General features: G+C 72.7%; 98 protein-coding genes, 1 tRNA gene, 5 pseudogenes and 1 riboswitch. Of the genes and pseudogenes, 60 read left to right on the top strand and 44 right to left on the bottom strand.

Annotated features, from left to right (window positions below; genetic code table 11):
* Positions 1-512 precede the first annotated feature (512 nt).
* Complete coding sequence (locus ABD347_RS19260) at positions 513-821, bottom strand: YciI family protein (RefSeq protein WP_344362906.1); 309 nt, start codon at positions 819-821, stop codon at positions 513-515.
* Between the two features lie 101 nt (positions 822-922).
* Between ABD347_RS19260 and ABD347_RS19255 the strand changes: the two genes are divergently transcribed.
* On the top strand, positions 923-1,615 hold the full coding sequence (locus ABD347_RS19255; protein ID WP_344362905.1) for an endonuclease V: 693 nt from the start codon (positions 923-925) through the stop codon (positions 1,613-1,615).
* The gene (locus tag ABD347_RS19250; RefSeq protein ID WP_344362903.1) at positions 1,612-1,989 is read left to right on the top strand and encodes a VOC family protein; all 378 of its coding nucleotides are present in this window, start codon (positions 1,612-1,614) and stop codon (positions 1,987-1,989) included. Before ABD347_RS19255 ends, ABD347_RS19250 begins: the two co-directional genes overlap by 4 nt.
* A gap of 10 nt (positions 1,990-1,999) precedes the next feature.
* On the opposite strand, the gene ABD347_RS19245 is transcribed toward ABD347_RS19250, so the two are convergent.
* Complete coding sequence (locus ABD347_RS19245; RefSeq protein WP_344362902.1) at positions 2,000-3,190, bottom strand: saccharopine dehydrogenase family protein; 1,191 nt, start codon at positions 3,188-3,190, stop codon at positions 2,000-2,002.
* A 173-nt stretch (positions 3,191-3,363) separates the two neighbouring features.
* On the opposite strand from ABD347_RS19245, the gene ABD347_RS19240 reads away from it, so the two are divergent.
* The 4 genes from ABD347_RS19240 to ABD347_RS19225 are packed head-to-tail and all read left to right on the top strand — an operon-like array spanning position 3,364 to position 9,174.
* Complete coding sequence (locus tag ABD347_RS19240; protein WP_344362901.1) at positions 3,364-4,581, top strand: CaiB/BaiF CoA transferase family protein; 1,218 nt, start codon at positions 3,364-3,366, stop codon at positions 4,579-4,581.
* Positions 4,578-5,720: an acyl-CoA dehydrogenase family protein gene (locus ABD347_RS19235; RefSeq protein ID WP_344362900.1), complete on the top strand. Its 1,143-nt coding sequence runs from the start codon at positions 4,578-4,580 to the stop codon at positions 5,718-5,720. Before ABD347_RS19240 ends, ABD347_RS19235 begins: the two co-directional genes overlap by 4 nt.
* Positions 5,721-5,743: 23 nt before the next feature.
* Positions 5,744-6,958, top strand: coding sequence for an acetyl-CoA C-acetyltransferase (locus ABD347_RS19230; RefSeq protein WP_344362898.1), 1,215 nt, complete (start codon positions 5,744-5,746; stop codon positions 6,956-6,958).
* 41 nt (positions 6,959-6,999) lie between these two features.
* On the top strand, positions 7,000-9,174 hold the full coding sequence (locus ABD347_RS19225) for a 3-hydroxyacyl-CoA dehydrogenase NAD-binding domain-containing protein (protein ID WP_344362896.1): 2,175 nt from the start codon (positions 7,000-7,002) through the stop codon (positions 9,172-9,174).
* On the opposite strand, the gene ABD347_RS19220 is transcribed toward ABD347_RS19225, so the two are convergent.
* Positions 9,164-9,808, bottom strand: a complete 645-nt coding sequence (locus ABD347_RS19220) for a gamma carbonic anhydrase family protein (protein WP_344362895.1) — start codon at positions 9,806-9,808, stop codon at positions 9,164-9,166. The two genes, ABD347_RS19225 and ABD347_RS19220, sit on opposite strands and share 11 nt — an antisense overlap.
* Positions 9,809-9,854: 46 nt before the next feature.
* Positions 9,855-10,616, bottom strand: a complete 762-nt coding sequence (locus tag ABD347_RS19215) for a MerR family transcriptional regulator (RefSeq protein WP_344362951.1) — start codon at positions 10,614-10,616, stop codon at positions 9,855-9,857.
* Between the two features lie 261 nt (positions 10,617-10,877).
* On the opposite strand from ABD347_RS19215, the gene ABD347_RS19210 reads away from it, so the two are divergent.
* Complete coding sequence (locus ABD347_RS19210; protein WP_344362894.1) at positions 10,878-11,666, top strand: GNAT family N-acetyltransferase; 789 nt, start codon at positions 10,878-10,880, stop codon at positions 11,664-11,666.
* Here the strand turns inward: ABD347_RS19210 and ABD347_RS19205 are convergent.
* From ABD347_RS19205 to sph, 7 genes and pseudogenes are all read right to left on the bottom strand, one after another.
* Positions 11,654-12,655: a cation diffusion facilitator family transporter gene (locus ABD347_RS19205; protein ID WP_344362892.1), complete on the bottom strand. Its 1,002-nt coding sequence runs from the start codon at positions 12,653-12,655 to the stop codon at positions 11,654-11,656. The genes ABD347_RS19210 and ABD347_RS19205 overlap by 13 nt on opposite strands.
* Positions 12,656-12,843: 188 nt before the next feature.
* A pseudogene (locus ABD347_RS19200) lies at positions 12,844-13,929 on the bottom strand (methyltransferase domain-containing protein).
* Between the two features lie 247 nt (positions 13,930-14,176).
* Positions 14,177-14,356: a hypothetical protein gene (locus ABD347_RS19195; RefSeq protein WP_344362890.1), complete on the bottom strand. Its 180-nt coding sequence runs from the start codon at positions 14,354-14,356 to the stop codon at positions 14,177-14,179.
* Complete coding sequence (locus tag ABD347_RS19190) at positions 14,353-14,703, bottom strand: hypothetical protein (RefSeq protein WP_344362888.1); 351 nt, start codon at positions 14,701-14,703, stop codon at positions 14,353-14,355. Before ABD347_RS19190 ends, ABD347_RS19195 begins: the two co-directional genes overlap by 4 nt.
* A 54-nt stretch (positions 14,704-14,757) precedes the next feature.
* Positions 14,758-15,939, bottom strand: coding sequence for a helix-turn-helix domain-containing protein (locus ABD347_RS19185; protein WP_344362886.1), 1,182 nt, complete (start codon positions 15,937-15,939; stop codon positions 14,758-14,760).
* Positions 15,936-16,583 (bottom strand): HAD family hydrolase, encoded by a 648-nt coding sequence (locus ABD347_RS19180; RefSeq protein WP_344362884.1) that lies wholly within the window; start codon positions 16,581-16,583, stop codon positions 15,936-15,938. The genes ABD347_RS19185 and ABD347_RS19180 overlap by 4 nt, the downstream gene beginning before the upstream one ends.
* 215 nt (positions 16,584-16,798) lie before the next feature.
* Positions 16,799-17,788: a sphingomyelin phosphodiesterase gene (gene sph, locus ABD347_RS19175; protein WP_344362949.1), complete on the bottom strand. Its 990-nt coding sequence runs from the start codon at positions 17,786-17,788 to the stop codon at positions 16,799-16,801.
* 267 nt (positions 17,789-18,055) lie between these two features.
* Here sph and ABD347_RS19170 point away from each other — a divergent pair, with 267 nt between their 5' ends.
* Positions 18,056-18,949: an oxygenase MpaB family protein gene (locus ABD347_RS19170; RefSeq protein ID WP_344362881.1), complete on the top strand. Its 894-nt coding sequence runs from the start codon at positions 18,056-18,058 to the stop codon at positions 18,947-18,949.
* Here the strand turns inward: ABD347_RS19170 and ABD347_RS19165 are convergent.
* The 4 genes from ABD347_RS19165 to ABD347_RS19150 all read right to left on the bottom strand — a co-directional run bounded on the left by ABD347_RS19165 (position 18,921) and on the right by ABD347_RS19150 (position 23,788).
* The gene (locus ABD347_RS19165; RefSeq protein ID WP_344362879.1) at positions 18,921-20,291 is read right to left on the bottom strand and encodes a GH1 family beta-glucosidase; all 1,371 of its coding nucleotides are present in this window, start codon (positions 20,289-20,291) and stop codon (positions 18,921-18,923) included. The genes ABD347_RS19170 and ABD347_RS19165 overlap by 29 nt on opposite strands.
* A gap of 239 nt (positions 20,292-20,530) precedes the next feature.
* Positions 20,531-21,370, bottom strand: a complete 840-nt coding sequence (locus ABD347_RS19160; RefSeq protein WP_344362877.1) for a carbohydrate ABC transporter permease — start codon at positions 21,368-21,370, stop codon at positions 20,531-20,533.
* On the bottom strand, positions 21,367-22,317 hold the full coding sequence (locus ABD347_RS19155) for a carbohydrate ABC transporter permease (protein ID WP_344362874.1): 951 nt from the start codon (positions 22,315-22,317) through the stop codon (positions 21,367-21,369). Before ABD347_RS19155 ends, ABD347_RS19160 begins: the two co-directional genes overlap by 4 nt.
* Before the next feature lie 139 nt (positions 22,318-22,456).
* Positions 22,457-23,788 (bottom strand): ABC transporter substrate-binding protein, encoded by a 1,332-nt coding sequence (locus ABD347_RS19150; RefSeq protein WP_344362871.1) that lies wholly within the window; start codon positions 23,786-23,788, stop codon positions 22,457-22,459.
* A 272-nt stretch (positions 23,789-24,060) separates the two neighbouring features.
* Between ABD347_RS19150 and ABD347_RS19145 the strand changes: the two genes are divergently transcribed.
* Positions 24,061-26,859: a glycosyl hydrolase gene (locus ABD347_RS19145; RefSeq protein ID WP_344362868.1), complete on the top strand. Its 2,799-nt coding sequence runs from the start codon at positions 24,061-24,063 to the stop codon at positions 26,857-26,859.
* A 9-nt stretch (positions 26,860-26,868) separates the two neighbouring features.
* On the opposite strand, the gene ABD347_RS19140 is transcribed toward ABD347_RS19145, so the two are convergent.
* Together ABD347_RS19140 and ABD347_RS19135 are read right to left on the bottom strand one after the other, a co-directional pair.
* Positions 26,869-27,918, bottom strand: a complete 1,050-nt coding sequence (locus tag ABD347_RS19140) for a LacI family DNA-binding transcriptional regulator (protein WP_344362946.1) — start codon at positions 27,916-27,918, stop codon at positions 26,869-26,871.
* 149 nt (positions 27,919-28,067) lie between these two features.
* Positions 28,068-29,681, bottom strand: a complete 1,614-nt coding sequence (locus tag ABD347_RS19135) for a M1 family metallopeptidase (protein ID WP_344362865.1) — start codon at positions 29,679-29,681, stop codon at positions 28,068-28,070.
* 232 nt (positions 29,682-29,913) lie between these two features.
* On the opposite strand from ABD347_RS19135, the gene ABD347_RS19130 reads away from it, so the two are divergent.
* The 5 genes from ABD347_RS19130 to ABD347_RS19110 all read left to right on the top strand — a co-directional run bounded on the left by ABD347_RS19130 (position 29,914) and on the right by ABD347_RS19110 (position 37,412).
* On the top strand, positions 29,914-31,893 hold the full coding sequence (locus ABD347_RS19130) for a Xaa-Pro dipeptidyl-peptidase (RefSeq protein WP_344362862.1): 1,980 nt from the start codon (positions 29,914-29,916) through the stop codon (positions 31,891-31,893).
* Positions 31,890-33,182, top strand: coding sequence for a M14 family metallopeptidase (locus ABD347_RS19125; protein WP_344362860.1), 1,293 nt, complete (start codon positions 31,890-31,892; stop codon positions 33,180-33,182). Before ABD347_RS19130 ends, ABD347_RS19125 begins: the two co-directional genes overlap by 4 nt.
* A gap of 110 nt (positions 33,183-33,292) precedes the next feature.
* Positions 33,293-35,053, top strand: a complete 1,761-nt coding sequence (locus ABD347_RS19120; protein WP_344362943.1) for a BCCT family transporter — start codon at positions 33,293-33,295, stop codon at positions 35,051-35,053.
* 130 nt (positions 35,054-35,183) lie between these two features.
* A complete protein-coding gene (locus tag ABD347_RS19115; RefSeq protein ID WP_344362857.1) occupies positions 35,184-35,717 on the top strand; it encodes a GNAT family N-acetyltransferase in 534 nt (177 codons plus the stop codon).
* A gap of 42 nt (positions 35,718-35,759) precedes the next feature.
* Positions 35,760-37,412, top strand: a complete 1,653-nt coding sequence (locus tag ABD347_RS19110) for an ABC-F family ATP-binding cassette domain-containing protein (RefSeq protein ID WP_344362855.1) — start codon at positions 35,760-35,762, stop codon at positions 37,410-37,412.
* Between the two features lie 78 nt (positions 37,413-37,490).
* On the opposite strand, the gene ABD347_RS19105 is transcribed toward ABD347_RS19110, so the two are convergent.
* The 4 genes from ABD347_RS19105 to ABD347_RS19090 form a co-directional block, all read right to left on the bottom strand.
* Entirely contained in the window at positions 37,491-38,324 is an 834-nt protein-coding gene (locus ABD347_RS19105) for a pectate lyase (RefSeq protein ID WP_344362852.1), read from the bottom strand.
* A 237-nt stretch (positions 38,325-38,561) separates the two neighbouring features.
* Complete coding sequence (locus ABD347_RS19100) at positions 38,562-40,991, bottom strand: Tex family protein (RefSeq protein WP_344362850.1); 2,430 nt, start codon at positions 40,989-40,991, stop codon at positions 38,562-38,564.
* 85 nt (positions 40,992-41,076) lie between these two features.
* Entirely contained in the window at positions 41,077-41,208 is a 132-nt protein-coding gene (locus ABD347_RS19095) for an LPFR motif small protein (protein ID WP_344362847.1), read from the bottom strand.
* A 122-nt stretch (positions 41,209-41,330) separates the two neighbouring features.
* On the bottom strand, positions 41,331-42,194 hold the full coding sequence (locus ABD347_RS19090; RefSeq protein WP_344362845.1) for an SCO6745 family protein: 864 nt from the start codon (positions 42,192-42,194) through the stop codon (positions 41,331-41,333).
* Between the two features lie 110 nt (positions 42,195-42,304).
* Between ABD347_RS19090 and ABD347_RS19085 the strand changes: the two genes are divergently transcribed.
* Entirely contained in the window at positions 42,305-43,276 is a 972-nt protein-coding gene (locus tag ABD347_RS19085) for a GlxA family transcriptional regulator (RefSeq protein WP_344362843.1), read from the top strand.
* Between the two features lie 16 nt (positions 43,277-43,292).
* A complete protein-coding gene (locus tag ABD347_RS19080; RefSeq protein WP_344362841.1) occupies positions 43,293-43,976 on the top strand; it encodes a DJ-1/PfpI family protein in 684 nt (227 codons plus the stop codon).
* Here ABD347_RS19080 and ABD347_RS19075 read toward each other — a convergent pair.
* Positions 43,960-44,706: an enoyl-CoA hydratase/isomerase family protein gene (locus ABD347_RS19075; RefSeq protein WP_344362839.1), complete on the bottom strand. Its 747-nt coding sequence runs from the start codon at positions 44,704-44,706 to the stop codon at positions 43,960-43,962. The genes ABD347_RS19080 and ABD347_RS19075 overlap by 17 nt on opposite strands.
* Positions 44,707-44,868: 162 nt before the next feature.
* Here ABD347_RS19075 and ABD347_RS19070 point away from each other — a divergent pair.
* Positions 44,869-45,354, top strand: a pseudogene (locus ABD347_RS19070) (ATP-binding protein); the annotation flags it as partial.
* 154 nt (positions 45,355-45,508) lie between these two features.
* Here ABD347_RS19070 and idi read toward each other — a convergent pair.
* Entirely contained in the window at positions 45,509-46,102 is a 594-nt protein-coding gene (idi, locus tag ABD347_RS19065) for an isopentenyl-diphosphate Delta-isomerase (protein ID WP_344362836.1), read from the bottom strand.
* Between the two features lie 259 nt (positions 46,103-46,361).
* Between idi and ABD347_RS19060 the strand changes: the two genes are divergently transcribed.
* Complete coding sequence (locus ABD347_RS19060) at positions 46,362-46,610, top strand: hypothetical protein (RefSeq protein ID WP_344362834.1); 249 nt, start codon at positions 46,362-46,364, stop codon at positions 46,608-46,610.
* On the opposite strand, the gene ABD347_RS19055 is transcribed toward ABD347_RS19060, so the two are convergent.
* On the bottom strand, positions 46,604-47,551 hold the full coding sequence (locus ABD347_RS19055; protein WP_344362831.1) for a cation diffusion facilitator family transporter: 948 nt from the start codon (positions 47,549-47,551) through the stop codon (positions 46,604-46,606). The genes ABD347_RS19060 and ABD347_RS19055 overlap by 7 nt on opposite strands.
* Positions 47,552-47,682: 131 nt before the next feature.
* Positions 47,683-48,672 (bottom strand): UDP-glucose 4-epimerase GalE, encoded by a 990-nt coding sequence (galE, locus tag ABD347_RS19050; RefSeq protein WP_344362828.1) that lies wholly within the window; start codon positions 48,670-48,672, stop codon positions 47,683-47,685.
* Between the two features lie 384 nt (positions 48,673-49,056).
* Between galE and ABD347_RS19045 the strand changes: the two genes are divergently transcribed.
* From ABD347_RS19045 to ABD347_RS18955, 19 genes are all read left to right on the top strand, one after another.
* Positions 49,057-50,892, top strand: coding sequence for a DUF5941 domain-containing protein (locus ABD347_RS19045; RefSeq protein WP_425575704.1), 1,836 nt, complete (start codon positions 49,057-49,059; stop codon positions 50,890-50,892).
* Positions 50,889-51,635 carry a phosphocholine cytidylyltransferase family protein gene (locus ABD347_RS19040; RefSeq protein WP_344362825.1) on the top strand — a complete coding sequence of 249 codons (747 nt, stop codon included), beginning with the start codon at positions 50,889-50,891 and terminating at the stop codon, positions 51,633-51,635. The genes ABD347_RS19045 and ABD347_RS19040 overlap by 4 nt, the downstream gene beginning before the upstream one ends.
* The gene (locus ABD347_RS19035; RefSeq protein WP_344362824.1) at positions 51,623-52,684 is read left to right on the top strand and encodes an iron-containing alcohol dehydrogenase family protein; all 1,062 of its coding nucleotides are present in this window, start codon (positions 51,623-51,625) and stop codon (positions 52,682-52,684) included. The genes ABD347_RS19040 and ABD347_RS19035 overlap by 13 nt, the downstream gene beginning before the upstream one ends.
* The gene (locus ABD347_RS19030) at positions 52,662-53,441 is read left to right on the top strand and encodes a CDP-alcohol phosphatidyltransferase family protein (protein WP_344362822.1); all 780 of its coding nucleotides are present in this window, start codon (positions 52,662-52,664) and stop codon (positions 53,439-53,441) included. Before ABD347_RS19035 ends, ABD347_RS19030 begins: the two co-directional genes overlap by 23 nt.
* A gap of 41 nt (positions 53,442-53,482) precedes the next feature.
* On the top strand, positions 53,483-54,355 hold the full coding sequence (locus ABD347_RS19025; protein ID WP_344362940.1) for a glycosyltransferase family 2 protein: 873 nt from the start codon (positions 53,483-53,485) through the stop codon (positions 54,353-54,355).
* A 115-nt stretch (positions 54,356-54,470) separates the two neighbouring features.
* On the top strand, positions 54,471-55,400 hold the full coding sequence (locus ABD347_RS19020) for an ABC transporter permease (protein ID WP_344362821.1): 930 nt from the start codon (positions 54,471-54,473) through the stop codon (positions 55,398-55,400).
* The gene (locus ABD347_RS19015) at positions 55,393-56,205 is read left to right on the top strand and encodes an ABC transporter ATP-binding protein (RefSeq protein WP_425575702.1); all 813 of its coding nucleotides are present in this window, start codon (positions 55,393-55,395) and stop codon (positions 56,203-56,205) included. Before ABD347_RS19020 ends, ABD347_RS19015 begins: the two co-directional genes overlap by 8 nt.
* 433 nt (positions 56,206-56,638) lie before the next feature.
* On the top strand, positions 56,639-57,544 hold the full coding sequence (hpnC, locus tag ABD347_RS19010; protein WP_344362818.1) for a squalene synthase HpnC: 906 nt from the start codon (positions 56,639-56,641) through the stop codon (positions 57,542-57,544).
* The gene (gene hpnD / locus ABD347_RS19005) at positions 57,541-58,491 is read left to right on the top strand and encodes a presqualene diphosphate synthase HpnD (RefSeq protein WP_344362816.1); all 951 of its coding nucleotides are present in this window, start codon (positions 57,541-57,543) and stop codon (positions 58,489-58,491) included. The genes hpnC and hpnD overlap by 4 nt, the downstream gene beginning before the upstream one ends.
* Before the next feature lie 104 nt (positions 58,492-58,595).
* The gene (gene hpnE / locus ABD347_RS19000) at positions 58,596-59,993 is read left to right on the top strand and encodes a hydroxysqualene dehydroxylase HpnE (protein WP_344362813.1); all 1,398 of its coding nucleotides are present in this window, start codon (positions 58,596-58,598) and stop codon (positions 59,991-59,993) included.
* Positions 59,990-61,090: a polyprenyl synthetase family protein gene (locus ABD347_RS18995; protein ID WP_344362811.1), complete on the top strand. Its 1,101-nt coding sequence runs from the start codon at positions 59,990-59,992 to the stop codon at positions 61,088-61,090. The genes hpnE and ABD347_RS18995 overlap by 4 nt, the downstream gene beginning before the upstream one ends.
* A 116-nt stretch (positions 61,091-61,206) precedes the next feature.
* Positions 61,207-63,219 carry a squalene--hopene cyclase gene (shc, locus tag ABD347_RS18990; protein WP_344362810.1) on the top strand — a complete coding sequence of 671 codons (2,013 nt, stop codon included), beginning with the start codon at positions 61,207-61,209 and terminating at the stop codon, positions 63,217-63,219.
* On the top strand, positions 63,219-63,914 hold the full coding sequence (locus ABD347_RS18985) for a phosphorylase family protein (protein WP_425575701.1): 696 nt from the start codon (positions 63,219-63,221) through the stop codon (positions 63,912-63,914). Before shc ends, ABD347_RS18985 begins: the two co-directional genes overlap by 1 nt.
* Positions 63,915-63,919: 5 nt before the next feature.
* Entirely contained in the window at positions 63,920-64,942 is a 1,023-nt protein-coding gene (gene hpnH / locus ABD347_RS18980) for an adenosyl-hopene transferase HpnH (protein WP_344362807.1), read from the top strand.
* Between the two features lie 4 nt (positions 64,943-64,946).
* A complete protein-coding gene (gene ispG / locus ABD347_RS18975) occupies positions 64,947-66,107 on the top strand; it encodes a flavodoxin-dependent (E)-4-hydroxy-3-methylbut-2-enyl-diphosphate synthase (RefSeq protein ID WP_344362806.1) in 1,161 nt (386 codons plus the stop codon).
* Between the two features lie 23 nt (positions 66,108-66,130).
* Positions 66,131-68,014, top strand: a complete 1,884-nt coding sequence (dxs, locus tag ABD347_RS18970) for a 1-deoxy-D-xylulose-5-phosphate synthase (RefSeq protein WP_344362804.1) — start codon at positions 66,131-66,133, stop codon at positions 68,012-68,014.
* Entirely contained in the window at positions 68,011-69,396 is a 1,386-nt protein-coding gene (locus tag ABD347_RS18965) for an aspartate aminotransferase family protein (RefSeq protein ID WP_344362801.1), read from the top strand. Before dxs ends, ABD347_RS18965 begins: the two co-directional genes overlap by 4 nt.
* Before the next feature lie 59 nt (positions 69,397-69,455).
* Entirely contained in the window at positions 69,456-70,130 is a 675-nt protein-coding gene (locus ABD347_RS18960; RefSeq protein WP_344362798.1) for an XRE family transcriptional regulator, read from the top strand.
* Positions 70,131-70,149: 19 nt separating this feature from the next.
* Positions 70,150-70,266: a DUF6126 family protein gene (locus tag ABD347_RS18955; RefSeq protein ID WP_344362796.1), complete on the top strand. Its 117-nt coding sequence runs from the start codon at positions 70,150-70,152 to the stop codon at positions 70,264-70,266.
* 3 nt (positions 70,267-70,269) lie between these two features.
* Here ABD347_RS18955 and ABD347_RS18950 read toward each other — a convergent pair whose 3' ends face one another.
* Positions 70,270-71,082, bottom strand: a complete 813-nt coding sequence (locus tag ABD347_RS18950; RefSeq protein ID WP_344362793.1) for a tyrosine-protein phosphatase — start codon at positions 71,080-71,082, stop codon at positions 70,270-70,272.
* 811 nt (positions 71,083-71,893) lie between these two features.
* Positions 71,894-72,054: riboswitch (cyclic di-AMP (ydaO/yuaA leader) on the top strand.
* 2 nt (positions 72,055-72,056) lie between these two features.
* On the opposite strand from ABD347_RS18950, the gene ABD347_RS18945 reads away from it, so the two are divergent.
* Positions 72,057-72,974, top strand: coding sequence for a M23 family metallopeptidase (locus ABD347_RS18945; RefSeq protein ID WP_344362790.1), 918 nt, complete (start codon positions 72,057-72,059; stop codon positions 72,972-72,974).
* Between the two features lie 168 nt (positions 72,975-73,142).
* Positions 73,143-73,937 carry an SGNH/GDSL hydrolase family protein gene (locus tag ABD347_RS18940; protein WP_344362787.1) on the top strand — a complete coding sequence of 265 codons (795 nt, stop codon included), beginning with the start codon at positions 73,143-73,145 and terminating at the stop codon, positions 73,935-73,937.
* Between the two features lie 18 nt (positions 73,938-73,955).
* On the opposite strand, the gene ABD347_RS18935 is transcribed toward ABD347_RS18940, so the two are convergent.
* Together ABD347_RS18935 and ABD347_RS18930 are read right to left on the bottom strand one after the other, a co-directional pair.
* Positions 73,956-74,666, bottom strand: a complete 711-nt coding sequence (locus tag ABD347_RS18935; RefSeq protein WP_344362785.1) for a TetR/AcrR family transcriptional regulator — start codon at positions 74,664-74,666, stop codon at positions 73,956-73,958.
* A 123-nt stretch (positions 74,667-74,789) separates the two neighbouring features.
* Positions 74,790-75,344, bottom strand: coding sequence for a carboxymuconolactone decarboxylase family protein (locus tag ABD347_RS18930; protein WP_344362783.1), 555 nt, complete (start codon positions 75,342-75,344; stop codon positions 74,790-74,792).
* Positions 75,345-75,490: 146 nt separating this feature from the next.
* Here ABD347_RS18930 and ABD347_RS18925 point away from each other — a divergent pair, with 146 nt between their 5' ends.
* The 6 genes from ABD347_RS18925 to ABD347_RS18900 all read left to right on the top strand — a co-directional run bounded on the left by ABD347_RS18925 (position 75,491) and on the right by ABD347_RS18900 (position 81,116).
* Positions 75,491-76,660: an MBL fold metallo-hydrolase gene (locus tag ABD347_RS18925; protein WP_344362780.1), complete on the top strand. Its 1,170-nt coding sequence runs from the start codon at positions 75,491-75,493 to the stop codon at positions 76,658-76,660.
* A 663-nt stretch (positions 76,661-77,323) separates the two neighbouring features.
* On the top strand, positions 77,324-79,126 hold the full coding sequence (locus ABD347_RS18920) for a sensor histidine kinase (RefSeq protein ID WP_344362779.1): 1,803 nt from the start codon (positions 77,324-77,326) through the stop codon (positions 79,124-79,126).
* A 7-nt stretch (positions 79,127-79,133) separates the two neighbouring features.
* Positions 79,134-79,568, top strand: coding sequence for a roadblock/LC7 domain-containing protein (locus ABD347_RS18915; RefSeq protein WP_344362777.1), 435 nt, complete (start codon positions 79,134-79,136; stop codon positions 79,566-79,568).
* A gap of 3 nt (positions 79,569-79,571) precedes the next feature.
* Positions 79,572-79,943, top strand: coding sequence for a DUF742 domain-containing protein (locus ABD347_RS18910; RefSeq protein ID WP_344362775.1), 372 nt, complete (start codon positions 79,572-79,574; stop codon positions 79,941-79,943).
* Entirely contained in the window at positions 79,921-80,547 is a 627-nt protein-coding gene (locus ABD347_RS18905; RefSeq protein ID WP_344362773.1) for a GTP-binding protein, read from the top strand. The genes ABD347_RS18910 and ABD347_RS18905 overlap by 23 nt, the downstream gene beginning before the upstream one ends.
* The gene (locus ABD347_RS18900; RefSeq protein WP_344362771.1) at positions 80,544-81,116 is read left to right on the top strand and encodes a GAF domain-containing protein; all 573 of its coding nucleotides are present in this window, start codon (positions 80,544-80,546) and stop codon (positions 81,114-81,116) included. The genes ABD347_RS18905 and ABD347_RS18900 overlap by 4 nt, the downstream gene beginning before the upstream one ends.
* Before the next feature lie 82 nt (positions 81,117-81,198).
* On the opposite strand, the gene ABD347_RS18895 is transcribed toward ABD347_RS18900, so the two are convergent.
* Both ABD347_RS18895 and ABD347_RS18890 read right to left on the bottom strand, forming a co-directional pair.
* Complete coding sequence (locus tag ABD347_RS18895) at positions 81,199-82,395, bottom strand: acyl-CoA dehydrogenase family protein (protein ID WP_344362769.1); 1,197 nt, start codon at positions 82,393-82,395, stop codon at positions 81,199-81,201.
* 683 nt (positions 82,396-83,078) lie between these two features.
* Positions 83,079-83,359 (bottom strand): annotated as a pseudogene (locus ABD347_RS18890) (transketolase); the annotation flags it as partial.
* Between the two features lie 166 nt (positions 83,360-83,525).
* Between ABD347_RS18890 and ABD347_RS18885 the strand changes: the two are divergent.
* The 8 genes and pseudogenes from ABD347_RS18885 to ABD347_RS18855 all read left to right on the top strand — a co-directional run bounded on the left by ABD347_RS18885 (position 83,526) and on the right by ABD347_RS18855 (position 88,244).
* Positions 83,526-83,599, top strand: a tRNA-Pro gene (locus ABD347_RS18885).
* 108 nt (positions 83,600-83,707) lie between these two features.
* Positions 83,708-83,842 (top strand): hypothetical protein, encoded by a 135-nt coding sequence (locus ABD347_RS18880; RefSeq protein ID WP_344362767.1) that lies wholly within the window; start codon positions 83,708-83,710, stop codon positions 83,840-83,842.
* A 120-nt stretch (positions 83,843-83,962) separates the two neighbouring features.
* A pseudogene (locus tag ABD347_RS30725) lies at positions 83,963-84,100 on the top strand (hypothetical protein); the annotation flags it as partial.
* A gap of 19 nt (positions 84,101-84,119) precedes the next feature.
* On the top strand, positions 84,120-84,608 hold the full coding sequence (locus tag ABD347_RS18875) for an MFS transporter (protein ID WP_344362764.1): 489 nt from the start codon (positions 84,120-84,122) through the stop codon (positions 84,606-84,608).
* 214 nt (positions 84,609-84,822) lie between these two features.
* Positions 84,823-85,746: an aminoglycoside phosphotransferase family protein gene (locus tag ABD347_RS18870; RefSeq protein ID WP_344362761.1), complete on the top strand. Its 924-nt coding sequence runs from the start codon at positions 84,823-84,825 to the stop codon at positions 85,744-85,746.
* Between the two features lie 438 nt (positions 85,747-86,184).
* Positions 86,185-87,453, top strand: a complete 1,269-nt coding sequence (locus ABD347_RS18865) for an aspartate aminotransferase type Ic (protein WP_344362758.1) — start codon at positions 86,185-86,187, stop codon at positions 87,451-87,453.
* A 52-nt stretch (positions 87,454-87,505) separates the two neighbouring features.
* Positions 87,506-87,640, top strand: a pseudogene (locus tag ABD347_RS18860) (ketopantoate reductase C-terminal domain-containing protein); the annotation flags it as partial.
* Between the two features lie 145 nt (positions 87,641-87,785).
* The gene (locus tag ABD347_RS18855) at positions 87,786-88,244 is read left to right on the top strand and encodes a nuclear transport factor 2 family protein (protein WP_344362756.1); all 459 of its coding nucleotides are present in this window, start codon (positions 87,786-87,788) and stop codon (positions 88,242-88,244) included.
* Positions 88,245-88,302: 58 nt separating this feature from the next.
* Here the strand turns inward: ABD347_RS18855 and ABD347_RS18850 are convergent, their stop codons facing one another.
* From ABD347_RS18850 to ABD347_RS18835, 4 genes are read right to left on the bottom strand one after another with little or no spacing between them, the layout of a single operon-like run.
* On the bottom strand, positions 88,303-88,443 hold the full coding sequence (locus tag ABD347_RS18850) for a surface protein (protein ID WP_344362754.1): 141 nt from the start codon (positions 88,441-88,443) through the stop codon (positions 88,303-88,305).
* Between the two features lie 21 nt (positions 88,444-88,464).
* A complete protein-coding gene (locus ABD347_RS18845; RefSeq protein WP_344362751.1) occupies positions 88,465-89,394 on the bottom strand; it encodes an MBL fold metallo-hydrolase in 930 nt (309 codons plus the stop codon).
* A complete protein-coding gene (locus ABD347_RS18840; RefSeq protein ID WP_344362749.1) occupies positions 89,391-89,924 on the bottom strand; it encodes a flavin reductase family protein in 534 nt (177 codons plus the stop codon). Before ABD347_RS18840 ends, ABD347_RS18845 begins: the two co-directional genes overlap by 4 nt.
* Before the next feature lie 51 nt (positions 89,925-89,975).
* Positions 89,976-90,761 carry an SDR family NAD(P)-dependent oxidoreductase gene (locus ABD347_RS18835; protein ID WP_344362746.1) on the bottom strand — a complete coding sequence of 262 codons (786 nt, stop codon included), beginning with the start codon at positions 90,759-90,761 and terminating at the stop codon, positions 89,976-89,978.
* A gap of 261 nt (positions 90,762-91,022) precedes the next feature.
* Between ABD347_RS18835 and ABD347_RS18830 the strand changes: the two genes are divergently transcribed.
* The 3 genes from ABD347_RS18830 (at position 91,023) to ABD347_RS18820 (ending at position 94,094) form a co-directional block, all read left to right on the top strand.
* Positions 91,023-91,514, top strand: a complete 492-nt coding sequence (locus tag ABD347_RS18830; RefSeq protein WP_344362744.1) for an SRPBCC family protein — start codon at positions 91,023-91,025, stop codon at positions 91,512-91,514.
* The gene (locus tag ABD347_RS18825) at positions 91,511-92,698 is read left to right on the top strand and encodes an acyl-CoA dehydrogenase family protein (RefSeq protein WP_344362741.1); all 1,188 of its coding nucleotides are present in this window, start codon (positions 91,511-91,513) and stop codon (positions 92,696-92,698) included. The genes ABD347_RS18830 and ABD347_RS18825 overlap by 4 nt, the downstream gene beginning before the upstream one ends.
* A 175-nt stretch (positions 92,699-92,873) precedes the next feature.
* Positions 92,874-94,094, top strand: coding sequence for a cytochrome P450 (locus ABD347_RS18820; protein ID WP_344362739.1), 1,221 nt, complete (start codon positions 92,874-92,876; stop codon positions 94,092-94,094).
* Positions 94,095-94,706: 612 nt separating this feature from the next.
* On the opposite strand, the gene ABD347_RS18815 is transcribed toward ABD347_RS18820, so the two are convergent.
* The 4 genes from ABD347_RS18815 to ABD347_RS18800 all read right to left on the bottom strand — a co-directional run bounded on the left by ABD347_RS18815 (position 94,707) and on the right by ABD347_RS18800 (position 97,746).
* On the bottom strand, positions 94,707-95,480 hold the full coding sequence (locus ABD347_RS18815) for a VOC family protein (RefSeq protein WP_344362736.1): 774 nt from the start codon (positions 95,478-95,480) through the stop codon (positions 94,707-94,709).
* A gap of 154 nt (positions 95,481-95,634) precedes the next feature.
* Positions 95,635-96,171, bottom strand: a complete 537-nt coding sequence (locus ABD347_RS18810) for a hypothetical protein (protein WP_344362734.1) — start codon at positions 96,169-96,171, stop codon at positions 95,635-95,637.
* Complete coding sequence (locus tag ABD347_RS18805) at positions 96,164-97,423, bottom strand: NAD(P)/FAD-dependent oxidoreductase (protein ID WP_344362732.1); 1,260 nt, start codon at positions 97,421-97,423, stop codon at positions 96,164-96,166. The genes ABD347_RS18810 and ABD347_RS18805 overlap by 8 nt, the downstream gene beginning before the upstream one ends.
* Complete coding sequence (locus ABD347_RS18800) at positions 97,423-97,746, bottom strand: 2Fe-2S iron-sulfur cluster-binding protein (protein WP_344362729.1); 324 nt, start codon at positions 97,744-97,746, stop codon at positions 97,423-97,425. Before ABD347_RS18800 ends, ABD347_RS18805 begins: the two co-directional genes overlap by 1 nt.
* A gap of 151 nt (positions 97,747-97,897) precedes the next feature.
* Between ABD347_RS18800 and ABD347_RS18795 the strand changes: the two genes are divergently transcribed.
* The gene (locus ABD347_RS18795) at positions 97,898-99,391 is read left to right on the top strand and encodes a DHA2 family efflux MFS transporter permease subunit (protein WP_344362726.1); all 1,494 of its coding nucleotides are present in this window, start codon (positions 97,898-97,900) and stop codon (positions 99,389-99,391) included.
* An 18-nt stretch (positions 99,392-99,409) separates the two neighbouring features.
* Positions 99,410-100,846 (top strand): alpha/beta fold hydrolase, encoded by a 1,437-nt coding sequence (locus tag ABD347_RS18790; protein WP_344362723.1) that lies wholly within the window; start codon positions 99,410-99,412, stop codon positions 100,844-100,846.
* 66 nt (positions 100,847-100,912) lie between these two features.
* Here ABD347_RS18790 and ABD347_RS18785 read toward each other — a convergent pair whose 3' ends face one another.
* The 6 genes from ABD347_RS18785 to ABD347_RS18760 all read right to left on the bottom strand — a co-directional run bounded on the left by ABD347_RS18785 (position 100,913) and on the right by ABD347_RS18760 (position 107,728).
* A complete protein-coding gene (locus tag ABD347_RS18785; RefSeq protein WP_344362720.1) occupies positions 100,913-102,142 on the bottom strand; it encodes a cytochrome P450 in 1,230 nt (409 codons plus the stop codon).
* A gap of 50 nt (positions 102,143-102,192) precedes the next feature.
* Positions 102,193-102,957, bottom strand: coding sequence for an SDR family NAD(P)-dependent oxidoreductase (locus tag ABD347_RS18780; RefSeq protein ID WP_344362718.1), 765 nt, complete (start codon positions 102,955-102,957; stop codon positions 102,193-102,195).
* A 113-nt stretch (positions 102,958-103,070) separates the two neighbouring features.
* Entirely contained in the window at positions 103,071-104,183 is a 1,113-nt protein-coding gene (locus tag ABD347_RS18775) for a winged helix DNA-binding domain-containing protein (RefSeq protein WP_344362716.1), read from the bottom strand.
* Between the two features lie 85 nt (positions 104,184-104,268).
* Entirely contained in the window at positions 104,269-105,291 is a 1,023-nt protein-coding gene (locus tag ABD347_RS18770) for a zinc-binding dehydrogenase (protein WP_344362714.1), read from the bottom strand.
* Entirely contained in the window at positions 105,288-106,580 is a 1,293-nt protein-coding gene (locus ABD347_RS18765; protein WP_344362711.1) for a cytochrome P450, read from the bottom strand. Before ABD347_RS18765 ends, ABD347_RS18770 begins: the two co-directional genes overlap by 4 nt.
* A gap of 2 nt (positions 106,581-106,582) precedes the next feature.
* A complete protein-coding gene (locus ABD347_RS18760) occupies positions 106,583-107,728 on the bottom strand; it encodes an epoxide hydrolase family protein (RefSeq protein WP_344362709.1) in 1,146 nt (381 codons plus the stop codon).
* 219 nt (positions 107,729-107,947) lie between these two features.
* On the opposite strand from ABD347_RS18760, the gene ABD347_RS18755 reads away from it, so the two are divergent.
* Both ABD347_RS18755 and ABD347_RS18750 read left to right on the top strand, forming a co-directional pair.
* A complete protein-coding gene (locus ABD347_RS18755) occupies positions 107,948-108,976 on the top strand; it encodes a CaiB/BaiF CoA transferase family protein (RefSeq protein WP_344362706.1) in 1,029 nt (342 codons plus the stop codon).
* Between the two features lie 97 nt (positions 108,977-109,073).
* On the top strand, positions 109,074-110,828 hold the full coding sequence (locus ABD347_RS18750) for an MFS transporter (RefSeq protein WP_344362704.1): 1,755 nt from the start codon (positions 109,074-109,076) through the stop codon (positions 110,826-110,828).
* The last annotated feature ends 37 nt before the right edge of the window (positions 110,829-110,865 follow it).

Below are 110,865 nucleotides of genomic sequence, written 5' to 3'. Positions count from 1 at the left end.
CGTCAGGAGACGCCGCGACGGGACCCTCCAGGGAGGCGCCCACTGGAGCCGTCCAGGGGGGTGCCCCGGTGGCCGCCACGCGGCCCGTCAGGGGGCGCCATCAGGGGGCCCGCCACGGGACCGTCCAGGGGGCGCCCCTGGAGCCGCCGCGGGCGCGGTCAGGGTGCGCCACCACGGACGCCGCCCAAGGGCGTCGTCAGGGGGCGTTGTCACGGGAGCCGTCACGGGGCGCCGTCATTGGAGCCGTCCAGGGGCGCCGCCCCTGGAGCCGTCAGGCGCGCCACCACGGGCACGGGTCAGGGTGCGCCGCCACGGGAACCGTCCAGGGGGCCGCCCCTGGAGCCGTCAGGGTGCGCCGCGGGGGCCGTCCGTGGAGCCGTCCAGGAGCCGCCCCTGGACCGCCCGCGGGCGCGGTCAGGGATGCGCCGCCACGGGCGCCGTCAGGGGCGCCGCCACGGGCGCCGGGGGCAGCGGCGGGCAGCCGCCGGCGGGCCCGGTGGACGGCGCCGGGGTCAGCGCCCCTGAACCGGCGGCTGCCGGCGGTACGCGGAGAGGTCCGGCGCCGTCCTCGTCGCGAGGAACTCGGTGACGCGGTACTCGCACAGCCCCTCGGTGACGAACGGATCGGTCGCCGTGATCGCCTCGATCCGCGAGCGGTCCTCCCCGACGGCCAGGATGATGCCGCCGTCACGCGGGTTCTTGCGGCCGGAGGCGATGAACGCCCCCGACGCGTAATGGGCGTCGAGCCAGGCGACATGGTCCGGGAGGAGCTCGTCCACCCGCTCGAGGGGCCCGGTGTAGGTCAATTCCAGTACGAACATGACCGCGAGGCTATCCGGCCCCAACGACAGCCGCGCCCGCCCGGGCGCCGGTGCCGGGGCACCCCTCGTACGGTCGCGGCCGACGTAGGGTGAGGGCCACTATGAGGATCATCGAGAAGCCCGCCGACTGGCCGTCCGACGAGGCGGCGGCCCTGGCCGTCCAGGACGAACTGCGCGGCCGCGTCGTTCTCGACGAGCCCGGCCCGCCGCCCGGCACCGGACTGGTCACCGGCGTCGACGTGGCCTACGACGACGAGCGCGACCTCGTCGCCGCGGCGGCGGTCGTCCTGGACGCCCGGACTCTCACCGTCGTCGAGGAGGCCACCGCCGTCGGCCGGGTGTCCTTCCCGTACGTGCCCGGCCTCCTCGCCTTCCGCGAGATACCGACCGTGCTGGCCGCGCTCGGCGCGCTCGGGAGCGACCCCGGAGTCGTGGTGTGCGACGGCTACGGCCAGGCGCACCCGCGCCGCTTCGGCCTCGCCAGCCACCTGGGCGTCCTCACCGGGCTGCCGGTGATCGGCGTCGCCAAGAACCCGTTCACCTTCTCCTACGAGCGGCCGGGTCCCGGACGCGGGGCGTCCACCCCCCTCGTGGCGGACGGCGAGCGGGTCGGCCGGGCGCTGCGGACCCAGGAGGGCGTCAAGCCGGTGTTCGTCTCGGCCGGCCACCGGGTCATCCTCGACAACGCCTGCGCCCACGCCCTGCACCTGACGCCCCGTTACCGGATCCCGGAGACCACCCGCCGTGCCGACTCGCTGTGCCGGCGCGCCCTGAAGGAGGCGACGACGGCATGATCGGCCGGCTTCAGTGCACCGTTCTGGACTGTCCCGACCCGCGGGCCCTGGCCCGCTTCTACGGAGGGCTGCTCGGCGGGGAGGTGAACCGCCCGGACCCCCGCTGGTCGCTCGACGCCGACTGGGCGACCCTGCACTTGGACGGCGGCCAGGTGCTGGCGTTCCAGCGGGCCGACCCCTACCACCCGCCCGCCTGGCCCGACCCCGCCCGCCCGCAGCAGTTCCACCTGGACGTCGGCGTGCCCGACCTCGCCCGGGCGCGGCGGCGGGTCCTCGACCTGGGCGCCGCCCCGCTCGACGACGGGGACCCCGCTCGCGGCTGGCACGTCTACGCCGACCCGGCGGGGCACCCGTTCTGCCTCGTACGCGAATGAGGGCGCCCGTTCAGCGCGAGTCGGCGACCCGGAAGCGGATCCCGGACCGGCTCAGTCGCTCCAGGAGCGCGTCGCCCATCGCGACCGCCGTGGTGACCTGCCCGGCCGTCTCCGGCAGCGGATCGAAGGCGAGACACAGGGCCGATTCGGCGAGCATCTTCGCCGTCTCGTCGTACCCGGGGTCGCCGCCCGACACCTCGGTGAAGACCCTCCGCCCTCCGCCCTCGCCGACGAACCGCACCGTGAACCAGCTGCGCGCCCGGCGCTCCTCGTCCGGCCCCTGCCCCGCCTCGTAACGGTCCATCAGCCACCGCCGGGCGGGTGGCACCTGCGCGAGGGCGAACAGCGCGCCCATGGCCGCCGTCCCGCCGACCGCCATGGGCAGGGCCCTCACGGCCGCGTAGTGGCGGTAGCGGAAGTCCGGCCCGTACCGGGGGAGGGCCGCCGCCGAACGCGCCACGACCCCCGCGTCCAGGGTCGGCAGAGGAAGCGCCCACGTCCCGGTCTCCCGGCTGAACCGCGGCGCCCCCAGCGGCGCGCGCGCCCGCCGCCCCACCAGGCGCGGCTCGTGCAGCCGACGCTCCCGGGCCGCCCGCAGCGTCTGCCGGCCCCGCCCCATGGCGGTCATCGCGGAGGCGAACGTACCGCCCGAGAAGAAGGCGTTGGACCGGACGAACCCGTCCACGGCGAGCGGTACGCCCTCCGGCAGCCGCGTGACGGTGAAGTAGACGCCCAGGTCGTGCGGGACCGAGTCGAAGCCGCAGGCGTGCACGATCCGGGCCCCCGTCTCCCGGGCCCGCGCGTCGTGGCGCACGTACATCAGGTCCACGAACTCCGGCTCACCGGTGAGGTCCACGTAGTCCGTGCCCGCCTCGGCGCAGGCGGCCACCAGCGGTTCGCCGTACCAGACATAGGGTCCGACGGTGCTCGCCACGACCCGGGACGACGCGGCGAGCTCACGCATCGACCCCGCGTCGGTGGCGTCGGCCGTCACCAGAGGCAGGTCCGCGCATCGCGGGTGCTCCGCGGCCAGCCGGTCGCGGAGCGCCTCGAGCCTCTCCCGGCTGCGCCCGGCGAGGGCCCACCGGCAGGTCGTGGGCGCGTGCGCGGCGAGGTAGCGGGCGGTCAGCTCCCCGACGAACCCCGTCGCCCCGAAGAGCACCACGTCATACGTCCGCCCCGTGCCGTCCCGTGTCTCCATCCAGCCCTCCGCCGTCCGCGCCGTTGTCGGAGGCAGAGGCTAGCGTGCGAGAGGAGAGGGGACCGCCCCGGTGCGCTTCTGAGCGCTCGCTCGCCCACAGGGCTTGTGCGGAGTGGAACACGTTCTTAGCATCATTGCTGTAACAGCAGTTGTGTCACAGTCCTGGGGGTCATATGGCAGCGACAGGCACCGGCCCGCTCACCGGGGTTCGCGTGGTCGAGCTGGCGGGCATCGGACCCGGCCCGTTCGCCGCCATGCTCCTGGGTGACCTGGGCGCCGACGTCGTCCGGGTGGACCGCCCCGGAGGGGCCGGACTCGCGATCGATCCCGCCCACGACCTCACCAACCGCAACAAACGCTCCGTGCTCATCGACCTCAAGGAGCACGGCGGCCCCCGGCGTGTCCTGGACCTCGTCGAGCGCGCGGACATCCTCATCGAGGGGTACCGCCCCGGAGTCGCCGAGCGGCTCGGTGTCGGGCCCGAGCCGTGCCTCGCCCGCAACCCGAAGCTGGTCTACGGGCGGATGACCGGCTGGGGACAGGACGGCCCCCTCGCCCGGCGCGCCGGGCACGACATCACGTACATCGCCGTCACCGGCACGCTCTCCATGATCGGCAAGCCCGACGAGCCGCCGACCGTGCCGGCGAACCTGGTCGGCGACTACGCGGGTGGCTCGCTCTACCTCGTCGTCGGCGTCCTCGCGGCGCTCCACCACGCGCGCGGCGAGGGGGGCAGCGGCCAGGTCGTCGACGCGGCGATCACCGACGGCGCCGCCCACCTCGCCACGATGATCCACGGGATGATGGCCGCCGGCGGCTGGCAGGACCGGCGGGGCGCCAACCTCCTGGACGGCGGCTGCCCCTTCTACGGCACCTACGAGACGGCCGACGGCCAGTACATGGCGGTCGGGGCGCTGGAACAGCGGTTCTACGACGAGTTCACCGCCCTGCTCGGCATCGAGGACACCGCCCCCGCCCGCGAGGACTTCGCCCGCTGGGGCGAGCTGCGTGCCGCCGTCGCCGCGCGTTTCAAGGAGAGGACCCGCGCCGAATGGACGGCCGTCTTCGAGGATTCCGACGCCTGTGTCGCCCCCGTTCTGTCCCTGCGTGAGGCGCCCGCCCACCCGCACCTCGCCGCCCGCTCCACCTTCACCGACCACGGCGGGATCATCCAGCCCGCCCCCGCGCCCCGCTTCTCCGCGACCCCCGGCTCCGTGAACCGCCCACCGGCCCGCCCGGGCGCCGGCACCGACGAGGTCGCCCACGACTGGGCCGTACCGAGCATCCGTACCGACGACGCCCGGACTTACGCCCCCCGTACCGACGACACCCGTACCGACGACACCCGTACTCACGACGCCCGTACCGACAACGACAGGGGGACCGGGTGAAGCGCCGGATCTTCGACGCGGAACACGACGCCTTCCGCGAGACCGTCCGCACCTTCCTCGCCAAGGAGGTCCTCCCGTACTACGAGCAGTGGGAGAAGGACGGCATCGTCTCGCGCGAGGCCTGGCTCGCGGCCGGCCGCCAGGGGCTGCTCGGAATCGCCGTCCCCGAGGAGTACGGAGGCGGTGGCAACACCGACTTCCGCTACAGCGCCGTCCTCGCGGAGGAGTTCGCCCGCGCCGGCGCGTCCGGACTCGCGGTCGGCCTCCACAACGACATCATCGGCCCCTACCTCACCTCGCTGGGCACCGACGAACAGAAGCGCCGCTGGCTCCCCGGCTTCTGCACCGGCGAGATCGTCACCGCCATCGCCATGACCGAGCCCGGCGCCGGCTCCGACCTCCAGGGCATCCGCACCAGCGCCGAGGACAAGGGCGACCACTGGCTGCTCAACGGCTCCAAGACCTTCATCTCCAACGGCATCCACGCCGACCTGGTGATCGTCGTCGCGAGGACGACCCCTGAGGGCGGAGCGCACGGCCTGTCCCTCCTGGTCGTCGAACGCGGCGCGGACGGATTCGAGCGGGGGCGCAACCTCGAGAAGATCGGCCAGAAGTCGCAGGACACCGCCGAGCTGTTCTTCCACGACGTACGCGTCCCCAAGGAGAACCTGCTCGGCGAGCTCAACGGCGCGTTCCTCCACCTGATGACCAACCTCGCCCAGGAACGGCTGAACATCGCCGTCGCCGGCATCGCCGCGGCCGAACACCTGCTGGAGATCACCACCGCGTACGTCAAGGAGCGCGAGGCGTTCGGCAGGCCGCTCGCCCGGCTCCAGCACATCCGCTTCGAGATCGCCGAGATGGCCACCGAATGCGCCGTCACACGCGAGTTCCTGGACCGCTGCATCGACGACCACTCCCGGGGGGAGCTGGACGCCGTGCACGCCTCCATGGCCAAGTGGTGGGCCACCGAACTGCAGAAACGGGTCGCCGACCGCTGCCTGCAGCTCCACGGGGGCTACGGCTACATGGCCGAATACCCGGTCGCCAAGGCGTTCACCGATGGCCGGATCCAGACTATTTACGGGGGTACGACCGAAATCATGAAGGAAATCATCGGCCGTTCCCTGCTCGGCTGACCCCTCCCCGAAAGGCTTGACCAGTGAGCACCGAAGCGTACGTGTACGACGCGATCCGCACCCCGAGGGGGCGCGGGAAGGCCAGTGGCGCCCTGCACGGCACCAAGCCGATCGACCTGGTCGTCGGCCTCATCCACGAACTGCGCGGCCGCTTCCCCGGCCTCGACCCCGCCGCCGTCGACGACATCGTCCTCGGTGTCGTCGGCCCCGTGGGGGACCAGGGCTCCGACATCGCGCGGATCGCCGCCATCGCCGCCGGACTGCCCGACACCGTCGCCGGTGTCCAGGAGAACCGCTTCTGTGCCTCGGGCCTCGAAGCCGTCAACATGGCGGCGATGAAGGTCCGCTCCGGCTGGGAGGACCTGGTCCTCGCGGGCGGCGTCGAGTCGATGTCCCGCGTGCCGATGGCCTCCGACGGAGGCGCCTGGTTCGCCGACCCGATGACCAACTGGGACACCAACTTCGTCCCGCAGGGCATCGGCGCCGACCTGATCGCCACCATCGAGGGCTACACCAGGCGCGACGTCGACGAGTACGCCGCGCTCTCCCAGGAGCGGGCCGTCACCGCCTGGAAGGACGGCCGCTTCGACCGCTCCGTCGTCCCCGTGAAGGACCGCGCCGGGCTCGTCGTCCTCGACCACGACGAGCACATGCGGCCCGGTACCACCGCCGACTCGCTCGCCTCCCTCAAGTCCTCGTTCGCGACCATCGGCGAGATGGGCGGCTTCGACGCCGTGGCGCTGCAGAAGTACCACTGGGTCGAGAGGATCGACCACGTCCACCACGCCGGCAACTCCTCCGGCATCGTCGACGGCGCCGCGCTCGTCGCGGTCGGCAACAAGGAGGTCGGCGAGCGGTACGGGCTGACGCCCCGCGCCCGGATCGTCTCGGTGGCCGTGTCCGGATCCGAGCCGACGATCATGCTCACCGGTCCCGCGCCCGCCTCCAAGAAGGCCCTCGCCAAGGCCGGGCTGACCATCGACGACATCGACCTGGTCGAGATCAACGAGGCGTTCGCGGCGGTCGTGCTGCGGTTCGTCAAGGACATGGGCCTGTCCCTGGACAAGGTCAACGTCAACGGCGGCGCCATCGCCATGGGGCACCCGCTCGGCGCCACCGGCGCGATGATCCTCGGCACCCTCGTCGACGAACTGGAGCGCCAGGACAAGCGCTACGGCCTCGCCACGCTCTGCGTCGGCGGGGGCATGGGCATCGCCACCGTCGTCGAGCGCGTCTGACCCCGTCCTTTCCCGTACGGCCTTACGGAGCAGCCAGAACCATGAGCCAGTCCACCACCATCCGCTGGGAACAGGACGAGACCGGCGTCGTCACCCTCGTCCTCGACGATCCTGACCAGTCCGCCAACACCATGAACCAGGCCTTCCGGACCTCGATCGCGGCCGTCGCCGACCGCGCCGAGGCCGAGAAGGACTCCATCCGCGGCTTCGTCTACACCTCCGCCAAGAAGACCTTCTTCGCGGGCGGCGACCTCAAGGACATGATGAAGGCCGGGCCCGCCGACGCCCGGCGGATCTTCGAGGCCGGCATGGAGATGAAGCGCGCCCTGCGCCGCATCGAGACCCTAGGCAAGCCGGTCGTCGCCGCCATCAACGGCGCGGCGCTGGGCGGCGGTTACGAGATCGCCCTCGCCTCCCACCACCGGATCGCCCTCGACGCGCCCGGCTCCAGAATCGGCCTGCCCGAAGTCACCCTCGGCCTCCTCCCCGGCGGCGGCGGTGTCGCCCGCACGGTACGCCTCATGGGCATCGCCGACGCCCTGCTCAAGGTGCTCCTCCAGGGCACGCAGTACTCGCCGCGGCGAGCCCTGGAGAACGGCCTGGTCCACGAAGTGGCCGCCACCAGGGAGGACATGATCGCCAAGGCGCGGGCGTTCATCGACGCCCACCCGGAGTCGCAGCAGCCCTGGGACGCCCCCGGCCACAAGATCCCCGGCGGCACCCCGGCGCACCCCAAGTTCGCCGCCAACCTGCCCGCCTTCCCGGCCAACCTGAAGAAGCAGATCAACGGCGCGCCCTATCCGGCGCCCCGCAACATCCTCGCGGCCGCCGTCGAGGGTTCCCAGGTCGACTTCGAGACCGCGCTCACCATCGAGTCGCGGTACTTCACCGAACTGGTCACCGGGCAGACCGCGAAGAACATGATCCAGGCGTTCTTCTTCGACCTCCAGGCGGTCAACTCCGGAGCCAGCCGCCCCAAGGGCGTGGCACCGCGAGAGGTCCGCAAGGTCGCGGTCCTCGGCGCCGGGATGATGGGCGCCGGCATCGCGTACTCGTGCGCCAGGGCGGGCCTCGACGTGGTCCTGAAGGACGTCTCGGCCGAGGCGGCGGAGAAGGGCAAGGCGTACTCCGTCAAGCTGCTCGACAAGGCGCTGTCCCGGGGCCGGACGACCGAGGCCCAGCGTGACGAACTGCTGGCCCGCATCGCCCCGACCGCCGACCCCGCCGACCTGGCCGGCTGCGACGCCGTCATCGAGGCGGTCTTCGAGGACACCGCGCTCAAGCACAAGGTGTTCCAGGAGATCCAGGAGGTCGTCGAGCCGGACGCGCTGCTGTGCTCCAACACCTCCACCCTGCCGATCACGCTCCTCGCGGAGGGCGTCGAGCGGCCCGCCGACTTCGTCGGCCTGCACTTCTTCTCCCCGGTCGACAAGATGCCGCTCGTCGAGATCATCAAGGGCGAGCGGACCGGTGACGAGGCCCTCGCACGCGCCTTCGACCTCGTACGGCGGATCAACAAGACGCCGATCGTCGTCAACGACTCACGGGGCTTCTTCACCTCGCGTGTCATCGGCCGGTTCATCAACGAGGGCGTGGCGATGGTGGGCGAGGGCGTGGAGCCCGTGTCCGTCGAGCAGGCCGCGGCGCAGGCCGGTTACCCGGCGAAGGTGCTGTCCCTGATGGACGAGCTGACCCTCACCCTCCCGCGCAAGATCCGCAACGAGACGCGGCGCGCCATCGAGGAGGCGGGCGGCAGCTGGCAGGAGCACCCGGCGGACGCGGTGATCGACCGGATGGTCGACGAGTTCGGCCGCACCGGCCGCAGCGGCGGCGCGGGCTTCTACGACTACGACGAGGAGGGCAGGCGGCAGGGCCTGTGGCCCGGGCTGCGCGAGCACTTCGGCTCCGCCGGCAGCGCCGCCGTCCCCTTCGACGACATGAAGGAGCGGATGCTCTTCTCGGAGGCGCTGGACACCGTCCGCTGCCTGGAGGAGGGCGTCCTGACGTCCGTCGCCGACGCCAACATCGGCTCCATCATGGGTATCGGCTTCCCGGCGTGGACCGGCGGTGTGCTCCAGTACATCAACGGCTACGAGGGCGGTCTGTCCGGATTCGTGGCACGCGCGCGTGAGCTCGCCGAGCGGTACGGGGAGCGGTTCCAGCCGCCGGCGCTGCTGCTGGAGAAGGCCGAGCGGGGTGAGACGTTCAGCGACTGACGTCCCCGCCGGGACGGCCGTCCGGGTCCACCGGACGGTCGTCCCGATGCCGCCCCAGCGCCCGGCCGTAGCGGCGGGAGACCTCCGGCATCAGGGAGGAGCCCTCCGCCGGTCGGTCGAGGCCGAACACGTACCCCGGGAAGTCGAGTTCGCGCTGCACCGCCCATATCTCGCCATGGTCGTCCGGCGGGAACAGCTGTCCCGGGTCCCCCACGGCGACCCAGCCGATCGGCACGGTCGTGTCCTCGGCCAGCACCGTCCTCACATGGACGACCCCGTTGACGCGGACCTCGCCGCGGGCCCCGATACGCGCGCCGTTGAACACCCGTGTGCCGGTGGCGAGGAAGACGTCGTCAGCGGCCTCGCAGCCGACGAGGTACGCGCCCGGGCCCACGAGGACGTGCCTGCCCAGCCGCAGCGGGTCCTGGCGCGTGCCGCGCAGCACCGCGTTCTCCATGACGATGCAGCCCTCGCCCAGTTCGACGGGCCCGCCCTCGGCGGTCAGGACGGCGCCGAACAGGACCCGGCAACCGGGCCCGACCCGTACGTCGCCGCAGAGCGTGACGTTGGGCGCGACATGGGCGGTGGGGTCGACGGTGGGCGTACGCCCCTGGTGCTCGAACAGCATGGCCATGGCCCGCATCGTGCCACCGACGGGCGCCCCGCGCGCGGAAGGCGGCTCACTCCGCGCGGAACGCGGCGCGCAGTTCCTCCCTCAGCGACCGCTGGAACGCCGTGACCAGCGCCTGGATGACGAGCGGCTGCATATGGGCGGACAGCGACTTCATCGCCGCCACGTGCTCGGGGTCCGACTCGCGCTCCCGGTACGGCCCCCACACCTCGTCCCGGAACAGCCGTGTGAGCTCCTGGGCGGCCGACCGGGTGTGCTCCACCAGGACCGTGCGGGACGCCAGGATGGTCTCGTGGGCGATGGGCACGTCCAGCAGCCGCACCCCCAGCCGCAGCAGGCCCGGGTCCACCCGGAAGGTGCCCTCCGCGTCCGTGCGGGCCAGCACGTCCATCGCGGCGAGCCGGTCGAGGTCCTCGTCGCCGAGCGGGCGGCCGGCCCGCCGCTCCAGCTCCGCTCGCGGCATCTCCTCCGGCGCGTCCGGCGCCCAGGTCGCCACCAGCGCCCGGTGGATGGCCAGATCCTGAGCGTTCACATCGGGCGGGAGCTGCTCCAGGTACCGTTCGATCGCGGCGAGCGTCATGCCCTGGTGCTGGAGTTCCTCGATGAGGGCGAGCCGGGCGAGGTGCTCGGGCCCGTAGTGCCCCACCCGGCGCGGGCCGATCACCGGCGGCGGCAGCAGGCCGCGGGTGCCGTAGAACCGGATGGTACGCACGGTGACCCCCGCCCGGGCGGCCAGCTCGTCGACGGTCAACGTCGGCTCCGGCTCCCCGGCCTCGGTCACCGCGGTCCCGGTCACGGTGGTCCCGCTCATCTCGGCCGCCTCGGTCGCCTCGGTGGCCTCGGTTGTTCCGGTCGCCTCGGTCGCCATGCGGGGCCTCACTTCCGACGGGTGCGCTGTTTCCGTACAACAGTATTGCTGTCTCACCATTGCTGTGAAAGCCGTGGGCGTACCCGCCGCCGACCGGAGTCGGCGACCCCCGGGGACACCGGAGACCGTGCACGGCCACGGTGCGTTACGGCGAGGCCGGGAAAACCGGTTGCCGCACCGGGGCCGTAGTGCTGGGCTGCCCGGATGGACAACCAACGGGTGCGGGCGCTGTTCGACCGGCAGACGCGGCGGGACGCACTGCCCGACGGGCCGGGCTGCACGGTGGAGCGAGTGGGGGACGTGGTGCGGCAGACCGGCCCGGCCCACGGGTGGAACGGGGTGCTGTGGTCGGCCCTCGACGAGGCGCGGGCCGAGGAGGCGATCGCGGGGCAGGTGCGCCACTTCACCTCGCTCGGCCGGTCCTTCGAGTGGAAGCTGTACGCGCACGACGGCCCGGCCGACCTCGGCGAGCGGCTGCGCGGTGCCGGGTTCGTGCCCGAGCCGGAGGAGGCGCTGATGGTCGCCGAGGCCGCCGAGGTCGCCGGTCTCCATGGCGTCCGCGCGGAGGCGCCCGAGGGCATCGAGATCCGGCCCGTCACGGACGAGGCCGGCGTCGCGCTGGTGACGTCCGTTCATGAACGGGCCTTCGGCACGGACGGCGCACACCTGCGGCGCCGGCTGCTCGACCAGCTGGCCACGCGGCCGGACACCGTGGTCGCCGTCCTCGCCATGGCCGGCGACCGGCCGGTGAGCTCGGCGCGCCTGGAGCTGCCACCCGGAACGGCGTTCGCCGGGCTGTGGGGCGGCGGCACCGTACCGGAGTGGCGGGGCCGGGGCGTCTACCGCGCCCTGGTCGCCCACCGCGCCCGGGTCGCGGCCGGGCGCGGTTACCGGTACCTCCAGGTCGACGCCTCGGACCGGAGCCGGCCCATCCTCGGACGCCTGGGTTTCACGCGGTTGTCCACGACGACCCCGTACGTCTACGAGCCCTGAGCGGCCGCCGGGAAGTGGTGGGCCAGCGCCGCGTGCGGGTCCCCGCCCTCGGCGTGCGCGTGGTCGACGTGCACGGTGACCCCCGCCAGCCGGGGCACCTCGTGCAGCAGCGCGTGCTCCGCGGCGACCGCCACCGCGTGCGCCTGGACGACCGTCAGCGAGGGGTCCACCACGACGGACGTCTCGGCGCGCAGCGCGTGGCCCAGCCACCGCATCCGCACGGCGCCCACCGCGCGTACGCCCTCGACGTGCGCGAGGACGTGCTCCGCCCGGTCCACCAGCTCGGGGTCGACCGCGTCCATCAGCCGGTGCCACACCTCCCGCGCGGCGCCCCGCAGCACCAGCAGGATGGCGCCCGTGATGACCAGACCGACCAGCGGGTCCGCCCACCGCCACCCCAGCGCCGCGCCACCCGCGCCCAGGAGCACGGCCAGCGAGGTGAACCCGTCCGTGCGCGCGTGCAGCCCGTCGGCGACCAGCGCCGCGGAGCCGATCGCCCGCCCCGTGCGGATACGTGCCCTGGCCACCCACTCGTTGCCGGCGAAGCCCACCAGACCCGCCGCCGCGACGGCCGGCAGGTGGCTCACCTCCTGAGGGTCCAGCAGCCGCCGCACCGCCTCGTACCCGGCGAAGGCGGCCGACGCGGCGATCACCAGGACCACGAACACCCCCGCCAGGTCCTCGGCCCGGCCGAAGCCGTAGGTGTAACGCCTCGTCGCCGCCCGTCGGCCCAGCACGAACGCGAGCGCGAGAGGGAGCGCCGTCAGGGCGTCGGTGGCGTTGTGCACCGTGTCGCCGAGCAGGGCGACCGAGCCCGACAGCGCCGCGATGACCGCCTGGACACCCGTGGTGACGGCGAGCACCGCGAACGAGAACCACAGCGTCCGCAGCCCCGCCGCCGACCCTTCCAGCGCGGTGTCGATCCGCTCACCGTGATGGTGGTGATGGCGGTGGGGCACGTGGCGGTGGTGGTGTCCATGACCCGTCATGGACACCACCATGGCAGCCCGACGTCGTTGCGGCCACTGTCGAAAAGCCGCCTCTGACCAGCTGCGAAGCTGTTGCGACTACGGGCCTTCGACCACTGACCGGACGCGGCGACCGCGATCCTGTTCCGACCGTGACCGCGACCGCGACCGCGACCGCGACCGGGGGCGAACGACCGGCCGGGGGCGTCTCACACGGCGGACTCGCGCACCGGCGCCGCCTCGATGATCCGTTCCGGGTGGTGCAGCCACACCTGCTGTCCACGGGCGGTCACCGTCAGCCCGAAGTCGCGGGCATCGGGCGAGCCGAGGGCGACGTACTCCTCATGCACCCGCTCCACCTCCTGCCACAGGTTCCGCACGCCGTACTCGTGCGCGGCCTCGCCGGTGGCGGCCGACGCCGCGCACCCGTCCGGGTCCCGCAGCCACACCTCGGCGCCCCCGCCGCCCCGAGTGGCGTGCCACATCCTCACGTTCGGCAGGCGGGTCCCGGCGTACAGCGCGAACCCCGTCGTGAGCAGGTCGCGTGGGTCGACGCGAGCGCCGGTCACCCGGTGGGACGCCTGGTCCACCGGCAGCGGCTCGGCCGCCCTGTGCGAGCGCATGGGCATGTACGACGCGCCGCCCTGGAACCGGCCCGCGGCCCGGCCGGTGCCGTCGGCGGTGAGCCGGACGACGGCACCGCTCCAGAAGTCGCGGGCCATGGGCGCCACCAGGACGCCGTCCGGGCGCAGTTGCCGCAGCAGGGCCCGCGGGATGGTCCGCAGCGCGCATGTGGCGAGAATCCGGTCGAACGGTGCGTGGGCCGGCCAGCCTCATTCGCCGTCCGTGCGCGACAGGTTCGGTTCGTAGCCGGCGGCGCGAAGTGCGGCGGCCGCGTGGTGGGCGAGACCGGGGTCGATCTCGACGCTGTACACGTTCCGGGCGCCGAGGCGGCGGGAGAGGAGCGCGGCGACGTACCCGGACGCGGTGCCGATCTCCAGCACGCGGTGCCCGCCGTCGATCTGAAGTAGCCGCAGCATGCGGGCGACCATCGAGGGCTGTGAGTTGCTTGAGGTGGCGATGCCGGGGCCGTCGGGTTCGCCGTCGTCGAGCTGGATGACGACCGGCTCGTCGGAGTGGATGAGGGCGAGCCGCTCGGCCTCGGTGGTGAGAGGTGCGCACGCGGCCGGGTCCTGGCGCCATGCCCGGCGCGGGATGAATGGCTCGCGGGGAACGGCGTGCCAGACGGCGCGCCACGGCTCGTCGAGCAGACCGCGCTCGTAGAGGCTCTCCACGAGCACGGCGTGCCCCGCCAGTTGGGTGGTCACATCAGCTCCCGGTGGTGTCGGTGGCCTTGGGCCCGGAGCCGTCGGGGTGGGGTCGGGCGCCCAGGGTCTGTCGGACGGGGCGCCCCCGTGCCTGCCGCCGTCGGCCATGGTGTCGCTCATCTGTACCTCCTGTGCGGTGGTGCCGGATGGGTGGCGGGGTGCTGGCGCCCGCCCTCTGCCGTCCCCGCCGTTGACCGTGGGCAGCGGGCGGGGTTCAACGGGGGGCGGAGTGACGGCGCTTGCTCTGGTAGTACGCCAGGGCGGCGAGTTCGTCATCAAAGGGGGCGGCGAGTTTCCGGGCGTGCGCGCGGCATGCCCAGACGTCCTCGCCGTCCCGGACGGCGACGATGCGCAACTGCTCCCCTGAGCCGCAGTGGGCACACTGGGCGGTCACTGCACGGGCCCCGAGGCCGGCAGGACCTCGTACAGCGGCTGCACCCCCCGCGCGGTGGCGCATGCCCGATGCGCGTACAGGGGAAGTCCGGGCCCGCTCGTCTTCTCCAGCACCTGCACGCAGACGTCGGCGCCCGGCTTGTGGCAGTACACGCATTCCTTCGCGGCGGTGGCCGGCCGGTGGGCGCTGCACACCATGACGGGCCAGATGCGCTCCCCGTCGGTGATGCGGAGGTACCCGGCCGCGTACAAGGTGGTGGGGCTGACTCCGCACTCGGCGCACGCCTCGCTGTGCAGGCGCTTGATGCTGACGGGTCCGTTGACGACGACCACTCGGCTATCGCTCATGCACTGATGTTGTCCCGGTCACAGGGGGGCAAGTACCCCACCGAGGGGTACCTCTCAGATCGCGTGGCACCACTCGGCGAACGCCGAGAGCGCCGGGGCCGCGCTGCGTCTCAGTCTGCGCAGAGTGGCGACGTCGTGACGCACCCATGGGTGCTCGCGAGTATGCAGCGGCGCGATACGCCGTGCGGCCGTCAGGGACTCGAACGCGTCACCGGGTCGCCCGGCCCAGAGCTGCGCACGGGCCAGCTCGATGTAGAACCCCGACCGGCGCTCGGCAGGCATGTCGGCAGGCGGTTTCCACGCGCGTGCCATGGCCAGTGCCTCGCCCACATGGTCGCCGCCGAGGCTCACCGCGACGGCGACCTGATGGACACGCACCGAGTCCGGGCCGAACGCCGTCCCACCGTAGAGCCCCTCCGGGGCCTGCCCGGCGAGCCGCTCCGCCTCGCCGAGGTGCGTGCGGGCCGCTGTGGCGTCGCCGGCGCGCGCCGCGATGACGGCCGCCCGCATGTGCAGCGCGCCGCGAGCCGCGGCCGTCGGCGGGGTGGCCGGCGCGGGGGAGCGGTCGATGGCGGTTTCGAGCGCTGCCAGGCCCGCCCGGTGCGCGCGAGCGGCGAAGAAGATCTCGGTGCGCACGTAGGCGACGGCGGCCGCGATGAGCGGGTCACCGCACCGTGCGGCAGCCCACCTCATCAGCTCGACGAGCCGTGCCGAGAGGTCCTGGGCGCTGTACTTGTACGCGGCGGCGCCGGCGCTGCGGTACGCGGAAACCAGCAGGGCCGCCACCCGCTCGGCGTCTGCGTCGTCGGCCTGGTGCAACGCGCGGGAGAGTTCCGGCAGCAGGTCCGGTGCGGTGTGCGCGATGCGCTTGTACTGGGCGGCGAGGCGCGCCGCGGTGCACTGCTGCACGTCGCTCGTCAGCCGGGACAGGGGGCGCACGGGGCCGTCGGTGGGGATGTCGTAGACCGCGATGGCGTCGGAGATCGCCGGTAGGGCGTCGCGCACGGCGCACGAGGCGGTGGCGTCGCCGAGGAGCCGCGGCACGTCGATGCCGAGGGCGTCGGCCAGGGTCTCCAGCATGCGCCCGCTCGCGGCCCGCTCGCCCCGCTCGATCTTCCGGACGGTGCCCAGTGCGACGCCCGCACGGTCGGCGAGTTGCTGCTGCGTCATCCTGGGCCGGGAGACACCGCGGAAATACGCGACGCGGCGGCCGAGTTCGGCGCGGTCGGCGGTCATGCCGAGTTTCGGACGATCGGTAGCAGGTCGTGCAGCGAGTCGATGCTGTGATCGGCCGCCGCCCGCACGGCGGGGTCGTCCGCCCACAGGTGTCCCCACGGGCCGCGGCGCAGGTGAGCCGTGAGCAGACCGGCGTCGCGGGCGGGGTGCACGTCGTTCACGGGGTGGTCGCCGACGTACAGCGTTTCCCACGGCAGGGCCTTGCAGGCGGCGATGACACGGGCGAAGAACTCGCGGTCGGGCTTGGCGCAGCCCCACTCGTCGGAGGTGGCGATCAGGTCGACCGGCAGGCCGAGGCCGTGCAGCAGCTCGCCGGCGCGACGCGTCTGGTTGCCCGCGATGACGACGCGTACGCCCACCTCGCGGAGTGCGGCGAGGGCGGGGCGGACGTCGTCGTACAGGTCGGTGTCGTCGAGGTGCTCGCCACGGCCGGCTGCATCGCGGGCGCGGTACTCGGCGGCGAGGTCGACACCGGGGCGCACCAGGCGGATCGCGTCGGCGTTGTCTCGGCCCTGCGCTACCACGGCGCCGACGAGGGCGGCGAGGGTGTGACGGGGGACGTCGAGCCAGTCGGCCCACGAGGCCCAGTACCGGTCGTCGCGTACGAGGGTTTCGCCGATGTCCAGGGCTACCGCGCGAATCATGGGACCAGCGTAGGGGCGGCCGGGCCCGGGCATGACGAAGGCGCCCCCTCCCGGCCCGAAGGCCGAGAGGGGACATCAGCGTCAGCGGCAAGCGCACCGCCCTGGCGAAGATCGTTCGGTGGGCTGAGCCACACTCCGGCCAAGTGGTGCGCGCGGCGCCGGTGCGGGCGCCGGTCGGCGTAGCCGGGTAGCCGACCGGGGCCTCCCGCGCTGTCTCACGGGGCCGCGTACCCGGTCACAGGGTAGTGGTCGGACAGGTTCGTGTAGGTGTACTGCCTGCCCCAGCTCGACACCGTCCAGGGCGCGCTCCGTTCCTTGATCACCTCGTTGGTCCAGCCGGCCGGCTTCGCGTGCCCGGCGCGGTGGAGGACGTGATCGAGGTCCTCGCGCGGGTCGTCGGGGTAGCGCTCGGCGGCGATCGAGTTGTCCTCGGTGTCGAAGGAGTACGGGTGGCCGGTGCGCGCGGCCGCGCCCGTCAGCCCCGCGTCGGCCAGCATCGTGGCGTACTCACCGCTGTGCGAGTCCACGTTGAAGTCGCCCGCCACCAGCACCTGCTCGGACGCCGGGATGTTCTTGGCGTCGAGGAACGCGTCCATCGCCTTGAACTGGCGGCTGCGCGTCTGCGCCGCCTCACCACTGCCGCAGCCGGGGTCGGTCGACTGGGCGTGTGTGCCCACCACGTGGACGCGGGCGCCGTCCACGTTCAGCACGGCGTAGACGAAGCCCTTGTTGGAGTGCCAGTCGGCCCCGCAGGCGTCCTTGTAGACGTACTGCTCCTTGCGGATGATGGGCCACTTGCTGAGCACCGTGACACCGCCGTCCTCCGGTGTGGTCGCCGAGTAGGCGCCGCTGGTGGCGTCCCACCCGGTTCTGCCACGGCCCATGACCGGGGTCTGGTACGGGTACTGCGTGGCGGCGTTGCGCATGAGCGCGTCGGAGGCCCCGTTGTCGAACGCCTCCTGGAGCACCACCACGTCGTGGCCGCGGAAGAAGGACGCCGCGGGTATCTCCTTCGCCCGGTGGTCCTGCCCCCAGTTCGGGTAGAGGGTCTTGCTGAAGATGAACGCGTTGTACGAGAGCACCTTCAGCGCCGGCGTCCCGGCCTCGGCGGAGGGAGTCACCGAGGCGCTCGCCGCCGTGGTCGCCGCCGCGGGGGCGGCCGAGGCGGACGGGGCCGTCGTGGCCACGGCACAGACGGCGAGCACGGTGGACACGGCGGCGGCGGCGGAAGTGGCGGTGAGAGCGCCGGGGCGGGCGGCGGAACGAGCGGTGGACAAGCCGGCGGAAAGAGGGCCGGAAGGGGTGGCGTTCTGCACGGATCGCGGCACGGGAACTCCAGACGGCGGTGGGGGGTTCGGCCTTGGCGCGGCACATCAAACCAGCCCCGGTTACTTTCGGGTAGCCATCGCGTGCAGGGAACCTTGCGGAGGCCCGGCCACCATCCGAACTCATCCGCGGCGGATACTGGGAGCATGAGCACCTCCGCCGCGCACGACCCCGCACCGCCCCCGCCCGGTGGGGTGCTGTGGAGCCTCGCGGGCGACATCCGCGGCCTGCTCATGCTCCCCGCCGCCCTCACCCTCCAGGTCGCCCACCCCGCCGTCGGCGCCGGCGTCGACGAGCACTCCGTCTTCCGCACCGACCCGTGGGGCCGCGGCGAACGGTCACTGCGCTCCCTCCAGCTCTGGGTGTACGGAGGCGAGGCCGCCGCCGAGGAAGGGCGCCGGCTCCGCCGGCTCCACGCGACCATCCGGGGCACCGACGCCCGGGGCCGCCGCTACCACGCCCTCGCCCCCGCGAACTACGCCTGGGTCCACGCCACCGGCTTCCCCGTCTTCCACCACGCCTACCGCTACCTGGTCCGGCCCATGACCGAAGCCCAGGAGCGTGCCCTGTACGCGGAGTGGCTCCGGGTCGGCCGGGTCCTCGGTATCCACGACCGCGACATGCCGCAGACGATCGAGGAGTTCTGGCCCTACTACCGCAAGACGCTCGCCGACGAGATCGAGGCCACCGCCGTCGTACGCGAACTCGTGGCCACCGACAGCCCGGTGCTCCCGCCCGACCGCGGGCCACTGCCGCTGCGGCTCGTCCTGCGGGTCCTGTGGCCGGTGCTGCTCCCGCCGCTCGCCCGGTTCCGCCGCTTCCTCACCATCGGCCTGCTGCCCCCGGACGCGCGGGAGGCGATCGGCCTGGAGTGGACCGACGAGCAGGAGCGGAAGCTGCGCCGCTTCGGCAGCGTCGTCCGGGCCGTCGTACCCGCACTGCCCGAGCGGCTGCGCTACCTCCCGCTCGCGCGGGAGGCCCGCCGGGAACACCGGGCGCAGGAGCGGCGGCTCAGCCGCGCAACCCGCCCCGGGCGATGACGTCCGCGTACCAGCGTGCGCTGTCCTTGGGCGTACGGCGCTGCGACGCGAAGTCCACGTGCACGATGCCGAACCGTTTGCCGTAGCCGTACGCCCACTCGAAGTTGTCCAGCAGCGACCACAGGAAGTAGCCCCGCACGTCCACCCCGTCCGCGAGCGCCCGGTGCACCGCCGCGAGGTGACCCCTCAGGTAGGCGACCCGCTCCGGGTCGTGCACCTCGCCCGAGGGGTCGGCGTAGTCGTCGTACGCCGCGCCGTTCTCCGTCACCATCAGCGGGACCCCGGGCAGCTCGTCCCGCAGCCGGGTCAGCAGCTCGTACAGGCCCTCCGCGTCCACCGGCCAGTCCATCGCGGTGCGGGGACCCGGCGCCGGTACGAAGCGGACGTGCGGCTCGGTGCCCGGCCAGGGGGACGGTGCCTCGGTCGTGCCCGCCGCGACGACCGTGGGGGAGTAGTAGTTGATCCCCAGCGAGTCGACCGGGGCGCCGATCACCTCCAGGTCCCCGTCGCGCACGAACGACCAGTCCGTCAAGGCGGCCGTGTCCCGCACCAGGTCCGCCGGGAGGCGCCCGTGGAAGACCGGGTCCAGGAAGATCCGGTTGCCCAGCGCGTCGACGCGCCGCGCCGCGTCGCGGTCGGCCTCGCCGTCCGACAGGGGCCGCACCGCGTGCAGGTTCAGCGTGAGCGAGACCTCCGCCGACGACGGGAGGGCGCCGCGCAGCACCTGGACGGCGCGCCCGTGCGCCAGGTTCAGGTGGTGCGCGGCGCGCAGGGACGCGGCGGCGTCGGTACGTCCCGGGGCGTGCACCCCGGAGGCGTACCCCAGGAAGGCCGCGCACCACGGTTCGTTCAGCGTCGTCCAGGTCGCCACCCGGTCGCCCAGGGCGTCCGCCACGAGCCCGGCGTACTCGGCGAACCGCTCGGCCGTCTCCCGGTGCGGCCAGCCGCCCGCGTCCTCCAGCTCCTGCGGCAGGTCCCAGTGGTAGAGGGTGACGACCGGCCGGACGTCCGCGCTCAGCAGCTCGTCCGTGAGCCGCCGGTAGAAGTCCAGCCCCTTCTGCACGGCGGGCCCCCGCCCGGTCGGCTGCACGCGCGGCCACGCGACCGAGAACCGGTAGTCGGTCACGCCCAGGTCCTTCATCAGGGCGACGTCCTCGGACATCCGGTGGTAATGGTCGGCGGCTATGTCACCGGTGTCGCCGTTGCGGACCTTGCCCGGCGTACGGCTGAAGGTGTCCCAGATGGACGGCGTACGGCCGTCCTCGTCGGCGGCGCCCTCGATCTGGTAGGCGGCCGTGGCCGTACCCCAGCGGAAGCCGGCCGGGAAGGTGAGCTCGGTCATGAGCGGGAGACTCCCAACGCGAAGTGGACGAGACACGGAACGGAGAGGGGGAACGAAGCGAGCGGGGCAAGGGGCCAGAGGTGGCGCCTGGCGGCCGGGTGGCACGGAGGCGAACGAAACGCGGGGCGAACGGCAAGCGCGGAGAGAGCGGGGAACGGGGGCGTACGGGAAACGCGGGGCGAACGGGAAGCAGGGGGCGGGGCGCCACGAGCCGTGGGAACGCGGCGGACGGACCGTCGTCAGCCCTTCACCGCCCCCTGCATGATGCCGCCGACGATCTGCCGGCCCAGCAGGCCGAAGACCAGCAGGACGGGGAGCGTGCCCAGGAGCGTACCGGCCATGATCACGGACTGGTCGTTGACGTAACCGCCGCCCAGCTGGCGGAGCGCGACCTGCACGGTCGGGTTCTGTGACGACAGCGCGATGATCGGCCAGAAGAAGTCGTTCCAGGCGGCCATGAACGTCAGCAGACCCAGCACGGCCATACCCGGCCGGGCGATCGGCACCACGATCGACCAGAAGATCCGCGCGGAGGAGGCGCCGTCCACCCGCGCCGCCTCGATCAGTTCGTCCGGCAGCGCCTGCACCAGGAACTGGCGCATGAAGAACACGCCGAAGGCCGAGACCAGACCGGGCAGGATCACCGACTGGAGCTGGTTCACCCACTCCAGCTCGGCGATGAGCATGAACAGCGGGATCACGCCCAACTGCGGCGGGATCATCATCGTGCCCACGGTGACCGCGAGCAACGCGCCCCGGCCACGGAAGCGGAGCTTGGCGAAGGCGAACCCCGCGAGGGTGCAGCACAGCACCGTGCCGACGGTGATGGAGCCCGAGACGATCAGGGAGTTGAGGAGGGCCTTGCCGATGTCCGCCTCCTCCACCACGGCCTCGAAGTTCCGCATCAGGTTGGGGCCGGGGAGGAGGGACGGCGGGACCTTCGCCAGGTCCGCGTTGGAGCGGCTGGCGGCGACGACGGTCCAGTAGAACGGGAAGGCGGACACCAGGACGGCGACGACGAGGATGGCGTACGCGACCCTGCCGCCGTGCAGGGTGCGTCCGGCGCGGCGCGCGGTCATCGGCCGGCCTCCTTGCGGGAACGGTGGCGCAGGATCAGGGCGTTGAGCCCGACCAGCACCAGGATCAGCAGGAACATCACCCAGGCGATGGCGGCGGCGCGGCCGAGGTGGAAGAAGCCCCAGCCCTGCTCGTACATGTACAGCCCGAGCGTCTGGTACTGGTGCGAGATGCCACCGGAGACCGACCCCTCGAAGAGCAGCGGCTCACCGAAGAGCTGGGTGGCGCCGATCGTCGACACGACGGCGGTGAAGACGATCGTCGGACGCAGCCCCGGCAGGGTGACGTGGAAGAACTGCCGCCAGCGTGACGCCCCGTCCATCTCCGCCGCCTCGTACAGCTCGCTCGGGATGGACTGCATGCCCGCCAGGTAGATCAGCGCGTTGTAGCCGGTCCAGCGCCAGATGACGATCGTCGAGACGGCGATCTGGGAGGCGACCGTGTTCGTCTGCCAGTCGACCGGGTCGATGCCGACGAGCCCCAGCGCGTAGTTGACGAGCCCGAAGTCACGGCCGAAGAGCTGTGCGAAGACCAGCGTCGCGGCGGCGACGGACGTGGCGTACGGGAGCAGCATCGCCGTGCGGAAGAACGTCCGTCCGCGCAGCTTGTAGTTGAGCAGGTGGGCCAGGCCCAGGGCCATCACCAGCTGCGGGACCGTGGAGATCACCCCGATGGTGAAGGTGTTGCGCAGCGAGATCCAGAAGAACTCGTCGGTGAAGAGGGCCGCGTAGTTGCCGAAGCCGCGCCACTCCATGTCACCGGGGGTCTGGAGCTCGACCCGGTAGAGCGAGACGAACGCGGTGTAGAGCAGGGGGAAGAGGCCGAAGGCGGCGAAGAGCGTGAAGAACGGGGCGAGGTACGCGTACGGCGAGACGGTCCGCCATGCGCGGCGCGCCGCGGACGGCTGCCGCCGGGCGGCCGCCTTCGCTGCCGGTGCGGTGAGGGTCACGGTGCGGCCCTTCGTGGTTGTGCGGGACGGGCGTGGACGGGGCGGGCGGATTCGGGACGGGGCGTGGAGGGGCGTGAACGGGCGGACGAGGGTGAACGGGCCTGTCGGCGCGGGGCGTTCGGGACGGGGGGCGAGCCGGTCAGCCCGTGATGTTGTCGACGCCCTTCTTCGCGTTCGACCACGCCTTCTCCGGTGACGTCCCCTTGCGCTCGACCTCGCTCAGCGCGTTCGTGATCTGGTCGGCGACGTTCTTGTCGTGGACGCCGAGTACCTGGACCGGGGCGGCCTTGGCGGCGTCGCCGAAGATCCTGCCGATCGGGGCGCCGGAGAAGTAGGGGTCCGTGGCGTCGGCGACCTTGGCGATGGCACCCGTGGAGGAGGGGAAGTTGCCCTGCTTCTCGAAGAGCCTGGCCTGCTGCTCAGGCGCCGTGAGCCACTGGATCAGCTCGTACGCCTCCTTCTTGTGCTTGGCGGCCCGGGGGATGCTCAGGTACGAGCCGCCCCAGTTGCCGGCGCCGCCGGGCAGCTTGGCGATGTCCCACTTGCCCTTGCCGGTCTCACCGGCCTGGCCCTTGATGTAGCCGAGCATCCAGGCGGGGCACGGGATGGTGGCGAACGAACCGGCGGCGAAGGCCTGGTTCCACTGCGGTGACCACTGGTCCAGCTTGGCGCTCAGCCCCGCGGCGGCGGCCTCGGTGGCGGTGTTCCAGGCGGTCCTGACGGCCGGGTTCGAATCGTAGATCAGCTTGCCGGAGGCGTCGTAGTACCGCTCCTCCTCCTGCCCGATCATGATCGTGTACAGGCTGCCCACGCTGTCCAGCCAGGCGCTCTTGGCCGGTGCCTTGGCCTTGTACTGCTTGCCGAGCTCCAGGTAGCCGTCCCAGGTGGCCCACTTCCGCGCCAGCACGGCGCGGTCGGTGGGCAGGCCGGCCTTCTCGAAGAGGTCCGTCCGGTAGCACATCGCCTCCGGCCCGACGTCCGTGCCGAGACCCAGTACCCGGCCGTCCCGCGTCGTCGCCGCCGACCACTTGGCCTCGGCGAACTCCCCCTTCAGTTTGTCCGCGCCGTACTTCGTGAGGTCCTCGAACCTGTCCGCCTGCGCTTGCGTCACCGAGGCGATACGGCCCACCTCGATCGCCTGGACGTCGGCGAGCCCGCCACCGCCTGCGAGCCGGGTCTGGAGTGACTTCCAGTAGTCCTGCTCGTCCTCCGTGTCCGTCTGCTTGATCTTGACGCCGGGGTGCAGCTTCTCGTACTCGGCGTAGAGCCCGGCCTCCTTGTAGCCGAAGGAGCCGAAGAGGTCCACGGTGAGCGTGACCGTGCCGTCGGACGCCTCGTCCGAGGCGCCGGATCCGCAGGCGGCGAGGAGCGCGCCGGTGAGCGCGACCGCGCCGAGCCGGACAGCGGCCTTCCTGACCGTGGCCCTTCTGCCCGTGGTTCTGTGGACGGTGGCTGCTCGGGCGATGGTCATGGGAAGCCTCCCTTGGCTTCGGCGGGGTGCGGGAGCGAGGTGCTGAGGAACCGGTGGCGAGAGCAGGCTGCTGAGAGCGCTCTCAGGAAGTTGCACTGGAGCGTGCCCCGGCCGCCCCGTCCACGTCAAGACTCGAACGCATAACGGCCTTGGCCGCCGCCAACTTCGGTAGACGTCACCTGTATTGACAGCACTGTTTCAGGAGTTTTACGTTCCAGGGCACCTGAGAGCGCTCTCGGAATGCTCTCCCGCCATCAACTCAAGGTGCCGACATGCCATCCCCACGCACCCGACCATCCCCCCGCACCCGACCGGCCGTCCTGCTCCTCGCCACGACCATGGCCGCCCTCGGGCTCACCGCGACCACCGCCGGCCCCGCGGCTGCCGCCCCCGTCCCCGTAGGAGCCGGCAGCTACTCCGACACCCGCCCGCCCGGCACGTCCGGCCCCACCACCAACACCGGCGCCCCCGTCACCCCCAAGGTCACCCCGGCCGCACAGGGCAAGCCGGTGCCCACCAACGACTGGTGGTCCTCGCTCGCCTTCCAGCGCTACGGCGACAACCCCTGGTCCACCCCCATGTACGGCCACCCGCTCACCTACCAGGCGACCGCCGCCGGACTCGACATCGGCTACCCGACCACCCCGGCCGTCGTCGGCGACGGCAGGCAGTACGAGTACGCCCACAAGCGCGACCTCACGCTCGGGCTCACCGGTCTGAACTCGCCCGACACCAAGGCCGACGCCTGGTCCGACTGGACCGTCACCCCCTACTGGTCGGACGGGGCCCGCACGCTGCGCACGACCATCGGCCACGGCTCGCCGTTCGTGTACGCCAAGGGCACCGGCGGCGACGCGCGGGTCACCACCGCCACCGCCCCGACCGTCTTCGCCGACCAGGGCAACGTCCTCGGCATCACGGTCACCGGCCACCACTACGCGCTGTTCGCCCCCACCGGCACCGACTGGACGGTCTCCGGTTCCACCCTGACGGCCGGACTCGGCGGCAAGGACTACTTCTCGGTGGCCGTCCTGCCGTCACCGGACGCGCTGGCCACCTACCGCACGTACGCCTACAGCTTCGTCACCGGCTCCAAGGTCGACTGGAGCTACACCGGCGGCACGGTGAAAGCCACCTACACCCTCACCACCCAGCCCCAGGAGGGCACCCAGACCGGTACCCTCCAGGCCCTGTACCGGCACCAGTGGCTCAACACCACCGACGCGCTGACCCCGTACACGTATGTCTCACCGCGCGGCACCATGAAGGTCCGCGCCTCCACGACCTTCACCACGAGCCAGAAGGCCGCCGCGGTGCTGCCGGGGCTGCCGAAGTCACCGGGCGTGGATCCCGCCCGCCTGCGCGGCTACCTCAACGAGGTGGTCAACGCCGCCGACCCGTTCGCCGGCGCCACGGACACCTACTGGACCGGCAAGGCGCTCGGCCGCCTCGCCCAGCTCGTCCCCGTGGCCGAGCAGATCGGCGAGACCGCGACCCGCGACCGGCTGATCGGCCTGCTCAAGGGACGGCTCCAGGACTGGTTCACGGCCGGGGGCGCGAACGAGTTCTCCTACGACCGGAGCTGGAAGACGCTCACCGGCTACCCGGCCTCGTACGGCAGCGACACCGAGCTCAACGACCACCACTTCCACTACTCGTACTACGTCTACGCGGCGGCGATCGTCGCCCAGTACGACCCCGCCTGGGCCGCCGACTCGGCGTGGGGCGGCATGGTCAGGACCCTCGTCCGCGACGCCGCCAACCCCAGCCGCACCGACACGTCCTTCCCCTTCCTGCGCGGTTTCGACGTGTACGCCGGTCACAGCTGGGCCTCCGGCCACCAGGGCTTCGCCGCCGGCAACAACCAGGAGTCGTCGTCCGAGTCCACCAACCTGAGCGCCGGTCTGGTCCTGTGGGGCTCGGCCACCGGTGACACCGCCCTGCGCGACCTCGGGGTGTACCTGCTGACCACCGAGGCCGAGGCCATCGCCCAGTACTGGTTCGACGCGGACCAGCAGGTCTTCCCGTCCTCCTTCGGCCACGACACCGCCGGCATGGTCTGGGGGAGCGGGGCCGCGTACTCGACCTGGTGGACCGCCAACCCCGAGGAGATCCACGGCATCAACGTCCTGCCGGTCACCGGCGGGTCGCTGCACCTGGGCGGCGAGAAGGCGGCCGTCCGCCGCAACATCGCCGAGATGGAGCGCGAGAACGGCGGCCCGGCCGTCGAGTGGCGCGACATCCTCTGGGAGTTCGAGTCCCTGGCCGACCCCGGCGCCGCCAAGGCCAAGTGGGACGCGGGCCACGCCTCGTACACCCCGGAGGCGGGGGAGTCCAAGGCGCACACCTACCACTGGATCGGCACCCTGGACGCGCTCGGCGCCCCCGACGCCACCGTCACCGGTGACCTGCCCACCTCGGCCGTCTTCACCAAGGGGACGGTACGGACGTACGCGGCGCACAACCACGGCTCCACCGCCCGCACCGTGACGTTCTCCGACGGCGCGAAGCTCACCGTCCCGGCGCGCTCGACGGCCACCGGGACGGGTACGGGCGGCGATCCGGGCAACCCGGGCGACCCGGGCCCCTCCACCGGCGACACGTTCCAGCTGCGCACCGGCGGGACGCTCACGACGGCGACCGGCGCGGCGGCGGGTAGCGACACCATCGCGTCGGCGGGCGGGGCGAACCACGACGGGACCCCGCACCAGCCGCTGGTGTACGTCGCGAAGGGCGTCAACGGCACCCTGAAGCCGGGCGCCGCCACCGCCTTCCGGCTCCAGGTCGACGCGGGCACCACGGTCGGCCTCGGCCAGCAGGCCCGGGTCAGCTACGACCTGACCGGCGACGGCACCTTCGAGCGGACGGAGACCTACCACTACTTCGCCACCGACCCGGTGGCCGGCTGGGAGGAGTACGGCCAGGCGCGCGGGCTGAAGTCGGCGACCGGCGCGCTGGGCGACCTCAAGGGCGGCACGGTACGCCTGGAGGTGTGGCACGCCATCGGTAACGGCACGGCCCGGCTCCAGACCGGCACCGACCGGTCCGTCCTGGTCATCCCGTACGGCTGAGCCCCTGGGCTAGGCCGACGCCCGCCGCACCAGTTCCGTAGGAGTGATCACCGAGCCCGGGGCGCTGCCCGCTCCGGGCTCGGCCTCCTGCGCGTTCAGGACGCGTGTCAGCAGCCGTACCATCAGCCGGCCCATGCCCTCGATGTCCTGACGGACGGTGGTCAGCGGCGGGTCGGTGGCCTCCGCGATGGACGTCATGTCGTCGAAACCGACCAGTGCCACGTCCTCGGGCACCCGCAGCCCCCGCTCGCGCAGCACCCGCAGCGCGCCGGACGCCATCAGGTCGTTGGCGGCGAACACCGCGTCCAGGTCCGGCCGCCGCTCCAGCAGCTCCGCCATCGCGCGGGCCCCGCTCTCCTCGGTGAAGTCGCCCTGCGCGATCAGCCCCGGACCGGCGTCCAGCAGGACGTCCCGGTATCCGTCGATCCGGTCCATGGCCGAGGTCTGGTCGTGCGGGCCGGCGATGTGCGCGACGCGCTCGCGTCCCAGGGACAGCAGGTGCCGCACGGCCTCGCGGGCGCCGCCCCGGTTGTCGCAGTCGACGTACGGCACGGCGAGACCGGCCGTCGCGCCCGGCCAGCCGGGTCGCCCGCCGAACACCGCCGGAACCTGCGCCCGCCGGATGATGGAGGGCAGCTCGTCGTCGTTGTGCACCGAGAAGGCGAGCGCGCCGTCGACATGGCCCCCGCCCAGGTACCGGCCGATCCGGTCGTAGTCGCCCGGCCCCTCCACCCAGAGCAGCACCAGCTGCGAGTCGTGCGCCGTCAGCTCGCGGCTGATGCCCCGTACCTGCTGCTCGAAGAAGGGGTCGGAGAACACCCGGAACTCCGGCTCGGCGATGATCACCGCCACCGCGCCGTTGCGCCGGGTCACCAGGGTGCGGGCCGCGTGGTTCGGGACGTAGCCGAGCTCCTCGACCGCGCGCCGTACCTTGTCCACCAGAGCCTGCCGGACGCCCGCGCCACCGTTCACGACACGGGAGACCGTCGCCCGTGAGACCCCGGCACGTGCCGCGACGGCTTCCAGGGTGGGGCGGGAGCCGGGGGCCGGTTCGGGCATGGTGGACAAGGAGGCTCCTCGGCGGCGCGGCGAATGCTGTGTACAGCAGCAGGGTAGCCGGTCGGCCGGTCGCCTGAGAGCGCTCTCTGCCCGTCGGTGGTGGTGCCGCCGCCCCGAGCCCGCGGGACGACGGCACCCGCGCGCGCCCCTCAGCGACCGTGACGGTGACCGGCGGGGCCGTTGTGGTCGCTGTCGCTGTCGCTGTCGCTGTCGCTGTCGCTGTCGCTGTCGTGGTCGTGGTCGTGGTCGCGGTCGTGGTCGCGGTCGCTGTGGTCGTGGATCGTGTTGGTCGCGGCGATCTTCTGCCACGACTCCGGCCGGACCGGCTCCGCCGCGGTCGCCGGGCGCGCGATCCGCGACTCGGCCGCGGCGGGTGCCGCCGGCCTGGACGGCTGGTACAGCCAGGTGTCGAACAGCCCGGTGAGCGGCTTGCCCGAGACGCGCTCCGCGTACTTGACGAAGTCGGCCACCCTGGCGTTGCCGTACGCGTGCTCGGTCGGCCAGCCCTTGAGGACGGCGAAGAAGTCCTCGTCACCGATCTCGTTCCGCAGCGCCTGCAGGGCCAGCGCGCCCCGGTCGTACACGGCGAGGTGGAACTGGTTCTCCGGGCCGGGGTCGCCCGGCCTGACCGTCCAGAACGGGTCGTCGGCCGGGTGCTGCGCGTACACGTAGTCCGCCAGTTCCTGCGCCGTGCCCTCGCCCTCCTTCTCCGACCACAGCCACTGGCTGTAGCGGGCGAAGCCCTCGTTGACCCAGATGTCCTTCCACCCGTCGACGGACACGCTGTCGCCGTACCACTGGTGCGCCAGCTCGTGCACGACCACCGACACGTTCGCCCCGTTCGCGAACTGGCGGGGGCTGTAGAACGGCCGCGTCTGCGTCTCCAGCGCGTAACCGCTGGTCACGTTCGGCACGTAACCGCCGAGGGCGTCGAAGGGGTACGGTCCGAAGACCTCCTCCAGCCACTCGGCGACCTCCGCCGTGCGCTCGACGCTGGCCCGTGCCGCGCCCGCGTTGTCGCCGAGGTCCTCGCTGTACGCGTTGAGGACGGGCAGGCCCTTGTCGGTCTTGTCCGTGATGATGTCGAACCTGCCCACCGCCAGCGTGGCGAGGTAGGTCGCCTGCGGTTTGGCGGAGCGCCAGTTGAACCGGGTCCAGCCGAGCCGCGACGACCGCGACCGCAGGACGCCGTTGCTGATGGCCTGTGTCCCGTCCGGCACGGAGACCGAGACGTCGTACGTCGCCTTGTCCAGCGGGTGGTCGTTCGACGGGAACCACCAGACGGCCGAGTCCGGTTCCTGCGCCGCCACTCCGCCGTCGGGCGTGCGGTGCCACGCGGTCCAGCCGCCGATCCTCAGCTCGGACGGCTTGCCCGCGTACCGTACGACGACCGAGACCGGCCGGTTCTTCTCCAGCGGCGTGGCCGGGGTGATCTCCAGCTCGTGGTCGCCGGTGGCGGCGAACCGCGCCTTCCTGCCGTTGACCCGCACCTCGCTCGTCTCCAGGCCGAGGTCGAGGTTGAACCGGGACAGGTTCTGCGTGGTGGTGGCGATGATCGTCGCCGTCCCCTCCAGCAGGTCGGTCTCCGGCTGGTACTTCAGGCGCAGGTCGTAGTGCGACACGTCGTACCCGCCGTTGCCGCTGGCCGGGTAGTAGGGGTCGCCGACACCCGGGGCGCCCGGGGCGTAGTCGGCCGCCGATGCCGGGATCGCCAGCAGCAGCGAGGCCGTGAGTGCGCTCGGGACGATCAGTCTGCGGTGCACGCCAAGCTCTCCAAGTCGTGTGGACGGAAGATCTCTCGGAGGCCATTCAGCCCCTCACGGCTCGGTCATGTCCATGGCACCAGCGGTCGCGCCGTCGCCGGATGGCCGACATGGACATCCGTCCACCCCGGGATCCTGGTCGAGCGCGGCGGCGACATCACCGCCCCCCGGGTCACCTGTGGACCCGTAGTGCCCTCTGTCGTACGGCAGTTGGCCCGTGTACCTTCCGCCCATGCCGATACGTGCGCGGAGAACCCCCATGTCGAGCAGAGCCCTGGCGATGGCCGCCACAGCCGCCCTGATGGCCGCCGTGGTACCACCCGCGAGCGCGCAGGCCGCACCGTCGGGGGAATCGAGACCCGTCTACTCCTACGACAACGCGGTCCGGGAGTCCGTCTGGGTCGACACCGGCCTCGACGGCGACCGGGACGGCAGGACCGACCGGGTCGCCGCCGACATCGTCCGGCCGCGCGAGGCGGCCCAGCGGGGCCGGAAGGTCCCGGTCATCATGGACGCCAGCCCCTACTACTCCTGCTGCGGGCGTGGCAACGAGAGCCAGAAGAAGACGTACGACGCGAACGGCGACCCCGTCCGGTTCCCGCTGTACTACGACAACTACTTCGTGCCGCGCGGCTACGCCTTCGTCGCCGTGGATCTGGCCGGAACCAGCCGCTCGGACGGCTGCGACGACGTCGGCGGCCGCTCCGACATCCAGTCCGCCAAGGCCGTCGTCGACTGGCTGAACGGCCGGGGCCGGGCCTACACCACCCGTACCGGCACCGAACGCGCCCGTGCGACCGGCTGGTCCACCGGCGACACCGGGATGATCGGCAAGAGCTGGGACGGCACCGTCGCCAACGGCGTCGCCGCGACCGGCGTCGAGGGCCTCAGGACCATCGTCCCGATCGGCGCCATCTCCTCCTGGTACGACTACTACTTCGCCCAGGGCGCCCCCCTCTACGACTCCGGCCCCGACCGGCTCTCCCACTACGTCAACACCCCCGAGGCCCGCACCCGCTGCGCGCATGTCCAGCAGCGCCTTCTCGACGGCGCGCCGCGCACCGGCGACCGGACTCCCCTCTGGGACGCCAGGGACTACGTCAAGGACGCGCACAAGGTGAGAGCCAGCGTCTTCGTCGTCCACGGACAGCAGGACCTCAACGTCCGCGCCAAGCACTTCGGCCAGTGGTGGGACGCGCTCGCCGAACACGGTGTCGAGCGGAAGATCTGGCTCTCGCAGACCGGGCACGTCGACCCGTTCGACTTCCGCCGGGCCGACTGGGTACGGACCCTCCACCGCTGGTTCGACCACTACCTGCTCGGCTACGACAACGGCGTCGACCGCGAGCCGATGGCCGACATCGAGCGCGCCCCCGACCAGTGGTCCACCGACCGCGTCTGGCCGCCGCGCGCCACCGCCGCCACCACGCTGCGCCCCGGCACGGGCGCGGCGCCGGGCGTGGGGACCCTCGGCGTCACCCCGGCCCGGCCCGGCGCGACGGAGACGTTCACCGACGACCCGACGCTCGGCGAACTCGACTGGGCGGCGCACATCGACGCCCCCACCCCCGCCAAGGCGGGCTTCGTCTCCCGCCCGCTCACCCGCGACCTGCGGCTCTCCGGCTCCTCCACCGTCACCGTCACCGCCACCCCGAACACCACCAGCGCCCACCTCTCCGCCGTGCTGGTCGACCTCGGGCCCGCCACCATCCGCGACTACGGATCGGCCGGCGAAGGCATCACCACCCTCACCGGGCGCACCTGCTGGGGCGCGAGCACGAGCGGGGACAGCGCCTGCTTCAAGGAGACGGAGGCGAAGACCACCGACGTCGGTTTCACCGTCCTCAGCCGGGGCTGGGCCGACCTCGGCAACTGGGCCGACGAGAACCGGGGCCGCCCCCTCACCCCCGGCAAGGCCCACACGCTCACCCTCGACCTCGCCGCCGCCGACCACGTCGTCCCGGCCGGCCACCGCCTCGCCCTCGTCGTCGGCGGCACCGACCGGGACCTGATCGGCCCTCCGTCGACGAAACCCACCCTCACCCTCGACCTGACCCGCACCTCGGCCCGGCTGGCTCTCGTCGGCGGCGTCCGCGCCTTCCTCCGCGCCACCTCCGGCACCGCGCACCCGGCTGCCCCGCGCACCGCCCCGCCGGCCGGAGTCACCACGCCACGCCCGGTCCCGCCGATCCCCGGAGGCAGCACCCGATGACCCCACGCGCCCGACATGTCCGCGCCCTCGGCGTCACCGTCACCGCCGCCGCGCTCGCCCTCCCGCTGGTCACCGCCCCCGCCCAGGCGTCCCCCGCGCCCCCGCCCCGCACGGGCTTCGAGACCAGCGACGGGGCCCGCTGGACCGGCCAGGCCGAGGAGGAACGATTCCTCACCGCCGTCGACCGGGCGAGCGACCGCGTGTCGACGACCCGCACGGGCACCACCCGCCAGGGCCGCCCCCTCCAGCTCGTACGGATCTCCACCGTGCCCAGCACCAACACCGTGCTCCTCGTCTGCGGCCAGCACGGCGACGAGCCCGCCGGCCGGGAGGCGTGCCTGTCCACCGTCCGTGACCTCGCGTACGCCGAGGACCGCGCGACCCTCCGCTTCCTGGCCCGGACGACCGTCCTCGTCGTGCCGACCGCCAATCCCGACGGCCGCGCCGCCGGCACCCGGGGCAACGCCGACGGCGTCGACATCAACCGCGACCACCTCGCCCTCGCGACCGCCGAGGCGCGCTCCCTGGCCGCCGTGATCCGCGACCACCGACCCGACGTCGTGTACGACCTGCACGAGTACGGCGCCACCCCGCCCCATTACGACAAGGACCTGCTCGCGCTCTGGCCCCGCAACCCCAACACCGACGCGCGCGTCCACGGCGAGGCGCACATCCTGTCCGAGTCGTACGTGCGCCCCACGGCCGAGCGGGCGGGCTTCTCCAGCGGCGTCTACGGCATCTGGACCGACCCCGTCACCGGAGAGCCCGTCAAACAGGTGGCCGGGGACGGCCAGGAACGCATCCTGCGCAACACGGCGGGCGTCAAGCACTCCGTCGGCCTGCTCGTCGAAACCCGCGTCGACCCCCTCACCGAGGAGGAGAGGAAGGACCCGGCCCTCAACAACCGGCGCCGTGTGGAGGCCCAGCTCGCCGCACTGGAGGGCCTGTCCGGGTACGTCGGCGACCGCCGTGGCGCCATCGAGAGGGCCACCACCACGGCCCGGCTCGCCGGCCTGCGCGACCGGGGCCCGGTGTACCTGGGCGGTGCCGACAACGATCCGCCCGAACCCGCAGAGACGCTCCAGGACCCGCCCTGCGGCTACCGCCTCGACCCGGCCCAGTACGCGGACCTCAAGGACGAGCTGGCGCTGCACGGGGTGACCGTCCGGACGGACGGCGACGGAGCCTTCGTACCGCTGCGCCAGTCCCGGCGGGCCCTCGTCCCTCTCCTCCTCGACACCCGCGCGGCCTATCACCTCGCAGAAGGGAGGCCGGTCGAGGCCTGTTGATCCCGGGACAGGCATACGCGACATGGTAGGGGGGTAGCAGCAGCTAAATCCGGCCATGATCGCGAAAGGTGCCGCCTGTGTCTCAGGAGCAACGTAAACCGGGGCAACGGATGCGCCTGCCGGTGAAGGCGGCCCTCCCGGGCCGCCACCCCCACGAGGACCAACCACCCGTCACCGACCGGGTGGTGTTCGGTGTGACGGCCGTGCTCACCTTGGCCTTCGTGGTCTGGGGCGCCTCCGCCACGAAGTCGCTGGAGAACATCTCCGACTCCATGCTCAACGGTCTGATGCACCACGGCGGCTGGGCGTTCGTCCTGGCCGCCTCGGGGTTCGTCGTCTTCGCGCTCTGGCTCGCCGTCAGCCGGTACGGCCGGATCGAGCTGGGTCAGGAGCACGAGAAGCCCGAGTTCAGCACCGTCTCCTGGGTCGCCATGATGTTCAGCGCCGGAATGGGCATCGGCCTGATGTTCTACGGCGTCAGCGAACCCCTCGCCCACTACACCACCCCGCCGCCGGGCACCGACCCCGCCGACTCGGCGGACGCCATGCAGACGGCGCTCGCCACCACCCTCTTCCACTGGACCCTGCACCCCTGGGCCATCTACGCGGTGGTCGGCCTGGCCATCGCGTACAGCACCTTCCGGCGCCGCCGGCGGCAGACGATCAGCGCCGTCTTCGTCCCGCTCATCGGCAGGAAGCGGGCGGACGGCGTCCCCGGCCGGGTGATCGACATCCTGGCGATCTTCGCCACGCTCTTCGGCTCCGCGACCTCCCTCGGGCTCGGCGCGCTCCAGATCGGCAGCGGGATGAACGAGGTGGGATGGCTGGAGAGGGCCGGGACCGGGCTGCTGGTCGCCATCATCGGCGTGCTGACGGTCTGCTTCGTCTTCTCCGCCGTGTCCGGTGTCGAGCGGGGCATCCAGTGGCTCTCCAACACCAACATGGTCCTGGCCATCATCCTCGCGCTCTTCGTCTTCGTCGCCGGACCCACCATCCTCGTCCTCGACCTGATCCCCACCTCGCTCGCGTCGTACTTCGACGAACTGCCCCAGTTGATCGGCCGCACCGAGGCGGCCACCGGCGGCGGTGACGTCGCCGACTGGCTCAGCAGCTGGACCGTCTTCTACTGGGCCTGGTGGATCTCGTGGACGCCGTTCGTCGGTATGTTCATCGCCCGCATCAGCCGGGGCCGGACGATCCGGCAGTTCGTCGGCGGCGTCATCCTGGTCCCCAGCACCGTGAGCCTCGTCTGGTTCGCCGTCTTCGGCGGTACGGCCATGCACCTCCAGGAGCGCGGGGAGCTCGGGAACGCGACCACGCCCGAGGCCCAGCTCTTCGGCGTGCTCCAGGAGTTCCCGGTCGCCGGGGTGATGAGCCTCCTGGTGATGATCCTGGTCGGCATCTTCTTCGTCTCCGGTGCCGACGCCGCGTCGATCGTGATGGGCACCCTCTCCCAGAAGGGCACCTTCGAACCCGCCCGGTTCATCGTCATCTTCTGGGGCGTGGTGACCGGTGGCGTGGCGGCCGTGATGCTGCTCGTCGGGGAGGGCAAGGGTGACGCGCTCGCGGGCCTGCAGCACCTGACGATCCTCGTCGCCGCTCCGTTCGTCCTGGTCATGATCGGCATGTGCTGGTCCCTCATGCGGGACCTGCGCAGGGACCCGCTGATCGTGCGCGGTGAACTCGCCGAGGAGGCCGTGGAGGAGGCAGTGATCGCGGGCCACGAGAAGTACGCGGGCGACTTCGAGATCCGTATCGGCCCGATCCGCGACGAGGCCCCCGGACGGGGATCCGGCGCCGAGCCGCCCCCCGCCCGGGACCCGGAAACGGAGCCCGGATCCGGCCCGGGGGCGGACGGGACGCCGCGCTGACCGGTCCGTCCGCCGGACGGCGATGGCCCCGGCCCCGGACAAGGTGGAGGCCACCGGACCAGGGGGCGGCCACCGGGCCGGGGCCGTGGCCGATTCACGTCGCGAACCCTTCATCGGCGAGGATGGCGCCATGACCGAGATCCTCACCCCCCGCCTCCTCCTGCGCCGCTGGCGCGACGACGACCTCCTCCCCATGGCCGAGATCGACGCGGACCCCGAGGTGATGCGCTGGATCGGCGACGGCTCCGTCCGCGACCTGGAGGAGACGGCCGAGGACATCGAACGGTGGGAGGAGGAGTGGGACGAGGAGGGCTTCGGGCTCTTCGCCGTCGAACTCCTCGCCTCGGGCGAGCTGATCGGCTTCGCGGGTCTGTCCGTGCCCGAGTACCTGCCCGAGGTACTGCCGGCCGTCGAGATCGTCTGGCGCCTGGGCCGTCCGTTCTGGGGCCAGGGGTACGCCTCCGAGGCCGCCCACGCCGTGCTGGAGTTCGCGCTTCAGGACCGTGGTCTCGACCGGGTGGTGAGCATCGCCCGGCTGGGCAACGACGCCGCCGAGAACGTCATGCGCAAGCTCGGCATGGCGCCCGAACGCGAGACGACCCACCCGGTGCACGGCGTTCCGCTGCACGTCCACGCCATCGACCTCACCGAGTACCAGGGCTGAGCCGGTCCGCCGGACCCCCTCTGGCCTAGGATCGACCCCCTGATGACTGCCACCCTCGTCGCCAAGGACCTCGCCGCCGGCCACGGCGAACGCTCCCTCTTCTCCGGCCTCGACCTCGTCGTCGCGCCCGGTGACGTGATCGGCCTCGTCGGCGTGAACGGTGCCGGCAAGTCGACGCTGCTGCGGCTGCTCGCCGGGCTCGACACCCCCGAGCACGGCGGGCTGCGCCTGTCGCCCCCCACCGCCACCGTCGGCCACCTCCCGCAGGAGCCGGAGCGCCGCGAAGGGGAGACCGTACGCGGCTTCCTCGCCCGCCGCACCGGCGTCGCCGCCGCCCAGGCCGCCATGGACGCCGCCACCCAGGGCCTGGTCGACGGCACGCCCGGCGCCGACGACGCGTACGCCACCACCCTGGAACGCTGGCTGGACCTCGGCGGCGCCGACCTCGACGAGCGCGCCGAGGAGGTCACCGACTCCCTCGGCCTGACCGTCGGGCTCGACCGGCCGATGACGTCCCTCTCCGGCGGTCAGGCCGCCCGCGCCGGCCTCGCCTCGCTGCTCCTCTCCCGCTACGACGTGTTCCTGCTCGACGAGCCGACCAACGACCTCGACCTGGACGGCCTGGAGCGCCTGGAGCGCTTCGTGCAGGGGCTGCGCGCCGGGACGGTCGTCATCAGCCACGACCGCGAGTTCCTCGCCCGTACCGTCACCAAGGTCCTCGAACTGGACCTGGCGCAGCAGCGGACCCGGCTGTACGGGGGCGGCTACGAGGCCTACCTCGAGGAGCGGGAGACCGCCCGCAGGCACGCCCGCGAGGAGTTCGAGGAGTACGCGGACAAGAAGGCCGCCCTCGAAGGCCGCGCCCAGACGCAGCGCTCGTGGATGGACAAGGGCGTCAAGAACGCCCGCCGCAAGGCCGGCAACGACAACGACAAGATCGGCCGCAAGTTCCGCAGCGAGGCGAGCGAGAAGCAGGCGGCCAAGGCCCGGCAGACGCAACGCATGATCGAGCGGCTCGACGTGGTCGACGAGCCCCGCAAGGAGTGGGAGCTGCGGATGGAGATCGCCGCCGCGCCCCGGTCCGGCGCGGTCGTGGCGACCCTGCGCGACGCCCAGGCCGTCCGCGGCGACTTCCGCTTCGGCCCCGCCTCGCTCCAGATCGACTGGGCCGACCGGGTCGCCATCACCGGCGCCAACGGCGCGGGCAAGTCCACCCTGCTCGCCGCCCTCCTGGGCCGTCTCCCGCTGGACGCGGGCCACGCCTCCCTCGGCTCGGGCGTCGTCGTCGGGGAGGTGGACCAGGCCCGCAAGCTGTTCCACGGCGAGGAGTCCCTGATGGACGCGTTCTGCGCCGCGGTCCCCGACACCGAGCCGGCCGACGTACGCACCCTGCTGGCCAAGTTCGGCCTCAAGGCCCACCACGTGACGCGCTCGGCGACCTCCCTCTCGCCGGGCGAACGCACCCGTGCCGCTCTCGCCCTGCTCCAGGGCCGGGGCGTGAACCTGCTGGTCCTCGACGAGCCGACCAACCACCTGGACCTGCCGGCCATCGAGCAGCTCGAGTCGGCCCTCGACGCGTACACCGGCACCCTGCTCCTGGTCACCCACGACCGGCGCATGCTCGACGCGGTCCGCACCACCCGCCGCGTCGAGGTGGCCGACGGCAAGGTCACCGAGACGGTGGCGGGTCCATAGGGCACGGACCATGGGTGGGCCCCGCGAGACGTTCCTCGCGGGGCCCACGGCACGGTCAGCGAGACGCCGGGGGCGCCGTCACTTGTAGGTGATGTCGGACGCCTTGTAGAGGCAGTGCTTGCCGTCGGGCCCGCTGCCGAGCTCCTTGGGCTCCTTACCGGTGTTGTTGCCCTGGAACCGGGTGCACACCTTCATCTTCTTCTTGCTGTCGCCGGTGACGCGCACCTTGCTCAGGGTCGCGGTGTCGCCGTAGTTGGCGTTGATGCCGACGATGGACTTGCCGGGCGCGGTGATGTCCACGTCGCTGATGACGACGGTGCGCTTGTACTGCTTGCCGCAGTTGCCGCAGGTGCGCACCAGCTTGCCGAAGTCCGACACCTGGAAGCCGGTGACGGTCAGCTTGCCGGCGCCGTTGAACTGCAGCACCTTGTCGGATGCCTTCCGCGCGCCACCGCCCTTGACCGTGTACGTGGCCGACGGGGACGTGCCCTTGAAGGTCGCGGCGTCCTCGCCGACGTCCTCCCACCACACGTTCTCCAGGGTGCAGGTGCCCGCGCAGTGCACTCCGTCGGCGGCCGGTGAGCCGAGGACGACGTTCTTCAGGACCGCCCCGTCCTTCAGCTTGAACAGCGGGTCCTGGTCCTCGTCCTGGCCGCCGCCGCCCAGCTTGCCGCTGCCGACGTAGCGCTGCATCTTTCCGTCGTGGACGCCCGAGACCTGGATGGTCTCGGGCACCGGGACCGGCTTGCCCTGGGCGGAGGGCCAGGGGGTGGCGGCGCCGGCCGGGGCGAGCAGGCCGGTGCCGAGGAGGGCGCCGCCGGTCAGGGCCAGAGCGGTGGCCGAGCCGATGAGGGCCCGCTTCTTGGTGACCTCGCGGCGGTGCCGCGCCGGCCGTTGTGTGGGGGTACTCACGTGAGGTGTTCCTTCTCGGGGGGATGTCTTGCCCCCTCAGGTCGCCGCCCACCCGGGGAAGGTTGCCGCCCGCGCCGATTTTTTCCCGCGCTTCCCGCACGCTCGCCCACCGAGCCCACCGAGCCCACCGAGCCCACCGAGCCCAACGCGGCCCGCCGCCCGGCGTCCGCGCGCCCGCTCGCCGGACCGGCCCCCGGGAACCCCCGGGGGCCGGTCCGGCGAGCGGGTCACCGCACCTCAGCGGCCGCGGCCGGACTTCCCCTCGCCGCCGCCCAGCAGGCCCGCCTTGCGCAGGGCGTCCGCCATGGCACTGTTGGCGGGCGCGGGGGCCGGGGACGGGCGCCCGCCGCCCCTCGCGCCGCCGGAGCCCGCGCCGCGCCGCTCGTCCCGGCCGCCGGCACCACCTCCGCCGGTGCCCCCGCCGCCCTGCCGCTGCTGGGGCGGCCGCCCGCCCCGCTCGCGCCTGGGCGCGCCGGAGCCGGAGCCGGTGCCGGACTCGGCGGTGTCGTCCAGCCGCAGCGTCAAGGAGATCCGCTTGCGCGGGATGTCCACGTCCAGCACCTTGACCTTCACCACGTCGCCCGGCTTCACCACCTCGCGCGGGTCCTTGACGAAGTTCCGGGACATCGCCGACACATGGATGAGCCCGTCCTGGTGCACACCGACGTCGACGAAGGCACCGAAGGCGGCGACATTGGTCACCACGCCCTCCAGCACCATGCCGGCCTCCAGGTCGCCGATCTTCTCGACGCCCTCCTTGAACGTGGCGGTCCTGAACGCGGGCCGCGGGTCGCGCCCCGGCTTCTCCAGCTCGCGCAGGATGTCGGTGACCGTCGGCAGGCCGAACGTCTCGTCCACGAAATCGTCCGCCCGCAGCGACCGCAGCACCGACGTGTTGCCGATCAGCGAAGCGACCTCGCCGCCGGTCGTCTTCACCATCCGCCGCACCACCGGGTACGCCTCCGGGTGGACGCTGGACGCGTCCAGCGGGTCGTCGCTGCCCCGGATCCGCAGGAAGCCCGCGCACTGCTCGTACGCCTTCGGGCCCAGCCTCGCCACGTCCTTGAGCGCCTTGCGCGACCGGAACGGGCCGTTGGCGTCCCGGTGCGCCACGATGTTCTCGGCGAGGCCCGCCCCGATCCCCGACACCCGTGAAAGCAGCGGCGCCGAGGCGGTGTTGACGTCGACACCGACACCGTTCACACAGTCCTCGACCACCGCGTCCAGGGACCGGGACAGCTTCAGTTCGGACAGGTCGTGCTGGTACTGGCCGACACCGATCGACTTCGGGTCGATCTTGACCAGCTCCGCGAGCGGGTCCTGGAGCCGACGCGCGATCGAGACGGCGCCGCGCAGCGACACGTCGAGTTCCGGCAGCTCCTGCGAGGCGAACGCCGACGCCGAGTACACCGACGCGCCCGCCTCCGACACCATCACCTTGGTGAGCTTCAGCTCCGGGTGCTTCGCGATGAGCTCGGCCGCCAGCTTGTCGGTCTCGCGCGACGCCGTGCCGTTGCCGATGGCGACCAGCTCGACCGCGTGCTCCTCGGCGAGCCGCGCCAGAGTGGCCAGCGCCTGGTCCCACTTGTTGGCGGGCACGTGCGGGTAGATCGTGTCGGTCGCGACGACCTTGCCGGTCGCGTCCACGACGGCCACCTTCACGCCCGTACGGAAGCCGGGGTCGAGCCCGAGCGTCGCCCGCGTCCCGGCGGGCGCGGCGAGCAGCAGGTCCCGCAGGTTCGCCGCGAAGACCCGTACCGCCTCGTCCTCCGCCGCCGTCCGCAGCCGCAGCCGCAGGTCGATGCCGAGATGGACGAGGATCCGGGTGCGCCACGCCCACCGGACCGTCTCGCCGAGCCACTTGTCGCCGGGCCGGCCCTGCTGGGAGATCCCGAACCGGGAGGCGATGATCGCCTCGTACGACGAGGGGCCCTCGACCGGCTCCTCGGGTTCGAGGACCAGGTCGAGCACCTCCTCCTTCTCGCCGCGCAGCATCGCCAGCACCCGGTGCGAGGGCAGCTCGGTGAAAGGCTCGGCGAAGTCGAAGTAGTCGGCGAACTTCGCGCCCGCCTCCTCCTTGCCCTCGCGCACCCTGGCGGCCAGCCGCCCGCGCGTCCACATCCGCTCGCGCACCTCGCCGATCAGGTCGGCGTCCTCCGAGAACCGTTCGGTGAGGATGGCGCGGGCGCCGTCCAGCGCGGCGGCCGGGTCCGCGACACCCTTGCCGGCGTCGACGAACGCGGCGGCCGCGGCGAGCGGTTCCACCGACGGGTCGGCGAGCAGCCCGTCGGCCAGCGGCTCCAGCCCGGCCTCCCGGGCGATCTGCGCCTTGGTGCGCCGCTTGGGCTTGAACGGCAGGTAGATGTCCTCCAGCCGCGCCTTGGTGTCGGCGGCGAGGAGGCGGGCCTCCAGCTCCTCGGTGAGCTTGCCCTGTTCGCGTACGGAGTCGAGGATGGCGGACCGCCGGTCCTCCAGCTCCCGCAGGTAGCGCAGCCGCTCCTCGAGCGTGCGCAGCTGCGCGTCGTCGAGCATCTCGGTCGCTTCCTTGCGGTAGCGCGCGATGAACGGGACGGTCGACCCGCCGTCGAGCAGCTCGACGGCCGCCTTCACCTGCCGCTCACGTACGCCGAGCTCCTCGGCGATCCTGCCTTCGATGGACGTCGTCACGGTGTCCCGACTCGCCTTCTCGTGCCTGCCAGCTTGAGGTTGCATTCTGCCGGGTCACCGTGCGACGTGTCCGTCTGCCCCGTCATCAGGCGCGGCGTGCCCGCCCCCCGCCGTGCGAGGCCCCGCCGAAGAGCCGTGCCAGCAGCCGGAACGGCAGGGTGACGACGGTGGCGACGGCCGAGCCGATCATGCGGAAGAAGTCTGCGATCGTACGCAAGGGGCACCTCCATGTGCTGTCGGTTGCCCTGTGCGGATTGCCGCCGCCCCCGCGCCGAAACGTCACCGCTGCACCGGAGCCTTCCACCGGAGCCCGCCGCGGGGGTCCTGCGGCCGCCGGCTTCAGCCCTTGCCCGCCAGGTCCTGCGGGAACGCGCCCGCCGCCACGGCCGCGCCGAGGAAGCCCCGCCCCAGCTCGGTGAGCCGCTCCACGTCCGCCGCGCCGAGGTGCTCGTACGGAGCGGCGTCCAGGCGGTCCGTGTGGTCCTCGAGCTCGGCGCGCAGGGCGGAACCCGCGCTCGTCAGCTCGCCCCGCTCGTCCAGCAGGCCCCGGCCGCGCAGCCGCTCCGCCGCCGCGTCCCAGTCGGCGCGCCGCCAGCCTCGGGTGGCGAGGATCCAGCGGGGTGCCATGCCCTTGCCGGTGGCGGTGTGGCTGACGAGGGCCTCCAGCGGGTCGAGCCCGGCGGACAGCAGCGCGACCAGGTGGGCGTCGCCGCGGTGCTCGCGCAGCAGCGTCGCCGCGTGCCAGTACGCCAGGTGCGGTTCCTCGGGCACCGGGAGGTCGGCGTGCGCGGCGTACAGCGGCCGGGCGTGGCGGGTGCACCCCTCGGCGGCCCGCAGGGCGAGCCGGGCGGCCTCCGCCATCTCGTCCGAGGTGACCGCCGCGTCGCCGAGCAGCCGCCGCAGGGTGGTGTCGGCCGCTCGCAGCCGGGCGGCGAGCACGGCCTCGGGGGAGGCGGTGTCCCAGACGGCCGGCAGATGGCGGGCGACGAGTTCGTGGCTGAAGTTGTAGAAGGACGCCGTCACGACCCCGGGGCCGACCGCGCCCATGGCGGCGGCGCGGCCGGCGAAGTACGCGGCGCCGGAGTCCGTCACCCCGAGTGCCGCCAGCTCCTTGGCGAAGTCCGGCGAGAAGTAGACGGTCGAGTGGAGCGGGTTCAGGGCGTTGTGGCAGCGGCGTCCGGCGCGCGGCGGCAGAGTCGTCATACCAGCAGGTTACCGACTGGTTGGTACGTCGGTAAGGGGTGGGGGCGATGGCAGGAAAGGAGGGCTCCTCGTCATTGCGGCCGTCCGCCGAGCCTTCGAGGATGAAGGGCATGACGCAGCGACCGGTACTCGTCGTCCTCTTCGACGGCGTGCAGAGCCTGGACGTCACCGGACCGGTGGAGGTGTTCGCCGGGGCCCACCAGGACGGTGCCGCCCCCGCTCCGTACCCGATCCGCACCGCCTCGCTCGACGGAGCGCCCGTCCGCACGCGCAGCGGCCTGCGGCTGGCCGCCGACGGCGCGCTGGCCGACGCGGCCAGGCCGCACACCCTGCTGGTCCCCGGGGGCGACGGCACCCGTGAGCCGGATCCCCGCCTGATCGACTGGCTGCGCGTCCACGCCCCGCGCGCCGAGCGCCTGGTCTCGGTGTGCACCGGCGCCGTCCTGCTCGCCCGGGCCGGGCTGCTGGACGGGCATCGCGTCACCACGCACTGGGCGTTCTGCGACCACCTCGCCCGTCACCACCCGGAGGTGGACGTCGACCCGCACCCCATCTTCGTGCGGGACGGGAGACTCGCCACCTCCGCCGGGGTCACCGCGGGCATCGACCTCGCCCTCGCCCTGGTCGAGGACGACCTCGGCCGGGACGTGGCGCTCACCATCGCCCGCCACCTCGTCGTCTTCCTCCGCCGCCCCGGCGGCCAGGCACAGTTCAGCGCCCAGCTCGCCGCCCAGACCGCCCGCCGCGAACCGCTGCGCGAGGTGCAGCAGTTCATCACCGAGCACCCCTCCGCCGACCTGTCCGTCGACGCCCTGGCCGCCCGCGCCCGCCTCTCACCGCGTCACTTCGCCCGCGCGTTCCGGGCGGAGACCGGCACCACACCCGGCCGGTACGTCGACCGCGTACGCCTCGAACACGCCCGCCGGCTCCTGGAGGACACCGGCGGCGGCGTCCACGAGGTCGCCCGCGCAGCCGGCTACGGCACGCCCGAGGCGATGCGCCGTGCCTTCGTCAAGGCGCTCGGCACCCCGCCCGCCGAGTACCGGCGCCGTTTCCACGCCCCACCCGTGCCCGCCCACTGAAAGGACACCGGTCCCCATGCAGATCGCCATCCTCCTCTACCCCGGGTTCACCACCCTCGACGCTGTCGGGCCCTTCGAGATCATCAGCCGCCTGCCCGGCGCCGAGACCGTCTTCGCCGCCAAGGAGACCGGCCCCGTCCGCAACGACCAGGGCAACCTGGCCCTCGTCGCCGACCGCACCCTCGCCGAGGTCCCCGGCCCCGACATCGTCCTCGTCCCGGGAACGGACGACTGGGCGCCGGTCATACGCGACGAGGAGACCCTCGACTGGCTCCGCACGGCCGACGCCACCAGCACCTGGACCACGTCCGTGTGCACCGGCTCACTGATCCTGGCCGCCGCCGGCCTCCTCGACGGCCGCCGCGCCACCAGTCACTGGCTCGCGCTGGACGAGCTGAAGAAGTACGGAGCCGACCCGACGGGGGAGCGGGTCGTCTTCGACGGCAAGTACGTCACGGCCGCCGGCGTCTCGTCCGGCATCGACATGGGTCTGCACCTGGTCGGCCGGATCGCGGGGGACCGGCACGCCCAGAGCCTCCAGCTCCTCACCGAGTACGACCCGCAGCCCCCGTACGACGCGGGCTCCCCGGAGAAGGCCCCGGCCGAGGTGGTCGCGTTCTGGCGCGCCGGGGCGGGCCGGGTGCCGGACGCCGGTCAGGGGGCCCGGGACGTGCGGGGGAACGTCACACCCCGTAGGTGAAGCGCGGCGGCCGCCGCTCCAGGAAGGCGGCGATGCCCTCGGCGGTGTCGCCGCTGCCGCGCGCCTGCTCCGTCCAGTACGCGTCCCGGTCGGCGCGGCCCGCCGCGAACTCCTTCGCGGCCGCCTGGGTCAGCTGCGAGCGGGAGACGAGCACGCGGGTGAACTCCGCGACCCGCTTGTCCAGCCCTCCCGGCGGCAGCACCTCGTCCACCAGCCCGGTGCGCAGGGCGCGGTCCGTATCGATGAGCTCGCCCGAGAACAGCAGGTACTTGGCGGCGGACGGCCCCACCAGCGATACCAGCCGGCGGGTGGAGGAGGACGGGTAGACAATGCCGAGCTTCGCCGGGGTGACGCCGAAGAGCGCGCCCTCCTCGACGAATCGAAGGTCGCAGGCGGCGGCCAGCTGGCTGCCGCCGCCGACGCAGTAGCCGCGCACGGCGGCGAGCGTCGGCTTGGGGAAGGCGGCCAGCGCCTCCTCGGCGCGTACGGCGAGGGCCTGCTGCTCGTCACCCGGTTCGCGCAGCGACGAGATGTCGGCCCCGGCGCAGAAGGTGCTCCCCGCACCGGTCAGCACCAGCGCCCGCACGCCCGGGTCGGCGGCCAGCGCAGCGAGCAGTCCGGGCAGCGCGCGCCACATCCCAGCCGTCATGGCGTTGCGCTTGGCGGGGTTGCTGATGACGACGGTGGCGACACCGTCCGCGACGGACTGCTCCAGCTGCGGCTGCTCCATGCGCCGGATGCTATCCGGCCCGTCCCGGCACTCTGTCAAGAAGGGGCAGGAGCGGTCGAACCCGTGATGTCGTTGTACGTGCACGGTCATGACCCGCCGAATAGCTGCTGACTTTTGGTCAGTGGTGCTGACCGGTCGCGTGGGGTACCAACACTCGACGACGTGGCGAGAATCGAGCACGAGGGTGGAAACCGGACGACGGAGAGCCGGGGGAGCGTCCCGGCCGGGCCTCTCCCGCACGAAGGGGTCTGGCGGTTCACCGCTCCCGCCGTCGACGTCTCCGTACCGCAGGCCAGACGTGCCGTACGGGATCTGCTGAAACGTCAAGGCACACCCGTGGACGACGATGTCGTCCACGCCCTGCTGCTGATCGTGTCGGAACTGGTGACCAACGCCGTACGGCACGCGGCCCTGCTGTCACCGGAGCTCGCGGTCGAAGTCGCGATCGGGGCGGAGTGGATCCGGGTGTCGGTCGAGGACGACCATCCGTACCGGCCCAAGGCGCTGGAGACGGATTACGGCCGGACGGGTGGGCGCGGCCTGCTGCTGGTGCGGGAGGTGACGCGGGAGACGGGAGGGGAGTGCGACGTCGAGCACACCGCGAGCGGGGGCAAGGTCATCTGGGCCGCGCTGCCACTGAGACCCGCGGTCCCTCCCGGACCGCCCGCACCACTCCCGCCCGCCGCGCCTGCCGGACCGCCCGCACCGCCCCCGTCCGCCGCGCCGCTCCCACCCGTCGTGCGGTCCGGGCCACCGGTGCCGGCCGCGCCCCCGGGCGCCGAGGGACCGGCCGGACCGGCCGTCACCAGCCCCCGGTCTCCCCTGTCAGCTCCTTGATCGCCGGACGCGCGGCGCCCAGCACCGTCATGAACCAGGCGGAGAACGGCGCGGCCTCGTGCCGCTCGGCCAGCTCACGCGCCGTCACGAACGCCGTCTCCTCCACCTCCGACGGGTCCGGCCGCAGCGGGGCCTGCACCATCCCCACGAAGAGGTGGTTGTACTCCTGCTCGACCAGCCCCGACTCGGGGTCCGGGTGGTTGTAGCGGACCGTGCCCGCCTCGGCGAGCAGCGACGGCGAGACCCCGAGTTCCTCGTGGACGCGCCGGGCGGCCGCCGCGAACGGCGCCTCGCCCGGATAGGGGTGCCCGCAGCAGGTGTTCGACCAGACACCGGGGGAGTGGTACTTCCCCAGCGCCCGCCGCTGCAGCAGCAGCCGCCCCTCCTCGTCGAAGAGGAACACCGAGAACGCCCGGTGCAGTTGCCCGGGCGCCTGGTGGGCGGCCAGCTTCTCCGCGGTGCCGATGGTGGTGCCGTCCTCGTCGACCAGTTCGAGCATGATCGACGGCACGGTTCCGTTCGACGAGCTGTTCGCCGCGGTGGCTGGTGTGGTCGGCATAACCATCCTTCGCTTCGGTTCTCGGCCCTGTGGGCACGGCTCAGTCTGCCGTACAAAAGCCGCTTGTCGGCACACGACGACTCGGGCCCGTTATGCCGGATCAGACACCGAACGCACGCGGACGGCCAATCGTGCCCGACGGCACCTTCCCGGAACCGTCCAGGTCGAGAGCCCTCACGGCCCCGTCCGGGACGTCGAAGGACGGCCTGGTCCCGCACCGCGCGGCCGGTGTGAAACCGAACCTCGGGCAGTACTCCGGATGACCGAGCACCACCACCGGCCGCTCGCCGCTCGGCCGGGCCGCGTCCAGCACCGCGCGCACCACCGCTGGTGCGCGGGCGCCACCGCGACCGGCGCCTGGGCGGCGGCCGGCAGGTCCCCCGCCCGGCAGCGGGAGATCAGCGCGCACCCAGCGGCCGTGCCGGCCGAGGCCCCCCACGCCGCGGGCACGGGCGCACGACGTACGTCGGGATCGCCTTCGCCGATCGACCCCGGCAATGGTCAGTGACAGAGCCTGGCCTCGTGTGCGGCATGACCGCTCGGCTCGAGCTGGAACGTGCAGTGCTCGACGTCGAAGTGGTCGCCCAGGCAACCCTGGAGCTCGTGCAGCAGCTTCTCGTGTCCCACCGAATCGAGTGCCTCCTGGTGCACCACCACATGCGCCGACAGCACCGGCATCCCCGACGTGATGGTCCACGCGTGCAGGTCGTGGACGTCCTGCACACCCGGCAGCGCGAGCATGTGGGCCCGTACCTCGGCCATGTCCACACCCTTGGGAGCCGCCTCCAGCAGCACGTCGAGCGTCTCCCGCAGCAGCTTCAGCGTGCGCGGAACGATCATCAGGCCGATCACCAGGGACGCGATCGGGTCGGCCGCCTGCCAGCCGGTGGCCAGGATGACCCCGGCCGAGATCAGCACCGTCACCGAGCCGAGAGCGTCCGCGAGCACCTCCAGATACGCGCCCCGGACGTTGAGACTCTCCCGCTGCCCGCGCACCAGGAGGGAGAGCGAGACCATGTTGGCGACCAGGCCGAACAGGGCGAACGCGATCGCCACCCCGCCCTTGGTCTCCACCGGGGTGATGAACCGCTGCACCGCCTCGAACAGCAGGTAGCCGCCCACCCCGAGCAGCAGCAGGCAGTTGGCGAGCGCCGCCAGGATCTCGGCCCGCGCGAACCCGTACGTACGCCGCTGGTCGGCGGGACGGCCCGCGAAGTGGATGGCCAGCAGCGCCATGGCGAGACCGACCGCATCGGTCGCCATGTGGGCGGCGTCGGCGATCAGCGCGAGCGAGTCCGCGAGGACGCCGCCGACGATCTCGGCGACCATGACCGCGAGGGTGATCGAGAGCGCGATCCGCAGCCGTCCCTTGTACGCGGCCGCCGCGGTCCCCGTCGGCGGCGGACCGCCGTGCCCGTGACCGTGCCCGTGATCGTGCCCTGCCCCCATCGGACGCCTCCCGCTGATCGACAACACCGGCCAGTGAACTACGGGTGGGGGGTATCCGCAAGCCGGTACTGAACACCGTTGTCATCTGCCCTGACCTGCGGTTACGTCCGCTGGTCAGGGCAGCGGAGGAGCTAGCTCGCGGCGGCCCGTGCGCGTGCCTCCGGGTGGCGCAGGCACCAGCCCTCCCAGGCCGACTCCACCATGTCGCGCACCCCGAGGGAGGCGCGCCAGCCCAGCTCCTCGGTGATCCGCCCGACCGACGCGACCGCCTTCGCCGCGTCACCCGGCCGTCGTGCCTCGACCACCGGCTCGTGGCCGCTGCCCGTGACGTCCGCCACGAGGCCGGCCAGCTGCCGCACGGTCACGCCCTCACCGCGGCCGATGTTCAGGGTCAGCTCGCCCCGCTGCCCGGAGAGCCGCCGCGCGACGGCGAGGTGGGCGTCGGCCACATCCGCGACATGGATGTAGTCGCGGACGCAGGTGCCGTCCGGTGTCCCGTAGTCGTCCCCGAAGATCCGGGGAGCCTCACCGCGCGTGATCCGGTCGAAGAACATCGGGATGATGTTGAACACGCCCGTGTCCGCCAGCTCCGGCCGTACGGCTCCGGCCACGTTGAAGTAGCGGAGGCAGGCCGTCGCCATGCCGTGCGCCCGGCCGGCCGCCCGCACCAGCCACTCACCGGCGAGCTTGGTCTCCCCGTACGGGTTGATCGGCGCCGCCGGGGTGTCCTCGTCGATCAGGTCCACCTCCGGTACGCCGTACACGGCGGCCGAGGAGGAGAAGAGGAACCGTTCGACGCCGGCCGCCACCACGGCCTCCAGCAGCACGGTCAGCCCGTGCACGTTCTCCCGGTAGTAGCGCAGCGGCTGCTCGACCGACTCCCCGACCTGCTTCTTCGCCGCGAGATGCACCACACCGGTCACACCGTGCCCGGACAGTGTCCGGTCCACCAGCTCCCGGTCGCCCAGCGATCCGCGGACCAGGGGGACGCCGGCCGGCAGCCGCTCCGGGACACCCGACGAGACGTCGTCGAGGACGACGACCCGCTCGCCCGCCTCGGCCATCGCCCGGGCCACATGGGCACCGATGTATCCCGCACCACCTGTGATCAACCACGTCATGCCGGCCAGCCTAAGCGGTCCGCCCCCCCCGCGGTTTGTGGGGTGAGGGGCCCATCGACGATGATGATCGCGTCCTGGTGGACGGCCGTCGGACGCCGGGAAACCTCGATGAACTTCCGCCTCCGTCCATCCGATAGCCTCTGCCGACGTGCCGCCGCCCGCGACGGGCCGAGCCGCCGTGCACCAGCCCTGATCAGCTCCAAGGAGTGAGTTCGTCTGTCGACCGCCATCCTCACCGGTCCTCCGGTACCCGGATCGCCGCTCGAGGGTGATCTGCGGTCGCTGGGCTTCGACGTCCGGACCGCCGCCGACGAGCGGGAGACCGCCGCGTTGCTCGCCGCCGTCCCGGCCTCGGAGCGCGTGGCGGTCGTCGACCCGCGTTTCATGGGCCACGTCCACGCGCTGCGCCTCGCCCTGACGGACCCCCGCTTCCCGGCCGCCGCGGCCCCCGGCGCCCTCACGGCCCAGCCGGAAGCGCGCCCCGCCCTGACCCGCGCGCTGACGCGCTCGACGGCCCGCCCGGCCACCGCCGCCGCGCCAGCCGCCTCCACGGGGACGCCGCCGAGCGGGGGCGGCACCCCGCCGGGCACCGGCCCAGCGACCGGGGCAGCCTCTCCGGACGCCGCCGAGGGCACCACCGCCCCCGCGACCGGCGCCGCAGCCCCGGAGGCCGCCCCGGCGGCGGGCGCCGGGGCGGCCGGCACCGTGACGGCGTCCGCCCGACCGGGCGCCGACGGGCCGCGTACCCTGCCCGACCGTCTCGCCGACGCGCTCGCCGAGGCGGGCGTGGCCGTGCACCGGCCCGAGCTCGGATCGCTGGTCGCCGCCGTGCCCGCCGGCCCGCAGAGCCGCAAGGAGACCCGCGACGCCATCGAGGCCGTCGACGACGAGGCCGTACGCCTCCGCTCCGCCGTGAAGGCGCGTGACGGCTTCTTCACCACCTTCTTCATCAGCCCGTACTCGCGCTACATCGCCCGCTGGTGCGCCCGCCGGGGCCTCACCCCCAACCAGGTCACCACCGCCTCCCTCGTCACCGCGCTCGTCGCCGCCGGATGCGCGGCGACCGGAACGCGCGGCGGGTACGTCGCCGCCGGGCTGCTGCTCCTCCTCTCCTTCGTCCTGGACTGCGCCGACGGGCAGCTCGCCCGCTACTCGCTGCAGTACTCGACGATGGGCGCCTGGCTGGACGCCACCTTCGACCGGGCCAAGGAGTACGCCTACTACGCGGGTCTCGCGCTCGGCGCCGCCCGCGGCGGCGACGACGTCTGGGCGCTGGCCCTGGGCGCGATGGTCCTGCAGACCTGCCGCCACGTCGTGGACTTCTCCTTCAACGAGGCCAACCACGACGCCACGGCCAACACCAGCCCCACGGCCGCGCTCTCCGACAAGCTGGACGCCAAGGGCTGGACGGTCTGGCTGCGCCGGATGATAGTCCTGCCCATCGGCGAACGCTGGGCCATGATCGCCGTCCTGACGGCCGTCACCACCCCCCGCGTCGTCTTCTGGGCCCTGCTCGTCGGCTGCGCCTTCGCCGCCTGCTACACCACCGCCGGCCGCCTCCTGCGGTCCCTCACCCGCAAGGCCCGCCGTACCGACCGCGCCTCCCGGGCCCTGGCCGACCTCGCCGACTCCGGTCCGCTCGCCGAGCTGGTCGCCATGGCCGTGCGGCGGCGGGCCTTCCCCCCGGCCCGCGCCAAGGTCGTCATCGCCTTCGCCGGAGCGGCCTGGCTCCTCCTCGGCGTGTGCCTCGCCCCCGTGGGCAGTGCCGTCGTCATGGGGGCCGTCCTGTACGTGCTCACCTCCGGCACCGCCGTCGCCCACTCCCTCAAGGGCCCCCTCGACTGGCTGGTCCCGCCCCTCTTCCGGGCCGCGGAGTACATCACCGTCCTGGCCCTGGCCGCCCGCTCCGACGCCCCGGGGGCGCTCCCCGCGGCATTCGGCCTGGTGGCGGCCGTCGCCTACCATCACTACGACACGGTCTACCGCATCCGCGGCGGCACCGGCGCGCCGCCCGCCTGGCTGGTGCGGACGGCCGGCGGCCACGAGGGCCGCACGCTGGCGGTGGCGGTCCTCGCCGCGGTCCCGGCGACGGCGAGCCACTTCGCCCTCGCGCTCACCGCCCTCGCGGTGGCCGTCGCACTGGTCGTGCTCGTGGAGTCCATCCGCTTCTGGGTGTCCTCCGGAGCACCCGCAGTACACGACGAAGGAGAACCCGCATGATCGGCCTCGTACTGGCAGCCGGTGCCGGAAGGCGTCTGCGCCCCTACACCGACACGCTCCCGAAGGCCCTCGTGCCGGTGGACCCCGCGGGAACCGGTGAGAAGACGGTCCTGGACCTCACCCTCGCCAACTTCGCCGCCGTCGGCCTCACCGAGGCCGCCATCGTCGTGGGCTACCGCAAGGAGGCGGTCTACGCGCGCAAGGCGGAGCTGGAGGCCACGTACGGCCTGAAGCTCACCCTGATCGACAACGACAAGGCCGAGGAGTGGAACAACGCCTACTCCCTGTGGTGCGCCCGTGAGGTCCTGAAGCAGGGCGTCATCCTCGCCAACGGCGACACCGTGCACCCGGTCTCCGTCGAGCGGAACCTCCTCGCCGCACGGGGCGACGGCCGGAGGATCATCCTCGCCCTCGACACGGTGAAGAACCTCGCCGACGAGGAGATGAAGGTCATCGTCGACGGCGAGGGCGTGCGCCGCATCACCAAGCTGATGGACCCCGCCACCGCCACCGGCGAGTACATCGGTGTCACCCTCATCGAGCCCGAGGCCGCCGAGCCCCTCGCGGACGCGCTGAAGGCCACCTTCGAGCGCGACCCGGACCTCTACTACGAGGACGGCTACCAGGAGCTCGTGAACCGCGGCTTCCAGATCGACGTGGAGTCCATCGGCGACGTCCGATGGGTCGAGATCGACAACCACGACGACCTCGCGAAGGGCCGTGAGATCGCGTGCCTGTACTGACCCGGCTCATCCCCTCGCCGGTCGTCGTCGACATCAGCTGCGGGGCGATGGACGACCTGGCCGGCCTCCTGGTCGACCAGCGGATCTCCGCCTCCGGCAAGCTGGCCATGGCGATCAGCAACGGCTCCGGCCAGGCGCTGCGCGAGAAGCTCGCGCCGCTGCTGCCGGACGCCGACTGGTACCCGGTCGCCGACGGCAGCATCGACTCCGCCGTACGCCTCGCCGACGCCATAAAGGGCAAGCGTTACGACGCCGTGGTCGGCCTCGGCGGCGGCAAGATCATCGATGTGGCGAAGTACGCCGCCGCGCGGGTCGGCGTGCCCATGGTGTCGGTCGCGACGAACCTCTCGCACGACGGCATCTGCTCGCCGGTCTCCACCCTCGACAACGACAACGGCCGCGGTTCCTACGGCGTCCCCTCGCCGATCGCCATGGTCATCGACCTCGACATCATCCGCGAGGCGCCGGCGCGGTTCGTCCGCTCCGGCATCGGAGACGCGATCTCGAACATCTCGGCCATCGCCGACTGGGAACTCTCCCACCGGCACACGGGGGAACAGGTCGACGGGCTGGCCGCCGCCATGGCCCGTACGGCGGGCGAATCGGTGCTGCGCCACCCGGGAACCGTCGCCGACGACGAGTTCCTCATCGTGCTCGCCGAGGCACTCGTCCTGACCGGCATCGCCATGTCGATCAGCGGCGACACCCGGCCCGCGTCGGGTGCCTGTCACGAGATCTCCCACGCGTTCGACCTGCTGCACCCGGCGCGCGCCGCGCTCCACGGTGAGCAGGTCGGACTCGGCGCCGCCTTCGCGATGCACCTGCGAGGCGCCCACGAGCAGTCGGGGCTCTTCGCCGAGGTCCTGCGCCGGCACGGAATGCCGGTGCTGCCCGAGGAGATCGGGTTCTCCGCGGACGAGTTCGTGGCGGCCGTGGAGTACGCGCCGCAGACCCGCCCCGGGCGCTTCACCATCCTCGAGCACCTCGACCTGTCCACCGACCAGATCAGGGACGCGTACGCCGACTATGCCAAGACCATCCGTAGCTGAACTCCGCCCGGTCGTCCATCCGGCGGGAGTGAAGGACCGTCGAAGCGGTGAGCACTGGGGCGGCCGCCTGTACATGCGCGAGATCTCCCTGCGCGTCACCCGCCTGCTGGTCACCACCAAGGTCACCCCGAACCAGCTGACCTACGTGATGACCCTCGCGGGCGTCCTCGCCGCCCCGGCGCTGTTGATCCCGGGCATCCCCGGGGCGCTGCTCGGCGCGCTCATGGTCCAGCTCTACCTGCTGCTCGACTGCGTCGACGGCGAGGTCGCGCGCTGGAAGAAGCAGTTCTCGCTCGGCGGGGTGTACCTGGACCGCGTGGGTGCCTACCTGTGCGACGCGGCGGTGCTGGTCGGTTTCGGCCTGCGCGCCGCCGACCTGTGGGGCAGCGGGCGGATCGACTGGCTGTGGGCCTTCCTCGGCACCCTCGCCGCCCTCGGCGCCATCCTGATCAAGGCCGAGACCGACCTGGTCGGCGTCGCCCGTCACCAGGGCGGGCTGCCGCCGGTCAAGGAGTCGGCCGCCGAGCCCCGCTCGTCGGGGATGGCGCTGGCCCGCAAGGCCGCCGCGGCGCTGAGGTTCCACCGGCTCGTCCTCGGTATCGAGGCGTCCTTGCTCATCGTGGTCCTGGCGGTCCTGGACACGGCCCGCGGCGACCTGTACTTCTCCCGCCTCGGCGTCGCGGTCCTGGCCGGCATCGCGCTGCTCCAGACCGTGCTGCACCTCGTCTCCATCCTCGCGTCGAGCAGGCTCAAGTGACTGTGTCTTCCCGGGGGACGGCCCCCGGACCCCCGAAGCCGATGAAACTGGGCGCCGTCATCATCACCATGGGCAACCGCCCCGACGACCTCCGCGCGCTCATCGAGTCCGTCCGCAAGCAGGACGGCGAGCCGATCGAGGTCGTCGTCGTCGGCAACGGCGCCCCCGTCACCGGCGTCCCCGACGGCGTACGCACCATCGACCTCCCGGAGAACCTGGGCATCCCCGGTGGCCGCAACGTCGGCATCGAGGCGTTCGGCCCCGGCGGCACCGACGTGGACGCCCTGCTCTTCCTGGACGACGACGGCCTGCTGCCGCACACCGACACCGCCGAGCTGATCCGCCGGGCGTTCACGGCCGACCCGAAGCTGGGAATCATCAGCTTCCGGATCGCCGACCCGGACACCGGCGTCACCCAGCGCCGGCACGTGCCGCGGCTGCGTGCCTCCGACCCGATGCGGTCCTCGCGGGTGACGACCTTCCTCGGCGGTGCCAACGCCGTCCGGACGCGGGTGCTCGCCGAGGTCGGCGGGCTGCCGGACGAGTTCTTCTACGCGCACGAGGAGACCGACCTCGCCTGGCGGGCGCTCGACGCCGGCTGGATGATCGACTACCGCGCGGACATGGTGCTCTTCCATCCGACGACCGCGCCCTCCCGGCACGCCGTCTACCACCGCATGATCGCCCGCAACCGCGTCTGGCTGGCCCGCCGGAACCTGCCCGCGCCCCTGGTGCCGCTGTATCTCGGTGTCTGGCTGCTGCTCACGCTGGCCCGGCGCCCGTCGGTGCCGGCGCTCAAGGCCTGGTTCGGCGGGTTCAGGGAGGGCTGGACGTCCCCGTGCGGTCCGCGCCGGCCCATGAAGTGGCGTACGGTGTGGCGCCTGACGCGACTGGGCCGCCCACCCGTCATCTGACAAGCTCGGAATCTGACAAGCTCGTCACCGACAAGCACGGGGCGATGGGGCCCGGCCGCCACCTGACCCGCCCGCCCCTTTCTGCCGCGCATCTTGGACACGAAAGTTTCAACCTGTGAGTGAGACAACCCATGACGGAGCGATCACCGTGACCGCCCCGCCATCTGAGGACGCGGGCCTGTCCGCGGCGGAACTCGCCGCCAAGTACGGCCTGTCGGTCAGCGGTGCCCGGCCCGGTCTGGCCGAGTACGTCCGGCAGCTGTGGGGGCGCCGTCACTTCATCCTGGCCTTCTCCCAGGCGAAGCTCACGGCCCAGTACAGCCAGGCCAAGCTCGGCCAGCTGTGGCAGGTGGCGACACCGCTGCTGAACGCGGCGGTCTACTTCCTCATCTTCGGCCTGATCCTGAACGCCGGCCGTGGCATGGAGAAGGAGGTCTACATCCCGTTCCTGGTGACCGGTGTCTTCGTGTTCATGTTCACGCAGACGTCCGTCATGTCCGGCGTACGGGCGATCTCGGGGAACCTGGGACTGGTGCGGGCGCTGCACTTCCCGCGGGCCTCGCTGCCCATCTCCTTCGCGTTGCAGCAGCTCCAGCAGCTCATGTTCTCGATGGTCGTGCTGTTCGTGATCGCGGCGGCGTTCGGCAGCTACCCCTCGCCGAGCTGGCTGCTGATCCTCCCGGCGCTGGCGCTGCAGTTCCTGTTCAACGTCGGACTGTCGCTGATCATGGCCCGGCTCGGCAGCAAGACCCCCGACCTCGCGCAGCTGATGCCCTTCGTCATGCGCACCTGGATGTACGGCTCGGGCGTCATGTTCTCGATCCCGATCATGCTCAAGGACAAGCCGGCCTGGATCGCCGACGTACTGATGTACAACCCGGCGGCCATCTACATGGACCTCATCCGGTTCGCGCTGATCGACGGGTACGGCCGGGAGAACCTCCCCTCCCACGTGTGGCTCGCGGGCCTGCTGTGGGCGGTCCTCGTCGGGGTCGCCGGATTCGTGTACTTCTGGAAGGCAGAGGAGCGGTACGGCCGTGGCTGAGCAGATCGACGACGCGACCGCGACCGCCGTGGCCGACGGCGCGCGGATCCCCACCGTCATCGCCGACGACGTGCACATCGTGTACCGGGTCAACGGCGGCGGGGGCGGCAAGGGGAGCGCCACCGCCGCGCTCAGCCGGATACTCCGCCGCGACAAGCCCGAGTCGCGGGGCGTACGCAAGGTGCACGCCGTGCGCGGGGTGTCCTTCACCGCGTACCGGGGCGAGGCGATCGGCCTGATCGGCACCAACGGCTCCGGCAAGTCGACCCTGCTGCGTGCCATCGCGGGCCTGCTGCCCCCGGAGAAGGGCAAGGTCTACACCGACGGCCAGCCCTCGCTGCTGGGCGTCAACGCGGCCCTGATGGGCGACCTGACCGGTGAGCGCAACGTGATCCTGGGCGGGCTGGCCATGGGCATGTCGCGCGAAGAGATCCGGGAGCGCTACCAGGACATCGTCGACTTCTCCGGCATCAACGAGAAGGGCGACTTCATCACGCTGCCCATGCGGACGTACTCCTCCGGCATGGGGGCCCGTCTCCGGTTCGCCATCGCCGCCGCCAAGAACCACGACGTCCTGATGATCGACGAGGCGCTGGCCACCGGTGACCGCAGGTTCCAGATCCGCTCGGAGCAGCGCATCCGGGAGCTGCGCAAGGAGGCCGGTACGGTCTTCCTGGTCAGCCACAGCAACAAGTCGATCAGGGACACCTGCGACCGCGTCCTGTGGCTGGAGAAGGGCGAGCTGCTGATGGACGGCCCCACGAACGAGGTCCTGAGGGCGTACGAGAAGGAGACCGGCAGGTAGTCCGGTCGTACGCGGTGGCCGAGGCCCCTGCCGAGGAACGCGGCAGGGGCCCTTCCGGTGACGCGGTCCTGCGGGCGGGCACGCGCGGGTGGCGCCCCGCCCCCGGGACGCCGTCTTCCGGTCAAGTCCCTCGGCGGGCGGGGTGGTTGGGGCTGTGCGCGTGACCGTTCCCGTGTGTGGGACACCCCGGCACGGTTCCGGACGTTGTACAACGTAAGCTGTACCGGTGCTGATTCGCGGCAAGTGGGGCGATACTCCCCGTCCGGCCCCGCCCGGGCCGGGGTGGTGCCTCGCCGACGGGACCGGCGGCGTGTCCGAAATGGGATGTATCGGGTCAGCAGTGTAGAACGGGAGACGTGACGGCAATGACGGTGATGAATCCCCAGTCCCGCCTCCGCAAGGGCCCCGCCGTCCCCGCGCCGGGCAGTCCGCAGTGACAGGTACCCGGCAGGTGCGCCCCGACGACTCCTCGCGCGCCACACTCGGCAAGGCCGCCCACGAGAACTTCCCGGTGGCCCCCTTCTTCCTGCCCCGGGCCTGGCGCGACGACCTGATGGCCGTCTACGGCTACGCCCGGCTCGTCGACGACATCGGCGACGGCGACCTCGCCCCGGGCGGAGCCGACGCCCGCCACCTCGGCGCCGAGGGCGAGACGGACCGGCTCGCCCTCCTCGACGCCTTCGAGGCGGACCTGCGGCGCGTCTTCGACGGCGTCCCGTCCCACCCGCTGCTGCGCGCCCTGCGGCCCACCGTGCGGCGCCACGCGCTCACCCCCGAGCCGTTCCTCGCCCTGATCGAGGCGAACCGCCAGGACCAGCTGGTACGCCGCTACGAGACGTACGACGGCCTCGCCGCCTACTGCGAGCTCTCCGCCAACCCCGTCGGCCGCCTCGTCCTGGGCATCACCGGCACCACCACCCCCGAGCGCGTCCGCCGCTCCGACGCCGTCTGCACCGCCCTCCAGATCGTCGAGCACCTCCAGGACGTCGCCGAGGACCTCGCCCATGACCGGATCTACCTCCCGGCCGAGGACATGGAACGGTTCCGCGTGACCGAGGCCGACCTGGCCCGGTCCACCGCAGGCGCGTCGGTGCGCGCCCTCATCGCGTACGAGGCCGAACGCGCCCGCCGGCTCCTCGACGACGGGACCCCCCTCGTCGGCAGCGTCCGCGGCCGGCTCCGGCTCCTCCTCGCCGGATTCGTCGGCGGCGGGCACGCCGCCCTCGACGCGATCACGGCCGTCGGACACGACGTACTCCCCGGACCGCCCAGGGCCACCAGACCGAACCTGACGCGCGCGGTGGGAGCCGTGCTGCGCAGAGCACGTGGAGAGGGGTGAGCGGGACCGTGGAAGGACAGACCGGGACGTCCGCGCCGGTGGCGGCCGCCTACGGCTACTGCGAAGCCGTCACCGGACAGCAGGCCCGCAACTTCGCCTACGGCATCCGGCTGCTGCCGACCGAGAAGCGGCAGGCCATGTCGGCCCTTTACGCCTTCTCCCGGCGGGTCGACGACATCGGCGACGGAACCCTCACACCCGAGGCCAAGGCGGACCGGCTGGAGGCCACCCGCGAGGTGCTGGAGCGGATCCGCAAGGGCGCGGTCGACGAGGACGACACCGACCCGGTGGCCGTCGCCCTCGCCGACGCCGCGCGCCGCTTCCCACTGCCTCTCGGCGGCCTCGACGAACTCATCGACGGCGTCCTGATGGACGTGCGCGGCGAGACGTACGAGACCTGGGACGACCTCAAGGTGTACTGCCGGTGCGTCGCCGGGGCCATCGGCCGGCTCTCCCTCTCCATCTTCGGCACCGCATCCGGTGCGCACGGTGCGGAACGCGCCCCCGAGTACGCCGACACGCTCGGCCTCGCCCTCCAACTCACCAACATCCTCCGCGACGTCCGCGAGGACGCCGCGACCGGGCGCACCTACCTGCCCGCCGACGACCTCGCCAAGTTCGGCTGCTCCGACGGGTTCCGCGCCGCCGCGCCGGTCCCCGGCGCCGACTTCGCCGGACTCGTCCACTACGAAGTCCGGCGCGCCCGCGCCCTGTTCACCGAGGGATACCGGCTGCTGCCCATGCTCGACCGGCGCAGCGGCGCCTGCGTCGCCGCCATGGCGGGCATCTACCGCCGCCTCCTCGACCGCATCGAGCGTGACCCCGAGGCCGTCCTGCGCGGCCGCGTCTCCCTCCCCGGCCGCGAGAAGGCGTACGTCGCCGTGCGCGGCCTCTCCGGCCTCGACACCCGCACCGTCTCCCGGCAGCGGGCCCGGAGGCGCGCCTAGATGACCACCATGCCCGCGACCAGGCCGGTGAACCGGCACAATCGGCGCGCAACCCTTCTCCACCACCCCGCGTCCCCGACCGGGACGACCCGACAGGAGAGCGCATGAGCGACGAGCCGACACCGGGCGGCACCGCGCCGGGCCACGCCGTGGTCGTCGGCGGCGGCCTCGCCGGTACCACCGCCGCCCTGCGCCTGGCCGACTCCGGGGTGCGCGTCACGCTCCTCGAGGGCCGGCCCCGTCTCGGCGGCCTCGCCTTCTCCTTCAAGCGCGGCGACCTCACCGTCGACAACGGCCAGCACGTCTACCTCCGCTGCTGCACCGCCTACCGATGGTTCCTCGACCGCGTCGGCGGCACCCTCCTCGCCCCCCTCCAGCGCCGCCTCGACGTACCGGTCCTCGACGTCGCCCACCCGCGCGGCCCCCGCCTCGGCCGGCTGCGCCGCACCGCGCTGCCCGTGCCGCTCCACCTCGCCGCGAGCCTCGCCGGCTACCCGCACCTCTCGCTCGCCGAGCGCGCGGGCGTCGGCCGTGCCGCCCTCGCCCTGGCGAAGCTCGACCCGGCCGACCCCGCCCTCGACGGCATCGACTTCGCCACCTGGCTCGCCCGCCAGGGCCAGTCGCCACGCGCCGTCGAAGCGCTGTGGGACCTGATCGGCGTCGCCACCCTCAACGCCACCGCCCCGCACTCCTCCATGGGCCTGGCCGCCATGGTCTTCAAGACCGCCCTCCTGACCGACCCCGGCGCCGCCGACATCGGCTGGGCGCACGTCCCGCTCGGCGAGCTGCACGACACCCTCGCCCGCAAGGCGCTGGACGCCGCCGGCGTACGCACCGAACTGCGGACCAAGGTCACGGCCGTACTGCCCGGCGCGCACGGCCGCTGGACCGTGGACGTCCCGGGCGAGCGACTGGAGGCCGACACCGTCGTCCTCGCCGTACCGCAGCGCGAGGCGCACGACCTGCTGCCGCACGGCGCGCTGGACGACCCCGGCAAGCTGCTCGACATCGGCACCGCCCCCATCCTCAACGTCCACGTCCTGTACGACCGCAAGGTGCTGCGCCGCCCGTTCTTCGCCGCGCTCGGCTCCCCGGTCCAGTGGGTCTTCGACCGCACCGACGCCTCCGGCTACACCGACGGCCAGTACCTGGCGCTGTCCCAGTCGGCCGCCGGGGACGAGATCGACGAGCCCGTCCCCGTCCTCCGCGAGCGCTACCTTCCCGAGCTGGAGCGGCTGCTGCCCGCGGCACGCGGCGCGAAGGTACGGGACTTCTTCGTCACCCGGGAGCGGACGGCGACGTTCGCCCCCACCCCCGGCGTCGGACGGCTGCGGCCCGGCGCCCGCACCCACGCGCCGGGCCTGCACCTGGCCGGCGCGTGGACCGCCACCGGCTGGCCCGCGACCATGGAGGGCGCGGTCCGCAGCGGCTTCACCGCCGCGGGCCAGGCCCTCTCGGCCCTCGGCCGCCCCCATGTACATCCGCTCGAGGAGGCGGCATGAGCCCGAGTACTGGAACCAGAGGAGAGACCGTGCCGACTGTGCCCCCGGTGAACCCGGCCGTCGACACCGCGGACGTCACCGCACTGCTGGAGCGTGGCCGGACGATGTCCACCCCGGTCCTGCGCACGGCCGTGAAGCGGCTCGCGCCGCCCATGGACACCGTCGCCGCCTACCACTTCGGCTGGATCGACGCCCACGGCCGGCCCGCCGACGGCGACAGCGGCAAGGCCGTACGCCCCGCCCTGGCCCTGCTGTCCGCGGAGGCGGCGGGGGCGGCACCCGAGGTCGGCATCCCCGGCGCGGTCGCGGTGGAGCTCGTGCACAACTTCTCCCTGCTGCACGACGACCTGATGGACGGCGACGAGCAGCGCCGCCACCGCGACACCGTCTGGAAGGTCCACGGCCCCGCCCAGGCCATCCTCGTCGGCGACGCGCTGTTCGCCCTCGCCAACGAACTGCTGCTGGAGCTCGGCACCGTGGACGCCGGCCGTGCCACCCGCCGGCTGACCACCGCCAGCCGCAAGCTCATCGACGGCCAGGCCCAGGACATCTCCTACGAGCACCGCGAGCGGGTCACCGTGGAGGAGTGCCTGGTGATGGAGGGCAACAAGACCGGTGCCCTGCTCGCCTGCGCCTGCTCCATCGGAGCCGTCCTCGGCGGCGCCGACGACCGCGTCGCCGACACCCTGGAGGCGTACGGCCACCACCTCGGCCTCGCCTTCCAGGCCGTCGACGACCTGCTCGGCATCTGGGGCGACCCGGAGGCCACGGGCAAGCAGACCTGGAGCGACCTGCGCCAGCGCAAGAAGTCCCTGCCGGTCGTCGCCGCGCTCGCCGCCGGCGGACCCGCCTCCGAGCGGCTCGGGGAACTGCTCACCGCCGACGCCAAGAACCCCGACCTCGACAGCTTCTCCGAGGAGGAGTTCGCCATGCGCGCCGCCCTCATCGAGGAGGCGGGCGGCCGCGAGTGGACCTCCGAGGAGGCCCGCCGGCAGCACGCCGTCGCGATCGAGGCGCTGCACCGTGTCGACATGCCGGAACGCGTTCGCGACCAGCTCACCGCGCTCGCGGACTTCGTCGTCGTACGAAAGCGATGACCGCCATCGGGACCATCATCCGCACCATATGAATCGCTAGTCGCCGGCCGGTGCCCCGCGCACCGGCCGACGGCCCACCCGCAGCCGCAGAACACCAACTGCACGAAGGGGAAGCCATGACAGCGACGACCGACGGAAGCGCCGGGGCCCTCGGGCCCCACGCGCCCTCGGCCACCGGGATCACCACCGGAACGACCACCACCACTCCGCCCCCCGCCACGAGCGGCGTGGCGGACGCCGCCGCGCGGGCCGCCCAGCGCTCCATCGACCACCTCCTCGCCCGGCAGGACGACGAGGGCTGGTGGAAGGGCGACCTCGAGACCAACGTCACCATGGACGCCGAGGACCTCCTGCTGCGGCAGTTCCTCGACGTACGGGACGAGGAGACCACCCGCGCCGCCGCCCTGTACATCCGTGGCGAGCAGCGCGACGACGGCACCTGGGCCACCTTCTACGGCGGGCCCGGCGACCTGTCCGCCACCATCGAGGCGTACGTCGCGCTCCGCCTGGCCGGTGACCGGCCCGACGAGCCGCACATGGCCCGCGCCGCCGCCTGGATCAGGGAACGGGGCGGCATCGCCGCCGCCCGGGTCTTCACCCGCATCTGGCTGGCCCTGTTCGGCTGGTGGAAGTGGGACGACCTGCCCGAGCTGCCGCCCGAGCTGATCCTCCTGCCCAAGTGGTTCCCCCTCAACATCTACGACTTCGGCTGCTGGGCCCGCCAGACGATCGTCCCCCTCACCGTCGTCTCCGCCAAGCGGCCCGTCCGCCCCGCGCCGTTCGCACTGGACGAACTGCACACCGACCCCCGGGTCCCCAACCCGCCCACGCCGCTCGCTCCGGCGCACACCTGGGAGGGCGCCTTCCAGCGGCTCGACAGAGCGCTGCACGCGTACCACAGGGTCGCCCCGCGCCGGCTGCGCAAGGCCGCGATGAACACCGCCGCCCGCTGGATCATCGAGCGGCAGGAGAACGACGGCTGCTGGGGAGGCATCCAGCCGCCCGCCGTGTACTCCCTCATCGCGCTCCACCTGCTGGGCTACGACCTGGAACACCCCGTGATGCGCGCGGGCCTGGAGTCGCTCGACCGGTTCGCCGTACGGCGCGAGGACGGGGCCCGCATGGTGGAGGCCTGCCAGTCGCCCGTCTGGGACACCTGCCTGGCCGTCATCGCGCTGGCCGACGCCGGGGTGCGCCCGGACCACCCGGCGCTCGTCAGGGCCGCCGACTGGATGCTGGGCGAGGAGGTCGTCCGCCCCGGCGACTGGGCCGTCCGCCGGCCCGGACTCACCCCCGGCGGCTGGGCGTTCGAGTTCCACAACGACAACTACCCGGACACCGACGACACCGCCGAGGTCATCCTGGCCCTGCGCCGGGTGCGGCACCCGCATCCGGAGCAGGTCGAGGCGGCCGTCCGGCGTGGCGCCAACTGGACCGCCGGAATGCAGTCGCGCGACGGTGCCTGGGGGGCCTTCGACGCCGACAACACCAGCCCCTTCCCCAACCGGCTGCCGTTCTGCGACTTCGGCGAGGTCATCGATCCGCCGTCCGCCGACGTCACCGCCCACGTGGTGGAGATGCTGGCCCACGAGGGCAAGGCCCGTCACCCCCGCACCCGCCGGGGGATCGCCTGGCTGCTGGCCGAACAGGAGGCGTGCGGCGCCTGGTTCGGACGCTGGGGTGTCAACTACGTCTACGGCACCGGTTCCGTGGTGCCCGCCCTCACCGCGGCCGGACTGCCCACCTCCCACCCCGCCATCCGGCGCGCCGTCGCCTGGCTGGAGTCCGTCCAGAACGCCGACGGCGGTTGGGGCGAGGACCTGCGCTCCTACCGGGAGGAGGAGTGGATCGGCCACGGCGCCTCCACCGCCTCGCAGACGGCGTGGGCGCTCCTGGCCCTCCTGGCGGGCGGCGAGCGGGAGTCCACGGCGGTGGAGCGGGGCGTCAGGTGGCTCGCCGAGACCCAGCGGGAGGACGGCTCCTGGGACGAGCCGTTCTTCACCGGCACCGGCTTCCCCTGGGACTTCTCCATCAACTACCACCTGTACCGGCAGGTCTTCCCGCTCACCGCGCTCGGCCGGTACCTCAACGGCGAACCGGTGGTCGGCCGTCTCGGCAAGGGGGCCTGATGGCGGCGGCCGGACCGGAGCGATCCGGTTCCGCTTCCTCCTCCTCGCCGCCGGTGGCCGCGCCGATGCTGATCGCCTGCGCCCTCGGTATCGAGCAGCTCGCGCTACGCAGCGGCCGTCGCCGCCACGGCGGCGCGTCGCCGGGCCCGGTGACGGTGCTCCGTACGGGCATGGGCCCGGTGAACGCCCGGCGGGCGGTGGCCCGGGCCCTGGAGGGCGGGGAACTGCGCGGCGCCGCGGTCGTCGCGTCCGGGTTCTGCGCCGGACTGGAGCCGGGCATGCACCCGGGCGACCTGGTCGTCGCCGACGAGACCCGGGGCACCGGCGGCTCCACCCTCTGCACGGGTACCGAACTCCTGGTCGAGGCGCTGGAGCGGGCCCTTCCCGGGCGTACCGTCCACACCGGTCCACTGAGCGGCTCCGACCACGTCGTCCGGGGGCAGGAGCGGGCGCAGCTGCGCGGTACGGGGGCGATCGCGGTCGACATGGAGTCCGCCGCCACCCTCCGCAGCGCGCTGAGCACAGGGGTGCGGTCCCGCCCCGTTGCGGCCGTACGGGTGGTCGTGGACGCCCCGGAGCACGAGCTCGTCCGTATCGGCACGGTGCGCGGGGGAATATCGGCCTTCCGCGTTCTCCGTTCGGTAATGCCTGCTTTCTTTGAATGGCACCGTTCTTTGCTGCTCCCCAGGAGGTGAGCCAGATGGCCATGCCGCTCCGCCAGACCATCCGGGTAGGGACCTATCTCGTCGAACAGAAGCTGCGCAAGCGGAAGAAGTTCCCGCTCATCGTCGAACTGGAGCCGCTCTACGCCTGCAACCTCGCCTGCGAGGGCTGCGGCAAGATCCAGCACCCGGCGGGGGTGCTCAAGCAGCGCATGCCGGTCGCCCAGGCGGTCGGGGCGGTACTGGAATCCGGTGCGCCGATGGTGTCCATCGCGGGTGGTGAACCGCTGATGCACCCGCAGATCGACGAGATCGTCCGCCAGCTGGTGGCCAGGCGGAAGTACGTCTTCCTGTGCACCAACGCCCTGCTGATGCGCAAGAAGATGGAGAAGTTCACGCCGTCGCCGTACTTCGCCTTCGCCGTGCACATCGACGGCCTGCGCGAACGGCACGACAAGTCGGTCGCCAAGGAAGGCGTGTTCGACGAGGCGGTGGCGGCGATCAAGGAGGCCAAGCGGCGCGGTTTCCGGGTCACCACCAACTCCACCTTCTTCAACACCGACACCCCGCAGACCGTCATCGAGGTGCTCAACTTCCTCAACGACGACCTGAAGGTCGACGAAATGATGATCTCGCCCGCGTACGCCTACGAGAAGGCGCCCGACCAGGAGCACTTCCTGGGTGTCGAGCAGACCCGCGAGTTGTTCCGGAAGGCCTTCGCCGGCGGCAACCGGCGGCGCTGGCGGCTGAACCACTCCCCGCTCTTCCTGGACTTCCTGGAAGGCAGGGCCGACTTCCCCTGCACCGCGTGGGCGATCCCCAACTACTCGCTCTTCGGCTGGCAGCGCCCCTGCTACCTGATGGCCGACGGCTACGTCCCGACGTACCGGCAGCTCATCGAGGAGACCGACTGGGACGCGTACGGCCGGGGCAAGGACCCGCGCTGCGCCAACTGCATGGCCCATTGCGGTTACGAACCGACCGCCGTGCTCGCCACCATGGGCTCCCTCAAGGAGTCCCTGCGCGCCGCCCGCGAGACGGTCTCCGGAAGCGGCGGGTGAGGTGATGCCGGAACCCGTGGGCCTCGGGCCGCCCGCGCTGCCGCCCCGGCCGGTCGCCGTGCGCCGTGTCTCCCGGCGTATCCGGGTCGGGTCGGTTGCCGTGGGCGGGGACGCGCCCGTGTCGGTGCAGTCGATGACGACGACGCGGACTTCCGACATCGGTGCCACGCTCCAGCAGATCGCGGAGCTGACGGCGTCGGGGTGTCAGATCGTGCGGGTGGCCTGTCCCACGCAGGACGACGCGGACGCGTTGGCGACGATCGCGCGGAAGTCGCAGATCCCGGTGATCGCGGACATTCACTTCCAGCCGAAGTACGTGTTCGCCGCGATTGACGCGGGGTGTGCGGCGGTGCGGGTCAATCCGGGCAACATCAAGCAGTTCGACGACAAGGTCAGGGAGATCGCCAAGGCGGCGGGGGAGGCGGGTACGCCGATCCGGATCGGGGTGAACGCGGGTTCTCTGGACCGTCGGCTGCTGGAGAAGTACGGCAAGGCCACGCCGGAGGCGCTGGTGGAGTCGGCGTTGTGGGAGGCCTCGCTCTTCGAGGAGCACGGTTTCCGGGACATCAAGATCTCGGTGAAGCACAACGATCCGGTGGTGATGGTCAACGCCTACCGGCAGCTGGCCGCCCGGTGCGACTATCCGCTGCACCTGGGTGTCACGGAGGCGGGTCCCGCCTTCCAGGGCACCATCAAGTCGGCCGTCGCCTTCGGGGCGCTGCTCTCCGAGGGCATCGGCGACACCATCCGCGTCTCCCTCTCCGCCCCGCCGGCCGAGGAGGTCAAGGTCGGTATCCAGATCCTGGAGTCCCTCAACCTGCGCCAGCGTCGTCTGGAGATCGTTTCGTGTCCGTCGTGCGGCCGGGCGCAGGTCGATGTGTACAAGTTGGCCGACCAGGTCAGTGCGGGTCTTGAGGGTATGGAGGTTCCGCTGCGTGTCGCGGTCATGGGCTGTGTGGTCAACGGTCCGGGTGAGGCGCGTGAGGCGGATCTGGGTGTGGCGTCCGGCAATGGCAAGGGGCAGATCTTCGTGAAGGGCGAGGTCATCAAGACGGTGCCGGAGTCAAAGATCGTCGAGACGCTGATCGAGGAGGCGATGAAGATCGCCGAGCAGATGGAGAAGGACGGCGTCGCGTCGGGAGAACCCGCCGTCACCATCAGCTGACCGCAGCAGAGAGGGGCCCGAGCGTGACGATTCTCGAGACCATCCGGGGGCCGCGCGACCTCAAGGCGCTTGACACCGCACAGCTCGACGAACTGGCCGGCGAGATCCGGCAGTTCCTGGTCCAGGCCGTCGCCCGGACCGGAGGCCACCTCGGCCCCAACCTGGGTGTCGTGGAGCTCACCATCGCCCTGCACCGGGTCTTCGACTCACCCGCCGACCGCCTCCTGTGGGACACCGGCCACCAGAGTTACGTGCACAAACTGCTCACTGGCCGGCAGGACTTCTCCAAGCTCCGCGGCAAGGGCGGCCTGTCCGGCTATCCCTCGCGCGAGGAGTCCGAGCACGACGTCATCGAGAACTCCCACGCCTCCACCGCGCTGGGCTGGGCCGACGGCCTGGCCAAGGCCCGCGACCTGCGCGGCGGGAACGAACACGTCGTCGCCGTCACCGGCGACGGCGCGCTCACCGGCGGCATGGCGTGGGAGGCCCTGAACAACATCGCCGCCGCGAAGGACCGTCCCCTGATCGTCGTCGTCAACGACAACGAGCGCTCCTACGCGCCGACGATCGGCGGCCTCGCCGGTCACCTCTCCATCCTCCGTACCACCGACGGCTACGAGCGGTTCCTCGCCCGGGGCAAGGAAGTCCTCCTGAACACCCCCGTCGTCGGACAGCCGCTGTACGGATCGCTCCACGGCGCCAAGAAGGGCTTCAAGGACTTTATCGCCCCCCAGGGCATGTTCGAGGACCTCGGCCTGAAGTACGTCGGCCCCGTCGACGGACACGACATCGCGGCCGTCGAGGCGGCGCTGCGCCGCGCGAAACGTTTCCACGGTCCCGTCCTCGTCCACTGCCTGACCCAGAAGGGCCACGGCTACGGGCCGGCCCTGGAGGACGAGGCCGACCGGTTCCACGCGGTCGGCGCCATGGACCCGCTGACCTGCGCGCCGATCGCGCCCGTCACCGGCCCGTCCTGGACGTCGGTGTTCGGTGAAGCGATCGCCGAGATCGGTGCCGAACGCCCGGACGTCGTCGCCCTCACCGCCGCGATGCTGCACCCGGTGGGGCTGACGAAGTTCGCCGAGCGGTTCCCCGACCGCGTGTGGGACGTGGGTATCGCCGAGCAGCACGCCGCGGTCTGCGCGGCCGGGCTCGCGACCGGCGGCCTCCACCCGGTCGTCGCCGTCTACGCCACGTTCCTCAACCGCGCCTTCGACCAGGTGCTGATGGACGTCGCCCTGCACCGGTGCGGCGTCACCTTCGTCCTGGACCGGGCGGGCGTGACCGGAGTGGACGGTGCCTCGCACAACGGCGTGTGGGACCTGTCCGTGCTCCAGGCCGTCCCCGGACTGCGGATCGCCGCTCCACGCGACGCCGGCCAGCTGCGCGCCCAGCTGCGCGAGGCGGTGGACGTGCGGGACGCGCCGACCGTGCTGCGCTTCCCCAAGGAGCCGGTGGGGCCCTCCGTACCGGCCGTGGGGCGGGTCGGGGGCATGGACGTCCTGTACCGGGCGGACGGCGCGCCCGAGGTGCTGCTGGTGGCCGTCGGTGTCATGGCGCCCGTCTGCCTCGGGGCGGCCGAGCTGCTCGCGGGGCGCGGCATCGGCTGCACGGTCGTCGACCCGCGCTGGGTCAAGCCCGTCGACGAGCGGCTCGCCCCGCTGGCCGGCACCCACCGGCTCGTCGCCGTCGTCGAGGACAACAGCCGCAGCGGCGGGGTCGGCTGGGCGGTCGGGCAGGCGCTGCGGGACGCCGGGGTCGACGTCCCGCTGCGGACCTTCGGCATCCCCGAACAGTTCCTGGCACACGCGAAGCGCGGTGAGGTGCTGGCCGACATCGGGCTCACCCCCGTGGAGATCGCGGGACGGATCAGCGGAGCCCTGGCACGCAAGGAGAACGACGTATGAGCAAGAAGTTCGACCTGGCGGGACTGCTCGCCGAGCGGGGCGGCGAGGGGTACCAGCTGCACGCCCGCCACCTCAACCCCCAGCTGCCACGCATGCTTCACACGATCGGTTTCGACAAGGTCTACGAGAGCGCCGAGGGCGCCTACTTCCGGGACACCGACGGAGGCGACTACCTCGACATGCTCGCCGGCTTCGGCGTCATGGGCCTGGGCAGGCACCACCCCGTCGTACGCAAGGCCCTCCATGACGTCCTCGACGCGGAGCTCGCCGACCTCACCCGCTTCGACTGCCCGCCCCTGCCGGGACTGCTCGCCGAGAAGCTGCTGACGTACTCGCCGCACCTGGACCGGGTGTTCTTCTCCAACAGCGGTACGGAGGCGGTGGAGACCGCACTGAAGTTCGCCCGGTACGCCACCGGCCGGCCGCGCGTGCTGTACTGCACGCACGCCTTCCACGGGCTGACCACCGGCTCCCTCTCGGTCAACGGGGAGCGCTGCTTCCGCGACGGCTTCGACCCGCTGCTGCCCGACACCGCGATCGAGCTGGGCGACCTGGCGGCACTGGAGCGGGAGCTCGCTCGGGGCGATGTGGCCGCCCTCATCGTCGAGCCCATCCAGGGCAAGGGGGTCCACGAGGCCCCGCCCGGCTTCCTGCGTGCCGCACAGGAGCTGCTCCACAGGCGCAAGGCGCTGCTGATCGCCGACGAGGTCCAGACGGGCCTCGGCCGGACCGGCACCTTCTACGGCTACCAGCACGAGGACGGCGTCGAGCCGGACCTGGTGTGCGTCGCCAAGGCGCTGTCGGGCGGCTATGTGCCGGTCGGGGCCACCCTCGGCAAGGACTGGATCTTCAAGAAGGTGTACTCGGCGATGGACCGGGTGCTGATCCACTCCGCCAGCTTCGGTGCGAACGCCCAGGCCATGGTGGCCGGGCTCGCCGTCCTGTCGGCAATGGACGACGAGGAGATCGTGGCGAACGCCCGGACGACGGGTGAGCTGCTGAAGTCACGGCTCGCCGCACTCGTCGACCGCTACGAGATGCTGCACGAGGTGCGCGGCCGCGGCCTCATGATCGGTATCGAGTTCGGCCGCCCGTCCTCACTGGGCCTGCGCAGCCGGTGGACGATGCTCCAGGCGGCCCGCAAAGGCCTCTTCGCGCAGATGGTCGTGGTGCCGCTGCTGCAGCGGCACCGCATCCTCACCCAGGTCTCCGGTGACCGGCTGGAGGTCATCAAGCTGATCCCGCCGCTCATCATCGGGGAACGGGAGGTGGACCGGTTCGTGGAGGCGTTCACCGCGGTCATGGACGAGGCGCACAGCGGTGGCGGTCTGATCTGGGACTTCGGCCGCACACTGATGAAGCAGGCGGTGGCCAACCGATAGTTTTTGCCTCCTGGGCAAAAAAATTGCCCCGGAGGCAAGGGTGGTGGCGCAATGAGTGCATGAGCACTCCCGCCGAGGCGCCGTCCACGCCGTCGGGCCCCGGACCCTCCGGACCGGGACCCTCCGGCCCCGGTCCGTCCGACCCGTCCTCCGCCGCCATCCCGGACGTGGCGCCCCAGCTGCGCGCGCTGCGCCGGCGCCGGGGCCTCACCCTGGAGGCCGCCGCGCAGCGCGCCGGACTCTCCCCGGCCCACCTGTCGCGGCTGGAGACCGGTCGCCGCCAGCCCTCCCTGCCGATGCTGCTCGGCCTCGCCCGCGTCTACGGCACGACCGTCTCCGACCTGCTGGGCGAGGTGCCTCCGGAGCGCGACCCCGTCGTCCGGGGCGGCCGGGCGGAGCCCGCCGAGGCGGACGGCTGGGTCTACCACCAGGCCGGCGGCCCCGGACGGGCGATGCAGGCACTGCGAGTGCGGGTGCCCTACGCCACGCGGCACGACCTCGTACGCGTCCACCCTGGGGAGGAGTGGCTGTACGTCCTCGACGGGCGGGTGCGCCTGGCCCTCGGGGAGGCGGTCCACGTCCTCGACCCCGGGGACAGCGCGCACTTCGACTCGCTGACCCCGCACCGTATCGCCGCGGCCACCCGCGGTGGGGCGGAGCTGCTCTTCGTCCACACCCTCATGCAGAGCGCCGCGGCCGACCTGTGCCTCGGCGCGGGCGCCCACCGGCGCTGACCCCGATCGGAGCGTTCGCATGTCGTACGAAGGGAAGTTCCCCAGGGGGCTCGTGATCCGGCTCTTCGCCTACCTGGTGGCGGGCCACCTCTTCGCGGCCTTCCTCTACCTGCTGTTCGCGCTCGGGGCCGAGTAGGGCTCAGCCCTCGTCGAGCAGCCGCTCGCGCAGCCGCTCCCGGGTCTCGTCGCTCAGCTTCAGTCCCTCGGTCAGGTAGCGGTCGGTCGAGCCCCAGGTCTCCTCGATCGTCGAGAAGGCCGCCGCCAGGTAGTCGAGGCGCGCCTCGAAGAGCGGGTTGAGCAGCTCCATGACCTCGGGCGACATACCGGCCGGGGAGCTGTCGCTGCGGCGCACCTTGTAGCGGCGGCGCGGGTCGTTGGACTTGAGGTAGTCCTCCTCGATCGCGTCCCGCTCGACGCCGACCGCCAGCAGCGCCACCGCTATGGACAGACCCGCCCGGTCCTTGCCGGCGGCGCAGTGCATCAGGGCCGGGACGCTGTCCTCGGCGAGGGCGTGCAGCACGCGGCTGTGCTCCGCGGTGCGCTCCTTGATGATCTCGCGGTACGAGGCCGTCATCCGGGCCGCCGCCTTGCCGTCGTCGAGGATCGACCGCAGCTGGTCGAGGTCGCCGTCGCGGACCATGGTCCAGAACTCCGCTCCGTCGGCCGGGTCGGAGAGCGGGATGTTCACGTTCCGCACCCCGGGCAGCTCGACGTCCGGGCCTTCCAGTCTCTGGTCGGCGGCGTTGCGGAAGTCGAAGATGGTGTGCAGGCCGAGGCCGGCCAGGAAGGCGGCGTCCTCGCCCGTGGCGTGCGCGAGGTGGCCGCTGCGGTAGAGCCTGCCCTGGCGCACCCGCCGGCCGTCCGCGGTCGGAAGCCCGCCGACGTCACGGAAGTTGCGCACTCCGGTCAGCTCGGGCTCGATCGACGGGACCTGCGGCAGCTGCTGCGTCACGGGGGCTCCTCCGTGTGTGCGGTCGGCGTCGGCCGCCGACGATGTCGCGGTCCGACGATACGACATCGGTTCGTGGGGCAATCAATCTCTGTGCGCCTCGTACATTCGTTGCCCTTCCCATGATCGGGGCCGTCCCGGGAACCGTCGAGACGGGAGGCCGGCACCCGTGATCCGGGTGGTGGGGGAGGGGCGGGCGAGGCGACCGTCCGGGGCGCGGCACCGGCACGGGGCCGGTGGAGCCTCCGTACGGGGGGCCGGGGAGGGCGAGGGGGCTGGGGGCCGGCAGGCCGGGAGGCCGCGAGTGCGCGGGTCCGCTCGCCGACAGAGGTGCCGGGGGAGCGTGGGGGGCGGGCGACCGGCCGTACATGTGGGGGGCGAAGGGACCGCGTGCGGTGCCTGGTCTGAGATGTCTGCCCTATTTCGCACTGGTTTGTCGCCTGGCTGGACGGAGTCCCGGTGTCGCTGCCATGGGGCGGCGGCCGACGATGGATTGAGGCTTCTCGCTGTATCTCGTCAAGAAATGGGGCTTCTGTCCGTATTGGTGGTTTAGGTGCAACATGCCCCGACGGTAAGGGAGGTGGCGCGGGGTCACGTGAGCAGCGTCATAACCGTGACCGTCCGTGGCGGGGCGCGCCCCGTGAATTCCGTGCCCAGGAAGGGAATTCATGATCCGGGTTCCACGGAGGGTGACGGGAATTCCCCGGCCGCCGCACCCCTGGGAATGCCGGGACGAAAGAGGCGGCTTGTTCACGCCGACCCGGCTCGCTTACGGTCACGGCAATCCGGCCGGACCGCCGAATCCTGCCACCGGTCGGAATTCGCACCCACCCACGTGTGGCAGGAGCGGGGGACCCAGGTAAGTCGCCGTACCGGAATACCGGGACGGCTCGGGGTGAAGTCGCGTCAAGGCGCGGCCGGACAACTCCAGTCCGAACCCGACAGCTCACCTCGCAGGCGCCGGAGAGGAATTCGCCATGCCCGCCACGGGTAAGCACCGCCGTCCCAAGTCCAACTCCCTCACGCGGGGTTTCGTCGCCGCCGGAACGGGTGGCGCCGCCATCGCCCTCCCGCTGCTCGGAGCCACCGGTGCGCACGCCGCCCCTGCCACCGCGCCCCAGCAGGCCGTCAGCGCCGCCGTCGAGGCCGCCCCGGTCGCCGCCGCGCAGAAGGCCGCGCCGCGCACGTACACCGTCGTCGCGGGTGACTACCTCTCCAAGATCGCCAAGAACAAGAACGTCAAGGGCGGCTGGCAGAAGCTGTACCAGGACAACCGCCAGGTCGTCGGCGAGGACCCGTCGCTGATCCTCCCGGGCATGAAGCTCACGCTCGGCGCCAAGTCCACGGCCGCTCCGGCGAAGGCCGCTCCGGCGAAGCAGAAGGCGGCCCCGGCCAAGCCGAAGGCCGACGACACCCGTAGCGAGACCCGCGCCTCGCGCTCCGCCGCGAAGGCCGCTGCCCCGGCCCAGTCCGCCCCGAAGACCAGCGGCTCGGGCTTCACCGCCCCGGTGGACGCCGGCGTCACCACCCCCTACCGGGCCTCCGGCTCCAGCTGGTCCTCCGGTTACCACACGGGCGTCGACTTCTCCGCCTCCTCCGGCACCACCGTCAAGGCCGTGGGCGCGGGCACCGTCGTCTCGGCCGGCTGGAGCGGCGCGTACGGCAACGAGGTCGTCATCCAGCACACCGACGGCACCTACTCGCAGTACGCCCACCTCTCCTCGCTGTCCGTCTCCTCCGGCCAGTCCGTGAGCGGTGGCCAGCAGATCGGCCTGTCCGGCTCCACCGGCAACTCCACCGGCCCGCACCTGCACTTCGAGATCCGGACCAGCCCCAGCTACGGCTCGGACATCGACCCGCTGGCGTACCTCCGCCAGAACGGCGTCTCCATCTGACGCCCCCGCGCCTCCACGAGTGACAGCGCTCCGCCCGGCACCGCCCCCCGGTGCCGGGCGGAGCCGTGTTCCGGCCTTGGGGGAATCTTGACCGGTGGTAAACATCACCCCCCGTCAACCCCTCTTACGGTCGCGTAGGTCACATCCCCGGGTGAAAAATGTGCTCCCGTGGCAGACGATTCGACATTCAGAGACAGTGACGTATTCGGGTCGTACGCGGCGATCGGTGACAGCTTCACCGAGGGCGTCGGAGACCCTGGCCCCGACGGAACGTTCGTCGGCTGGGCGGACCGCCTCGCGGTGCTGCTCGCCGACCGGCTGCCGGAGCCCGAGGAGTTCCGGTACGCCAACCTCGCCGTACGCGGGCGCCTCCTCGACCAGATCGTGGAGGAGCAGGTCCCGCGCGCCAAGGAACTCGCTCCCGACCTGGTGACCTTCTGCGCGGGCGGCAACGACATCATCCGGCCCGGCAGCGATCCGGACGACGTGGCCGAGCGCTTCGAGCGCGCCGTCGCCGACCTGCGGTCCGTGGTCGGCACGGTCCTGGTGACGACCGGGTTCGACACCCGGGCCATGCCCGTGCTGCGCCGGCTGCGGGGCAAGATCGCCACGTACAACGGCCATGTGCGCGCCGTCGCCGACCGCTACGGCTGCCCGGTGCTGGACCTGTGGTCCCTCAGGACCGTGCAGGACATGCGCGCCTGGGACGGCGACCGGCTCCACCTGTCGCCCGAGGGCCACACACGCGTCGCGCTCCGGGCCGGCCAGGTCCTGGGCGTCGATGTCCCCGCCGACCCCGACCAGCCCTGGCCGCCGCTGCCGCCGCGCGGCACCCTCGAAGTGCGCCGCGACGACATCAACTGGGCCCGCGAGTACCTCGTCCCGTGGATCGGCCGCCGGCTGCGCGGCGAATCGTCCGGTGACCACGTGTCGGCCAAGCGGCCCGACCTGCTGCCGCTGTAGCGGCGGGCCGCCGGGCGTTCAGGAGCCGGACGCACCCGGGCCCGGAGGTGTGTCCGGGCTGCCGGGCGTGCCGGGACGGTCGGACGTACGGGGGCCGCCGGGCGTGCCGGGGCCGGGGGGCGTGCCGGGCGGGAGGTCCGGACGGCCGATCTCCCGGGCGAGGGCCTCATCCGCCCAGGCCAGCATCGCGGCACGGGTGAAGGGCGCCGCGTACGCGGTCATCTGGACGGCCAGGCCGTCCAGGAAGGCGGTCAGCCGCCAGGCCGCCGCCGCAGGGTCGTCGCAGCGGAACTCGCCCGCCGCCGCCCCCTGCGCGATCACCTCGGTCAGCGCCGCCTTCCACTGCCGGTCGAGGTCCTGGGCGACCTCCCGCAGCGCGGGTTCGCGCAACGCGGCCGCCCAGCCCTCGATCCACAGCCGCCACCCCTTGGCCCGGCCCGTCGGGGCGTACCAGTGCACGGCCGCCCGCAGCCGCCGGGCCGCCGTCGTCCGGCGGCCCAGCAGCCGGCGCAGATGCGCGAGGTCGGCCTCGGCGGCGTGCGCGAAGGCCGCCGCGAGGAGCTTCTCCTTGGTCGAGAAGTGGTACAGGACCAGCGCGCTGCTGACGCCCAGGGCGGATGCCACATCGGCGATCCGCACCGCCGCCACACCCCGCGCCTCGATCTGCTCGACCGCGGCCCGCAGGAGTTCCTCCCGCCGCTCGGCCACGCTCAACCGCACTCTGCCCACGCCAACACCCTAGGCGGTCCGGCGGAGCAGCGTACGCCCGTTCCCGGCCACCGTCGCGACGCTCCCGTGCGACGCTCCCGTCGCGACGCCCGCGTGACGCACCCGTCCGACGCCCCCGCGCGGTCACTCGGGCCGGAGCTCGCAGTGGTCCTTGAAGCCCTGGCTGGTGAGCCCCAGCGCGGCGTTGACGCGGGAGCGCATGTTCTCCACCGCCACCATCGCGGTCAGCTCCACGAACGCCGGCTCGCCGAGTGCCGTACGCAGCCGCCGCGCCAGGGCGTCGTCGACGGTCGGCGGAGTGGCGGTCATGGCCTCCGCGTACGCCAGCACGTCGCGCTCGAGCGCCGAGTACGCGTCACTGTCGCGCCACACCGGCAGGTCCCGCAGCTTCCGCGCGTCCACCCCGCGCCGGGTGCTCTCCCAGTGGCCGAAGTCCATGCACCAGCCGCACCCGATGGCGGCGGCGGACGCCATCTCGGCCAGCGCCTTGAGGCGCGGGTCCAGCGTGTTCCACCGGGAGACGGCGAGCTCGAACCGCAGGGTGGCGCGGAGCACCCGTCCGTTGTGCCCCGCCGCGAGCACCGGGGCGAGGACCTTCCCGCCGTACGTGCGCTTCGAGTACCACTCGACGGCGCGGAACAGGAGCGTGCGCGGCGGGTTCAGCGAGATGCGGGTCATGACGGGCCTCCATGGGTCGAAGACGGGCTTCCGCCGGTACGACGGACGAGGCCGTCACCGATGTGACATCGCCCTCGTGACCGCCCCGGCCCGGGGCTGTCACACCTCCGGCCCATAATGGAGAGACCCTCACCATGGGAGGACCCGTGAGCAGCCGCGCCGGCATACCGCACCAGCTCCGATCCCGCCTGCGTTCACTGCGGCCCGCCGGGTTCGGAGCGGACGCCACCGGGGAGCGGATGGAGCGGATCCGCCGCTCGCCGAACTTCGCGGACGGCGCGTTCCGCAACCCGGTGGGGACCAAGCACAGGCCGTCCGGCTCCACCATGGAGTTCGCGAAGACCTACTTCGAGAAGGAGGCGCGGGCGCGCAGGGCCCCGGCCGGCGCCGTCCCCGTACACCCCACCACCGTCGCCGACCTGGCCCGCCCGCCGGCCACCGGGCTGCGGCTGACCTGGACGGGGCACTCCAGCGTGCTCGTGGAAATGGACGGCCACCGGGTCCTCTTCGACCCGGTCTGGGGCGAGCGCTGCTCACCCTTCTCCTTCGCCGGACCCAGGCGGCTGCATCCCGTCCCGCTGCCGCTCGCCGCGCTCGGGCCGGTCGACGTGGTCGTCATCTCCCACGACCACTACGACCACCTCGACCTCCCCACCATCCGCGCCCTCGCCTCCACGGACACCCTCTTCGCCGTACCGCTCGGCGTCGGCGCGCACCTGGAGCGCTGGGGCGTTCCCGCGTCCCGGCTGAGGGAGCTGGACTGGAACGAGTCGACGGAGATCGGCGGCCTGCGGCTGACCGCCACCCCGGCCCGTCACTTCTGCGGGCGCGGTGTGCGCAACCAGCAGCACAGCCTGTGGGCCTCCTGGGTCGTCACGGGCCCCGAGCACCGCGTCTACCACAGCGGCGACACCGGCTATTTCGAGGGCTTCCGGGACATCGGTGCCGCACACGGCCCGTTCGACGCCACCATGATCCAGATCGGTGCGTACAGCGACTTCTGGCCCGACATCCACATGACCCCCGCCGAAGGCCTGCGGGCCCACCTCGACCTGCAGGGCTCGCAGCCGCACGGCGTGCTGCTGCCGATCCACTGGGGCACGTTCAACCTGGCTCCGCACGCGTGGGCGGAGCCGGGGGAGTGGACGAGGGACGCGGCGGAGGAGGCCGGGCAGACGGTGGCCCTCCCCGTGCCGGGGCAGCCCTTCGAGCCCGCCGGGACCGTGCCGGACGGGCCCTGGTGGCGGGCGGTCTCCGAGCCGGTCGCGCCCCGCTGGCGTCGTGCGGAGGCCTCGGAACCCGCCGCCGGCCTCTGAGGCGACCGGCCCGCCTCGCCGCTGAGCGGCGACCCGCCCGGGGCGCTGGGGCGCCGCCCGGGAGACGGACCGTGCGGGCGGGACGTGGTCCGGAGGTGCAGGCGCGGCAGCGTGGGCGGGAGGGACGCGGTCCAGTGGCGTAGGTGCGGCAGCATGGGCGGGTCGCGGTCCGGCGGGGGGCCAGGAGGATCGGCAGCCGGTGGTTTCTCTCCGTCGGGTGAGGTTCACTTCCGTGCGGGTCCTGCCGGAGCGCTTCGGGCCACGGACGCCTCCGTGACGCTCACCGGGGCGTGACCGGCGGGCGGCTCAGCCCTTCGGCCCTCGGCGCCCGCACCTCGCGCGCTCACGGCCCCGGCGGTGCGCGCCCGGCTGCTCACCCCGGGGCCGGAGCCCGCCGACCGCCTCGGGGCCGGAGGCACCCCCGTGTGCGAGGTGCCGTCGCGGTTATCGGGCGGCCGTGCGAGGCCTCATACCAGAGCGGGACGCTTGGCGGGCAACTTTCCCGACCGAGCACTGTTCATGACGGATCGGCGACTACTGTGTGTGGCCGGTGATCAACGGCGGGCTCGTGTGGCGTATGGCGCCCCCGCCACCGCATCGAGCCCGAACATCTGTTGAGTACGCCGAACCCTGTTCCTGGGGCCCCACGTACCGAGGACGCTGATGTCTCAACTCCGCGCACCCACCGCGCGGCCGGACCGCCGTGAAGGCGGGCGGCACGGCCGGCCGGGCGCCCGTTCCCACTCGTACGGCGGGAGGGCACGCTCCTCCACCGCACCCGAAGTCCGCATACGCCCCCAACTCCAGCGCGTGGCCGTCCTGCCTCCCGTCGTGGTGGCATTCGGCGGCGCGGCAGCCGTGCTCTTCACGATCCGCTCCACCGGCACCGCTCCGTCTCCTGCCGTGTGGGCCGCCCTCACCGCCGCCGCCGCGCTCACCGCCGCCGCCGTCGCCGCGGCCCTGCTGGGCGCCAACCGCGCCGCCAGGGCCGTGGCGGACCGCTGCGACACCCTGCGGCGGCGCAGCGCACACAGCCAGAACGAGCTGCGCGCCCTGGTCGAGCAGCTCCGCCGCGGGGAGCGGCCGCCCGCCCGGCAGGGCACACCGCCGCCGCCCGCGGGCGGTGACGAGTTCGACCGGCTGACGGAGGAGCTGAGCCGCGCCCACGAGGTCGCGGTGACGACCGTCGTGCAGGCGTCCCGGCTGTCCAGCAGCGTCGGCAACGAACAGAAGGTCGAGGTCTTCGTCAACCTGGCCAGGCGCCTGCAGTCCCTGGTCCACCGCGAGATCCAGCTCCTCGACGAGCTGGAGAACGAGGTGGAGGACCCGGAACTGCTCAAGGGCCTGTTCCACATCGACCACCTGGCCACCCGCATCCGCCGGCACGCCGAGAACCTCGCCGTCCTCGGCGGGGCCGTCTCGCGCCGCCAGTGGTCCAACCCCGTCACCATGACGGAGGTGCTGCGCTCCGCCATCGCGGAGGTCGAGCACTACCCGAGGGTCAAACTGGTGCCGCCGATCGACGGCACCCTGCGCGGGCACGCGGTCGCCGACGTCATCCACCTCGTCGCCGAACTCGTCGAGAACGCCACGCTGTTCTCCGCTCCGCACACCCCGGTGCTGCTTCGGGCGCAGTACGTGACGGCCGGGCTCGCCGTCGAGGTGGAGGACCGGGGCCTGGGGATGTCCCTCACCGAGCAGAACAAGATGAACGCCCTGCTCACCGACCCCGACCAGGTCAACGTGGCGCACCTGCTGCAGGACGGCCGGATCGGGCTGTTCGTCGTGTCGGCGCTCGCCCGCAGGCACGGCATCGCCGTACGCGTCCAGTCCAACATCTACGGTGGCGTCCAGGCCGTGCTGGTCCTCCCGCAGGGTCTGCTCGGCGCTGACCCGGACGGGACCTCGCCGGCCGAACGGCAGGCGCGGGCCGGACACCATGCTCCGGCTCCGGCTCCGGCACCGGCACCGGCACCGGTCCACGGGGAACCACCCGGGCGGGCGCCCGAGCCGGCGCGCGAGGCGGGGCGGCACGCCGGCCCCGTACCGCACACGCCCGGCGAGGTCACGGTTCCCGAGCCCGTGCGCCGCGGTCCGGCCCCCACGGACACCGCCCCGCCGGCCTTCCCCCACCAGCACGACGGCAGCGCGCCCGCGCCCCTGCCCCTCCCCCTGCCCGTACGCGGTGAAGGGACCGAGCGGCCGAGCCACGCGGCGGCGCCGCCCGACGCCCTGGGCCGTCCCCAACTGCCCAGGCGCCGTGCGCAGGAGCACCTGGTCCCACAGCTGCGGGACGCGCCCGCCCCGCGCGGGAACGGCGACGACGACACCCTGCACGACCCGGGCCTGATGGCGGCCTTCCGACGGGGCATCGGCCTGGCCGAGTCCATGCCCCCGGCCTCCCGGGACGCGCACGGTCCCGGACACCGGGAACCCCACCGACACGACGAAGCGCACAAGGAGTAGATGCACCATGGCGAGCGATGTGCCGACCGGCCATTCCCCGGACCTCGACTGGCTGCTCGGCGGCCTGGTCCAGCGGGTGCCGTACACCCGCAGCGCGGTTCTGCTCTCCTCGGACGGCCTGGTGAAATCGGTGCACGGGCTGGACCCCGACAGCGCCGACCACATGGCGGCCCTGGCGTCCGGGCTGTACTCCCTCGGCCGCAGCGCCGGAAGCCGCTTCGGCGACGGCGGCGAGGTCCGCCAGGTGGTCGTCGAACTCGACTCCACCCTCCTGTTCGTCTCCACCGCCGGATCCGGCACCTGCCTGGCCGTACTCGCCGGCCGTGAGACGGACGCCGCGGTCCTCGGGTACGAAATGACGATGCTGGTCAAGAGCGTACGGCCCTATCTGGTCACGCCGGCCAGACAAGCGGCGGCGGCGCCGGGCGGCCCGGGACGCTGACCCGTGTCACGCGGACAGGACGGGCCGTGGCTCGACGACGCGGCCGGCCGGCTGGTCCGCCCGTACACCGTGAGCGGCGGCCGCACCCGGCCGACGGCCGCGCTGGACCTGCTCTCCCTGGTGATGGCCACCGGGACGGCGCCGCAGGCGCACCTCGGCCCCGAGCACGCCATGGCCCTCGGGCTGTGTGACGGGCCGACCTCGGTGGCCGAGATCGCGGCGCATTTACGGCTGCCCGCCGTGGTCACCAAAGTGCTGCTCTCGGACCTCGTGGACTGCGGGGCGCTGACCGCGCGGGCGCCCCGCTTCCACGACACCCCCACCGACCGTTCCTTGCTGGAGGCAGTGCTCGATGGCCTACGACGACGGCTCTGAGGACCGACCTGTGGACCACGACGTCTTCCCCACCGCCCTGAAGATCCTGATCGCGGGCGGCTTCGGGGTCGGCAAGACCACCTTCGTCGGGGCGGTCAGCGAGATCGAGCCGCTGAGCACGGAGGAACTGCTCACCACGGTGAGCGCCGCGACCGACAGCCTGGAGGGCGTGGAGCGCAAGACGACCACCACCGTCGCCATGGACTTCGGCCGCCTCGGCCTCGACGACCGGCATGTGCTCTACCTCTTCGGCACGCCCGGCCAGGAACGCTTCTGGTTCATGTGGGACGAGCTGTCCGAGGGCGCCCTCGGAGCGGTGGTCCTCGCCGACACCAGACGCCTCGAGGCCTCCTTCTCGGCGGTCGACTTCTTCGAACGGCGCGGCATCCGCTTCCTGGTCGCCGTGAACGAGTTCGACGGCTCCCACCACTACGAACCGGAAGAGGTACGGGCGGCGATCGACCTCAAGCCGGAGGTCCCGGTCGTCCTGTGCGACGCCCGGACCGCCAGCTCCGGGATCCAGACCCTGGTCACCCTCGTCCAGCACCTGCTGGACACCTACCCGGCTCCGGCCACGGCGCCGAGCCACGGAGCACCGACATGACCTATGACCCGACCGGCCACCTGCTTCTCACCCCTGTCGACCGGGAAGCCCCGCTGCGCGTACGGCGGCTGCGGCAGCTCGGCATCGGCGAACGGCCGGACCCCGACTTCGACGCCTTCGCCGAGAGGCTCGCCAAGGTGACCGGCGCACCGTACTCGATGGTCAACTTTATCGACGAGAACCAGCAGTTCTTCGCCGGACTGCACACCCCGAACGGCACCCACTCGACCGAGAAGCTCAGCGCCACGGCCGCCGTCGGCGGCGGTGTCAGCCGGTACATGGCGCGCGACCACGGCTTCTGCCCCCATGTGGTCGTCCGGCGCAAGGCGCTGGTCCTGGAGGACGTCTGCGACTACCCGCGGTTCGCCGGGAACCCGGTCGTCGACGAGCTCGGCATCCGCTCCTACCTGGGCGCGCCCCTCATCGACCGTACGGGCACGGCCCTCGGCACGATCTGCGTGGTCGACACCGAACCGCGGCCGTGGGGGCGGCCGGGGCTGGAGACCATCAAGTCGCTCGCCGCCGAGCTGGTGGAGCGGATCCACCGCCGTGAGGACGGCCGCCTGTGAGGCACCGCGCGCCGCGGACCGGGTGGACGTCCTCCGGCAAGGCCCCGCGCTCCTCGGAGGACGCTGTCCGCTCCGTGCCGGGCTAACGGGCCGGTTCCATCCGTACGGCGTCGGCGAGTTGCTCGGACCACTGGCCTTTCGCCGTGCCCAGCGCGGCTTCGGCGAGCCGCAGCAGCTGGATGTCGGAGGTACCGGCCGGGGCGAAGATGTGGTGGGCGTCGCGCAGGTAGCGTTCGATGGGCCGGTCCGTGAAGAGCCCGGCCGCGGCGTGGATCTCCATGGCGTCGCGCGCCGAGTCCAGCGCCGACTCGACGTTGACGAGCTTGGCGTTCATCAGCTCGGCGTCGCAGGGCAGTCCCGCGTCGAGCATGTGCACGGCGTGGTAGGCGGTGAGCCGGGCGGTCATCAGCCGGGACTGGATCCGGCCCAGCTTGAGCTTCACCGTCGGCAGCTCGTGCAGGGGCTCGCCGTAGCGGTGCCGTTCCGCGCAGAAGCGGGTGGTCTCCTCCAGGATCGCCCGGTGCAGGCCGAGTGACACGGCGGTGAGGTTGGCCCGGCCGTACAGGACGCTGGAGGAGTACGCGACCGCCAGCCCGTCGCCCTCGTCGCCCAGCCGGTTGGCCACCGGGACGCGGCAGTTGTCGAGGACGAGCTCGCCGAAGCCGAAACCGTGCAGTCCCATGGTGGGTTTCTGGTCACCGGCCCGGACACCCGGCCGGTCGGCCTCCACGAGGAAGGCCGTCAGCCCCTTGGAGCCGGAGCCCGTCCGTACGACGACTCCGTGCAGGTCACCGATGTGGCTGTTGCCCACGTACACTTTCCGGCCGTTCAGGAGGTACTCGTCGCCCTGCCGTACGGCGGTGGCGGTCATGCCCAGGACGTGGCCGCCCGACTCCGGCTCGGTGACCGCGATGGTCGGCAGGCACTCGCCTGCCGCGATGGCCGGCAGCCACGTCTTCTTCTGCTCGTCACTGCCGAAGTGGACGATCTTGGCGGCGCCGAGCTGGGATGCCTGGACCATGGCGCCCATGGCGCCGCTGACGCGGGACAGCTCCTCGATGATGATCGTCTTACCGAGGTGGCCCACGCCCATCCCGCCGTAATCCCTGCCGATGGTCGCGCCCAGCCAGCCCTGCCGGGCGATGCGCCGGGACAGGTCGCGGTGGACCGAACGGGCCGCCTCCATGGCCGGTATCAGTGGCCGGACCTCGCTCTCCGCGAAGTGCCGGACGTGCCTCCGTAGCTGGTGGTGCGGTCGACTGGTGAAGTACCCGTCCATGCGAGCCCTCCTCTGCGAAACGCCTGCTCGCGCGGTTGTCCGAGCAGATGGTGCATCGGCAGTGGTCCCGAGCAGGCCGACCACCCCATGGTTCCGATCATTCCGGAACGGTGCGGTCCGTTCGTCAACTCAGGCCGTTGGATGATGGATTGCGGTGCGTGGGAACTGAGTGTCGCGTGGTGATGGCTTGGTTTGGCTTGGCTTGGATTGGCCTGTCCGGTCCGGTCCGGTCCTGTCCGAGGGCATTCCCCCGGTGCTTCTTTCTGCCACATGTCAGGGGCAACAGTTTCGTGGGGTTATGGCGTCGGTGCCGGAGCCCTGACCTCATGGATGCGCAGGCGCCTCACCGATACACATCCGCCGGATCGATTCAGCGTGAACGCTGGCCGAAACACCTCCGTGTATGAGCGAGACCGCGCCCACGGCGGGCCCGCGCGCGCCGGGGTCCGCCGGTGCTGCCCCGGCGGCACCGGGGGGAGCGGCGCATCGGTGCGCCAACCGGTGCGCGCCGCACACCGCAGGGGGCAACGGCGCACGCCCGGGAGCGCGATCCCCCTACGGGCGCCGCCCACAGGCCTGGCCGCGCGCCGGACCGCGAGCCTGGCTGCCCCGCGTCGCGTCCCCGTCACCCGGCCGGGGCCCGGCCGGGCGGCGGCCGGACGCCGGGGATCAGCACCCACCGCCCGCGGGCCGGTGAGCCCCCGCGCCCGCAGCCCGGGCACGCTGCCCACCGCCGGCGGCAGGCCGTGCCCGAGCGAGCCGCTGCCGATCCCGGCCCCCGGCACCAGCAGCCGGTCCGGGTGGCGGCCGGGCGGCGAGTCGTACGACCCCGGAGCCCGGCAGCGGGTCCTCGGAGAGGCACCCCCTGCCGCCCCGGCGCGGCGGCCTCCCTGCCGCACCGCGGCACCCTGTCGTACAGCCCCCGCGGCGCGCCCAGCGTGGACGTGGCGGCCCGGCCGTGCATCTCGCCGCCCGTCGTCAGGGGACATCAGCCGGTTCGGCTCACGCGGGCCGTCCCGGACGTCACCGCGGGCGCTGCGCGATACGGAAGCGGTTCGTGATCACCGGCAGGAGTGCGGTATTGTTCTCGTGCACGCCGGGCCGGGGGAAATCCCAGGTCAGACGGGCACCGGGACGTGGCGCAGCTTGGTAGCGCACTTGACTGGGGGTCAAGGGGTCGCAGGTTCAAATCCTGTCGTCCCGACTCGAAGGAGTCGCAGGTCGAAAGGCCGTTTCAGAGTGATCTGAAACGGCCTTTCGATCGTTTCCGGGGGCCAGCACGCTTGAGAGCGGTGCGGCACGGGCCAGGGGCGTGGGGTACCACGGGCAGGGGGCCGGCGGCCGGATCGGCGACCTCTACGGCCGCAAGCGGATCTTCCTGGCCGGGGCCACGCCGTTCACGCTGGCCTCCCTGCTGTGCGGGGTCGCGGCCGGACCGGATCTGTGATCGCCGCCCGGGTGCTCCAGGGCGCGGCGGCCGCGGCGATGGTGCCGCAGGTCAAGGCCACCATGCACGTCACCTTCGACGCGCTCCCGGACGAAGGCGTTCGGTCTGTACGGGACCGTCATGTCGCTCGGCAGCGTCATCGGCCCCGTCCTGGGCGGTGTCCTGACCCGGGCCGACCTCTTCGGCCTCGGCTGGCGGCCCATCCTCCTGATCAACATGCCCATCGGGATCGCCGCCGTCGCCCTCGGCCTGCGCTTCCTTCCCGAGGGTCCTGTTCATGCAGGACGGCCTCGGCCTCACCCCGGGCGAGGCCGCCGCCGGTTTCGTTGCCGCCCCCCTCGGCGAGATGGGCGGCGCCTGGCTCGCCATGAACCTTGTCGCCCGATACGGGCGAGCGGTGCCGCAGGCCGGGGCGCTGGTAGCCGCCGCCGGCCTGTCCGGCTACCACCACCTCGTCACCGCCCAGGGGGCCGGCATGGGAACGATGGCCGCCGCGGCCCCGATGCTCGTCGTCGGCCTCGGCCTCGGGATGATCGGCACCCCTCTCGCCGACCTCACCCTCGGCAAGGTCGCCCACCACCACGCCGGATCGGCCTCCGGCCTGTTCAACACCGCCACCCAGCTCGGCATCGCGCTCGGCACCGCCCTGACCACCGTCGTCTTCTTCACGCACATCAGCACCGGTGCCCGTGGCGCCGCCGTGAGCACCGCCTTCGCCGGCAGCCTCTGGTACGTCGTCGTCACGCTGGACATGATGTGGCGCTGATGCTCCTGCTTCCCAGGCCGAGCCGCTCCAGCCGATGTACGAAGGGGGCGGGTGCCTCGCACCGTCCCCTCTCGCACGAGTGTTCCTCTGTCCCCGGCCGGCCCCGGCCGAACCGGTCAACGCATCTCGAAAGGCCGCCCCGCCCCGCCGACGGGCCCCGCCCGGGTCCCGGCGGCCGGCCGTGGCGGGTAACCCGCTCCCTGAGGAGGCGCCCATGAGTTCGCCGGAAGGCATCGATGTCCCCGACGCCCTGGCCGCGTCGTACACGACGAACGGTGGTGAAGCGGAACGGGTCTGGCTCGCCGGGCTGCCCGCACTGGTCGCGGAGCTTCTCGCCCGGTGGGAACTGGAGCGGGACGGCGTCACCGGCTCCGGCGAGGCGTCGCTGGTGGTGCCGGTGCGGCGCGCGGACGGTACCAGGGCCGCGCTCAAGCTCCAGATGCCCCGTGAGGAGACGACCGCCGCGCTGATCGGACTGCGGGCGTGGAACGGCAACGGCATCGTCCGGTTGCTCGATCACGATCCGGAGAGCAGCGCCATGCTGCTGGAACGCCTGGACGGTTCGCGCACCCTGGCGTCCGTCGAGGACGGCGACGTGGCCATGCGGACCCTGGCGGGGCTGTTGGCCCGGCTGCACTCCGTCCCCGCGCCCGAGGGGCTGCGCGGCCTCGGTGGCATCGCGCGCGACATGCTGGCGGCGGTGCCGCCGGCCGTCGGCTCGCTGCCGGACCCGGACGACCAGCGGCGGCTGCGTGGCTGGGCCTCGGCCGTCGCCGAACTGGTGGGCGAGCCCGGCGACCGGATGCTGCACTGGGACCTGCACTACGGGAACGTGCTGGCCGCCGAGCGCGAACCCTGGCTGGCCATCGACCCGGAACCCCTGGTCGGTGACCCGGGCTTCGACCTGTGGCCGGCCCTGGACACCGGCTTGCAGAAGACCGAGGCCACCGGCGACGCTCCCCGGGTGGTACGGCGCCGCTTCGACCTGCTGACCGAGGCGCTGGGGCTGGAACGCGAGCGCGCCGCGGGCTGGACCCTCGCCCGGCTGCTGCAGAACACGCTGTGGGACATCGAGGACGGGCGGACCGCGATCGACCCCTCCCAGATCGCCGTGGCCGAGGCGCTGTCGCGCCGCTGAGCGCGCCGATCACCCTCCCGGCCCCGGGCCTTACGGCTCGGGGCGCGGTGACCCGCGGGCGCGGCTCGGCCGTCGCCCGCCCCGGCCCCCTGCCACGACCAGCCCGTACCCACGCGTGGCTTCGTATACCGAAAACGCTGGTGGCGCCCCGTTCGCGTCGGTGGCGGTGCCGGCCTTCGGCGGGCCTGGCACTGCGGGGGCGGCCCGGGGCCGGAACAGGCGGGTGGACTCCCGCCGCGCGGCGCCACAAGAACGGGACAGGATGTTCCGGAGGCCCATCGGCCCCTCTCCATACAAGGACATATACGGCAAGCCGCCGGGTCCCCTCGCCACCGCCGATACGGCCCGGGCCTCGCGGCCGGGCACCGCGCCGGTCCGGGCGCCTTTGTATCCTCGGCAGGCGCGACACCCGACGCGGTACCTGCGAGAGGAAACACCATGACCACCGAGCTGAGCCCCGACGAGCTGACCGGGCTCCTCGACCGAGCCCGCGGGGACTACCAGGACCTCGTGGGGCGCGGGCTCTCGCTCGACCTCACCCGGGGCAAGCCGGCGCCGGAACAGCTCGACCTGTCGGAGGAACTGCTGAGCCTGCCCGGCGGGCGGTACACCGCCGAGGACGGTACGGACGTGCGCAACTACGGCGGGCTGCGGGGGCTGCCGGAGCTGCGGGAGATCTTCGCCGGGCTCCTCCAGGTCCCGGCCGCGCAGCTGCTCGCCGCCGGGAACTCCAGCCTGGAGCTGATGCACGACTGTCTGGTGCACGCCCTGCTGAGCGTGCTGCCCGGAGCCGAGTCGCGCTGGGTGGAGCAGGAGCGGATCGCCTTCCTGTGCCCGGTGCCGGGTTATGACCGGCACTTCGCGCTCTGCGAGCGGTTCGGCATCGACATGATCCCGGTGCCCATGACCGCCGAGGGCCCGGACATGGACACCGTGGAGCGGCTGGTCGCCGAGGACCCGGCGGTCAAGGGCATCTGGTGCGTACCGAAGTACAGCAACCCGGACGGTGTCTGCTACGGCGACGACACCGTGGCGCGGCTCGCCGCGATGCGCACCGCCGCGCCCGACTTCCGGGTCTTCTGGGACAACGCCTACGCCGTCCACCACCTCACCGACGAGCCCGTCGAGATCGCCGGACTGCTCGACGCCTGCGCGGAGGCCGGGAACCCGGACCGGGCCTTCGTCTTCGGCTCCACCTCGAAGATCACCGCGGCGGGAGCGGGCGTCGCGTTCTTCGGCGCGTCCCCCGCCAACGTCCAGTGGCTGCTGGCGAACAACACCAAGCGCTCGATCGGCCCCGACAAGGTCAACCAGCTGCGGCACGTCCTGTTCCTGCGGGACGCCGACGGGGTGCGCGCCCACATGGAGCGCCAGCGCGCCCTGCTGCGCCCCAAGTTCGAGGCGGTCGCGCGGATCCTCGACGCCGAGCTCGGCGGAACCGGGCTCGCCACCTGGACCTCGCCCAAGGGCGGGTACTTCGTCACCCTCCAGGTGCCCGACGGATGCGCCAAGGAAGTGGTGCGCCGTGCCGCCGAGGCGGGCATCGTGCTGACCCCGGCCGGTGCCACGCACCCGTACGGCGACGACCCGCGCGACGCGGTCATCCGCATCGCCCCCAGCTACCCGGGGCTCGCGGAGCTGGAGCAGGCGATCGAGGGACTCGCCGTCTGCGTCCGGCTGGTGGGGTACGAGCAGCGGGCCCGCTGAGCCGGGGCGGGGGAGCCGCGCCCGCGGGGCGCCGGCCGGCCCGGCGGCCGTCCTGGCGCGGTTCGACGCCTGGCCGCCCGGGACCAGGTCGTCCACGCGGCGCGACGCCGAGGCGGGGCGTTCCCCGGAACTGGACGCGATCGGCGGGACCCTGCCGCGCACGGCCGAACGCCACGCGGTGGCCGTGCCGGTGACGACCCGTCCGGTGGCCGAGCCGCCCCCCCGGGTGGCCCGCCGGTTCCGAGCCGGTCTCCAGCGCCGCTGCAGGGCCGGGCGGCAGGCTGGAAGCGATCGGCGCGGCCACCGGGCCGGCCGTCTCGAAGGGAGTTTCCATGTCTCAGCCGGTCGGGACCCTGCCCACCCAGGTCACCGGGGACCTCTACGCCGAGGTGCAGACCTTCTACGCCCGGCAGATGCGGCGGGTGGACGCCCTCGACATCGAGGGGTTCGCCGACACCTTCACCGAGGACGGCGAGGTGGTGCACGCGGGCGGCCAGCGGCAGCGGGGCCGGGCCGAGATGATCGCGGGCATGCGGGCCAACCTGCCCCGCTACCGGGACATCGCGGTACGGCACTGGTTCGGCCACCTGATCATCGAGACCGACGCGGCCGACGCCGACCTGCTGCGCGTCTCGTACTACACCCTCGTCACCCAGACCGACCGCGAGGGCAAGGTGAACTTCCAGCCGACCTTCACCGTCGAGGACGAGCTCGTCCGGCGGGACGGCCGGCTGCTGACCCGGTCGCGCGTGATCCACCGTGACGGCCCGGCCGCACCGCTCGCCGCCTGATCGATCCCACGGGAATGGGGCCCCCGGAGAGGGGCCCCATTCCCATAGGACCGTGCGGTCAGTCGATCCCCCGGCAGATGTGCGGCTCCACGTCGTCGTCCGCCTCGCCCGCCAGCAACAGCAGCGGTACCAGGAAAGCGTCCTCGGGGACCGGCTCGTACGGCGTTGTGTCCCGGCGCTCCAGCAGGCTCGTGACCATGTCCGTCTCCTCTCGGGTGTGTCAGGCGTGGCACGCGGGCAGCGCTCCGTGGAACGCGACCATCTCCTGGAACGAGGTGAGCACATCGATCCGCGCGGCGGGCGGCAGGCCGTCCAGCTCGGCGTACGCCCGGTGCAGGTTCCCCACCAGGCGCTCGGAGTCGACCAGCTCCTTGAACCGCCCCAGGTCGGCGCGGTGCGCCGCCTGGAGCGGGGTCAGCCCGTCCCGCACCCCGTCCTCGGCGAGCCGCTGGAGCCAGCGCAGGTAGTCCTCCGTCTCGTCCAGCAACTCCGGCCCCCCGACCGGGCCGTGGCCCGGCACGACCGTACGGGCACCCAGGGCGCGCATCCGGTCCAGGGCCCGCAGCGACCCGGTGATCGAGCCGAAGAGGACGAAGGGCGTGACACCCGACCAGACCACGTCACCGGTGAACAGCACCGACCGCTCCGGCACCCACGCCACCACGTCGTTGGCCGTGTGCGCGGGCCCCACATGGAGGAGCTCGGTACGCAGCTCACCCGCGTACAGGGTGAGCGAGCCGTGGAACGTCAGCGTGGGCAGCACCAGGGGTGTCTCGCCCCACTCCACGCCGGGCCACAGCTGCCTCAGGCCAAGCCCCGCCTCCGCCGAGTCGGCTCGGGTCCCCTCGTGGGCGACGACCACGGCGCGCGGCGTGAACTGGCCGTTGCCGAAGGTGTGGTCGCCGTGGAAGTGCGTGTTGACGACGAAGTCCGCCCCGCCCGGCGCGACACGCTCGACCTCCGCGCGCAGTCGCCGGGCGCGGGCCTCGGTCGCGGCGGTGTCGACCAGCACGGTCCTGCCCTCACCGACGACGAGCCCCGCGTTGTTCAGGCACCACCCGCCGTCCGGCTGGACGAACGCGTACACCCCGTCCGCCACCTCCCGCAGAGAGCCCTCACCGCCCGTCGGCGCCCCGGCCGCGGCACTCACGCGGCCTCCGCCCGCGCCGCCGGCAGCCGGGTGAAGCGGCCCCGGTGGAACACCAGCGGATCCGGCTCACCGGGCCCGCCGGCCAGTGCCACCACACGGCCGATCAGCAGCGTGTGGTCACCGGCCTGGTACTGGGCGTCGAGCACGCACTCGAAGTACGCCTCGGCGGACGGGATCACGGCATTGCCGGTGACCCCCTCGACGGCGGCCAGCCGCAGCATGGCGGCCTGCCCCTCCGACCGGTCGGGGCGGCAGAACTCCTGTGCCAGGTCACGCTGCTCCTCGGTCAGCACGTTCACCGCGAAGCTCCCCGAACGCACCACCCGGGGGCGCATCCGGCCGTCCGCCTTGACCGACACCAGGATCAGCAACGGGTCGAGGGACACCGAGGTCAGGCTATTGAGGGTGATCACGGCCGTGTCGTCGGCGCTGCCCTGGGTGAGCAGCGTGACACCGGTGGGAAACCGGCCCATCACGGACCGGAATACGGCCAGGTCGGGCTCTGCGAGCATTGCGCCTGCAGCTGTCATGTTCGGGACTCCGTCTCTGTCGGCACGGCATGGGTGGGAATCGGCGGACGGTCAGTAGTTGCCGAGTCCGCCGCAGACGTTCAACGCCTGGGCGGTGATCGACGCGGCGAGGTCGGAGGCGAGATAGCCGACCAGCCCCGCGACCTCCTCGGGGGTGGAGTAGCGGCCCAGGGGGATCTTCCCGTTGAACTTCTCCTGGATCGCCTCCTCGCTGACGCCGTAGTGGCCCGCGTACCCCTGACGGACCCGCTGCGCCATCGGCGTCTCGACGTAGCCGGGGCAGACGGCGTTCACGGTGATGCCGCTCTTGGCGAGCTCCTTGCCCACCGCCTTGGTGAAGCCGACCACACCGTGCTTCGAGGCCGAGTACGGCGCGGCGAGCTCCACGCCCTGCTTCCCCCCGGTGGAGGCGATGTTGATGATCCGGCCCCAGTCACCGTCACGCATCCGGCCGGTGCTGAGCACCTCACGGGTGACACGGAAGGTGCCGTTGAGGTTCGTCTCGATGACGTCGTCCCATACGGAGTCCGCCAGCTCGGCCGTGACACCGCCGCCGCCCCGGCCGGCGTTGTTCACGAGGACGTCGATGCGTCCGTACGTCTCCACCGCGGATCGGACGGCGGTACGTATCTGGTCGAGGGAGGTCACGTCGCACACCGCGCCGTCGACCTCCAGGCCCTCCTCCCGGAGCCGCTTGACCATGGTGCGCACGTTCTCCTCGCCGCGGGCCACCCCGAACACCGCCATGCCCTGCCGGGCCAGCAGCTCGGTGACGGCGAGGCCGATCCCGCTGGTCGCGCCGGTGACGAAGGCCACCCGTCGTCCCGCCTGTGTCATGGTGCTCTCCCGTTCCCCTAGGTCGTGTGGTGCTGCTCTGGGTGGGGACGACCGTGACCGGGCCGCCTCGGGCGCCCGTCGACGACGGGTGGAGACGGACCGGAGCACGGCCCTTCGAGCGGTACTCGACATGGGGCCTAGCGGCCGGCGCGAGCGTGGGAGCGTTCCGTGCGGCGACCGGGGACCGTGACCGGACCGCCACATGCCCGGGACACCGGGCGGCAGCAGGTGACACCCGGCGAGATCGAGCGAGGAGGCCCCGTGCCCGAACAGCAGCAGACCCTTCCCGATGTACGGAAGTCGGTGACCGTGGCGGCCACGCCAGAGCACTGCTTCGCCGTCTTCACCGAGCGGCCCAAGGACTGGTGGCCCCCGACCCACATCCTGGTCAAGAAGGAGCGGGTCGGTCTCGCCTTCGAACCGGGCGTCGGCGGCCGCTACTACGAGTGGGACGTCGACGGCACCGAGATCGCCTGGGGCCGCGTGCTCGAATGGGAGCCGGGCCGCCGGCTCGCCATGACGTGGCGCATCAACCCCAACTGGCAGTCCATCCCGGACGACGAGCGGGCCAGCGAGATCGAGGTCGACTTCGAGGCCGTCGACGCGGAGCACACCCGCGTGACGCTGGCGCACGTCAAGCTGGACAAGCACGGCGAGGGCGCCGAGCGGATCTTCAAGGCGCTGGACGGGCCGAGCCCCGGCGAGACCCTGGAACTCTTCGCCAAGGCCGTCGCGAACGGACCCCGGCCATGAGCGGCATAGCGAACGGGACACGCCCCGCCCCGGCCGCCGTCGGGAACGCGGGCACGGACCTCGGCCCGGCCGCCGTCGGGAACGCGGGCACGGGCCTCGGCTTGGCCGCCGAGAAAGTGCGCGTCCTCGCCGCCGAGCACGCCGCCGGCGCCGACGCCGACCGCGCCCTGCGCCGCGAGGTCGTCGACGCGCTGCGGGACGCCGGCTTCGCGCGGCACTTCGTCGCCTCCCGCTGGGGCGGCAGCGAGGGCTCGTTCGCCGAGCTGACGTCCGCGGTCATGACGGCCGGCGAGGGCTGCGCGGCCACCGCGTGGTGCGCCTCGCTGTCCGCGTACTCCGCGCGGTTCGCCGCCCACCTGCCCGAGGAAGGGCACCACGCGCTGTGGGGCGACAGCCCGGACACGGTGGTCGCCACCGCCCTGATGCCGGTCGGCCGCGCCCGGCGCACGGACGGCGGCTGGCTCCTCACCGGCCAGTGGGCGTACGTCAGCGGGATCGACTTCGCCGACTGGGCGCTGGTCTGCGCCGTCGTGCCCGGCGCGGGGGAGGGCCCGCCGAAGATGCGGTTCTTCGCACTGCCCCGCGGCACGTACACCGTGCGCGAGACGTGGGACAGCGTCGGCATGCGGGCCACGGGCAGTCACACCGTCGTCGTGGACGACGTCCGGGTCCCCGACCATCTGTCGTTCGACCGCGCGGACATGCTGAGCGGCCGTAACGCCGTCTCGGGCCTGCCCGCCCACAACGTCCCCTTCCAGGCGGTCGGCGGGCTGACCTTCATCGCCCCGGTGGTCGGAGCGGCCACCGGCGCGCTGTCGGCCGCGGCGGCCACCCTCACCGGCCGCAAGCGCGGCCAGTCCGGTGAGCTGAAAGTGGTCCGCGCCTCCGGCCGGATCGACGCGGCCCGGCATCTCGTCCTGGAGAACGCCGGAGTGCTCGACGGGCGGCTCTTCACGCCCGAGCACATGGCCCGCAACGAGCGCAACGCCACCTTCGCGGCCGAGCTCCTCCAGGAGGCCCTCGGCCTGCTGGTCGGGGCCGCGGGGACCGGCGGACTGGGCGAGGGCCAGGCGCTCCAGCGCTTCTGGCGCGACGTCACCTCGGCGACCAGCCACGTCGCGCTGCAGTACGACACGGCCGCGCGGAAGAACTACGCCGCGGTGCTGCTCGGCCCCGAGGACTGAGCGGCGGCCCAGAGCGGGGGAGGGGGCGTCCTGGACAGCGTGGTCCGGGGCGCCCCCTCCTCACACGCGCGTCCGCCCACGGGTCCGGGAAGGGCTCGAGGGAGGACCGACTTGGCCTCCATCGGCCGTTCCTAGGGTGCTGCGTGACTGTAGCGGCCCAAGCGGAGGTGTCACCATGACTGCCCCTCAGGAGACGGATGTCTTCCCCCTCACCGGCTCGACCTACCGTGGTCCCGCCCCGCGGTACGCGGAGCTGCGGGCGGAGCAGCCCGTGGTGAAGGTCCCGACGGCGGGCGGTGTGGACGCCTGGCTGATCACCCGGTACGAGGACGTGCGCCGGCTGTCCGCGGACCCGAGGCTCAGCCGCGCCCTGGCCTGCGGACCCGGCGCGCCCCGCATCGGCGGAACGATGCACACGACGCCCGAGATGATCATTTCGCTGGACTCGCCCGAGCACTCCCGCCTGCGCAAGCTGGTCGCCGGCGCCTTCACGCTGCGCCGCGTGGAGCGTATGCGGGCCAACGTGCAGAAGGTCACCGACGAGCTGCTCGACGACATGCAGGCCAAGGGCGGCACCGTCGACCTCGTGCAGCAGCTGGCGCTGCCGCTGCCGCTGACCGTCATCGGTGAACTGCTCGGGGTGCCCTCGGAGGACCTGCGCAAGTTCGAGAAGTGGGCGCGCGCCTTCGCCACGGTGGACGACCGGGCGGGCGGCGAGGAGTCCCTGAACGGCCTGGCGAAGCTGAGCGAGTACATCGTCGGACTGATCGCCGACAAGCGGGCGACCCCCACCGACGACATGCTGTCGGAGCTGATCGCGGCCCGTGACAACGACGACCGGCTCAGCGAGCCCGAACTGGTCACCTTCGGCTTCACCCTCATCGGCGCCGGTTTCGACACCACGGCGAACCAGCTCGCCAACTCGGTGCTGGCACTGCTGGCGGACGGCCGGGAGCAGTGGAGGTGGCTGGCCGAGGACCGCGGCCGCATCCCCACCGCGGTCGAGGAACTGCTGCGGCACGTCAACCTGTTCGCCACCGACACCTCCGGCTTCCCGCGCATCGCGGCGGAGGACATCGAGGTCGGCGGGGTGACCATAGAGAAGGGCGACGCGGTCCTGCTCGCGCTCGCCTCCGCCAACCGCGACGAGACCGTCTTCCCGGACGCCGACCGGCTCGACCTCGCCCGCGAGCACAACCCGCACATCTCCTTCGGCCACGGCGTCCACTACTGCCTCGGCAAGCACCTGGGGCGGATGGAGATGGAGATCGCCCTCGACGGCCTGGTACGCCGCTTCCCCGACCTGCGGCTCGCGGTGCCGGAGAGCGAACTGCCTTGGCACAACGGCGAGATCAACCACACGCTCACCAGCCTCCCGGTCACCTGGGGCGCGTGAGCGTTCCGTCACCCGGGCCGGTCCCCCGGGGCGGCTGCCCCACCCGGCGCGCCACCCGGTCGTGCGGGTCCGCCGCCCGCCCCCGTACCCCCGGCCGGTGCGCCACCCCGGGGGCGCCGCGACATCCCTCGCGGCGCCCCCGAACGACGTGGCCGGAGCGGTGGCCGACTCGACGGCCGGTCCGGCACGACCGGCCAGGCGCCACGGTCCGGGGCGCCCCGGACCGACCGGCGTACGCGGGCGGGCCCGCACGGGCCGCACCGCACGGGCCGCACCGCACGGGCCGCACCGCACGGGCCGCACCGCACGGGCCGCACGGGCCGCACCGCACGGGCCGCACCGGGCGGCCCCGGCGGAGCCATCCGGCCCGTACGACCGGCGTACGCCGGCCGGCCGGCGGCGACGCGGCCCGGCGACCGGACGGACCGCGGGCGGAGGCGAGCGGGCGGACCGCGGGCGGGTGACGCGTCGGTCACGGGCACGGATGACCGGCCGTGGCACCCGGCGGGTCACGGGCGGCACCGGATCGCGAAGAGAGCCGGATCGCGAGAAGCCGGGCCCGGCCACCCGCGGGTGGCCGGGCCCGGCTCCGTCGTGCGCCGGGACGGTGGGTCAGCCCGCGTTCTTCACGGGGCCCATCACGGCGAAGCGCGCGCCCTGGTCGTCGGAGACCAGCGCCGAGCGCCCGAAGGGGCTGTCGGAGGGCTCACGGCTCACGCTGCCGCCCAGTTCACGGACCTTGGCCACCGTCGCGTCGGTGTCCTCGACGGAGAAGTACACCAGGGCGTGCGCCGGGACCTCCTCCGGGACGAACGCGCCCATCTGGAGACGGCCGGCGGTCGGCTGCTGGGCTCCGGGGGCGAACCACAGCTTGAAGTCGAACTCCGTGCCCTCCGAGATCTGCTGTCCGTTGAAGCCGAACACCGTCTCGTAGAAGGGGTCGACGTCCGCCTTGGCGCGGGTGTAGATCTCCGGCCAGAAGAACGAGCCGGGCACCCCCTGGAGCTCGAAGCCGGCGCGGGTGCCGGGCTGCCACGCGCCGAAGGCCGCACCGCCGGGGTCGACGGCCTGGAGCACGCTGCCCGCGTCGGCGATGGGGAACGGTCCGCCGGTCACCTTGCCGCCCGCCTCCGCGATCCGGCGGGCGAGGGCCTCCACGTCGGGCGTGGAGAAGTACAGGTTCCAGGCGGTGGGCGCGCCGCCCTGCGCGGGCGCGAGCGCCGCCACGTTCTTGCCGTCCTTGAGCGCCGGCGTGTAGTCGCCGAACGCCTCCGCACCGGCCTCGAACGTCCAGCCGAACAGCTCGGCGTAGAAGCGCTTGCCCGCCTCCAGGTCGGCCACGGTCAGGTCCACCCAGCAGGGGGTTCCAGCATCGAACGAGGTCATGTCCTGCCTCTCTCGGTCGCGTACGCGGTACACGTCGTCACGGTCGTCCGCACCGTATCCGCGGCCTCTCGAGTCCCGGACGAGCGGCGCCCGCGTGCCGCTCGTGAGGAGCGGCCACACGGGCGCGCGGTGGGGGAGGAGGGGAGGCCGGACGTCAGCGGGCCGTGGCGGACACCCGGGTGGCGGAGCTGCTGACGGTGACGGGGCCCAGCAGGACACCGGTCTTCTCGTTCTTGGTGAAGGCGACGGCCGTCGTGCTGAACTTGTCGCCCTTCAGATGGCCCATGTGGACGGCGTGGACCGTGCCCGGGAACACCCCTTCGGCGGCCTCCTCCGGGCCGTCGTGGGTGATGTAGAACGAGAAGGAGCCGTCCGGCCGGGTGGTCCAGTAACCACTGCCCGGGTACTCGCGGTCGCCGTTGCCGTCCGGTGCGCCGTCGGTGGTGAGGGTGTGGTCCGGGGCGAACGTGAACCGCGAGACGGCTCTCGCCGCGTCGGGCCCGGTGCCTATGGTCACCTCGGTCTCCCAGGTCCCCGCGAGGCCCGGTTGCCGCTTCTCGGCCTCGGGCGTGGCCGTCGCCGTGGCGGTCCCGGCGCCGACCAGGGCCACCGTCATGGCGAGCCAGACACCGATGGCGCGCAGGGAGCGGCGGCCGTTCCGGGCGGACGGGACGAGGGTCGTGTTACGCATGGGAGAGCCTTTCCTGTGGTCTTCGGACATGGGTCTTGAGGTCGAAGCCCGGCCGCCGTACGTCGTCGGCCGTCAGCTCCGTACCGTTGGCGAGCAGGCGCCGGGCGATGCCGTGGTCGGCGGGCCGGTTCACCGACTCCGCGCCGATCAGCCGGCCCTGGCGGAAGCAGAGGACGGAGAAGCGGCCACCGTCCGGGTCGCCCACGGTGACGGCCTCGTCGTGCCCCGCCGTCAGTCCGGCCATCTGCAGCCGCAGGCCGTACTGCTCCGACCAGAACCAGGGAACGGCCGTGTAGGGCACGCGGTCGCCGCAGATCCCCGCGGCGACGACCTTGGCCTGGTCGGCGGCGTTCTGCACCGACTCCAGACGGATGTGGCGGCCCGTGTGCGGGCTGGGGAAGCGGGCGCAGTCGCCCAGCGCGTAGATGTCGGGGTCGTCCGTCCGCAGCCGGGCGTCGACGACGATGCCGTCACCGACCTGCAGTTCGGCGAGGGACGCGAGCTCGGTGTTCGGCAGCACGCCGATGCCGACGACCACCAGGTCGGCGGGGACGCGTTCCGCGCCGTCGAGCTCCACCACCTCCACCCGGCCGGCGGAGTCCCCCCACAGGGCGGTCACCTCGCGGCTCAGCAGCACGCGGACGCCCGCGCCGACGTGCTCGGCGACCAGGCGCGCCGACATCAGCGGAGTGAGCGCGCGGGCCAGCGCGCGGGACTGCGCCTCCACCACCGTCACCTCGTGGCCGAGTCCGCGGGCGGTCGCGGCGAGTTCGAGCCCGATGAACCCGGCGCCGATCACCACGAGCCGGCGCGGCGGGCCGGTCAGCCGCTTCCGCAGGTCCTCGGCGTCGGCGAGACCGCGCAGCGTCAGCACACCGGAGAGCGACACCGCGCCCGGCACGGGCAGCGTGCGCGGACGGGCGCCGGTGGCCAGGACGAGACTGTCGTACGGCAGGGCCGTGCCCGTCTCCAGGAGGACGGTCCGCCGCTCCCGGTCGATCTTCGCCGCCCGGGTCCCCGACACCAGTTCGATGTCCTGGGCGGCGAAGAAGGCGCGCGGGCGCAGTTCGAGGTCCCCGGCGGTCGCGTCCCCCGCCAGGAACCCCTTCGACAGGGGCGGCCGTTGGTAGGGGAGTCCGGGTTCGTCCCCGACCAGCGTGATCCGGCCGCGGTATCCGCGCCCGCGCAGTGCCGCGGCGGTGTCGAGCCCGCCCTGGCCCGCGCCGATGACGACGACTCCTCGCGGGCCCATCAGCTCTGCGCCTCCGGCAGGTGCACGACGAGCCCGTCGATCGCCTCCGTCACCGGCAGCTGGCAGCTCAGCCGGCTGCGGTCGGTGCGCTCGCAGGCCGTGCCGTACAGGACGTCGTCCTCGACGGAGTCCATCTCGGGCAACGGCAGTTCGTTCGCCTCGTCGATGTAGACGTGGCAGGTGCCGCACTGGGCGGACCCGCCGCACTGGGCCTCGATGCCCTCGACGTTGTTCAGCTTCGCACCACGCATGACCGTGTTGGGCGCCTCGACATCGACGATGGTGACGGTGCCGCTCGGATGCTTGTACGTGATCTTGGCCATGCGCTCTCCTCTGGAGTGTCGACCGGCTGGCGGAGATACGGCCAGGACTGTGACGACGCCCCCTGGGGGCGCGGTGGAGGAGCCCTGGAAACGGGGGACGGCTCGACCCGACCGCTATCGCGGTTCGATCGGCCGCGCGCAGCGTGCCGCCATGACTGCTGCCCGGACGCCGAACACGGCCGCCCCGCCCGCCCCGCCCGCCCCCCGCGCCCCGACCGGCAGCCGACTCCGGCTCGTGCTGGTCGCCTGCTGCCTGGGCCAGTTCATGAACGTGCTGGACGCCTCGGTGGTGAACGTGGCCCTGCCGGTCATCGCCGAGGACCTGCGTTTCGACCGGCACAACCTGCAACTGGTCAACAACGCCTACACCGTGGTCGTCTGCGGGTTCCTGCTGCTCGGCGGCCGCCTCGCCGACCTGTTCGGGCAGCGCAGGATCTTCCTGTGCGGTGTCGCGCTCTTCACCCTCGCCAGCACCGTCGGGGGAGCGGCGGACGACCCCGCCACCCTCGTCCTCGCCCGCGCCTTCCAGGGCCTGGGAGCGGCGGTCATGGCACCGGCCACCCTCACCGTCCTCGGAACCACGTTCACCCGGCCCGCCGCCCGCGCCAAGGCGTTCGGCTGGTGGAGCGCGGTCTCCGGGGCCGCCGGCGCGGTCGGGGTACTGCTCGGCGGTGTCATCACCGAGTTCTTCTCCTGGCGGTGGATCCTGCTGATCAACCTGCCCATCGGCATCGCGCTCCTCGCCGCCGTGTGCTGGGTGGTGCCCGAGTCCCCGGCCCGGCAGGAGCGGCGCACCCTCGACGTACCCGGCGCGGTGACGGTGACCCTGGGCCTGATGGCCGCCGTCCACGGCGTGTCCGAGGCGCACGTGCACGGCTGGGGCTCGGTACGCGTCCTCGGGCCGCTGCTGGGCGGCGCGGCCCTGCTCGCCGTGTTCGTCCTGATCCAGGCCAGGTTCGCGAAGCACCCGCTGGTCCCGCTCGGGATCTTCCGCAACCGCGCGGTCGCCGCCGCCAACCTCGTGGCCTTCTTCGGCATCGCGGCCCTCTTCAGCACCTTCTACTTCTTCACCCTGCTGCTCCAGCAGGTCCTCCACTACAGCCCCCTGCAGACCGGACTCGGCTACCTGCCGCTGTCCCTGGGCATCGCACTCGGCGGCTGGGGCATCGCGTCCGTGGTGCCCCGCAGCGGCCCCCGGCCCGTGCTGATCGGCGGCCTCGTCCTCTCCAGCGCGGGACTGCTGTGGCTGTCCCGGACGGACGCGGGCGCCTCGTACACCGCCGACGTGCTCGGTCCGGTGCTGCTCCTCGGCTTCGGCATGGGCGCCGTCCTCAACGCGACGACCAACGCGGCCACCGCCGGCCTGCCCGCGCACCAGGCCGGGCTGGCGTCCGGGCTGCTCAACACGACCCGCCAACTGGGCAGCGCCGTGGGCCTGGTGACCCTCGCCGCCCTCTCCACCGCCCGCATCGACGGCACCGGCGCGGGCGGGACCGCGTCCCCCGACGCCCTCGCCTCCGGGTACGGGACGGCGCTGACCGGCGCGGCCCTCTTCGCCGCGGCGGGGGCGGTGGCCGCCCTGGCCGTACCGGTCAGGGAGCGGTCCAGAGCGTCTCGAGGCGACACCGAGAGGCTGGCCCCCTGACGAGAACGGAGGTTCGCGGTGGTCAACGAGTTCCGCACCCAACGGCCGCAGTGGTCGCCCGCGCCGCACGACGACACCCTCGAGTACGCCACGATCGAGGTGCCCCGCGACTACGCCGACCCCGGGGGCGAGCGGATCACGCTCGCCCTCAGCCGCCGCCGCGCCACCGCCCCCGAGCGGCGGCGCGGCATCCTGCTGGCGGTCAACGGGGGACCCGGCGGCGACTGGGGACACGGCCGCGCGCTGCCCGACAAGTACGCGGGCACCCCCCTGCACGAGGTGTACGACCTGATCGGCTTCGACCCGCGCGGGACGGGCGCCTCCACCCCCCTGCACGCCGAAGTGACCGTACCGGGCGCGCCGTTCGACTCCCGGCCGCCCGACTCGGCTTTCGCGGCCCTCGCCGAGGACATGCGGCTGCGGGAGGAGGCGTGCGCGCGGGCGGGCGGCGAGCTGCGCCCGCACATCAGCACCCGCAACACGGCCCGCGACATGGACGTCGTCCGCGCCGCCCTCGGCGAGGAGAAGCTCACCTTCGTGGGGTACGCGTACGGCGCCTACGTCGGCGCCGTGTACGGCAGCATGTTCCCCGAGCACCTGGACCGCAGCGTCCTCGACTCGTGCGTCAACCCCGACTGGACCTGGCGCGAACAGTTCCTGTGGCAGGGCGACGCCGTGCAGCGCAACGTCGACCGGTGGGCCGCCTGGACCGGTGAGCGGCACGGCCACTTCGGGCTGGGCACCTCCGCCGCGGAGGTCCTCGTCACGGTGGAGGAGGTGGTCACCCTCCTGGAGGGGCTGAGCCACGGGGCGCAGCTGCGCACCCTGTTCGACGGCGCCGTGGGCAACCGCGCCGCCGACCGGGGCCAGTGGACCGAGCTGGGCATCCTCGTCGGCCGGCTGCGCGAGACGGCCGGCACGGGCGGCGACGGCGCCGGCGACGCGTGCCGGGGGCTGCTCTCGCAGCAGGGCACCTGGCGGCCCGGTGACAGCGAGGGAGACCTCCGGTGCGGTGTGCTGGAGGCGATCACCCTGGAGCACGCCTGGCCGGCCGACCTGGAGGTCTACTACCAGGACATGCGCGACTTCCGTAAGCGGTTCCCCTACGGCTACGGAGTGCTCCGCGCCCAGCCGTGGGTGGGCGCCTTCCGCGCCTTCGAGGCCCCCGAGCCGCCCACGGTGATCACCCGCGACGGCTATCCGGCCGGCCTGGTCGTCCAGGCCGACGGCGACCCGATGGACCACTACGCGGGAGGCGTCGCCATGGCGGAACGCCTCGGCCACCACCTGCTCACCATCGAGGACTCCGGTGAGCACGAGGTGTACGTCCTCGGCGGCAACCCGCACGTCGACGCGCTGGTGCACCGGTACCTGGTGGACGGCGACCTGCCGCCCGCCCGCACCTCCTGCCAGGGCCGTACGCCTCGGCCCGACATCCCCGCGGACGCCGCCTGAGCGGTCCCGCCGACGACGAGAAGGCCCGGTACCGATCGGTACCGGGCCTTCGTCCTGCCGAGCGGGTCACCACTCGACCGGCAGCTCCCACAGCCCGTAGATCACGGCGCCTTCCTTGCGCGGGATCTCCAGGAACGGCTTGGCGAGCCGCAGAGTCGGGACGCGCTGGAACAGCTTGCTCCACACGATCTCCAGCTCCAGCCGGGCCAGGTCCGCACCGATGCAGTGGTGCACCCCGTGCCCGAAGCCCAGGTGCTTGCGGCTGCCGCGGGTGATGTCGAGCTTCTCGGGCTCCGGGAACACCTCGGGGTCACGGTTGGCGGCCAGTCCGAGGCACAGGATGCCGTCGCCCTTCCGGATGACCTGGCCACCGATCTCGATGTCCTCCAGGGCCACCCGTGGCACGGCGGTGTCGCCGATGGTGGCGAAGCGGACGAGTTCCTCGACGGCCGGGCGTACCAGCGACGGGTCGTCGCGCAGCAGTTCGAGCTGGTCGGGGTTCTCCAGCAGGCAGGCGGTGCCCAGCGAGATCTGACTGGCCGTGGTCTCGTGGCCGCCGTTCATCAGCAGCCGGACCATGTTGAACAGGTCGCGGTCGGTGTACTCCTCGCCGGAGGCCTCGTAGTCGGCCATGGCCCGGCTGAGCAGGTCCTCGCCCGGCTCGGCCTTCTTCTGCTGGATCAGGTCGCTGATGTACGCGTTGACCTCGACGATCGCCGCCTGCCGTTCCTCGGTGGAGCTGTGGCCGCCGAGCAGCGCCGTACCGTGCTTGATGAAGAAGTCGTGCTGGTCCTGCGGGATGCCGAGCAGCTCGCAGATCACCGTCATCGGCACCGCCAGCGAGAAGACCCGGTGGAAGTCGGCGGGAGGCGCCATCGCCAGCAGCTTGTCCAGGTGCTCGTCGACGATCTCCTCGATACGCGGCCGCAGCCGCTGCACCTGGCGGTTGGTGAAGGTGAGCGCGGCCTTGCGCCGGGTGTTGCTGTGTTCCTTGCCGTCGTACCCGATGAACGACGTCTCGGTCCGGTACTCCGGCGGCGCGACGAAGTAGAAGGGGAAGTTGTCGTGCTTGCGCGAGGCGCTGAGCCGGGGGTCGGTCAGCAGCTCCCGTATGGTCTGGTAGCCGGTGACCGTCCAGATGCGCAGGCCGGATCCGTCCAGGGTGACCTGGGAGACGTCCTTCTCGATCATCTCGGCGTACTCCTTCGGCGGCGTGAACGGGCACTGCCGCGCGTAGGGGAACGTCTTGGTCTCCGCCTCGGTGAGGGCGTCCGGCTCCATGGCACTGGTTGTCACGGTGAGTCCTTTCCGTTTCATGAGGGATCGGGCGAGAGGGGCGGGCGGGGCTAGCGGCCGGCGATGTCCATGCCGCCGTCGACGGTGAGGATCTGCCCGGTGACCAGCGAGTCGGACTGCTCGGTGAGACGGGTGACCCAGGCGGCGATGTCCTCGGCCTCGGCGATCCGGCCGAGTGGGATGGAGTGCGTCACCCCGGCGAACAGCCCCTCGACCTGTTCGTCCGACAGCCCGTTGGCGGCGTACGCCTCGGTGCGGACGAAGCCCGGGGCGACGGCGTTGACGCGGATGCCCCGCGGGGCGAGCTCCGCCGCCCAGCTCCTGGTGAAGCTGTGCACGGCTGCCTTGCTGGCGGAGTACAGCGAGCTCTCGGGGCCGGGGTTGTGGCCGCCCCGGCTGGAGATGAGGACGATGTGCCCGCCCGGACCGCGCAGCAGCGGCAGCAGGTGCGTGGTCAGCAGGACGGGGCCGAGGACGTTGGTCTCCAGTACCTCACGGGCCGTGCCCGCGTCGAGCGCCGCCAGCGGAGTGAAACGGAAGACACCGGCGTTGTGCACGAGGACGTCCAGTGTACCGCCGTGCTCCCGTACCGCCTCGGAGACGGCGTCGGCGCCCACTTCGGTGGTGACGTCGGCGGTGACGGGCACGATCGCCGGGTGGAGCGCCGCCACCTCGGCGAGGCGCTCCTTGCGGCGGCCGGTGATGACCACGGCGCCGGCGCCGAGGCCGGCGAAGGCCAGCGCGGTGGCCCGGCCGATGCCCGTGCCCCCTCCGGTGACGACGACGGTCCGTTCGGCAAAAGGCTTGTCCGGCATGGCGATTTCCTCTCTCGGCCGGTGTATGACGGGCGGACGGATCCAGCCACGGGCCAGTACACCGGCTCCGGCTGGGGCGCTGGTCGAGCGGACGGGGAGCGGGCCGGATCCGGTCACTCCCCGTCGTCGAAACGCACCTCGTGCGAGGGGCAGCCGGCCGCGGCGAAGGCGAGCAACCGCCGGCCCTCGTCGACCAGTTCGGCACGGACCTCGCCGGTCAGCGGGGAGAACGGCTCCAGTACCAGGGCCGCCGAGCCGCGCCCGCGCTCCAGCCGCCACATGCCGTGGACGAAACCGTCGACGAGGAAGGTCGGCCGGATCAGACCGTTACGGGTGAAGACCCGCCTGCGCTGCTCCTCCGTCAGGATCCGCGACCGGTCGGCGTGCGAGAGCAGGATGTTGTCGAAGTCGGGCAGGTACCGCACCGGCGCCGGGGTGTCGCCGCCCGGACGCGGGGCGTCGGGCAGGTCGTACAGCCGCACACCGTTCTCGTCGCGGAAGGTACGCAGCCGCGGCTCCAGCCGCCGCACCACCGCCGTGAGCCGGGTCAGGCCCGACCAGGTCTGCACGTCCTTCACGGACGCCGGACCGAACGCGGCCAGGTACCGCAGGACGGTCTCGTCCGGCGTGTCGTCCTCGTCGAGGGGCCGGCCCAGCCAGGCCTCGGCGGTGGTGTGCACGGCCTGCCCGCTCTCGCCCCACAGGCCGCGCGGCGGGACCTGGACGAGGGGTTCGAGGTTGCGCACGGCGTTGGCCAGCGCGAACGGGTCCCGGTCGGGGAAGTGGCCGGCGAGCCGGGAGCCCAGGACTCCCAGGGTGAGCGGCTCCTGCTCGACCAGCTCACGCCCGCGCGCGGCGACCTCCGCGAGGTCCAGGCCGGTGAGCCGCTTGCCGAAGGTGCCGGAAAGCTGCCGCTCCAGCGGTCCGCGCAGCACCGGCCGCAGCCGCAGGCAGTCCCGCGCGGTGACCAGGTGCAGGGTGCCACGCATCAGGACCAGCCGCACCGCAGCCCGGTCGGAGACGAGCCGCGACAGGTCCTCGACACGGAAGCCGGCCAGCCGGGTCCACAGGCCGACGTACGGCGGGTCCGGGGCCTGCGCCTGCATGCCGACCAGGTGCTCGACCGCCTCCGACGCGGTCATCGGCGAGCGTTCCAGCAGCAGTTGGCGGGCCAGCAGGGCCCGGTTCAGTGCCCGCCGGTCGAGCACGTCCGTGTCATGAGTCATGACCGTCCCTCTTTCCTGAAGCGTGACAGCGGCGGCGCCCCGGGACGTTCCACGGGGCACCGCCGCAGCGTACGGCCGAGCGGGCTCAGCTCAGCCTGACCAGTACGGTGCCGCTGTAGCGCCGCTCCATCAGCGCGACGAACGCCTCCGGCAGCGCGGGCACCCCGCCTTCGACGACCGTGTGCGGGAAGACGATCCGCTCCTCGCGCAGCCACGCGCCGAACCGCTCGTTCCAGTCCTCGATCTGGTCCGGGGTGTGCAGCGTGGCGAAGCCCCGCAGGGTCAGGTCCTTGGTGATGACCGACATCAGGGGCAGGCGCGGGCTGCCCCCGTCACCGTCGCCGTGCTGCCCGGCCAGGGCCCCGCACAGCGCGAACCGCGCCCCGCGCGAGGCCACCCGCACCGCGGCTTCGAACTGCTCCCCGCCGACGTTGTCGAAGACCACGTCGAGGCCGTCGGGCGCCAGCTCGGCGAGCCGGTCGGCCACCGGGCCGTCGTGGTAGTCGAAGGCGGCGTCGAAGCCCAGCTCGTCCACCAGGAAGTCGATCTTCTCCTTGGAGCCGGTGCTGCCGATGACCCGCTTGGCGCCCCGCAGCTTGGCGATCTGCCCCGCCAGCGCGCCGACGCCGTTGGTCGCGCCGGACACGAACACGACGTCGCCCTCGCGCACGTCCGCCGTGCCGGCCATGCCGTGCCAGGCCGTCGGCCCCTGCGACAGGAAGTACTCCGGACCGGGCAGCAGGCCCCGGTCGCGCCGGAAGAACTCGTGGGCGGAGCCCACGGCGTACTCCCGCCACCCGGAGAAGTGCTCCACCAGGTCCCCGACCGCCAGGTCGGGGCTGTTCGACCGGACGACCGTGCCGACCGTCCGGCCCCACATGGCGATGCCCGGCTGGAAGACCGGGATCGGCAGCTTGGTGTCCGGGTTCATCTGGTCGCGGGCCACCGAGCCCAGGGTCATCCAGTCGTTGCGTACGACGACCTCGCCCTCACCCGGCTCGGCGAGGGCGGACTCGCCGAGCTCGAAGTGGTCGAGGGTGACCTCGCCCCGCGGGTACGAGGCCAGCCGGACCTCCCGGCTGGTCGCCGGCAGCTGTTCGACGGTCATGCGGTGCTCCTTGACAGTTCGACGGGAAGGGCGAGCAGGTTGTGGTTCACGTCTCCGGCCCGCCAGATCAGTTCGTGCTCACCGACCGCGAGCCGCGCGCCGGGGAAGCGGCGGGTCAGCTCCTGGAGCGCCACCGCGAGTTCCAGGCGCGCCAGCGGCGCCCCCAGACAGCGGTGGATGCCGTGGCCGAACGCGAGGTGGGGGTTGCCGGCCCGGCCGAAGTCGGCGCGGTCGGGGTCGGGGAAGACGGCGGCGTCGCGGTTGGCCGACGGGAAGGCCACGAACACCGCCTCACCGGCGGGGATCACCACCCCGCCGACGGCCACGTCCTCGGTGGCGATCCGGGGCAGCCCGGAGGTGTCGTTGCCGTTGAGGTTCACCGTGCGCAGCAACTCCTCCACCGCCACCGGGATCTCCTCGGGGTGCTCGCCCAGCCGGCGCCACACGTCCCGGTGGCGGGCCAGCAGCGTGGCGGTGAAGTTGCCGATCTGGCCGGCGGACGAGTCGAACCCGGCGCCCAGCAGCGTGAATCCGAGTCCCACCAGTTCGTCGAAGCCGAGCCGGTCCTCACCGTCCGCACCGTCACCGAGACTCGCCCCGATGAGGGCGGACAGCACGTCGTCGGCGGGTTCGGCCTGCTTCGCGGCCACCAGTCCCGCGATGTACGCGCCCAGCTGCTCCCCGCCCTCCGCCGCCCGCTCCGGAGGCGCCGACACGTCGGCGAACTGCCGTACCCAGGCGTGGAACCGGTCCCGGTCGGCCTCGGGGACCCCGAGGAGCTCGCAGATCACCGTCATCGCGAGCGGCGCCGCGAACCCGGCCACCAGATCGACCGGCCCCGGCTCGGACTTCTCCAGCTCGTCCAGCAGCCGGCCCGCGACCTCCCGCACCCGGGGGCGCATCCCCTCGACGCGTTCCGGCGAGAAGGCCTGCTCTACCAGGGCCCGCAGCCGGGTGTGGTCCGGCGGGTCCAGCGAGATGATCATGCCGGGCGGCGCCTGGAAGAGCCCGCTGAACCGCGGGGCGTCCGGCGCGTACGACGCGGCCCGGCTGAACCGGGGGTCGTCCAGCACGCGGATCACGTCCTCGTGACGGGTGACCAGCCAGGCGTGGCCGCCGCCCCGCCACGCCACCCGGACCACCGGCCGCTCGGCGCGCAGGCGGGCGAAGAGCGGCGCGGGGCCCCGGTGGCTGGACCCGGGGAAGGGGAACTCGGGCAGCTCCAGGCCGCCCTCGGCCGGGCACGCCGGGGCGAGTGGGGCGGCCGGGGCGGTCGGACGGTGGTTCATCGTCAGGCCCCCTCGGTCCCGGAGGGCCGGGCCAGCGGGCGGAAGAAGGAGCGCAGCTCGTCCACGAGCAGCTCGGGCTGCTCCAGCGCGGGGAAGTGACCGCCCGTCTCGTGGTCGGTCCAGCGGCGGAGATCGGTGAACCGGTGCTCGCACCAGGCGCGGGGCATCCTCGCGTCCTTCGGGAACACCGAGCAGGCCGTGGGGACCTCCACCGGCCCGAGCGCCATCTTGTTGTGGCTCTCCCAGTAGATCCGCGCGGAGGACGCGGCCGTGCCGGCCAGCCACGCGAGCGTCACCACGTCCAGCAGCCGGTCGCGCGGGACGACCTTCTCCAGGTCGCCGTCGTGGTCGCTCCACGCCCAGTACTTCTCCACGATCCAGGCCAGCTGGCCGACCGGTGAGTCCGTGAGCGCGTAGCCGAGGGTCTGCGGCCGGGTGGACTGGAGGGCCGAGTAACCCCCCTCGTTCTGCTGGAACTCCTTGAGCGCCGCGAGGCCCGCCAGGTCCCGCTCGTCGAGCGCCACCTGCTCCTGCGGCGGCTTCGCGAACGGCATCGCCAGGTGGATGCCGAGCAGGTGCTCCGCGTCGATGCCGCCCAGGGCGCCGGTGACGAAGGAGCCCCAGTCGACGCCGTGCGCCGCGTACCGCTCGTAGCCGAGCCGCGCCATCAGCCGCGCCCACGCCGCCGCGGTGCGCTCCACCGTCCACCCGGTGGCCGCCGGCTTGTCGCTGAAGGCGTACCCGGGGAGGGAGGGGCACACCACGTGGAAGGCGTCCGCCGGGTCGTCCGGATCGGTCAGCGGGCCGATCAGGTCGAGGAACTCGATCACCGAGCCGGGCCAGCCGTGGCTGAGCAGCAACGGCACGGCACCCGGGTGGGGGGAGCGTACGTGCAGGAAGTGGATGCCCAGCCCGTCGATCTCGGTACGGAACTGCGGCACGGCGTTCAGCCGCGCCTCGGTCGCCCGCCAGTCGTAGGAGGTGCGCCAGTACGCGGCCAGGTCACGGAGGTGGTCGAGCGGCACGCCCTGCGACCAGTCGTCGACGGTCTCCGCCTCCGGCCACCGGGTGCGCGCGAGACGGTCCTTGAGGTCGGCGAGATCCGCGTCGGGGATCCCGGCCCTGAAGGGCGTGAGCGCGGTACTCATGGGTGAGCTCCTCCTGTGCTGCCGAAGGCTGGGTGCCACCGCACGCTAGGGATCCGCGCTCGAGGCGGGGTCGAACAGCCGTCTGTCCGGCGGGGCGGCCCCCGCGGACCGACCGGTGTGCGAGCGGAACGCGAGCGACCACCCCCACCGTGCGCACGTGCCGTGCCGTGCCGTGCCGTGACGTGACGTGACGTGCCGTGACGAGTGAGGAGCCTTTCGATGACGCAACCCGGCGCCACCGGGCCGCTGCACGGGCTGAAGGTCGTGGAGCTGGCCGCGATCGGCCCCGTGCCCTTCGCCTGCATGATGTTCGCCGACCTCGGGGCCGACGTCCTGCGGGTCGACCGCGCGGACGGCCGGCGGTCGTTCGCCGAGTGGCACCGGGTGCTGGACCGGGGGAGGCGCTCGACGGCCCTCGACCTGAAGGACCCGGCGGGTGCCGCCGCGCTGCTGGACCTGGTGGCCGGTGCCGACGTGCTGGTCGAGGGTTTCCGGCCGGGTGTGGCGGAGCGGCTCGGGATCGGCCCGGACGTGTGCCTGGAGCGCAACCCCGGGCTGGTCTACGCCCGTATGACCGGCTGGGGGCAGGACGGCCCGCTCGCCCGGACCCCCGGACACGACATCAACTACCTCGCCCTGACGGGCGCGTTGGCAGCCGTCGGCGAGGCGGGCGGCCCTCCGGTTCCGCCGGTGAACCTGCTGGGCGACTTCGGCGGCGGCGCGATGTTCCTCGTCGCGGGCGTGCTGGCCGCGCTGTACGAACGGCAGACGTCCGGGCGCGGCCAGGTGGTGGACGCGGCGATCGTCGACGGCACCAACGCCCTGCTCGGCATGGTGGTCGCGATGACGGGCGCCGGCGCGTGGCGGGAGGCGCGCGGGGTCAACCTGCTGGACGGCGGGGCCCCGTTCTACACCTGTTACGCCTGCGCGGACGGCGGGTACGTGGCGGTCGGCGCGCTGGAGGACCGCTTCTACGCGGCCCTGCTGCACGGTCTGGACCTCGACCCGGCCGCGGTGCCGGATCGTGACGACCCCACCGAGTGGCCCGCTCTGCGCAGGCTGTTCGCCAACCGCTTCCTGGGCCACGACCGTGACACCTGGGCCCGCCGGTTCGAGGCCGGCGAGGCGTGCGTGACACCCGTGCTGACGGTGACGGAGGCCGCCGCGCACCCCCACCACCGGGCGCGCGGCAGCCGTCCCGCCGCCCCCGCTCCCCGCTTCAGCCGCACTCCAGCGGAACTCCACTGACCGCCGTCATCCTGCGTATCGACGCTCACGGCCTTCGGCCGGTCCGCCGGTTTCCCCCCGGGACCCGATACCCCCCCAAGTATCAGAGAGGTACACCATGGCTATTTCGTCCGAGCAGGCACCGTCCGTGGAGACGGAGGTGGAGAGGTTAACGACGGGCGCGGACGCGGCGGCCGACACGGTGAAGCTCGACCCCATGCGCTGGGCGGCCCTGCTGGTTCTGCTCGTGTCCGCCTTCATGGATCTGCTGGACGGCACGATCGCCAATGTGGCGGCGCCCTCGATGCAGCAGGAGCTGGCGGCCGGCTACTCGGCCATCCAGTGGGTCCTGGTGGGGTACCAGCTCGCCTTCGCCCTCACCCTGATCCTGGGCGGGCGGCTGGGTGACATCTTCGGACGCAAGAGGATGTTCCTCATCGGCGTCGCCGGCTTCACGCTGACCTCGCTGACGGCGGGTCTCGCGCAGGAGCCCTGGCAGCTGGTGATCTCGCGCGTCCTCCAGGGAGCCTTCTCCGGCATCATGGTGCCTCAGGTGCTCTCGATCATCCACGTGACGTTCTCCGACAAGGAGCGCGGTACGGCGTTCGCCCTGCACGGCCTGGTCGGCGGTCTCGCCGCCACCCTGGGCCTCGCTCTGGGTGGTCTGATGGTCGAGTGGGACCTCTTCGGCCTCAGCTGGCGGCTGATCTTCCTGATCAACGTGCCGATCGGTCTTCTCGGTCTGCTGTACGGCTCAAAGGTGATCACCGAGTCCAAGGCGCCGCAGGCCCTCAGGCTCGACATGCTGGGTCTCGTCCTGGCCACCGGCGGTCTGGTCATGCTCGTCTACCCGCTGCTCCAGGGCCGCGAGCTGGGCTGGCCGGCGTGGGGGTACGCCTCCATGATCGCGTCGCTGCCCGTGCTCCTCGGGTTCGTCGCCTGGCAGCGCCGCAAGGCCCGCAAGGACGGCTCGCCGCTCGTCGAGCTCGGCCTGTTCCGCACCCGCAGCTTCTCCTCCGGCCTCGCCGTGAACCTGATCTTCTACATCGGCATGGGCATGTTCACCATCGGCTGGACGCTGTACATGCAGATCGGTCAGGGCTGGTCCCCGATGCGCGCCGGCCTCACCAGCCTGCCCTTCTGCATCGGCGCCTTCCTCACCGCCACCACGTCGGTGATGGTCCTGGTTCCCAAGTTCGGCCGCAAGGCCATGCAGGTGGGCGCGGTCGTCCTGGTCGCTGGCCTCGGCTCGTACATCTGGGTGGCCGGCGAGTACGGCAGCGACGTCACCTCCTGGCACCTGGTCATCCCGCTGTTCCTGATCGGTCTGGGCTTCGGCACGGTGGCCACCCCGCTGCCGCTGATCGTGACCTCCGAGGTACCGCACAAGGACGCCGGTTCCGCGTCCGGCCTGGTGAACACCAACACCCAGCTCGGCTTCGCCATCGGCGGTGCGCTGGTGAGCGTGGTCTTCTTCGGAGGGCTCGCCGGCAACACCGGTGCCGGGGTGGACCAGCAGATCCCGCAGCTGCGCCAGGACCTGGTCGCCACCGCCGGGGTCACCCCCGGCGAGGCGGAGACCATCGCCGCCGCCTACCGGACCTGCTCCGTGGACCGCGCCGGTGAGAAGGACCTCACCACGGTCCCGGAGAGCTGCACCGTGGCACCGCTGCAGGACCAGAAGGTCGCCTCGGTCCTGGCCGGCTACCAGGAGGACGCCACCGGCACCTCCTTCGCGGCCAGCTTCCAGACGCTCCTGTGGGTGTTCATCGGCGTCACCGCGGTGGTGTTCCTGCTGATGTTCGCCATTCCCCGCAGGCTGCGCCAGGAGGGCGAGGCGGCGCCCGAGGCCGAGCAGGCCACGGTGGCCTGACCCCGCCACCCCCGCTCCGGCGCGGCGGGACCGGACG

This window comes from Streptomyces gobitricini (genome assembly GCF_039532985.1).
Lineage (GTDB): Bacteria > Actinomycetota > Actinomycetes > Streptomycetales > Streptomycetaceae > Streptomyces > Streptomyces gobitricini.
This window is presented reverse-complemented; position numbering and strand designations above follow the sequence as displayed.

What these genes read in the sequence shown, in the direction of transcription:
- ABD347_RS19260 (WP_344362906.1), bottom strand. Translation starts at nt 821, where the DNA reads ATGTTCGTACTGGAATTGACCTACACCGGGCCCCTCGAGCGGGTGGAC.
- ABD347_RS19255 (WP_344362905.1), top strand. Translation starts at nt 923, where the DNA reads ATGAGGATCATCGAGAAGCCCGCCGACTGGCCGTCCGACGAGGCGGCG.
- ABD347_RS19250 (WP_344362903.1), top strand. Translation starts at nt 1,612, where the DNA reads ATGATCGGCCGGCTTCAGTGCACCGTTCTGGACTGTCCCGACCCGCGG.
- ABD347_RS19245 (WP_344362902.1), bottom strand. Translation starts at nt 3,190, where the DNA reads ATGGAGACACGGGACGGCACGGGGCGGACGTATGACGTGGTGCTCTTC.
- ABD347_RS19240 (WP_344362901.1), top strand. Translation starts at nt 3,364, where the DNA reads ATGGCAGCGACAGGCACCGGCCCGCTCACCGGGGTTCGCGTGGTCGAG.
- ABD347_RS19225 (WP_344362896.1), top strand. Translation starts at nt 7,000, where the DNA reads ATGAGCCAGTCCACCACCATCCGCTGGGAACAGGACGAGACCGGCGTC.
- ABD347_RS19220 (WP_344362895.1), bottom strand. Translation starts at nt 9,808, where the DNA reads ATGGCCATGCTGTTCGAGCACCAGGGGCGTACGCCCACCGTCGACCCC.
- ABD347_RS19215 (WP_344362951.1), bottom strand. Translation starts at nt 10,616, where the DNA reads ATGAGCGGGACCACCGTGACCGGGACCGCGGTGACCGAGGCCGGGGAG.
- ABD347_RS19210 (WP_344362894.1), top strand. Translation starts at nt 10,878, where the DNA reads ATGGACAACCAACGGGTGCGGGCGCTGTTCGACCGGCAGACGCGGCGG.
- ABD347_RS19205 (WP_344362892.1), bottom strand. Translation starts at nt 12,655, where the DNA reads ATGACGGGTCATGGACACCACCACCGCCACGTGCCCCACCGCCATCAC.
- ABD347_RS19190 (WP_344362888.1), bottom strand. Translation starts at nt 14,703, where the DNA reads ATGAGCGATAGCCGAGTGGTCGTCGTCAACGGACCCGTCAGCATCAAG.
- ABD347_RS19185 (WP_344362886.1), bottom strand. Translation starts at nt 15,939, where the DNA reads ATGACCGCCGACCGCGCCGAACTCGGCCGCCGCGTCGCGTATTTCCGC.
- ABD347_RS19180 (WP_344362884.1), bottom strand. Translation starts at nt 16,583, where the DNA reads ATGATTCGCGCGGTAGCCCTGGACATCGGCGAAACCCTCGTACGCGAC.
- ABD347_RS19170 (WP_344362881.1), top strand. Translation starts at nt 18,056, where the DNA reads ATGAGCACCTCCGCCGCGCACGACCCCGCACCGCCCCCGCCCGGTGGG.
- ABD347_RS19165 (WP_344362879.1), bottom strand. Translation starts at nt 20,291, where the DNA reads ATGACCGAGCTCACCTTCCCGGCCGGCTTCCGCTGGGGTACGGCCACG.
- ABD347_RS19160 (WP_344362877.1), bottom strand. Translation starts at nt 21,370, where the DNA reads ATGACCGCGCGCCGCGCCGGACGCACCCTGCACGGCGGCAGGGTCGCG.
- ABD347_RS19150 (WP_344362871.1), bottom strand. Translation starts at nt 23,788, where the DNA reads ATGACCATCGCCCGAGCAGCCACCGTCCACAGAACCACGGGCAGAAGG.
- ABD347_RS19145 (WP_344362868.1), top strand. Translation starts at nt 24,061, where the DNA reads ATGCCATCCCCACGCACCCGACCATCCCCCCGCACCCGACCGGCCGTC.
- ABD347_RS19140 (WP_344362946.1), bottom strand. Translation starts at nt 27,918, where the DNA reads ATGCCCGAACCGGCCCCCGGCTCCCGCCCCACCCTGGAAGCCGTCGCG.
- ABD347_RS19130 (WP_344362862.1), top strand. Translation starts at nt 29,914, where the DNA reads ATGCCGATACGTGCGCGGAGAACCCCCATGTCGAGCAGAGCCCTGGCG.
- ABD347_RS19125 (WP_344362860.1), top strand. Translation starts at nt 31,890, where the DNA reads ATGACCCCACGCGCCCGACATGTCCGCGCCCTCGGCGTCACCGTCACC.
- ABD347_RS19120 (WP_344362943.1), top strand. Translation starts at nt 33,293, where the DNA reads ATGCGCCTGCCGGTGAAGGCGGCCCTCCCGGGCCGCCACCCCCACGAG.
- ABD347_RS19115 (WP_344362857.1), top strand. Translation starts at nt 35,184, where the DNA reads ATGACCGAGATCCTCACCCCCCGCCTCCTCCTGCGCCGCTGGCGCGAC.
- ABD347_RS19110 (WP_344362855.1), top strand. Translation starts at nt 35,760, where the DNA reads ATGACTGCCACCCTCGTCGCCAAGGACCTCGCCGCCGGCCACGGCGAA.
- ABD347_RS19090 (WP_344362845.1), bottom strand. Translation starts at nt 42,194, where the DNA reads ATGACGACTCTGCCGCCGCGCGCCGGACGCCGCTGCCACAACGCCCTG.
- ABD347_RS19085 (WP_344362843.1), top strand. Translation starts at nt 42,305, where the DNA reads ATGACGCAGCGACCGGTACTCGTCGTCCTCTTCGACGGCGTGCAGAGC.
- ABD347_RS19080 (WP_344362841.1), top strand. Translation starts at nt 43,293, where the DNA reads ATGCAGATCGCCATCCTCCTCTACCCCGGGTTCACCACCCTCGACGCT.
- ABD347_RS19075 (WP_344362839.1), bottom strand. Translation starts at nt 44,706, where the DNA reads ATGGAGCAGCCGCAGCTGGAGCAGTCCGTCGCGGACGGTGTCGCCACC.
- idi (WP_344362836.1), bottom strand. Translation starts at nt 46,102, where the DNA reads ATGCCGACCACACCAGCCACCGCGGCGAACAGCTCGTCGAACGGAACC.
- ABD347_RS19060 (WP_344362834.1), top strand. Translation starts at nt 46,362, where the DNA reads ATGACCGAGCACCACCACCGGCCGCTCGCCGCTCGGCCGGGCCGCGTC.
- ABD347_RS19055 (WP_344362831.1), bottom strand. Translation starts at nt 47,551, where the DNA reads ATGGGGGCAGGGCACGATCACGGGCACGGTCACGGGCACGGCGGTCCG.
- galE (WP_344362828.1), bottom strand. Translation starts at nt 48,672, where the DNA reads ATGACGTGGTTGATCACAGGTGGTGCGGGATACATCGGTGCCCATGTG.
- ABD347_RS19045 (WP_425575704.1), top strand. Translation starts at nt 49,057, where the DNA reads ATGGGCCACGTCCACGCGCTGCGCCTCGCCCTGACGGACCCCCGCTTC.
- ABD347_RS19040 (WP_344362825.1), top strand. Translation starts at nt 50,889, where the DNA reads ATGATCGGCCTCGTACTGGCAGCCGGTGCCGGAAGGCGTCTGCGCCCC.
- ABD347_RS19030 (WP_344362822.1), top strand. Translation starts at nt 52,662, where the DNA reads ATGCCAAGACCATCCGTAGCTGAACTCCGCCCGGTCGTCCATCCGGCG.
- ABD347_RS19025 (WP_344362940.1), top strand. Translation starts at nt 53,483, where the DNA reads ATGAAACTGGGCGCCGTCATCATCACCATGGGCAACCGCCCCGACGAC.
- hpnE (WP_344362813.1), top strand. Translation starts at nt 58,596, where the DNA reads ATGAGCGACGAGCCGACACCGGGCGGCACCGCGCCGGGCCACGCCGTG.
- ABD347_RS18995 (WP_344362811.1), top strand. Translation starts at nt 59,990, where the DNA reads ATGAGCCCGAGTACTGGAACCAGAGGAGAGACCGTGCCGACTGTGCCC.
- shc (WP_344362810.1), top strand. Translation starts at nt 61,207, where the DNA reads ATGACAGCGACGACCGACGGAAGCGCCGGGGCCCTCGGGCCCCACGCG.
- ABD347_RS18985 (WP_425575701.1), top strand. Translation starts at nt 63,219, where the DNA reads ATGGCGGCGGCCGGACCGGAGCGATCCGGTTCCGCTTCCTCCTCCTCG.
- hpnH (WP_344362807.1), top strand. Translation starts at nt 63,920, where the DNA reads ATGGCCATGCCGCTCCGCCAGACCATCCGGGTAGGGACCTATCTCGTC.
- ispG (WP_344362806.1), top strand. Translation starts at nt 64,947, where the DNA reads ATGCCGGAACCCGTGGGCCTCGGGCCGCCCGCGCTGCCGCCCCGGCCG.
- ABD347_RS18965 (WP_344362801.1), top strand. Translation starts at nt 68,011, where the DNA reads ATGAGCAAGAAGTTCGACCTGGCGGGACTGCTCGCCGAGCGGGGCGGC.
- ABD347_RS18960 (WP_344362798.1), top strand. Translation starts at nt 69,456, where the DNA reads ATGAGCACTCCCGCCGAGGCGCCGTCCACGCCGTCGGGCCCCGGACCC.
- ABD347_RS18955 (WP_344362796.1), top strand. Translation starts at nt 70,150, where the DNA reads ATGTCGTACGAAGGGAAGTTCCCCAGGGGGCTCGTGATCCGGCTCTTC.
- ABD347_RS18945 (WP_344362790.1), top strand. Translation starts at nt 72,057, where the DNA reads ATGCCCGCCACGGGTAAGCACCGCCGTCCCAAGTCCAACTCCCTCACG.
- ABD347_RS18930 (WP_344362783.1), bottom strand. Translation starts at nt 75,344, where the DNA reads ATGACCCGCATCTCGCTGAACCCGCCGCGCACGCTCCTGTTCCGCGCC.
- ABD347_RS18920 (WP_344362779.1), top strand. Translation starts at nt 77,324, where the DNA reads ATGTCTCAACTCCGCGCACCCACCGCGCGGCCGGACCGCCGTGAAGGC.
- ABD347_RS18915 (WP_344362777.1), top strand. Translation starts at nt 79,134, where the DNA reads ATGGCGAGCGATGTGCCGACCGGCCATTCCCCGGACCTCGACTGGCTG.
- ABD347_RS18905 (WP_344362773.1), top strand. Translation starts at nt 79,921, where the DNA reads ATGGCCTACGACGACGGCTCTGAGGACCGACCTGTGGACCACGACGTC.
- ABD347_RS18900 (WP_344362771.1), top strand. Translation starts at nt 80,544, where the DNA reads ATGACCTATGACCCGACCGGCCACCTGCTTCTCACCCCTGTCGACCGG.
- ABD347_RS18895 (WP_344362769.1), bottom strand. Translation starts at nt 82,395, where the DNA reads ATGGACGGGTACTTCACCAGTCGACCGCACCACCAGCTACGGAGGCAC.
- ABD347_RS18875 (WP_344362764.1), top strand. Translation starts at nt 84,120, where the DNA reads ATGCAGGACGGCCTCGGCCTCACCCCGGGCGAGGCCGCCGCCGGTTTC.
- ABD347_RS18870 (WP_344362761.1), top strand. Translation starts at nt 84,823, where the DNA reads ATGAGTTCGCCGGAAGGCATCGATGTCCCCGACGCCCTGGCCGCGTCG.
- ABD347_RS18865 (WP_344362758.1), top strand. Translation starts at nt 86,185, where the DNA reads ATGACCACCGAGCTGAGCCCCGACGAGCTGACCGGGCTCCTCGACCGA.
- ABD347_RS18855 (WP_344362756.1), top strand. Translation starts at nt 87,786, where the DNA reads ATGTCTCAGCCGGTCGGGACCCTGCCCACCCAGGTCACCGGGGACCTC.
- ABD347_RS18850 (WP_344362754.1), bottom strand. Translation starts at nt 88,443, where the DNA reads ATGGTCACGAGCCTGCTGGAGCGCCGGGACACAACGCCGTACGAGCCG.
- ABD347_RS18840 (WP_344362749.1), bottom strand. Translation starts at nt 89,924, where the DNA reads ATGACAGCTGCAGGCGCAATGCTCGCAGAGCCCGACCTGGCCGTATTC.
- ABD347_RS18835 (WP_344362746.1), bottom strand. Translation starts at nt 90,761, where the DNA reads ATGACACAGGCGGGACGACGGGTGGCCTTCGTCACCGGCGCGACCAGC.
- ABD347_RS18825 (WP_344362741.1), top strand. Translation starts at nt 91,511, where the DNA reads ATGAGCGGCATAGCGAACGGGACACGCCCCGCCCCGGCCGCCGTCGGG.
- ABD347_RS18820 (WP_344362739.1), top strand. Translation starts at nt 92,874, where the DNA reads ATGACTGCCCCTCAGGAGACGGATGTCTTCCCCCTCACCGGCTCGACC.
- ABD347_RS18815 (WP_344362736.1), bottom strand. Translation starts at nt 95,480, where the DNA reads ATGACCTCGTTCGATGCTGGAACCCCCTGCTGGGTGGACCTGACCGTG.
- ABD347_RS18810 (WP_344362734.1), bottom strand. Translation starts at nt 96,171, where the DNA reads ATGCGTAACACGACCCTCGTCCCGTCCGCCCGGAACGGCCGCCGCTCC.
- ABD347_RS18805 (WP_344362732.1), bottom strand. Translation starts at nt 97,423, where the DNA reads ATGGGCCCGCGAGGAGTCGTCGTCATCGGCGCGGGCCAGGGCGGGCTC.
- ABD347_RS18800 (WP_344362729.1), bottom strand. Translation starts at nt 97,746, where the DNA reads ATGGCCAAGATCACGTACAAGCATCCGAGCGGCACCGTCACCATCGTC.
- ABD347_RS18795 (WP_344362726.1), top strand. Translation starts at nt 97,898, where the DNA reads ATGACTGCTGCCCGGACGCCGAACACGGCCGCCCCGCCCGCCCCGCCC.
- ABD347_RS18780 (WP_344362718.1), bottom strand. Translation starts at nt 102,957, where the DNA reads ATGCCGGACAAGCCTTTTGCCGAACGGACCGTCGTCGTCACCGGAGGG.
- ABD347_RS18775 (WP_344362716.1), bottom strand. Translation starts at nt 104,183, where the DNA reads ATGACTCATGACACGGACGTGCTCGACCGGCGGGCACTGAACCGGGCC.
- ABD347_RS18770 (WP_344362714.1), bottom strand. Translation starts at nt 105,291, where the DNA reads ATGACCGTCGAACAGCTGCCGGCGACCAGCCGGGAGGTCCGGCTGGCC.
- ABD347_RS18765 (WP_344362711.1), bottom strand. Translation starts at nt 106,580, where the DNA reads ATGAACCACCGTCCGACCGCCCCGGCCGCCCCACTCGCCCCGGCGTGC.
- ABD347_RS18760 (WP_344362709.1), bottom strand. Translation starts at nt 107,728, where the DNA reads ATGAGTACCGCGCTCACGCCCTTCAGGGCCGGGATCCCCGACGCGGAT.
- ABD347_RS18755 (WP_344362706.1), top strand. Translation starts at nt 107,948, where the DNA reads ATGACGCAACCCGGCGCCACCGGGCCGCTGCACGGGCTGAAGGTCGTG.
- ABD347_RS18750 (WP_344362704.1), top strand. Translation starts at nt 109,074, where the DNA reads ATGGCTATTTCGTCCGAGCAGGCACCGTCCGTGGAGACGGAGGTGGAG.